The 112,906-nt window shown below is 59.0% G+C and carries 110 protein-coding genes and 1 tRNA gene (1 of these 111 cut by a window edge); 45 read left to right on the top strand and 66 right to left on the bottom strand.

Features of this window, described 5'->3' with window-relative positions; translation table 11 throughout:
- From E4Z66_RS17185 to E4Z66_RS17160, 6 genes are all read left to right on the top strand, one after another.
- On the top strand, positions 1-769 hold the 3' portion of the coding sequence (locus E4Z66_RS17185; protein ID WP_136464293.1) for a KpsF/GutQ family sugar-phosphate isomerase. It extends 182 nt beyond the left edge of the window; the window shows 769 of its 951 coding nt (coding positions 183-951); its start codon lies beyond the left edge, outside the window; the stop codon is at positions 767-769.
- Positions 770-775: 6 nt separating this feature from the next.
- A complete protein-coding gene (lptC, locus tag E4Z66_RS17180; RefSeq protein WP_136464292.1) occupies positions 776-1,378 on the top strand; it encodes an LPS export ABC transporter periplasmic protein LptC in 603 nt (200 codons plus the stop codon).
- Between the two features lie 29 nt (positions 1,379-1,407).
- Positions 1,408-1,890: a lipopolysaccharide transport periplasmic protein LptA gene (gene lptA / locus E4Z66_RS17175; RefSeq protein ID WP_246036075.1), complete on the top strand. Its 483-nt coding sequence runs from the start codon at positions 1,408-1,410 to the stop codon at positions 1,888-1,890.
- Between the two features lies 1 nt (position 1,891).
- Positions 1,892-2,650 (top strand): LPS export ABC transporter ATP-binding protein, encoded by a 759-nt coding sequence (gene lptB, locus E4Z66_RS17170; protein WP_136464464.1) that lies wholly within the window; start codon positions 1,892-1,894, stop codon positions 2,648-2,650.
- A gap of 200 nt (positions 2,651-2,850) precedes the next feature.
- The gene (gene hpf, locus E4Z66_RS17165; protein ID WP_136464291.1) at positions 2,851-3,414 is read left to right on the top strand and encodes a ribosome hibernation-promoting factor, HPF/YfiA family; all 564 of its coding nucleotides are present in this window, start codon (positions 2,851-2,853) and stop codon (positions 3,412-3,414) included.
- Between the two features lie 42 nt (positions 3,415-3,456).
- Entirely contained in the window at positions 3,457-3,921 is a 465-nt protein-coding gene (locus tag E4Z66_RS17160; RefSeq protein ID WP_136464290.1) for a PTS sugar transporter subunit IIA, read from the top strand.
- Here the strand turns inward: E4Z66_RS17160 and E4Z66_RS17155 are convergent.
- The 8 genes from E4Z66_RS17155 to cysQ all read right to left on the bottom strand — a co-directional run bounded on the left by E4Z66_RS17155 (position 3,918) and on the right by cysQ (position 13,007).
- Complete coding sequence (locus E4Z66_RS17155) at positions 3,918-5,339, bottom strand: nodulation protein NodH (RefSeq protein WP_136464289.1); 1,422 nt, start codon at positions 5,337-5,339, stop codon at positions 3,918-3,920. The two genes, E4Z66_RS17160 and E4Z66_RS17155, sit on opposite strands and share 4 nt — an antisense overlap.
- A gap of 6 nt (positions 5,340-5,345) precedes the next feature.
- Positions 5,346-7,049 (bottom strand): DUF5927 domain-containing protein, encoded by a 1,704-nt coding sequence (locus E4Z66_RS17150; RefSeq protein ID WP_136464288.1) that lies wholly within the window; start codon positions 7,047-7,049, stop codon positions 5,346-5,348.
- A complete protein-coding gene (locus tag E4Z66_RS17145) occupies positions 7,046-8,056 on the bottom strand; it encodes a glycosyltransferase family 2 protein (RefSeq protein WP_211097183.1) in 1,011 nt (336 codons plus the stop codon). The genes E4Z66_RS17150 and E4Z66_RS17145 overlap by 4 nt, the downstream gene beginning before the upstream one ends.
- Positions 8,057-8,236: 180 nt before the next feature.
- The gene (locus tag E4Z66_RS17140) at positions 8,237-9,154 is read right to left on the bottom strand and encodes a glycosyltransferase family 2 protein (protein ID WP_246036066.1); all 918 of its coding nucleotides are present in this window, start codon (positions 9,152-9,154) and stop codon (positions 8,237-8,239) included.
- A gap of 88 nt (positions 9,155-9,242) precedes the next feature.
- On the bottom strand, positions 9,243-10,229 hold the full coding sequence (gene galE, locus E4Z66_RS17135) for a UDP-glucose 4-epimerase GalE (protein WP_136464285.1): 987 nt from the start codon (positions 10,227-10,229) through the stop codon (positions 9,243-9,245).
- 24 nt (positions 10,230-10,253) lie between these two features.
- The gene (galU, locus tag E4Z66_RS17130) at positions 10,254-11,147 is read right to left on the bottom strand and encodes a UTP--glucose-1-phosphate uridylyltransferase GalU (RefSeq protein WP_136464284.1); all 894 of its coding nucleotides are present in this window, start codon (positions 11,145-11,147) and stop codon (positions 10,254-10,256) included.
- A gap of 295 nt (positions 11,148-11,442) precedes the next feature.
- A complete protein-coding gene (locus E4Z66_RS17125; protein WP_136464283.1) occupies positions 11,443-12,240 on the bottom strand; it encodes a 3-deoxy-manno-octulosonate cytidylyltransferase in 798 nt (265 codons plus the stop codon).
- Complete coding sequence (gene cysQ / locus E4Z66_RS17120) at positions 12,237-13,007, bottom strand: 3'(2'),5'-bisphosphate nucleotidase CysQ (protein WP_136464463.1); 771 nt, start codon at positions 13,005-13,007, stop codon at positions 12,237-12,239. Before cysQ ends, E4Z66_RS17125 begins: the two co-directional genes overlap by 4 nt.
- Before the next feature lie 140 nt (positions 13,008-13,147).
- Here cysQ and E4Z66_RS17115 point away from each other — a divergent pair, with 140 nt between their 5' ends.
- A complete protein-coding gene (locus tag E4Z66_RS17115) occupies positions 13,148-13,978 on the top strand; it encodes an ABC transporter permease (RefSeq protein ID WP_136464282.1) in 831 nt (276 codons plus the stop codon).
- A 67-nt stretch (positions 13,979-14,045) separates the two neighbouring features.
- Here the strand turns inward: E4Z66_RS17115 and E4Z66_RS17110 are convergent, their stop codons facing one another.
- A complete protein-coding gene (locus E4Z66_RS17110; protein ID WP_136464281.1) occupies positions 14,046-14,648 on the bottom strand; it encodes an alpha-ketoglutarate-dependent dioxygenase AlkB family protein in 603 nt (200 codons plus the stop codon).
- Positions 14,649-14,855: 207 nt separating this feature from the next.
- On the opposite strand from E4Z66_RS17110, the gene dnaK reads away from it, so the two are divergent.
- The 4 genes from dnaK to radC all read left to right on the top strand — a co-directional run bounded on the left by dnaK (position 14,856) and on the right by radC (position 19,371).
- The gene (gene dnaK, locus E4Z66_RS17105; protein ID WP_136464280.1) at positions 14,856-16,772 is read left to right on the top strand and encodes a molecular chaperone DnaK; all 1,917 of its coding nucleotides are present in this window, start codon (positions 14,856-14,858) and stop codon (positions 16,770-16,772) included.
- Positions 16,773-16,851: 79 nt separating this feature from the next.
- Complete coding sequence (dnaJ, locus tag E4Z66_RS17100; RefSeq protein WP_136464279.1) at positions 16,852-18,012, top strand: molecular chaperone DnaJ; 1,161 nt, start codon at positions 16,852-16,854, stop codon at positions 18,010-18,012.
- 4 nt (positions 18,013-18,016) lie between these two features.
- Entirely contained in the window at positions 18,017-18,574 is a 558-nt protein-coding gene (locus E4Z66_RS17095) for a GNAT family N-acetyltransferase (protein ID WP_136464278.1), read from the top strand.
- A gap of 35 nt (positions 18,575-18,609) precedes the next feature.
- Positions 18,610-19,371, top strand: coding sequence for a RadC family protein (gene radC, locus E4Z66_RS17090; protein WP_136464277.1), 762 nt, complete (start codon positions 18,610-18,612; stop codon positions 19,369-19,371).
- Between the two features lie 12 nt (positions 19,372-19,383).
- On the opposite strand, the gene E4Z66_RS17085 is transcribed toward radC, so the two are convergent.
- From E4Z66_RS17085 to secA, 3 genes are all read right to left on the bottom strand, one after another.
- Positions 19,384-20,943, bottom strand: coding sequence for a substrate-binding domain-containing protein (locus tag E4Z66_RS17085; protein WP_136464276.1), 1,560 nt, complete (start codon positions 20,941-20,943; stop codon positions 19,384-19,386).
- Positions 20,944-20,962: 19 nt separating this feature from the next.
- Positions 20,963-21,964 (bottom strand): hypothetical protein, encoded by a 1,002-nt coding sequence (locus E4Z66_RS17080; protein ID WP_136464275.1) that lies wholly within the window; start codon positions 21,962-21,964, stop codon positions 20,963-20,965.
- 129 nt (positions 21,965-22,093) lie between these two features.
- Positions 22,094-24,820, bottom strand: coding sequence for a preprotein translocase subunit SecA (secA, locus tag E4Z66_RS17075; protein WP_136464274.1), 2,727 nt, complete (start codon positions 24,818-24,820; stop codon positions 22,094-22,096).
- Between the two features lie 188 nt (positions 24,821-25,008).
- On the opposite strand from secA, the gene E4Z66_RS17070 reads away from it, so the two are divergent.
- From E4Z66_RS17070 to E4Z66_RS17060, 3 genes are read left to right on the top strand one after another with little or no spacing between them, the layout of a single operon-like run.
- The gene (locus E4Z66_RS17070; protein WP_136464273.1) at positions 25,009-25,869 is read left to right on the top strand and encodes a peptidylprolyl isomerase; all 861 of its coding nucleotides are present in this window, start codon (positions 25,009-25,011) and stop codon (positions 25,867-25,869) included.
- Positions 25,866-27,089 carry a bifunctional glutamate N-acetyltransferase/amino-acid acetyltransferase ArgJ gene (gene argJ / locus E4Z66_RS17065; protein ID WP_136464272.1) on the top strand — a complete coding sequence of 408 codons (1,224 nt, stop codon included), beginning with the start codon at positions 25,866-25,868 and terminating at the stop codon, positions 27,087-27,089. Before E4Z66_RS17070 ends, argJ begins: the two co-directional genes overlap by 4 nt.
- Positions 27,086-27,484: a (deoxy)nucleoside triphosphate pyrophosphohydrolase gene (locus tag E4Z66_RS17060; protein WP_136464271.1), complete on the top strand. Its 399-nt coding sequence runs from the start codon at positions 27,086-27,088 to the stop codon at positions 27,482-27,484. Before argJ ends, E4Z66_RS17060 begins: the two co-directional genes overlap by 4 nt.
- A 295-nt stretch (positions 27,485-27,779) precedes the next feature.
- Here E4Z66_RS17060 and infB read toward each other — a convergent pair whose 3' ends face one another.
- The 6 genes from infB to pip all read right to left on the bottom strand — a co-directional run bounded on the left by infB (position 27,780) and on the right by pip (position 35,112).
- Positions 27,780-30,269 carry a translation initiation factor IF-2 gene (infB, locus tag E4Z66_RS17055; protein WP_136464270.1) on the bottom strand — a complete coding sequence of 830 codons (2,490 nt, stop codon included), beginning with the start codon at positions 30,267-30,269 and terminating at the stop codon, positions 27,780-27,782.
- The gene (locus tag E4Z66_RS17050) at positions 30,266-30,901 is read right to left on the bottom strand and encodes an RNA-binding protein (RefSeq protein WP_136464269.1); all 636 of its coding nucleotides are present in this window, start codon (positions 30,899-30,901) and stop codon (positions 30,266-30,268) included. Before E4Z66_RS17050 ends, infB begins: the two co-directional genes overlap by 4 nt.
- 25 nt (positions 30,902-30,926) lie before the next feature.
- The gene (nusA, locus tag E4Z66_RS17045) at positions 30,927-32,549 is read right to left on the bottom strand and encodes a transcription termination factor NusA (protein WP_136464268.1); all 1,623 of its coding nucleotides are present in this window, start codon (positions 32,547-32,549) and stop codon (positions 30,927-30,929) included.
- The gene (gene rimP, locus E4Z66_RS17040) at positions 32,550-33,155 is read right to left on the bottom strand and encodes a ribosome maturation factor RimP (protein WP_136464267.1); all 606 of its coding nucleotides are present in this window, start codon (positions 33,153-33,155) and stop codon (positions 32,550-32,552) included.
- A 137-nt stretch (positions 33,156-33,292) separates the two neighbouring features.
- Positions 33,293-34,144 carry an ABC transporter substrate-binding protein gene (locus tag E4Z66_RS17035; RefSeq protein ID WP_136464266.1) on the bottom strand — a complete coding sequence of 284 codons (852 nt, stop codon included), beginning with the start codon at positions 34,142-34,144 and terminating at the stop codon, positions 33,293-33,295.
- Positions 34,141-35,112, bottom strand: coding sequence for a prolyl aminopeptidase (gene pip / locus E4Z66_RS17030; protein ID WP_136464265.1), 972 nt, complete (start codon positions 35,110-35,112; stop codon positions 34,141-34,143). The genes E4Z66_RS17035 and pip overlap by 4 nt, the downstream gene beginning before the upstream one ends.
- Before the next feature lie 48 nt (positions 35,113-35,160).
- On the opposite strand from pip, the gene ubiG reads away from it, so the two are divergent.
- On the top strand, positions 35,161-35,904 hold the full coding sequence (gene ubiG, locus E4Z66_RS17025; protein WP_136464264.1) for a bifunctional 2-polyprenyl-6-hydroxyphenol methylase/3-demethylubiquinol 3-O-methyltransferase UbiG: 744 nt from the start codon (positions 35,161-35,163) through the stop codon (positions 35,902-35,904).
- Here ubiG and E4Z66_RS17020 read toward each other — a convergent pair.
- The 5 genes from E4Z66_RS17020 to E4Z66_RS19970 are packed head-to-tail and all read right to left on the bottom strand — an operon-like array spanning position 35,901 to position 38,478.
- Positions 35,901-36,353 carry a MarR family winged helix-turn-helix transcriptional regulator gene (locus E4Z66_RS17020; protein WP_136464263.1) on the bottom strand — a complete coding sequence of 151 codons (453 nt, stop codon included), beginning with the start codon at positions 36,351-36,353 and terminating at the stop codon, positions 35,901-35,903. The two genes, ubiG and E4Z66_RS17020, sit on opposite strands and share 4 nt — an antisense overlap.
- The gene (locus E4Z66_RS17015) at positions 36,353-37,186 is read right to left on the bottom strand and encodes a carbon-nitrogen hydrolase family protein (RefSeq protein ID WP_136464262.1); all 834 of its coding nucleotides are present in this window, start codon (positions 37,184-37,186) and stop codon (positions 36,353-36,355) included. The genes E4Z66_RS17020 and E4Z66_RS17015 overlap by 1 nt, the downstream gene beginning before the upstream one ends.
- Positions 37,183-37,440 carry a glutaredoxin 3 gene (grxC, locus tag E4Z66_RS17010; protein WP_136464261.1) on the bottom strand — a complete coding sequence of 86 codons (258 nt, stop codon included), beginning with the start codon at positions 37,438-37,440 and terminating at the stop codon, positions 37,183-37,185. The genes E4Z66_RS17015 and grxC overlap by 4 nt, the downstream gene beginning before the upstream one ends.
- 30 nt (positions 37,441-37,470) lie before the next feature.
- The gene (locus tag E4Z66_RS17005) at positions 37,471-38,202 is read right to left on the bottom strand and encodes a double zinc ribbon domain-containing protein (RefSeq protein ID WP_281276236.1); all 732 of its coding nucleotides are present in this window, start codon (positions 38,200-38,202) and stop codon (positions 37,471-37,473) included.
- Positions 38,203-38,208: 6 nt separating this feature from the next.
- The gene (locus E4Z66_RS19970) at positions 38,209-38,478 is read right to left on the bottom strand and encodes a hypothetical protein (protein WP_342773466.1); all 270 of its coding nucleotides are present in this window, start codon (positions 38,476-38,478) and stop codon (positions 38,209-38,211) included.
- On the opposite strand from E4Z66_RS19970, the gene E4Z66_RS17000 reads away from it, so the two are divergent.
- Entirely contained in the window at positions 38,371-39,036 is a 666-nt protein-coding gene (locus tag E4Z66_RS17000) for a methyltransferase domain-containing protein (RefSeq protein ID WP_342773465.1), read from the top strand. The genes E4Z66_RS19970 and E4Z66_RS17000 overlap by 108 nt on opposite strands.
- A 54-nt stretch (positions 39,037-39,090) precedes the next feature.
- Positions 39,091-40,152 carry a ferrochelatase gene (hemH, locus tag E4Z66_RS16995; RefSeq protein WP_136464258.1) on the top strand — a complete coding sequence of 354 codons (1,062 nt, stop codon included), beginning with the start codon at positions 39,091-39,093 and terminating at the stop codon, positions 40,150-40,152.
- A gap of 101 nt (positions 40,153-40,253) precedes the next feature.
- Here hemH and E4Z66_RS16990 read toward each other — a convergent pair whose 3' ends face one another.
- Together E4Z66_RS16990 and E4Z66_RS16985 are read right to left on the bottom strand one after the other, a co-directional pair.
- The gene (locus tag E4Z66_RS16990; protein ID WP_136464257.1) at positions 40,254-40,433 is read right to left on the bottom strand and encodes a hypothetical protein; all 180 of its coding nucleotides are present in this window, start codon (positions 40,431-40,433) and stop codon (positions 40,254-40,256) included.
- A 133-nt stretch (positions 40,434-40,566) separates the two neighbouring features.
- Positions 40,567-41,175, bottom strand: coding sequence for a L,D-transpeptidase (locus E4Z66_RS16985; protein WP_136464256.1), 609 nt, complete (start codon positions 41,173-41,175; stop codon positions 40,567-40,569).
- Positions 41,176-41,349: 174 nt separating this feature from the next.
- On the opposite strand from E4Z66_RS16985, the gene dalA reads away from it, so the two are divergent.
- A complete protein-coding gene (gene dalA / locus E4Z66_RS16980) occupies positions 41,350-41,865 on the top strand; it encodes a divisome-associated lipoprotein DalA (RefSeq protein WP_136464255.1) in 516 nt (171 codons plus the stop codon).
- A 2-nt stretch (positions 41,866-41,867) separates the two neighbouring features.
- Here the strand turns inward: dalA and E4Z66_RS16975 are convergent, their stop codons facing one another.
- The 3 genes from E4Z66_RS16975 to E4Z66_RS16965 all read right to left on the bottom strand — a co-directional run bounded on the left by E4Z66_RS16975 (position 41,868) and on the right by E4Z66_RS16965 (position 44,292).
- Positions 41,868-42,374 (bottom strand): L,D-transpeptidase family protein, encoded by a 507-nt coding sequence (locus E4Z66_RS16975; RefSeq protein WP_136464254.1) that lies wholly within the window; start codon positions 42,372-42,374, stop codon positions 41,868-41,870.
- A gap of 97 nt (positions 42,375-42,471) precedes the next feature.
- Positions 42,472-43,248 (bottom strand): ion transporter, encoded by a 777-nt coding sequence (locus E4Z66_RS16970; RefSeq protein ID WP_136464253.1) that lies wholly within the window; start codon positions 43,246-43,248, stop codon positions 42,472-42,474.
- A 9-nt stretch (positions 43,249-43,257) separates the two neighbouring features.
- Positions 43,258-44,292 carry a class I SAM-dependent RNA methyltransferase gene (locus E4Z66_RS16965; protein ID WP_246036064.1) on the bottom strand — a complete coding sequence of 345 codons (1,035 nt, stop codon included), beginning with the start codon at positions 44,290-44,292 and terminating at the stop codon, positions 43,258-43,260.
- Here E4Z66_RS16965 and E4Z66_RS19895 point away from each other — a divergent pair.
- Entirely contained in the window at positions 44,284-44,532 is a 249-nt protein-coding gene (locus E4Z66_RS19895) for a hypothetical protein (RefSeq protein ID WP_246036063.1), read from the top strand. The genes E4Z66_RS16965 and E4Z66_RS19895 overlap by 9 nt on opposite strands.
- Here the strand turns inward: E4Z66_RS19895 and E4Z66_RS16960 are convergent.
- From E4Z66_RS16960 to hslO, 5 genes are all read right to left on the bottom strand, one after another.
- A complete protein-coding gene (locus E4Z66_RS16960) occupies positions 44,507-46,339 on the bottom strand; it encodes an ABC transporter ATP-binding protein (protein ID WP_136464462.1) in 1,833 nt (610 codons plus the stop codon). The genes E4Z66_RS19895 and E4Z66_RS16960 overlap by 26 nt on opposite strands.
- Positions 46,339-48,177, bottom strand: coding sequence for an ABC transporter ATP-binding protein (locus E4Z66_RS16955; RefSeq protein ID WP_136464251.1), 1,839 nt, complete (start codon positions 48,175-48,177; stop codon positions 46,339-46,341). The genes E4Z66_RS16960 and E4Z66_RS16955 overlap by 1 nt, the downstream gene beginning before the upstream one ends.
- 141 nt (positions 48,178-48,318) lie before the next feature.
- Entirely contained in the window at positions 48,319-49,467 is a 1,149-nt protein-coding gene (locus tag E4Z66_RS16950; protein ID WP_136464250.1) for a CCA tRNA nucleotidyltransferase, read from the bottom strand.
- Positions 49,467-50,066 (bottom strand): CoA pyrophosphatase, encoded by a 600-nt coding sequence (locus E4Z66_RS16945; protein WP_136464249.1) that lies wholly within the window; start codon positions 50,064-50,066, stop codon positions 49,467-49,469. The genes E4Z66_RS16950 and E4Z66_RS16945 overlap by 1 nt, the downstream gene beginning before the upstream one ends.
- On the bottom strand, positions 50,059-51,045 hold the full coding sequence (gene hslO, locus E4Z66_RS16940; RefSeq protein ID WP_136464248.1) for an Hsp33 family molecular chaperone HslO: 987 nt from the start codon (positions 51,043-51,045) through the stop codon (positions 50,059-50,061). Before hslO ends, E4Z66_RS16945 begins: the two co-directional genes overlap by 8 nt.
- 70 nt (positions 51,046-51,115) lie before the next feature.
- On the opposite strand from hslO, the gene E4Z66_RS16935 reads away from it, so the two are divergent.
- Positions 51,116-51,568 carry an NUDIX domain-containing protein gene (locus E4Z66_RS16935; protein WP_136464247.1) on the top strand — a complete coding sequence of 151 codons (453 nt, stop codon included), beginning with the start codon at positions 51,116-51,118 and terminating at the stop codon, positions 51,566-51,568.
- Here the strand turns inward: E4Z66_RS16935 and E4Z66_RS16930 are convergent.
- Positions 51,550-52,794, bottom strand: a complete 1,245-nt coding sequence (locus E4Z66_RS16930) for a PP2C family protein-serine/threonine phosphatase (protein ID WP_246036062.1) — start codon at positions 52,792-52,794, stop codon at positions 51,550-51,552. The two genes, E4Z66_RS16935 and E4Z66_RS16930, sit on opposite strands and share 19 nt — an antisense overlap.
- Positions 52,795-52,970: 176 nt before the next feature.
- Between E4Z66_RS16930 and E4Z66_RS16925 the strand changes: the two genes are divergently transcribed.
- Entirely contained in the window at positions 52,971-53,306 is a 336-nt protein-coding gene (locus E4Z66_RS16925; protein ID WP_342773461.1) for an Hpt domain-containing protein, read from the top strand.
- Here E4Z66_RS16925 and ilvA read toward each other — a convergent pair.
- Positions 53,303-54,556, bottom strand: coding sequence for a threonine ammonia-lyase IlvA (gene ilvA, locus E4Z66_RS16920; protein WP_425456154.1), 1,254 nt, complete (start codon positions 54,554-54,556; stop codon positions 53,303-53,305). The two genes, E4Z66_RS16925 and ilvA, sit on opposite strands and share 4 nt — an antisense overlap.
- A 97-nt stretch (positions 54,557-54,653) precedes the next feature.
- On the opposite strand from ilvA, the gene E4Z66_RS16915 reads away from it, so the two are divergent.
- Positions 54,654-55,871 (top strand): argininosuccinate synthase, encoded by a 1,218-nt coding sequence (locus E4Z66_RS16915; protein WP_136464244.1) that lies wholly within the window; start codon positions 54,654-54,656, stop codon positions 55,869-55,871.
- Here E4Z66_RS16915 and E4Z66_RS16910 read toward each other — a convergent pair.
- Positions 55,868-56,566, bottom strand: a complete 699-nt coding sequence (locus E4Z66_RS16910; RefSeq protein WP_246036061.1) for a sulfotransferase — start codon at positions 56,564-56,566, stop codon at positions 55,868-55,870. The two genes, E4Z66_RS16915 and E4Z66_RS16910, sit on opposite strands and share 4 nt — an antisense overlap.
- 94 nt (positions 56,567-56,660) lie before the next feature.
- Here E4Z66_RS16910 and msrA point away from each other — a divergent pair, with 94 nt between their 5' ends.
- The gene (gene msrA / locus E4Z66_RS16905) at positions 56,661-57,290 is read left to right on the top strand and encodes a peptide-methionine (S)-S-oxide reductase MsrA (RefSeq protein ID WP_246036060.1); all 630 of its coding nucleotides are present in this window, start codon (positions 56,661-56,663) and stop codon (positions 57,288-57,290) included.
- Here msrA and E4Z66_RS16900 read toward each other — a convergent pair.
- Positions 57,287-59,542, bottom strand: coding sequence for an NADP-dependent malic enzyme (locus tag E4Z66_RS16900; protein WP_136464241.1), 2,256 nt, complete (start codon positions 59,540-59,542; stop codon positions 57,287-57,289). The two genes, msrA and E4Z66_RS16900, sit on opposite strands and share 4 nt — an antisense overlap.
- A gap of 126 nt (positions 59,543-59,668) precedes the next feature.
- On the opposite strand from E4Z66_RS16900, the gene mutS reads away from it, so the two are divergent.
- Positions 59,669-62,311, top strand: a complete 2,643-nt coding sequence (gene mutS, locus E4Z66_RS16895) for a DNA mismatch repair protein MutS (RefSeq protein WP_136464240.1) — start codon at positions 59,669-59,671, stop codon at positions 62,309-62,311.
- On the opposite strand, the gene E4Z66_RS16890 is transcribed toward mutS, so the two are convergent.
- Together E4Z66_RS16890 and hrcA are read right to left on the bottom strand one after the other, a co-directional pair.
- Entirely contained in the window at positions 62,308-62,889 is a 582-nt protein-coding gene (locus tag E4Z66_RS16890; RefSeq protein WP_136464239.1) for a nucleotide exchange factor GrpE, read from the bottom strand. The genes mutS and E4Z66_RS16890 overlap by 4 nt on opposite strands.
- Positions 62,890-62,898: 9 nt before the next feature.
- A complete protein-coding gene (gene hrcA / locus E4Z66_RS16885; RefSeq protein WP_136464238.1) occupies positions 62,899-63,960 on the bottom strand; it encodes a heat-inducible transcriptional repressor HrcA in 1,062 nt (353 codons plus the stop codon).
- Positions 63,961-64,075: 115 nt separating this feature from the next.
- Here hrcA and rph point away from each other — a divergent pair, with 115 nt between their 5' ends.
- The 3 genes from rph to hemW are packed head-to-tail and all read left to right on the top strand — an operon-like array spanning position 64,076 to position 66,550.
- Entirely contained in the window at positions 64,076-64,789 is a 714-nt protein-coding gene (gene rph, locus E4Z66_RS16880; RefSeq protein ID WP_136464237.1) for a ribonuclease PH, read from the top strand.
- On the top strand, positions 64,786-65,397 hold the full coding sequence (gene rdgB, locus E4Z66_RS16875) for an RdgB/HAM1 family non-canonical purine NTP pyrophosphatase (RefSeq protein WP_136464236.1): 612 nt from the start codon (positions 64,786-64,788) through the stop codon (positions 65,395-65,397). The genes rph and rdgB overlap by 4 nt, the downstream gene beginning before the upstream one ends.
- Complete coding sequence (hemW, locus tag E4Z66_RS16870; RefSeq protein ID WP_136464235.1) at positions 65,390-66,550, top strand: radical SAM family heme chaperone HemW; 1,161 nt, start codon at positions 65,390-65,392, stop codon at positions 66,548-66,550. The genes rdgB and hemW overlap by 8 nt, the downstream gene beginning before the upstream one ends.
- Here the strand turns inward: hemW and E4Z66_RS16865 are convergent.
- The 6 genes from E4Z66_RS16865 to rho are packed head-to-tail and all read right to left on the bottom strand — an operon-like array spanning position 66,547 to position 73,319.
- A complete protein-coding gene (locus E4Z66_RS16865) occupies positions 66,547-67,446 on the bottom strand; it encodes a ParB/RepB/Spo0J family partition protein (RefSeq protein WP_136464234.1) in 900 nt (299 codons plus the stop codon). The genes hemW and E4Z66_RS16865 overlap by 4 nt on opposite strands.
- A gap of 7 nt (positions 67,447-67,453) precedes the next feature.
- Positions 67,454-68,248, bottom strand: a complete 795-nt coding sequence (locus tag E4Z66_RS16860) for a ParA family protein (RefSeq protein ID WP_136464233.1) — start codon at positions 68,246-68,248, stop codon at positions 67,454-67,456.
- Between the two features lies 1 nt (position 68,249).
- On the bottom strand, positions 68,250-68,867 hold the full coding sequence (gene rsmG, locus E4Z66_RS16855; protein WP_246036059.1) for a 16S rRNA (guanine(527)-N(7))-methyltransferase RsmG: 618 nt from the start codon (positions 68,865-68,867) through the stop codon (positions 68,250-68,252).
- A complete protein-coding gene (gene mnmG, locus E4Z66_RS16850; protein WP_211097182.1) occupies positions 68,860-70,728 on the bottom strand; it encodes a tRNA uridine-5-carboxymethylaminomethyl(34) synthesis enzyme MnmG in 1,869 nt (622 codons plus the stop codon). The genes rsmG and mnmG overlap by 8 nt, the downstream gene beginning before the upstream one ends.
- Before the next feature lie 2 nt (positions 70,729-70,730).
- Positions 70,731-72,020 (bottom strand): tRNA uridine-5-carboxymethylaminomethyl(34) synthesis GTPase MnmE, encoded by a 1,290-nt coding sequence (gene mnmE / locus E4Z66_RS16845; protein ID WP_136464231.1) that lies wholly within the window; start codon positions 72,018-72,020, stop codon positions 70,731-70,733.
- A 27-nt stretch (positions 72,021-72,047) separates the two neighbouring features.
- Positions 72,048-73,319, bottom strand: a complete 1,272-nt coding sequence (gene rho / locus E4Z66_RS16840) for a transcription termination factor Rho (RefSeq protein WP_136464230.1) — start codon at positions 73,317-73,319, stop codon at positions 72,048-72,050.
- Positions 73,320-73,830: 511 nt separating this feature from the next.
- On the opposite strand from rho, the gene E4Z66_RS16835 reads away from it, so the two are divergent.
- The 4 genes from E4Z66_RS16835 to dnaQ are packed head-to-tail and all read left to right on the top strand — an operon-like array spanning position 73,831 to position 76,518.
- Positions 73,831-74,418: a Maf family protein gene (locus E4Z66_RS16835; RefSeq protein WP_425456161.1), complete on the top strand. Its 588-nt coding sequence runs from the start codon at positions 73,831-73,833 to the stop codon at positions 74,416-74,418.
- Complete coding sequence (locus tag E4Z66_RS16830) at positions 74,419-75,249, top strand: shikimate dehydrogenase (RefSeq protein ID WP_136464229.1); 831 nt, start codon at positions 74,419-74,421, stop codon at positions 75,247-75,249. It abuts the gene before it with no gap.
- A complete protein-coding gene (coaE, locus tag E4Z66_RS16825; protein ID WP_136464228.1) occupies positions 75,246-75,839 on the top strand; it encodes a dephospho-CoA kinase in 594 nt (197 codons plus the stop codon). Before E4Z66_RS16830 ends, coaE begins: the two co-directional genes overlap by 4 nt.
- Positions 75,832-76,518 carry a DNA polymerase III subunit epsilon gene (dnaQ, locus tag E4Z66_RS16820; RefSeq protein ID WP_136464227.1) on the top strand — a complete coding sequence of 229 codons (687 nt, stop codon included), beginning with the start codon at positions 75,832-75,834 and terminating at the stop codon, positions 76,516-76,518. Before coaE ends, dnaQ begins: the two co-directional genes overlap by 8 nt.
- A gap of 3 nt (positions 76,519-76,521) precedes the next feature.
- Here dnaQ and secB read toward each other — a convergent pair whose 3' ends face one another.
- Together secB and E4Z66_RS16810 are read right to left on the bottom strand one after the other, a co-directional pair.
- The gene (secB, locus tag E4Z66_RS16815; RefSeq protein ID WP_136464226.1) at positions 76,522-77,007 is read right to left on the bottom strand and encodes a protein-export chaperone SecB; all 486 of its coding nucleotides are present in this window, start codon (positions 77,005-77,007) and stop codon (positions 76,522-76,524) included.
- A gap of 55 nt (positions 77,008-77,062) precedes the next feature.
- Positions 77,063-77,545 carry an FxsA family protein gene (locus E4Z66_RS16810; protein WP_136464225.1) on the bottom strand — a complete coding sequence of 161 codons (483 nt, stop codon included), beginning with the start codon at positions 77,543-77,545 and terminating at the stop codon, positions 77,063-77,065.
- Positions 77,546-77,650: 105 nt separating this feature from the next.
- Here E4Z66_RS16810 and E4Z66_RS16805 point away from each other — a divergent pair, with 105 nt between their 5' ends.
- From E4Z66_RS16805 to E4Z66_RS16795, 3 genes are read left to right on the top strand one after another with little or no spacing between them, the layout of a single operon-like run.
- Positions 77,651-78,313 (top strand): Tim44/TimA family putative adaptor protein, encoded by a 663-nt coding sequence (locus tag E4Z66_RS16805; protein WP_136464224.1) that lies wholly within the window; start codon positions 77,651-77,653, stop codon positions 78,311-78,313.
- A 53-nt stretch (positions 78,314-78,366) separates the two neighbouring features.
- Positions 78,367-79,344 (top strand): murein transglycosylase A, encoded by a 978-nt coding sequence (gene mltA / locus E4Z66_RS16800; protein WP_136464223.1) that lies wholly within the window; start codon positions 78,367-78,369, stop codon positions 79,342-79,344.
- Positions 79,341-79,922 carry a Smr/MutS family protein gene (locus tag E4Z66_RS16795; RefSeq protein ID WP_136464222.1) on the top strand — a complete coding sequence of 194 codons (582 nt, stop codon included), beginning with the start codon at positions 79,341-79,343 and terminating at the stop codon, positions 79,920-79,922. The genes mltA and E4Z66_RS16795 overlap by 4 nt, the downstream gene beginning before the upstream one ends.
- A 15-nt stretch (positions 79,923-79,937) precedes the next feature.
- On the opposite strand, the gene E4Z66_RS16790 is transcribed toward E4Z66_RS16795, so the two are convergent.
- From E4Z66_RS16790 to regB, 11 genes are all read right to left on the bottom strand, one after another.
- Positions 79,938-81,038, bottom strand: coding sequence for an alpha/beta hydrolase (locus tag E4Z66_RS16790; RefSeq protein WP_136464221.1), 1,101 nt, complete (start codon positions 81,036-81,038; stop codon positions 79,938-79,940).
- 58 nt (positions 81,039-81,096) lie between these two features.
- The gene (gene hslU / locus E4Z66_RS16785; RefSeq protein WP_136464220.1) at positions 81,097-82,404 is read right to left on the bottom strand and encodes an ATP-dependent protease ATPase subunit HslU; all 1,308 of its coding nucleotides are present in this window, start codon (positions 82,402-82,404) and stop codon (positions 81,097-81,099) included.
- Positions 82,401-82,958, bottom strand: coding sequence for an ATP-dependent protease subunit HslV (gene hslV / locus E4Z66_RS16780; RefSeq protein ID WP_136464219.1), 558 nt, complete (start codon positions 82,956-82,958; stop codon positions 82,401-82,403). Before hslV ends, hslU begins: the two co-directional genes overlap by 4 nt.
- A gap of 128 nt (positions 82,959-83,086) precedes the next feature.
- Positions 83,087-83,407, bottom strand: a complete 321-nt coding sequence (gene trxA / locus E4Z66_RS16775) for a thioredoxin (protein ID WP_136464218.1) — start codon at positions 83,405-83,407, stop codon at positions 83,087-83,089.
- A 63-nt stretch (positions 83,408-83,470) separates the two neighbouring features.
- Entirely contained in the window at positions 83,471-86,818 is a 3,348-nt protein-coding gene (addA, locus tag E4Z66_RS16770) for a double-strand break repair helicase AddA (protein WP_136464217.1), read from the bottom strand.
- Positions 86,815-89,736, bottom strand: a complete 2,922-nt coding sequence (addB, locus tag E4Z66_RS16765) for a double-strand break repair protein AddB (protein WP_136464216.1) — start codon at positions 89,734-89,736, stop codon at positions 86,815-86,817. Before addB ends, addA begins: the two co-directional genes overlap by 4 nt.
- The gene (locus E4Z66_RS16760; RefSeq protein WP_136464215.1) at positions 89,729-90,424 is read right to left on the bottom strand and encodes a nucleotidyltransferase family protein; all 696 of its coding nucleotides are present in this window, start codon (positions 90,422-90,424) and stop codon (positions 89,729-89,731) included. Before E4Z66_RS16760 ends, addB begins: the two co-directional genes overlap by 8 nt.
- Positions 90,421-91,419 (bottom strand): aminoglycoside phosphotransferase family protein, encoded by a 999-nt coding sequence (locus tag E4Z66_RS16755; protein WP_136464214.1) that lies wholly within the window; start codon positions 91,417-91,419, stop codon positions 90,421-90,423. The genes E4Z66_RS16760 and E4Z66_RS16755 overlap by 4 nt, the downstream gene beginning before the upstream one ends.
- Positions 91,412-91,888 (bottom strand): tRNA (adenosine(37)-N6)-threonylcarbamoyltransferase complex ATPase subunit type 1 TsaE, encoded by a 477-nt coding sequence (gene tsaE, locus E4Z66_RS16750; RefSeq protein ID WP_136464213.1) that lies wholly within the window; start codon positions 91,886-91,888, stop codon positions 91,412-91,414. Before tsaE ends, E4Z66_RS16755 begins: the two co-directional genes overlap by 8 nt.
- Before the next feature lie 30 nt (positions 91,889-91,918).
- Positions 91,919-93,361, bottom strand: a complete 1,443-nt coding sequence (locus E4Z66_RS16745) for a PAS-domain containing protein (RefSeq protein WP_211097181.1) — start codon at positions 93,359-93,361, stop codon at positions 91,919-91,921.
- 163 nt (positions 93,362-93,524) lie between these two features.
- Positions 93,525-94,910 (bottom strand): sensor histidine kinase RegB, encoded by a 1,386-nt coding sequence (regB, locus tag E4Z66_RS16740; RefSeq protein WP_136464211.1) that lies wholly within the window; start codon positions 94,908-94,910, stop codon positions 93,525-93,527.
- 85 nt (positions 94,911-94,995) lie between these two features.
- Between regB and E4Z66_RS16735 the strand changes: the two genes are divergently transcribed.
- Positions 94,996-95,604 (top strand): SCO family protein, encoded by a 609-nt coding sequence (locus E4Z66_RS16735; RefSeq protein WP_136464210.1) that lies wholly within the window; start codon positions 94,996-94,998, stop codon positions 95,602-95,604.
- 85 nt (positions 95,605-95,689) lie between these two features.
- Positions 95,690-96,244, top strand: coding sequence for an ActR/PrrA/RegA family redox response regulator transcription factor (locus tag E4Z66_RS16730; protein WP_136464458.1), 555 nt, complete (start codon positions 95,690-95,692; stop codon positions 96,242-96,244).
- A gap of 15 nt (positions 96,245-96,259) precedes the next feature.
- Here E4Z66_RS16730 and E4Z66_RS16725 read toward each other — a convergent pair whose 3' ends face one another.
- The 3 genes from E4Z66_RS16725 to E4Z66_RS16715 are packed head-to-tail and all read right to left on the bottom strand — an operon-like array spanning position 96,260 to position 98,131.
- Positions 96,260-96,751: a GNAT family N-acetyltransferase gene (locus tag E4Z66_RS16725; RefSeq protein ID WP_136464209.1), complete on the bottom strand. Its 492-nt coding sequence runs from the start codon at positions 96,749-96,751 to the stop codon at positions 96,260-96,262.
- Complete coding sequence (locus E4Z66_RS16720; RefSeq protein ID WP_136464208.1) at positions 96,748-97,341, bottom strand: HD domain-containing protein; 594 nt, start codon at positions 97,339-97,341, stop codon at positions 96,748-96,750. Before E4Z66_RS16720 ends, E4Z66_RS16725 begins: the two co-directional genes overlap by 4 nt.
- Before the next feature lie 46 nt (positions 97,342-97,387).
- The gene (locus E4Z66_RS16715; RefSeq protein ID WP_136464207.1) at positions 97,388-98,131 is read right to left on the bottom strand and encodes an FkbM family methyltransferase; all 744 of its coding nucleotides are present in this window, start codon (positions 98,129-98,131) and stop codon (positions 97,388-97,390) included.
- Between the two features lie 175 nt (positions 98,132-98,306).
- Here E4Z66_RS16715 and E4Z66_RS16710 point away from each other — a divergent pair, with 175 nt between their 5' ends.
- From E4Z66_RS16710 to E4Z66_RS16695, 4 genes are all read left to right on the top strand, one after another.
- The gene (locus E4Z66_RS16710; protein WP_211097180.1) at positions 98,307-98,606 is read left to right on the top strand and encodes an S-adenosyl-L-homocysteine hydrolase; all 300 of its coding nucleotides are present in this window, start codon (positions 98,307-98,309) and stop codon (positions 98,604-98,606) included.
- A 330-nt stretch (positions 98,607-98,936) separates the two neighbouring features.
- Complete coding sequence (gene ahcY / locus E4Z66_RS16705; RefSeq protein ID WP_136464206.1) at positions 98,937-100,325, top strand: adenosylhomocysteinase; 1,389 nt, start codon at positions 98,937-98,939, stop codon at positions 100,323-100,325.
- A 5-nt stretch (positions 100,326-100,330) separates the two neighbouring features.
- Positions 100,331-101,302: a ketopantoate reductase family protein gene (locus E4Z66_RS16700; RefSeq protein ID WP_136464205.1), complete on the top strand. Its 972-nt coding sequence runs from the start codon at positions 100,331-100,333 to the stop codon at positions 101,300-101,302.
- Positions 101,303-101,506: 204 nt separating this feature from the next.
- Positions 101,507-101,848, top strand: coding sequence for a DUF2853 family protein (locus E4Z66_RS16695; RefSeq protein ID WP_136464204.1), 342 nt, complete (start codon positions 101,507-101,509; stop codon positions 101,846-101,848).
- Between the two features lie 198 nt (positions 101,849-102,046).
- Here the strand turns inward: E4Z66_RS16695 and E4Z66_RS16690 are convergent, their stop codons facing one another.
- The 4 genes from E4Z66_RS16690 to tsaD are packed head-to-tail and all read right to left on the bottom strand — an operon-like array spanning position 102,047 to position 104,985.
- Positions 102,047-102,439 carry a DUF1761 domain-containing protein gene (locus E4Z66_RS16690; protein WP_136464203.1) on the bottom strand — a complete coding sequence of 131 codons (393 nt, stop codon included), beginning with the start codon at positions 102,437-102,439 and terminating at the stop codon, positions 102,047-102,049.
- Positions 102,440-102,494: 55 nt separating this feature from the next.
- Entirely contained in the window at positions 102,495-102,914 is a 420-nt protein-coding gene (locus E4Z66_RS16685; RefSeq protein WP_136464457.1) for an EVE domain-containing protein, read from the bottom strand.
- Between the two features lie 11 nt (positions 102,915-102,925).
- Entirely contained in the window at positions 102,926-103,888 is a 963-nt protein-coding gene (locus E4Z66_RS16680) for an NAD(P)H-dependent glycerol-3-phosphate dehydrogenase (RefSeq protein ID WP_136464202.1), read from the bottom strand.
- Positions 103,885-104,985 carry a tRNA (adenosine(37)-N6)-threonylcarbamoyltransferase complex transferase subunit TsaD gene (gene tsaD, locus E4Z66_RS16675; protein ID WP_136464201.1) on the bottom strand — a complete coding sequence of 367 codons (1,101 nt, stop codon included), beginning with the start codon at positions 104,983-104,985 and terminating at the stop codon, positions 103,885-103,887. The genes E4Z66_RS16680 and tsaD overlap by 4 nt, the downstream gene beginning before the upstream one ends.
- A 72-nt stretch (positions 104,986-105,057) precedes the next feature.
- On the opposite strand from tsaD, the gene E4Z66_RS16670 reads away from it, so the two are divergent.
- The 4 genes from E4Z66_RS16670 (at position 105,058) to E4Z66_RS16655 (ending at position 108,548) form a co-directional block, all read left to right on the top strand.
- Positions 105,058-105,780 carry a uroporphyrinogen-III synthase gene (locus E4Z66_RS16670; RefSeq protein WP_136464200.1) on the top strand — a complete coding sequence of 241 codons (723 nt, stop codon included), beginning with the start codon at positions 105,058-105,060 and terminating at the stop codon, positions 105,778-105,780.
- A 49-nt stretch (positions 105,781-105,829) separates the two neighbouring features.
- The gene (locus E4Z66_RS16665) at positions 105,830-106,915 is read left to right on the top strand and encodes a COG4223 family protein (protein WP_136464199.1); all 1,086 of its coding nucleotides are present in this window, start codon (positions 105,830-105,832) and stop codon (positions 106,913-106,915) included.
- A gap of 10 nt (positions 106,916-106,925) precedes the next feature.
- Positions 106,926-108,428, top strand: coding sequence for a heme biosynthesis protein HemY (locus E4Z66_RS16660; protein ID WP_136464198.1), 1,503 nt, complete (start codon positions 106,926-106,928; stop codon positions 108,426-108,428).
- A 44-nt stretch (positions 108,429-108,472) separates the two neighbouring features.
- Positions 108,473-108,548: transfer RNA gene (locus E4Z66_RS16655), tRNA-Thr, on the top strand.
- Positions 108,549-108,658: 110 nt separating this feature from the next.
- Here E4Z66_RS16655 and E4Z66_RS16650 read toward each other — a convergent pair.
- Entirely contained in the window at positions 108,659-109,663 is a 1,005-nt protein-coding gene (locus E4Z66_RS16650) for an NAD-dependent epimerase/dehydratase family protein (RefSeq protein WP_136464197.1), read from the bottom strand.
- A 688-nt stretch (positions 109,664-110,351) separates the two neighbouring features.
- Between E4Z66_RS16650 and E4Z66_RS16645 the strand changes: the two genes are divergently transcribed.
- Positions 110,352-112,906 (top strand): SdrD B-like domain-containing protein (locus E4Z66_RS16645; protein ID WP_211097179.1); only part of this gene is annotated, 2,555 nt, incomplete at its 3' end.

The following is a 112,906-nucleotide window of genomic DNA, read 5'->3' as shown; positions in this document are numbered from 1 at the left end:
GACACTTGCCTCCACCGGCACACCGGCGCATTTCGTTCACCCCGCCGAGGCCAGCCACGGGGATCTGGGCATGATGGCGCAAGGCGACGTGGCACTTGTCCTGTCCAACTCCGGTGAGACCCCGGAACTTGTGGATGTCATCGCCTATACCCGCCGCTTTGGCATTCCGCTTATCGGCGTGGCCTCGCGCCCCGGCAGCACATTGCTGCAGCAATCAGACGTGGCGCTGGTGCTGCCCCGCGCGGAAGAGGCATGTGGGACAGGCGTTGTGCCGACGTCATCCACCACCATGACCTTGGCGCTTGGCGACGCGCTGGCCATCGCCCTGATGGAACACCGCAAGTTCACGCCAGAGAATTTCCGGGAGTTCCACCCCGGCGGTAAGCTCGGCGCGCTTCTGAGCCGGGTGGGCGATTTGATGCATTCCGGCGCGGCCCTGCCCCTGGTGCAGGAAGACACGCCCATGTCCGATGCGCTGCTTGAGATCAGCCAAAAGGGCTTTGGCGTCGTGGGTGTCACGAACGCAGATGGCGTGCTGACCGGGATCGTGACCGATGGTGACTTGCGGCGGCACATGGATGGACTGCTCAGCAATGATGCCAAGGCGGTTATGACCCAATCGCCAACGACCATCGGGGCGGCCGCGCTCGCAGAAGAAGCGGTGAAAACCATGAACGCCCGCAAGATCACCTGTCTGTTCGTGACCGAGGATAAGCGCCCCATCGGCCTGATCCACATCCACGACTGCCTGCGGGCCGGGCTGGGATAACTGCGCGTGGCGGCAGATCGCTATACCCGTATGGTCACCTTCTTCAAGGTGGCGTTGCCGCTGATTGCGCTGGCGATCCTGTCGACCTTGTTTCTTCTATCGTCCCGCATCCGGCCCGGGGACAATATCCCCTTTGCAGAGACTGAAATCGATGAACGTATCCGCGGCCAACAAGTGACCGGCCCGTTCTTTTCCGGTGTCACTTCAAGGGGGGATCGGATCTCTTTCTCGGCGACCAATGTCGTCACTGGTGAAGACCGCTCGCAAGAGGCGCATGATCTGAACGCGCAGCTTGATTTTTCGACAGGCGGGTCCGTGACGCTGGAAGCCACACGCGGCAAGATCGAGCTTGGAAACGATATGGCAACCTTGCTGGGTGACATTCTGATCGACAGCACAACCGGATTTCGCATGGTGACCAACACGGTAATCACCAGTCTGACGGGCATCGACGTCACCGCCCCCGGCGAAGTTCGCGCAACCGGTCCGGCTGGCACCTTGACGGCGGGGCAGATGCGCATCACGTCTAACGAAACCAATGGCAACGTCGAAATACTGTTCAGCGGTGGCGTCATGCTGGTATACGAACCGGGAAAGCAGGAAAAATAGTGAAAACCGTCCACGTGCTACGTTCATTCATTATAGTCGCCGCACTGGCCCTGACTGGCCCCCTGACCGGGACCGCATCCGTCGCGCAGGGCACATCGGTCGCCTTTGGCACGCTACAGCAGGATCCCAATGCGCCGGTGGAACTCGCCGCCGACCAGCTTGCCGTCGATCAGGCCAGCGGCACAGCGGTGTTCACCGGGAATGTGCTGATCGGTCAGGGCGAAATGCGCCTGTCTGCCGCGCGCGTCAAAGTCATATACGCAGAGAATCAAAACGGGATCGAACGGCTTGAAGCGACTGGCGGCGTGACGTTGGTCAGCGGTCAGGATGCGGCAGAAGCCGCGCGGGCGGATTACAATATCGAGTCTGGCGTGATCGTGATGACGGGCGATGTTCTGCTGACTCAAGGCACTAATGCGCTGACCGCCGAACGCATGACCGTGAACCTCGAATCCGGCACCGCGCAGATGAGCGGCCGCGTGAAATCCATCTTGCAACCGGGCGGTGACTGATATGACGCGCCCGGAACTGTCCGTCACCGATGGCTCGCATGGGCTGAGGATCGACCACCTGCGCAAGTCCTACCGCAAGAAGGTCGTGATCCGGGACGTATCCATGGCCTTGAACCGTGGTGAGATCGTTGGCCTGCTGGGCCCCAACGGGTGCGGCAAGACCACGACGTTCTATTCCATCGCTGGCCTCGTAACCCCCGAAGGCGGTACCGTGACAGTTGACGGAACGGATGCAACGCTGCTGCCGATGTATCGCCGCGCGCAGCTTGGCATTGGCTATTTGCCGCAGGAAAACAGCATTTTCCGGGGTTTGAGCGTCGAAGACAACATCAGCGCCATTCTCGATATTGCTGAACAGGATCGTCACAAGCGCCGCGAACGGCTGGAAGAGCTGCTTAGCGAGTTTTCCATCGAACATCTGCGCCGCGCGCCGGCGCTGGCCCTGTCGGGCGGGGAACGTCGCCGCGTTGAAATCGCGCGCTGCCTTGCCGCCAATCCGAACTACCTTCTGCTGGACGAACCCTTCGCCGGGGTCGATCCGATTTCGGTCGGGGATATCCGGCATCTTGTGGTGGATTTGAAAAGCCGTGGCATCGGCGTTCTGATTACCGATCACAATGTGCGCGAAACTTTGGGCATCGTTGACCGGGCCTACATTCTGCATGACGGCAAGGTGTTGATGTCAGGCAGCCCCGATGACGTGATCGAGAATGAAAACGTCCGCCGTGTTTACCTCGGCGATAACTTCCGCATGATTTAGCATTTGACAGCGCACGTCATTTTGCGCCTCAATACGCTTATGGCGCCATCGCTGTACCTCGCAAGAAACCCGCAAATCTGTACCCTCTGGGCCGGATCATCCGCGTTTACGAGCCTGCGAAAGCCCATGCCTGTCCCCTCAATCACGACTAACCCCTGACCTTTGGTCGGGGCGTGTTTGTATCACGAAAAGGAGTCACCATGCGTTACCAAATCAGCGGAAAGCAGATCGATATCGGCGCAGCCCTGCAGAGCCACGTTCAGGATGAGCTGAATTCTGTAGTCCAGAAATACGCCGAACGTCCGACTGATGCGCATGTCGTTTTTTCCAAATCCGGTCACGAGTTTGTCTGCGAAGCGACAGTTCACCTGTCTACTGGCCTGACCGCACAGGCAAAAGCGCATGAGAATGAGATCTACGCCGCGTTCGACGCGTGCTCTGCCAAGATGGAAAAACAGCTGCGTCGCTACAAACGCCGGTTGAAAGACCACCACAAGGACCGTGCGGAGCCTGTTGAACTTTTTGGCGCCTCCTCCTATATCCTCGCGTCAGAATCGAATTCGGAAGCGGAAGAGCCAGAAAGCCTGCAACCGATCATCGTCGCCGAGATGGAGACTCCGATCCCATCGCTTTCGGTCGGTGAGGCAGTGATGCAGATGGAACTGGCGGGCGCACCTGTACTGGTGTTCCGGAATGAGGGTAAGAATGGGTTGAATGTCGTTTACCGTCGGGAAGACGGGAACATTGGCTGGATCGACCCATAATGTAACAGGCAACGCGCAATAGAGGCGCAGTCGGGAAGACAAATGGATTTTGCCAAATTGCTGAAGCCGGAAGCCGTTAAGGTTTCGGCTTCGGTTTCCAGTAAGAAAAGACTTTTTCAGGACATTGGGGACCTGGCGGGTCAGGCCTACGATCTGGACGCCAATGCAGTAACCGACGCTCTGCGCGCACGTGAAGCGCTTGGCCCGACTGGTGTTGGCCATGGTGTTGCGTTGCCCCACGCACGGTTGCACGGGCTCAGCGAAGTGCGCGGCGCGTTCATTTTGCTGGAAAAACCGATTGCCTTCGATGCCGTCGATCAAGAACCGGTAGACATCTCTTTCGCGCTGTTGGCACCGGAAGATGCCGGGGTCGAGCACCTGAAAGCCTTGGCCTTGGTATCACGCACCCTGCGCGAGCCGTCGATCTGCGCAAAACTCCGCGCCAACCACGATCCGGCCACGCTGTTCACGATCCTGAGCGAGGCGCACTCGGTCAAGGCCGCCTAGGCCCAGTTCTCAAAGCCGAACATCATGTAGTCGCGCTGATAGGCCGCCCGCGTCAGCGCTTCGATTTCGTCATCATAGATGTCGACAAGCGCGATCGGGGTCTGACTGCCCGCAGCGTCGAACGGCTTGGCCCCGGCGCCGACTCTGTCCGCCAAGGCGGGCAGGTCTGTCGGCAGGTCAGGCTCGCGAAAGATGAAATCCGGCAGCATGAACGCCCCGAAGCCTTGCACGACCTGCGACTGCGAACACCACGTCGCATCGACGCGGATTGCCGTTTGCCCGGTCAGATTGGCCTTGAGAAACCGCAAGAACCCCGCGAAAGCCGCGCGGTGGCGGATTTTGTCCCACGGCGCATCCTCGGATGGCGGCAAGTCCAGATCGTATTGATCCTCCAGCGACTTGCGGATTTGCGGATAGGCGTCCGGCCCCGTCGACAGGATTTTTTCGCAGAACACGTGATGCGCGCGCTCAAGCGGGTGTCGGATGACGGTAAAGCTGCGATGACCAGGATGCGTCCGCTTCCACTGACGCAGGTTCTTCTGGTTCATCCCCTTCAGCAGCGCATCAACGCCGCCCTCGCCCAGCGCGGCCAGCCACGCTTCGACCTCGGCGACCGGACCGCCTTTGATCGGCAAAAAGACCAGCGGCACGTCCACCGCAGCCATATAGGTCGGCACGGCTGCGCTGCGCCGTGGCTCAAAATTGGGCGTGCGGGTCAGGTTGAACCGATCCACCCCAGCCAAGGCCGCCTCCATCGCCGGGTAGTTCGCGACCTTTTCAGATAGCGGCGCGGGATTCTGCACTTTCAGCGTTTCATCCAGCGCCTCCAACCGGTCGGGCACCCCAAGAAAGGTCGCCAAACCGTTCATCACCGCTAGGTCCTGCAAATCCTCGTACGCGACATAGAACGCCGTTTGCCCACTGCGCTGGAGCGAACTGAGCAACTCGATCTGAAAGGCTTGCAAAGCCCCGATATGCGCCGCGAATTCTTCGGCATCGAACATCGCCTTGCCGGACTTACGCCGTTTCACATCCGTCAGTTTCCATTGGCCCGTTTGCTTCGCGATTTTCCAACTGACGTAACTTTCTGCCGGGTTCCGCGTCAGCACGATCTTTGCACAACGCGAATCGGCCAAAATCGGCTCTAACACGCGGGGATCGTGGTCATGGAAAAACCTGAAGCCCCCTAGACCATCCGTCTTGTCCCGTATCGCAGAGACAAGTTTGGCAGGGTCCGAATCCCGCTCCGCCTTGGTCACGCCAAGAATGTCATCCTGTTTAGGATAGCCGATGAAATGCGGATTGAACGCCTCCCCATGGCAGGTAACGCCCTGTAACGCGTTCAAATTGGTTTCCAGAAAGTTCGAGCCCGTCCGCATTTCCGCGAAGACCACGAAGTAATCGAAATTCCCGGTCATCTTGGCTTATCTCACAAGGTAAGGTTTGCGCTGATCGGCGTCGCCCGGCACCGATTGGCCGGAATCGATCCGAAAATCGCCCATCAGATAGGGGTGCATGCCTTGGTTCTTCAGATTTTGAAGGAACTGCCCAAAGCCGCGCAGATCGACCATGCGCGGCGCTTCGGCCAGTCGGCGGGGCATACCGGGATTGATCTCGTCCAGAATGCCTTGCAGCGGCTCCATCGGCGCTTCGATGAATTCGGCAAGGCTCCAGATGCGGATGCGCGCCTTGGACCAACGCGACCGCAGAACATCAAGCTGCTCGCTTTCGATCTGTTGCAGGCGCGCGACCTCCTTGCGAATGTCCTGAAAGTCCTGATTCGACCGGAAGAGCGGAATCGCCCATGCCCCGGTGATCACCGAAATCTGCGCGTTCGGGTCTTTGGACATGCGCCAGACAACATCCTGATTGCTGCGCGGACCATATTGAAAGCATTGCCGCTCGCCGCGTGTGTTCCAGATCAGGTTCGTGAGAAACGCAGCCGGATTGTAATCGCGCAGCGCCACGCCATCCGTCAGCGCACCATTGATCGAATCCTGCCCTTCGGCGAAATGCACCCCGTCCTGATCGAACAAATGCCCGTGCACACGCACGCCCGTTGACCGCGCCAACCAAGGTTCGAAATTCTCGAACAGTTCTGAAAAGCCCTGAAACACCGAATAAGGCGCGGCGGTAATCCCGTTCTCGTGATCCTCCACCGGGAAGCGGCTTTGCATATACAGACCCGCCCGGCCCCGCATCCGCCGCTCAACCGCCTTGGAGAATATCCTGTCGATCTTGCCCGGATTCGGTTCCGTGCGCTTAAGGCTCGCCGCGTCCGATGTCAGGAAGGTTTCATACAGGCGATGCGCATGGGGCCAGATCTTGCGGGCCACAAAGCAATCGGACCGCCGAAGCAGTTGCAGATGGTCATCATAGAAAATGTGCGGCTTGCCCTGAAAGTCGAACTTGGACAGCGTCAGGGACCGGCTTTCGATCTGGATCGCATATTGCCGCGCGAGGGTCTGGAAATAGCTTTCATCGGGAATCCAGACCTGACGGAAAAAGCGATCGATGACCGCGCGTTCCGGGTCTTGCAGGATCGCGGTCAGTGTCTGGCGTGTCAGGCACCACCATTGACTGCCCATATGCGGCACCAACCCCATCGGCATCTTGCGATGAAGGCGCAGAAGACGCTGCAGCTTTACGTATCTGTCGAAGAGGTAGCGATGCTTTTTCCACGCAAAGGGAAAGCGCAGCGTGAAACGCTCATATCCCAGACCATCAATGATCCATGGCACGTCTTCCGTCGTCGCACTTTCGATGAAGTCCGTTTGCGGCCGCGAATCCAGATAGGCGATCAATTCGCTGACCGGACGCAGCGGGAGGCACGACCCGGAAGCAAGATAGACATGACGCACATCCGGGTTGTCGCGCAATATCTGCTCTGACGCGGCTTGAGACGCGGCGACAATGCCCCATCCGCCCCATTCACACCGGAACCGCTTGGAAAAGCTGATCAGCGGTTCCTTGGCGAACGCATCCCGAAACCGCGCCACGGTTTTCTTCGGCACCTTGCGATCCACATGGATCACGACCGGACAACCGGCGGCGGCCCAATGCTTGGCCACCTGCTCTGCCCGGCCCAGCGCGGTATGGACAAGCATGACGATGCCCAGCGTGCTCATGCCCAGTTTCCTTTGGACATCAGGCCAAGAATCTCCAACTGGCGCCAGTTGATGTATTTCTCGGACCATTTGCACCAGAGGTTCGGGTCCTGCTGCATTTGCTCGGCATAGGCTTTGTATTCTATCGACCCGGCGTAGTGCTGGCCGCGCTTGAGTTCCTCGGCCGCCTTCGCCGTGAAGGTATCAAGGAACTTCGCGTGCAACAGAACCCCGCTCGCCATTTCGCCGCCGGTGCGGTCATAGACAAGGTTCAGCCCGCGCGGCAGCAGGTTATGCGTCGAAGAGACATAGACATATCTGCGGTCCCATTTCACCAGCGGAATCTTGTTCAGCGCGGGGGCCGCTTGTGGATTATCCGGGAAGAACACACGCGCACGGGGGCCACCCTGTATCCACAGATTGCCATAGGTCGGGTTCTGCGAAATCGTGTAATTGCCACTGTCAAACCAACAGGCAATTTCAATCGGATCCTGACCGGGCAGATAGGGCTGACTGTCAAACCGACCCTTGGGATACATATCCAGCAGCATCGCGCTGAATGAGCGGATCGACGATGCGTCCAGCCAGTCGGTCAGCCCGCGCAACGGGCGCGTATCGCAGAACGGATAGACAAAAAATTCATCCGGATCGACCACAAGGCACCAGTGTCCATGGGCATAGCGCATCTGAAGCGCGTTCAGCCAATCGACCCCGAAGCGCGACGCGCGATAACCGCCCTGCGTGGTCCAGACCGACACATCGGGCTGACTGGCAAGATATTCCCGCGACCCATCCGTGCTGTCATTGTCGACGATGATGAAGTGATCGATCCCCTGCTGCCGATAGTAACGCAGAAAATAGGGAAGCCGCACTTTCTCGTTGCGCAGGGTCGAAAAGAGCAACAGGTCGTCCGGCTTGATGCTTTCCGTGCGATTGGCGACGGAACGCAGCTCAAAGCTCTTGCGCATCGCCCGGATACGCAGACGCTTACGCTTTAGCCGCATACGATATGAGCTTAACAGGCCCATAAGACTCCCCGAAACATGTCACAGATTTCGGGGAATTCGTTATTTTTCACCTCGAAACACTCCAACACGCAAAAAATGTGCTTCAGTCCGTTCTACGGCCATAGTCTCTTCAAGTTAATATTGGCTTGTCACGAATTGGTGCAATAATTTGTTTGTTTTGGCGGTTTTGTTGCCAGAACGTTACCAATCGCCGCGCATCAGCAACCCAAGGTCGAGAAGTTGCTGCCAGCCAAGATAGCGCGTGGCACTTCCATCCCAGAGATCAGGACTGTCCGTCAAGCGATCATAGTAATCGGCATAGGCATCGGCGGTCTGAAAATGTTCGGCGCGGTGCTTTTCCTCCTGCGCCCGCCGCGCCGTGCCCGGCAGGAACTTGGTATGCAGCAACGCGCCGCTGACAGGGGTCGTCCAGGTCTGATTCAAAGCGGCGGGCAGGCCCGAGTGGGTCGCGTTGACGAATGCATATCCGCGCTTCCACTTCACCAAAGGTATCTTGTTGAGCGTTGGCGCGCGCTCTGGCCTGTCGGCAAAGAATTTGCGCGCACGGATACCACCCTGAAGCCAAAGCGCGTCAATCTTCGGCTGTCGTTGCACCCAGTAGCCATGCGCATCGAACCATTGCAGCACCTCCATCGGGTCTTGGCCCGGCAGGTAGGTCTGCGCATCGGGGGCCCCTTTGGGATACATGTCCAGCATCAGCGCGCCCATCATCCGATGCCCTCGCGCATCAAGCCATGGCGTCAGCTGGGACAAATCGCGCGCTTCCCAGTCGGGATAGATCAGCAGCTCGTCAATATCGGCAACAACCACCCAATGCCCGTGGGCATAGCGGGTCTTGAGCCAATTCATCCAATCGACCCCGAACCGTGCCGCCTTGTAGCTGGCTGCCGTGCGCCAGACCGTTACATCGGGCTGCCGGTGCAGCAATGCGGTGGACCCGTCGGTGCTGGCATTATCCACCATCAGGAAATGGCCGATGCCCAGACGCCTGTAATGATCGAGGAAAAAGGGAAGCCGATCTTCTTCGTTCCGCAAGACCGCCACGGCAAGGATCATTCCCGGACGCATGGCCGCGCGCTTGTCGGATGTCAGGGTCAAGGCATGGCGACTGCGGAACGCCCGCCACAGCAGTTTCTTCCGGATCAGGCGCCGGCGATATCGAAGGATTAGGCTTGCGGCGTGAGGATCACTCGCTGTCATACCCGCCGTTTTGGTGCCAACGCCACGCATCCGCAATCATATCTTTCATGGTGGAGCGTTTGGGTGCCCATCCAAGCTCTGTCTCGGCGCGGACGGATCCGGATACAAGGCGGGTCGCATCCCCGGCCCGGCGCGGCCCTTCATTGAAGGGAACGTCGCGATTGGTGACAACGCCCGATTGTTCAATCACCTCGCGCACAGAGAACCCATTCCCGGTGCCAAGATTGAACACCCGGTTGCCCTTGCCGTCCTGAAGCCACTTCAGACCCAGCACATGCGCATCCACAAGATCGCAGACATGTACATAGTCCCGGATGCAGGTGCCGTCGGGCGTATCGTAATCCGTCCCGTAGATCGTCAAGGCAGGTCGCTGTCCGTCGATCGCCTGAAGCATGAGCGGAATCAAATGCGTTTCGGGCTGGTGGAATTCACCAACCTCGCCCTCTGGATCTGCCCCGGCCACATTGAAGTAGCGGAAGATCACATGCTGCAATCCGTGAGAGATCGAGAAATGCGCCAGCATCTCTTCGATCGCGCGCTTGGACGCCCCATAGGCATTGATCGGATGCTGTTCGCACTCCTCGTCAAGCGTGACGCCATCTTGATCGCCATAGGTCGCGCAGGTGGAAGAGAACACGAAGTGATTGCAACCGGCGGCCGTGGCCGCTTCGATCAGCGTAAGGCTGCCTTGGACGTTGTTGCGCCAATACTTGCCCGGATCGGTCATCGACTCGCCAACCTGGCTAAGAGCCGCGAAATGCATCACCGCAACGGGCGCGTGTTTTTCGAACACCTCGTCCAGACGCGCGCGGTCCAGCAGGTTGCCTTCCTCGAACGGGCCGAATTTGACGGCATCCCGCCATCCGGTCTCAAGATTGTCGAAGGTGACAGGGGTAAAACCGGCCTGCCGCAACGCCTTACAGGCGTGCGAGCCGATATAGCCCGCACCCCCAGTTACCAAAACATTTGCCATGCTGCGCCTCGGTCGCTGGGCCGATTACTCGGCCGCCTGACCCATATTGACCACATCCTGAATGTAGCTCAGCAGGTCGTCGCGCAATTCGTCCCGCGCCAGACCGAAGGCAACGGTCGCTTGCAGGAAGCCGGACTTGGAACCACAGTCAAAACGCTGACCGCGGAAGCGATAGCCGTAGACGTCATTGCCCTGCTGGATTTCCGAAGCAATCGCGTCGGTCAGCTGGATTTCACCGCCAGCGCCCGCCTTCATCTTGTTCAGGTTGCTGAGAACGTTCGGCGACAGGATGTAACGCCCGATAACCGCAAGGTTGGACGGCGCCACCTTTGGGTCCGGCTTTTCGACCATGCCATTGACAGAGACCATGTGGCCCATGTCCTCTTTTACGTCGAGAACGCCATAGGACTTTATCTTGTCTTCCGGAACTTCCATCGCGGCGACCATGTTCCCGCCGGTTTCCTCGTAAGCTTCAACCATCTGCTGAAGGCAGGGCTTTTCAGAAGCGATCACGTCATCGGGCAGGATAACGGCAAAAGGTTCGTTTGCGATCAGACGACGAGCACACCAGACTGCGTGACCAAGGCCCAGCGCCTTATGCTGGCGGATATAGGCGATTGCACCGCTTTCCATGTTCGTGGATTTGAGTACATCCAGCAGATCGTCCTTGCCCTTCTTGCGAAGCTCTTGCTCCAGCGTCGGGGAGTGGTCGAAATAGTCCTCAAGCGCGCCCTTGCCGCGCGAGGTCACGAAGATGAATTCCTTGATCCCGGCAGCACGCGCTTCGTCAATCGCGTATTGGATCAGCGGGCGGTCCACCAGAGTCATGATTTCCTTCGGAACAGACTTCGTCGCCGGCAGGAATCTTGTCCCCATGCCCGCTACTGGAAAAATCGCCTTAGTTACTTTCTTCCGCATGACTGCCCCTTTAGCTAAGCCCACTGAAATTGCCTGGATCGCGACTTCACCTTAGATCACCCGCATGTATCGGACACCAGCTATCAACAGATAGAGTAAAAATTTGGGCGGTTTCGTGAACAATTTTGGTGACATGAGTGTATTCTTGCCTATCTCGCACGAAACTTACAACCACAAGTAAACATTCACGGTGATCCGCCGTCTTCCTGCCTGTATCCTACGCGCAGGAAATCAAGAAATGCGTGTGAAGGTAAGGTGACAAAACCACCGCTTTTCACCGTTGCATTCGAAGGACTTAGTCCACACCCATCTGAGCCATCATGCGTTCGATCCGCGGCTTGTCTTCCGGGTTGTTCAGTTCCCAGAATTTGCGACCGCGCGCTTCGACCTCGACACACAAAACCTTGTGGCCGTTTTCCATGAAACGCAGTTGCTCCAACCCCTCAAGCTCTTCAAGCGGGCCGGTGGGCCAGTCCGAATAGGCGGCAAGCGGCTCCGGCCGGTACGCATAGACGCCAACATGGTGGAACACCGGTGTCGCCTCGTCAGCGCCATAATCGCGCGAGGTATAAGGAATGACTTCCTTCGAGAAATACATGGCATGCAGCGACGAATCGAAAACGGCAGTGGTGCCACCGACCCGGCCCGCGCGTCTGTCTTCCAGCAACCCATTCAACGCCGCACCATCGCAGCGCAGGACCGGGGTGGCGACATGGGCGTCCGGCGCGGCGCGCAGCCCCTCGACCAGGGCCTCGACGAACCACGCGGGCGTCAGCGGCGCATCGCCCTGAAGATTGACCACGATATCATAGCCGGGCAGCGCCTGTGCGACTTCGGCACACCGCTCTGTCCCGTTCTTGCACGCGGCAGAGGTCATTACGACCTCCGCCCCGAACCCTTGTGCCGCGTCCTGAATACGCGCATCGTCCGTGGCAACGACAACGCGGTCGACACCCTGAACCGACATCGCAGCACGCCAGCTTCGTTCGATCAGCGTCCGGGACTCCCCCGATGCACCTGTGAGCGGCACAAGGGGCTTGCCCGGATACCGGCTGGACGCATAACGCGCCGGGATCGCGATCAGGACACTCATGCCGGTTTAAGATCGACGCCGGGGGCAGTGGCGATAAAGAACGGATTGGCGAAATCCTCCTTGCCGTAGCGCAGTGGTTCATGGTTGTCGAAGCGCAGCACCTTGCCACCAGCGCCGGCCAAGACCGCATGACCGGCAGCGGTGTCCCACTCCATCGTGCGGCCAAGGCGCGGGTAGATATCCGCTTCGCCCGTCGCGACAAGGCAGAACTTCAGCGACGATCCCGCGCTCTTCATGTCCTTGACCTTATACTTGTTGATGTAGTCATCCGTCGCCTGATCGCGGTGCGACTTGCTGGCAACGACATATAGCGCGTCGTTGTCGCTATCGGCCACGGACAAGGTGCTGTAGGCACCCATCGCGTCGCGGTTGAACGGAGCTTCTTCCTCGATCGTGCTACCATCGGCGAGCGTCAGGAACATGCGGGATTTGGCAGGCGCATACACGACACCGCGCGTGGGAACGCCATTTTCCACCAAAGCGATATTCACCGTGAAATCGCCGCGCTTGTGAATGAATTCCTTGGTGCCATCCAGAGGATCGACAATCAGAAACGTGTCGCCGGACAAGGAATGGCTGTCTGCCTGCTCTTCCGTGACCAACATCACATCGGGAAACGCCGCGCGCAAACCATCAGAGATAATCTTGTCCGCCGCCTTGTCCGCCGCAGTGACCGGACTGCTGTCGTCCTTGGTTTCTACGCCAAGATCGTCCTGCTGGTAAAACTTCATAATCTCGTCGCCAGCTTCAAGTGCCAGTCGGCGCATGACTTCCGTCAGTGTTCCAAAGTTCAAGGTTACAGACCCGTTGTTGATTGCTTTATCTCATGTGCTTATGGTGCCGAACTAACGGAACAGCAAGATTTCCATGCCAAAACCGGGCGTGAAGGCAAAAGGCAGTACGGCCCATGGTTCAGTTTCAACCTGCGCGCAAACCGCAGACGTCAATCGGCATTGCGCTGAATATTGCCGAACTGATCTATCATTCGATCGTGCGCAGCGTGCGCAAAAGCCACAACAACGCGTTCATGGCGCTGGCGCTGAACATGCTGCAAGTCGTGATCTTCGTGCTCGCCTTCTATGTGATGTTCATGGTGCTGGGGCTGCGCGGGGCGGCGATCCGGGGTGATTTCCTGATCTACATCATGTCTGGCATCTTCCTTTACATGACCCATACCAAAACGCTTGGCGCGGTCGTGGGCGCGGATGGCCCGGCAAGCCCGATGATGCAGCATGCGCCCATGAATACGGTGATTTCCATCGCGTCGGCGGCGCTGGGCGCGCTGTATATCCAGATACTGTCGCTGTTCATGATCCTCTTCGTCTACCACGTGGCGTTCACCCCGTTTGAAGTGGACGATGCTGCCTCTGCCTTCGGAATGCTGCTTCTGGCGTGGTTCACCGGCGCGGCGCTCGGCCTTGTTTTGCTGGCGCTCAAGCCGTGGGCCCCGACCTTCGTGCAGATTTTCACGACGATCTATCAACGCGCCAACATGATCGCGTCCGGCAAGATGTTCGTCGCCAACACCCTGCCCAGTTTCATGCTGGCCATGTTCGACTGGAACCCGCTGTTCCACTTGATCGACCAATCGCGCGGCTATGTCTTCATCAACTACAACCCACGCTATAGCAGCTGGGAATATGCCGCTTGGATCGGGATTGTTCTGGTGATGATCGGCCTGATGGGCGAATTTTATACCCGCCGAAACGCCTCGCTGTCGTGGAACGCGAAGCGTTGATCCCATCCGCGCCGATATCCCTGTAAAAAGCGTGCGGCGCAGCCGCTCCTTTTGGTGACAGCCAGTGTCAGGTTACGACCCGCAGGGTCAGGTTCAACCGTCCGCCATTGTCCAACAAGTTCGACGATCCATACCGGATCGCATCCACCCCATGATAGGTAAGCCGCGCCGCGCCGCCCATCACCACGACATCCCCGCTTTCAAGCCACACCGATTCCGTCGATCCGCCCCGTTCCGTGTTGCCAATGCGGAACCGTGCGGAATCCCCCAATGACACCGACACGACCGGCCAATCGAAATCCGCCTCATCCCGGTCCTGGTGCAAGCCCATGCGGGCGGTTTCGCCATAGAAATTCACCAGGCAGCATTCCGGCAGCTTCTCTTCACCCACCAGATCGCGCCAGATCGACAAAACCTCTTCGGGGATGTTCGGCCAGGGCGCGCCATTCGGATGCGTCGGCGTGTACCGATAGCCCGACCTATCGGCATACCAGCCATAGTCGCCGGCAGAGGTCATCCGCACGCTCATCGGTTTGCCATAGGGCGTTTGCGGCGAAAACAGCGGCGCTGCGCGGACAATCTCGCGCACAGCTTCCACCAACCGCTCCTGCCGGTCGCGACCAAGATAGTCTTTGTGGATCGCGAACCCGCGCAGCATCAGCACCGTCATTTGCTTAAAACTGCCTCCATCTGGCTGTGTGGACTCGAAAAATAGCCCATCGCGCCCCTCACTGACAGTTGCAGCGTGCTTGGGCTGTCCCTATATACCCTCCGAACCGCGGATCACTACCGGGTCCGCTACAAACCATCGGGGCAACGGTGCCATAATGGGCCCGCGCCTCGTGACATCGCCTTGATTAACAAAGGGATCAAACAAATGGCAAAAGTCATCGGCATTGACCTCGGCACGACCAACAGCTGTGTGGCCATCATGGATGGTTCGCAACCGCGCGTGATCGAGAATTCCGAAGGGGCGCGTACCACCCCGTCTATCGTGGCCTTCACCGACGATGAGCGTCTGGTGGGTCAACCGGCCAAACGTCAGGCCGTTACCAACCCCGACAACACCATCTTCGGCGTCAAACGCCTGATCGGCCGCCGGAACGACGACTCGCATCTGGCGAAAGACAAGAAGAACCTGCCGTTCAACGTTATCGACGGCGGCAATGGGGATGCGTGGGTTGAAGCACGCGGCGAAAAGTACAGCCCGTCTCAGATTTCCGCCTTCATCCTCGGGAAAATGAAGGAAACCGCCGAGAGCTATCTTGGCGAAGAGGTGACGCAAGCCGTCATCACCGTTCCCGCCTATTTCAACGACGCCCAGCGTCAGGCCACCAAAGATGCCGGCAAGATCGCCGGTCTTGAGGTGCTGCGGATCATCAACGAACCGACAGCGGCTGCGCTGGCCTATGGTCTGGACAAATCCGAAAGCCACACCATCGCGGTCTATGACCTTGGTGGCGGTACATTCGACGTGACCATCCTTGAGATCGACGATGGCCTGTTTGAAGTGAAATCCACCAACGGGGACACGTTCCTGGGTGGTGAAGACTTTGACATGCGGATCGTCAACTACCTCGCGGATGAGTTCAAGAAAGAGCATTCCGTCGATCTGACTCAAGACAAGATGGCGCTGCAACGTCTGAAAGAGGCGGCAGAGAAGGCTAAGATCGAACTGTCCAGCTCCTCCCAGACCGAGATCAACCAACCGTTTATCTCGATGGGGTCCAACGGCCAGCCGCTGCACATGGTCATGAAGCTGACCCGCGCCAAGCTGGAAAGCCTTGTGGGCGACCTGATCAAGGCCTCGCTGAAGCCTTGTGCCGCCGCGCTGAAAGACGCTGGTATCTCCGCGTCGGAAGTCGACGAAGTGGTTCTGGTGGGCGGTATGACCCGTATGCCCAAAGTCGTCGAAGAAGTGACGAAGTTCTTCGGCAAGGAGCCGCATAAAGGTGTGAACCCGGACGAAGTGGTTGCCATGGGCGCCGCAATTCAGGCCGGTGTTCTGCAAGGCGACGTGAAAGACGTTGTCCTGCTGGATGTCACGCCGCTGTCGCTGGGTATCGAAACGCTGGGCGGTGTCTTCACCCGCCTGATCGACCGCAACACCACGATCCCGACCAAGAAGAGCCAGATCTTCTCCACCGCCGAAGACAACCAGAACGCTGTGACGATCCGGGTGTTCCAGGGCGAACGCGAGATGGCGACCGACAACAAGATGCTGGGGGCCTTCAACCTGGAGGACATCCCGCCAGCACCGCGCGGTATGCCGCAGATCGAAGTGACATTCGACATCGACGCGAACGGTATCGTGTCGGTCAGCGCCAAGGATAAGGGCACCGGCAAAGAGCAGGTGATCACCATCCAGGCTTCTGGTGGTCTGAGCGACGACGACATCGAAAAGATGGTCAAGGACGCCGAGGAAAACGCCGAAGCGGACAAGGAACGCCGCGAAGGTGTCGAGGCGCGCAACCAAGCGGAAAGCCTCATCCACTCGACAGAGAAATCTATCGAGGAGCATGGCGACAAGGTCGATCCGAGCACCATCGAAGTGATCGAACTGGCCGTGGCCGCGCTGAAGGACGATCTGGAAAAAGACGATACACCCGCCGAGAAAATCAAGGCAGGCATCCAGAACGTGACCGAAGCCGCCATGAAGCTGGGCGAAGCGATCTACAAGTCGCAGCAGGACGAAGGCGGGGCAGAGGATGAACCCTCCGCGGCTGACTCCGGTCCGGCTGACGATGACATCGTGGATGCCGAGTTCGAGGATCTGGACGACGACAAGCGCTGAGTGCCAGCGCATCGGAACCAATCATTTGGGGCCGGTCGAAAGGCCGGCCCCGTGACGTTCCGGGAAAGGGAAACAACCCATGTCCAAGCGTGATTACTACGACGTTCTCGGGGTGTCCAAAGGCGCCGGCGCGGACGAAATCAAGAAGGCCTATCGCAAGAAAGCCAAAGAGCTTCATCCGGACCGCAATGCGGATAATCCGGACGCCGAAGCGCAGTTCAAAGAAGCGAACGAAGCCTACGACATCCTCAAGGATGCCGAGAAAAAGGCGGCATATGATCGCTTTGGCCATGCCGCGTTCGAAGGCGGGACGGGGGCCAGCGCCGGTGCGCGTGGCGGCAACCCGTTCGGGCAAGGCGACTTCCAGTCGGCTTTCTCTGACGTGTTCGACGATTTGTTCGGCGACTTCATGGGCGGCGGCGGTCGCGGCGGCGGCGGTGGGCGGCAACGTGCATCGCGCGGCTCTGACCTGCGCTACAACCTGCGGATCGAATTGGAAGACGCCTATAAGGGCATGTCCAAGACAATCCAGGTTCCTGCCTCGGTCGCCTGCGACAGCTGTTCCGGCACGGGCGCAGAGGGCGGCGCAGAGCCGACCACCTGCCCGACCTGTTCAGGTATGGGGAAGGTGCGCGCGCAGCAAGGCTTCTTCACGGTCGAACGGACCTGCCCGACATGTTCCGGCTTGGGCCAGACCATCAAGAACCCGTGCAAGACCTGCGGCGGTCAGGGCCGTGTCGAGAAAGAGCGTTCGCTCTCTGTCAACATCCCGCCCGGCGTCGAAACCGGGACGCGGATTCGTCTGGCAGGCGAAGGCGAAGCCGGGATGCGGGGCGGACCTGCGGGCGATCTCTATATCTTCATCGAGGTGGCTCAGCACGAACTGTTCGAACGCGACGGGACCAATCTGTACTGCCGTGTTCCCGTGTCGATGAGCACCGCGGCGCTTGGCGGTTCCATCGAGGTTCCGACAATCGACGGTGGCCGAGGGCGCGTTCAGATTCCGGCGGGCAGCCAATCGGGTCGTCAGATGCGTCTGCGCGGCAAAGGTATGCCTGCGCTGCGCGGCGGCGGCCACGGTGACATGTTCATCGAACTGGCCGTTGAAACGCCGGTCAATCTCACGGCAAAGCAAAAGGAGCTTCTCAAGGAGTTCGCGGCGCTGAGCGAAGAGAACAACCCGGAAAGCTCCAGTTTCTTTTCTTCGGTGAAGAGTTTCTGGGACTCGATGAAGGGCTGATACAATGACAGCGCCACCCGCGACCGCGCCACTTCGGCTAGGGACGCGGGTGGCGCTGCGACGTTTGGCACCGTCCGATCTTGAGCCATTTCAAGCCTATCGCAACGATCCGCAGATCGGTCAGTTTCAGGACTGGGCGCTGATGGGCCGGGACGAAGCACTTGGCTTTCTGTCCCGAATGTCCCGATTAGAGCCTGTATTGCGCCCCGGCCAGTGGGGCCAGATCGCGATTGCCGATGCCGGATCAAACGACTTACTGGGCGATATGGGGCTGTTCTTGTCCCAAGACGGATCAGAGGCGGAGGTCGGGATTACCCTGGCCGCCCCCCACCACGGCAAGGGCCTCGCATCAGAGGCGATGCAACTTGCCATGACATTCGTCTTTGATACGGCCCCTGTTCGACGGATCATCTGCGGCGCGGATGACCGCAACCTCGCATCGCTACGCCTGATCAAGCGGCTTGGCTTCAACTGGACCCATACAGAGACGATGGAGGACGGTGCGCGCGACGAAATCTTCGCCATGACGCGGCAGGAATTCGACAGCTCGCGGACTTCTTAACGTGATCGTAACCACGTTTACGCGATGCTCTGCGCATGGCGTACCAACTTGATCTCTTTCAGCAATCCAACAAGCCCGCCGGGTTTGACGAGTCGGCGCCCGGCCCACTGCCGACCGGACGGATTCCGTCTTATATCCGCGATCACCGCAAGCGGCTGAGATCGCGGTTCATGCAGGGCGGCGCGGCGGCGATGCCGGATTATGAGTTGCTTGAACTGGTACTGTTCCGCGCCATTCCGCGACAGGATGTGAAACCGCTGGCCCGGGCGCTGCTGGATCAATTCGGGGATTTCAACCGGGTCATCACAGCGCCGACACAACGGCTGCTGGACGTCAAAGGCGTCGGCGAAGCTGTTATCATCGAATTGAAGATCGTCGAGGCTGCCGCGCAACGTCTGGCCCGCGCTAAGGTCATCAACAAACCCGCGATTTCAAGCTGGGATGCCCTTCTCGATTACTGCCACACGACCATGGCGCACCGAGATACGGAACAGTTCCGTGTGCTGTTCCTTGACCGCAAGAACATCCTGATTGCGGATGAAGAACAGGCCAAGGGCACCGTCGATCATGTGCCCGTTTACCCCAGAGAGGTCGCGAAACGCGCGTTGGAGCTGAACGCCTCTGCACTTATCCTCGTGCATAACCATCCCAGCGGCGATCCCACGCCCAGCCAATCCGACATGGATATGACCAATCAGATCGACATGGCTTGCAGTACGCTGGGGATCACGCTGCACGATCATCTGATCATCGGTAAATCGCGCGAGGTCAGTTTTCGCGCCGAAGGTATGCTGTAGGCGGGTACGCCGCTATTGCACCCAAACCTCGACCCGCCGGTTGGTCTGGCGGCCCCATGTGCTGTCGTCACACGCCATGGGCAGCGCCTCACCAAATGCATCCAGATCGATCGAGATACGGCGAAGATCGGCGGCTTCGGCGGTGCGGGTGACCGCCATCTGAACCGTTTCCGCCCGGCGCATGGCGATCTTGCGGTTGGCTTCCGCGTTCCCCTCCCCGTCCGAGAATCCGACGAAAATCAGCCGCCTTCCATCGTATTGGCCTTGCTGAATTGCGCGGGCAAGCTGCGCCACGTTGGACCGCGACTGCGCGTCCAGCCGGACAGAGCCGGTCTCAAAACGGAAGCTGGTGGTCAATCGCCGCATGTGCCGCAATGTTCCCACCATGCGCTGCAATTCGGTCAGGGATACCTCCGGCCCGGCCAGCGTGATCGCATTGACGAGGCGATCCCCCTGCACGGACCAATTCAATTCTTCGGGCGTCTGATCCACGAAACCCGCCCGGCGGATAACCAATTGCGCGGCAGGCGCGCGCAGATAGGTCAGGAAATCCCGCCCAATGGCTGGCAAGCGACGGGCAGGCAGGTAGAGAAAGATCGGCGACGTCAGCGGGTAGTCTTCGGTCTTGATGTGGCGGCGCGTGGCCGTCAGGGCAAAGCCACAGGCCCCCGCAAGCCGAAGCGCCTGCGCAGGGCCGGTGTTTGCGAAACTCGTAATACCAAGCGCATCAGGCTCTACCGCGACAAGGTTGGCAACATCGCGCGCCGACTCATGCCAAAGGGCCGTGTCGGCGACCTCCAGCCCGACGGGTCCAAGGATACGGTCCTGGGCTGCCTGCGCCAGACCGCCATCGGCCTGCGGCAAATGCAGGGAAATCGGCGCGTCCGGGCCGCCAAGCTCGGACCAGTTCATAATCCGCCCAGCCAGAACAAAGGCCAAATCCTGCGGACTGATCTGGCGGACAGGATTGACCGGCGACACCACCGGAACCAAGGCATCCAGCGCAAGGACGCGGCTTCTGTTTGGTTGGCTCAGATCGCCCATCCCTGCCGCTTGGGCAAGGTCGCGTTCGTTTTGCCGGACCTCCCGCAGCGACAGGACCACATCCGCATCCCCCGCCAGAAGATTGGCAAAGCTTTCATCGGCGGTGCTGGCGGCATAGTCGAAAACGGCAACGGGTTTGTTGGTGTCACGATCAACCACGGTGATCTGAAATCCGGCATCCTCGTGCCGGGCTTTACGGGTATCAAATCCCGACTGACGCGCGAAGGCCTGGACCAGCGCGGGCATCATCACCTCGCCGATGGTCGTCGCGCCGGAGATCCGTATCCGGGCGACGAAGTTTTCGGGATCAGGACAGCCCAGACCGGCACAGGCAACACCGGCGGCGTCCACCGACACCTCGCCATGTTCCGTTTCGACGCGGTAGAACTCTCCGTCGAAACCAAGCAATTGGCCCGCGATCCGCACGCCACCGCTTGAGGATGTCAGCGTGACATCTTGCGCGACCGTTTGGACCGTAGCTGAAAAGAGAAAAAGTGCGGCGAAAATCGCCGCACGCAACGTCCACATGGTGTTCCCGCACTCCCGGTTAGCGTGCGGCGATTTTCAGGTCTTCGAAGAGATTGTTCAACATCAGATAGTCGCCTTCCGCGTCGCATCCCGGCACATTCAGCGAAATACTGCGGTTCGACACATGGCCATCGGCTTTCAGCTCAAGGCTTTGCGCCTGAACCTGCCGACCGCAATTGGCTTCGGTGATCCGCGCCTCGACGCTCAGGTCAATTTGCCCGTTCCGCGCGGACAGGGCGGCGGGATAGCTGTAAACCTCGGCGATATGCGCATCCTCAAGGTCACGTGCGCCCAGCACGGTGAGGTATCCCCCCTTGCCCGCCTTGAAATCCTCCGGCGAGGATCCGGAACCGCGCCACACATGACCTTCTGCACCGTATTCGGCACCAAACTCACGGGCGTGCAGTTCAAAACCGTCCCCGGCCGAATATTGCAGAACGACGCGGCGGACATCCTCCATGTCCGGCACCGTCACGAGGGTCGTCAGATCCTCGCCATCGGCCAGTTCGATGTTGAAATTCGCGGTTGAGGACAGGGCCGGGACGAGAACTTCGAGTTTTCCGTTTTCATCCACGCTTTGTGTGAAGATCAGCGCATCATGGTGAATGGTGGCACGCGCATTGGGTGCGCAGCGCGCCATGATGGTAAGCTTGACGAATGCGCCCGGCTCTGGCGAAGCCACGACAACCGATCCGCAACCCGATTCCGCGATAGGCACCTGGTCCAAACGCTGGCGCGGTGCGTCCAGCAGGCCAGCATGACGTTCGACAAGCGGTTGCGCCTGTTCGGCGGTGGGAACGACCATGGCAGGAACCGAGAACGCCGAGGTGAAGGTGATGTTCTGCACTTGGACAGCCTCACCAAGTTCGACCTCTTCGTGTTGATCAGCACCCGCATCAATTTGTTCGGCAGGGCGCGAGTCATCCTCGCTCTCCGATCCGTAGCGATGCTTGGAGATCTCAGAGCTTTGCATCACGAACCCGATGCCCAGGGCACAGGCAAGCGTGCCCACTGCTGTCATTACTTCCTTCACCCGTGACATCCCAACATTCCCGAACTCACCTTAATGTCCAAGTAATGTTTGGCACCGAAAGCGGGCCGCACTATGACCACCGTCGGGAGTCATTGCGGCACAATCATGGCGAGAGAATTAGTTCAGCTTGCCGTGGCAGTGCTTGTATTTCTTGCCAGATCCGCAGGGGCAAAGGTCATTTCGGCCCGGTTTGCCCCATGTCGATGGGTCGTTGGGATCAATGTCAGAAGGCGTTTGGTCCGCTGCCGGTGCTTCGGCTGCGCCAAGTTCCTGCGCGGATTCATCTGCCGCGGCGCGGGCGGCGGCTTGCATCGCCTGCTGCTGTGCCGCCATCTGCGCGACCATCTGCTGACGTTCTTCGTCTGTCAGTGGACGAATCAATGACAGCTTCTGCGTAACCTCGGCGCGCAGGCCATCCAGCATCGCCTCGAACAGTTGGAAGGCCTCGTTCTTGTATTCGTTCAGCGGATCGCGTTGCGCATAGCCGCGGAAACCAACGACCGACCGCAGATGCTCCAGCGTCACAAGGTGATCGCGCCATTTGGCGTCGATGGCCTGCAACAACAACTGCTTTTCGACCATCCGCATGTTTTCTTCGCCGAAGGCTTCCTTCTTTTCGGCCAGAAGCTTGTCAGAGGCCGCAATCAGACGTTCGCGCACGTCTTCGTCATCGACGCCGTCCTCCTCGCACCAGTCGATCACCGGCACGTCCAGACCAAGCTGTTCAATACAGGCGGCATACAGCCCTTCGGTGTTCCACTGATCGGCATAGGTGCCTTCGGGCAGGTACTGGTCCAGCAGATCGTCCACGACCTCGTCCCGCATATCGACGGTGATTTCGTGCAGATCCTCGGCTTCCATGATCTCGCGGCGCTGACCAAAGATGACCTTCCGCTGATCGTTCATCACATCGTCGAACTTGAGCAGCTGCTTACGAATGTCAAAGTTGCGGCCTTCGACCTTCGCCTGCGCCCGTTCAAGCGACTTGTTCACCCACGGGTGTTCGATCGCCTCGCCATCCTTCAAGCCCAGCGTCTTCAGAACGCGGTCCAGCCTGTCGGATCCGAAAATGCGCATCAGGTCGTCTTCGAGGCTGAGGAAAAAGGCAGACCGGCCCGGATCGCCCTGGCGGCCGGAACGGCCACGAAGCTGGTTGTCGATCCGGCGGGATTCATGGCGTTCCGATGCCAGAACGAACAAACCGCCAGCCTCCAGAACCTTCTTCTTCTCATCCTCATGTTCCGCTTCGATCCGGCTGCGAACATCATCGGGATCAAGATTGGGGTCTTCGGTGATCGCTTCGAGCACCTTCAACTCGACATTGCCGCCAAGCTGAATGTCGGTGCCGCGCCCGGCCATGTTGGTCGCGATGGTCACAGCGCCGAAACGCCCTGCCTCGGACACAATCTGCGCCTCTCGCTCGTGCTCACGCGCGTTCAGGACGTTATGCTTGATGCCGATCTCGGTCAGCATCCGGCTGAACATTTCGGACTTTTCGATCGACGTGGTGCCGACCAGAACGGGCTGGCCGCGCTCATGCGCCTGGCGGATCTCTTCGATCATCGCCGCGTATTTTTCCTGTGCGGTACGGAAGACCTTGTCGTCATCATCCTGCCGCGCAACGCCCCGGTTGGTCGGCACTTCAACCACACCCAGACCATAGATCTGCATGAACTCTTCGGCTTCGGTCGCCGCCGTACCGGTCATACCGGCCAGCTTGTCATACAGACGGAAGTAGTTCTGGAACGTCACAGAGGCGAGCGTGGTGTTCTCGGGCTGAATTTTCAGCCCCTCTTTCGCCTCGATCGCCTGATGCAGACCATCGGATAGGCGACGGCCCTGCATCATACGCCCGGTGAATTCGTCGATCAGGACGACTTCGCCATTGGCGACGACATATTCCTTGTCCTTCTGGAACAGCGTATGCGCGCGCAGCCCGTTATTCAGGTGGTGCACAACCGTGGTGCTTTCAGGGTCATAAAGGGACTGGCCCTCTTCCAGAAAACCCTTGCGCTGCAAAAGTGCCTCGATGAACTCGTTGCCCTCATCCGTGAACGTCACGGACCGGGTCTTTTCGTCGATGGTGTAATGCTCCGGGTTCAGCTCCGGGATCACTTCATCAATGCTTTGGTACATTTCCGAACGGTCCTGCGCCGGGCCGGAAATGATCAGCGGCGTCCGCGCCTCGTCGATCAGGATAGAGTCCACCTCATCCACGATCGCGAAGTTGTGGTGTTTCTGGAAAATCTGGTCCAGCTCGGACTTCATGTTGTCGCGCAGATAATCGAAGCCAAGCTCGTTATTGGTCGCATAGGTGATGTCGCAGGCATAGGCGGCGCGTTTGTTGTCCTCGCCCATACCGCCCCAGGCGACGCCGGTCGTCAGGCCAAGCGCACCAAATACCTTGCCCATCCATTCTGAATCCCGCTTGGCGAGGTATTCGTTCACCGTGACGATATGCACGCCCTTGCCGGTCAGCGCATTCAGATAGGCGGGGAAGGTCGCAACCAGCGTCTTGCCCTCACCTGTTTTCATCTCGGCAATGTTGCCCTGGTGCAGGAAGATGCCGCCCATAAGCTGCACATCGAAGGCGCGCAGACCCAAGGCACGCCGCGCCGCTTCACGGCAATTGGCGAAGGCTTCGGGCAGCAGGGAGTCGAGGCTTTCGCCATCCAGCGCGCGTTTGCGGAACTCTTCCGTCTTTTCGATCAAACCCGCGTCCGAGAGCTTTTCATACTCCGGCTCCAGCGCGTTGATCTGTTCCACAAGCGGACGGGCGGCCTTGATCTTCCGGTCGTTTGGCGTGCCAAAAACCTTCTTGGCGAGTGTTCCGAGACCCAGCATCTATTCTCCAACCGCTTGTTTGCCTTCAGGCGTCAATCACAGGCGCGTCAGACTTGCTTGCTCGCGTTGCGCAGACCCCATAGATAATGGGTCAAACGCGGCTCGCCATGCGCCATAGGGCGATGTAAGGGTCTGCCTATACAGTGTCAACGCCGCCAACGCTTGCGGCCCGATCCAAGGACTTTCCGATGCATGATCGCCTGAAGAAACCTCTCGCCGCCGCATTGCTGGCCGTTATGGCGCTTGTTCCCGCCGCCCATGCCGAGGATCAGCCCGATCTGGGGCAGGTCGTCGCCACCGTGAACGGCACGGATATCACGCTGGGCCATATCGCTGTCGCGAAGTCCACCTTGCCCGATCAGTACCGCAATCTTCCCGCCGAAGTGCTGTTTCCCGGTATTCTGGACCAGCTGATCCAGCAAACCACGCTGATGCAAAGCATGAATGGCGAACGGCCCGCACGTGTTCAGCTTGCGCTGGATAACGAGATGCGCTCGCTCATGGCGGGCGAGGCTGTCGAAAACGTTATGGCCAACGCGGTTACGCCCGATCTGTTGGAAGAGGCCTATGAAGAGGTCTATGGCGGCGACGAAGAGACCAAGGAATACAACGCGGCGCATATCCTTGTGGAAACGCAGGAAGAAGCGCAGGCGATCAAGGCTGAACTGGATGACGGTGCGGATTTCGCAGTTCTGGCGAAGGAAAAATCCACTGGCCCGTCCGGCCCACGCGGCGGCGATCTGGGCTGGTTTGGCAAGGGCATGATGGTGCCTGCCTTTGAACTGGCCGTGCTGGAGATGGAAGAAGGCGCGGTGTCAGAGCCGGTCGAAACCCGCTTTGGCTGGCATGTCATCCTGCTGAAAGAGATCCGCACAAAGGCCGCGCCTGTGATGGAAGAAGTCCGTGAGGAGTTGGAGCAGAAGATCCGCACTGACGCCGTCACGGCCCATATCGAACAGCTTGTGACCGACGCGGACATTGACCGGACCGTGGGCGACGAAATCGACCCCACCGTTCTTGATCAAATCGACCTGACGAAAACCGAATGAGCAAGTATCCTCGCTCCCCGCTCGCGCCAGATGAATTCCCGGCCCTTCCGGTCATCGCTGGCGCGGAGTTCGCGACGATCGCCGCAGGCGTGCGCTATGCCGGGCGGACGGATGTCATGCTGGCGCGGCTTGCGCCGGGGACCAGCGTTGCGGGCGTCTTTACAACGTCAAAGACACGTTCCGCGGCGGTTCTGGATTGCCAGGACAAGATCGGTGGCGACGCCGATAGCGGGGCGGCGATCCTTGTGAATTCCGGTAATTCCAATGCGTTCACCGGACGCGCCGGATTTGAAAGTGTGTCGCGCCTGACTGCCAGCGTGGCCGAGGTTCTGGGCCTGCCGCAAACGCGCGTGTTCACCTCCTCTACCGGTGTGATCGGTGAGCCGCTGCCCGATGATCGGATCAGTGCGAAACTTTCCGACCTTGCAGGCACGCTGTCCGAAGGCGGTTTGGAGGACGCGGCCAAGGCCATCATGACGACCGACACCTTCGCCAAAGGCGCCACGCGCGAGGTCGATCTGCCGGGCGGGAAGGTCCGCATTGCAGGCATCGCCAAAGGTTCGGGCATGATCGCGCCCGATATGGCGACGATGCTGGTCTATATCTTCACCGATGCGCGCTATGATCAGGCTGCGTTGCAGCGCCTTGTATCGACCATCAATGCGCGGACGTTCAACTGCATCACGGTGGATAGCGATACCTCCACCTCGGACACGCTTCTGCTGGCGGCGACCGGTGCCTCCGGTGTCGATGCCACGGGGGCAGAGGCATTTGACGCCGCGCTGAATGATCTGATGCTGGATCTTGCCCATCAGGTCGTGCGCGATGGTGAGGGGGCAACGAAGTTCGTTGAAATCCGCGTCGAAGGCGCGGCAAGCGATGCCGATGCCCGGACACACGCCATGTCTATCGCCAACTCGCCGCTTATCAAGACCGCGCTGGCCGGCGAAGACCCCAACTGGGGCCGTGTCGTGATGGCGGTTGGCAAATCCGGCGCCGCTGCGGACCGGGACAAGCTGTCGATCCGCTTTGGCGGTGTGCTGGTTGCGGAAAATGGTTGGGTCGCGCCCAGTTACCGGGAAGAGGACGGGGCGGCCTATATGAAAAACTCCGATCTGGTAATCGGTGTGGATATCGGGCTGGGCAGCGGCTCCGCGACGGTTTGGACCTGCGACCTGACGCACGGGTATATTTCCATCAACGCGGATTACCGGTCGTGAAAACGGTTCTGGTATCCGCCGTTGCGCTGATAGACGTGGATGGCCGTGTGCTATTGGCGCAGCGACCCGAAGGGAAATCCATGGCAGGGCTATGGGAATTTCCCGGCGGCAAGGTCGAACCGGGCGAAACCCCAGAGGCTGCTCTGATCCGCGAGTTGCACGAGGAACTGGGCATCGACACATGGCAAAGCTGTCTCGCGCCGCTGACCTTTGCCAGCCATACCTATGACGATTTCCACCTGCTTATGCCCCTGTTTGCCTGCCGCAAATGGGATGGCACGCCCGCCCCGCGTGAAGGTCAAACGCTGGCTTGGGTGCGTGGAAATGCCTTGCGGGATTATCCAATGCCGCCCGCCGATATTCCGCTAATTCCGTTACTGCGGGATTGGTTGTGAAGTAATTGTGAAACAGCACTTGGCAAATGTCAGCGGTGTGTTAACTTTCAGTGAAGCACTTTGCTTTACAATTCAGCGCGTCTTTTCATGGGAGGGAAACAGGCATGCTGCGAACAATCACGCTCGGAAGTTGTATTTCAGTACAGGGTATTCTTGAAAATACCCTGCCCGATGGTCGGATCATCGTCCGCGTCGGATCGGCGCTTTTCTGCGGACAACCTGTCACAAAAGCTGCCGCGTAAAAAAAGGGAGTGGTGAAAACCACTCCCTTCTTCTTTTCCAGATCGTCTGAAAATCACTCCAGCGTGCGGGTAATTTCCTCGCGCTCGAAGATTTCGATAATGTCCGCCGGGCGGATATCGTCGTAATTCTCGAACGCCATACCGCATTCCTGGCCCGAAATGACTTCCGCCACCTCGTCCTTGAACCGTTTGAGCGTTTTCAGCGTGCCTTCGTGGATCACCACGTTGTCGCGCAGAAGACGCACACCGGCGGAACGGCGGGCCACACCTTCGGTGACCAGACAGCCTGCAACCTTGCCGACGCCGGACACTTTGAAGACTTCCTTGATTTCGGCATAGCCGATGAAGTTTTCGCGGATTTCCGCACCCAGCAGGCCGGAGGCCGCAGCTTTCACATCGTCAACCAGGTCGTAGATCACCGAATAGTACCGGATCTCGACGCCCTTCTGGTTCGCGGAATTCCGCGCTGGCGCGTTGGCACGGACGTTGAAGCCCATGATCGGCGCGCCCGATGCTTCGGCAAGGCCGACATCCGTTTCGGTGATCGCGCCCACACCGGAGTGCAGAACACGCACGCGAACTTCGTCGTTGCCGATTTTCTCCATCGCCTGAACGATGGCTTCGGCAGACCCTTGCACGTCGGCTTTGACCAGAATGGGCAATTCCGCCACGTTCTCGTCCGCTTTGGCCTTCGCCAGAAGCTGATCCAGAGTTGTCGCCGCACCGGCAGCCGCACGTTTGTCCTTGGCCGCTTTCTCACGGTATTCCGCGATCTCGCGCGCTTGCGCCTCGGTTTCGACCACGTTCAGAACGTCACCGGCTTCGGGCGTGCCGTTCAGGCCGAGAACCTCGACCGGAACCGACGGACCGGCCTCTGCAACACGCTTGCCTTGGTCGTTTTCCATGGCGCGAACTTTACCCCACTGCTCGCCCACGACGAAGATATCGCCCTGACGAAGAGTGCCGTTCTGCACCAGAACCGTCGCAACGGGACCACGGCCCACATCCAGTTTGGCTTCGATCACCGCGCCTTGCGCCGCGCGTTCCGGGTTGGCTTTCAGTTCCAGAATCTCCGCCTGAAGCGAAATCGCTTCGAGCAGTTCTTCCAGACCCGTGCCATTGATCGCAGAGACTTCGACATCCTGCACATCGCCGGACATTTTCTCGACGATGACTTCGTGCTGAAGCAGATCGGTCCGCACTTTGTCCGGGTTGGCCGCCGGGCGGTCGATCTTGTTGATCGCAACGATCATCGGCACATTCGCCGCCTTCGCGTGGGCAATCGCCTCAACCGTCTGCGGCATCACGGCGTCATCCGCCGCAACAACCAGCACGACGATATCCGTCACCTGCGCACCGCGCGACCGCATGGAGGTAAACGCAGCGTGGCCCGGCGTATCGAGGAAGGTCAGCTTCTTGCCATCCTGTTCCACCTGATAAGCACCGATGTGCTGCGTGATCCCGCCAGCTTCGCCCGCGACAACTTTCGCATTCCGGATCGCATCCAGAAGCGAGGTTTTGCCGTGGTCAACGTGACCCATGATAGTGATGACCGGCGGGCGCGGCTTGAGGTCTTCGTCGGCGTCCTGCACCGAGTCGATGACATCTTCCACATCCGCGTCGGAAACGCGCGTTACTTCGTGGCCGAACTCTTCGATGATCAGTTCCGCGGTATCCGCATCGATCGTCTGGTTCTGCGTGGCCATGATGCCGTTCTGCATCAGCGCCTTCACGACGTCCGCAACACGTTCGGACATCCGGTTGGCAAGCTCGCTCACGACAATCGCTTCGGGAAGCTGCACGTTGCGGACAACCTTTTCCCGCTCTTGCGCACCGCCCATAGCTTTCTGCCGCGCACGCTCTTGCTTGCGCTTCATCGACGCCATGGACCGCTGGCGACCACCTTCGGCCCCCGCAAGCGCCTGGTTCAGCGTCAGCTTGCCGGAACGACGGCCGGAATCGTCACCACGACCGCGCGACGGGCGCGATTGGTCGTCCCGCTCACGCTCTTTGCGCGACGGGGTGGCTGCCGGTTTCGGGGACGCCGCACGCGATGCAGGCTCAGCCGCCCGCGCCGCTTTTTGGGATTCCGCTTCGGCGGCACGCTGCTTGGCGGCCTCGGCCTCCTGCTTGGCGCGCGCCTCTTCTTCTTCCTTGGCTTTCAGAGCTTCGATCCGCTCACGCTCTTCGCGTTCCTTGGCTTCCTGCTCCGCCCGGCGGCGTTCGCGTTCTTCCTGGCGAGCTTTCTCTTCAGCTTCCCGCTTGGCCTGTTCATCGGCCTCGCGTGCTTTTGCAGCCTGAAGTGCTTTCAGCCGGCGTTCCATTTCCGCATCGGAAATGCCAGCAGGGCGCTTCGACGGATCACCGACGCCAGCGCCGGAGCCAGTTCCCTTGCTGGGACCGGGCTTGGGAACCACAACGCGCTTGCGCTTGGTTTCCACCACAACGCTTTTCGTCCGACCATGGCTGAAGCTTTGCTTCACATTGCCGGAGCGCGCGCCACTGCGCAGTCCCAAAGTTTTTTTGCCGTCACTATCGCTCATAGAGCCTCTTTTCCTTCCCGATGAGGCGTATCCTCATCCTTGCCAAGGCGCATACCTTTCAGCCGATGGGCTTCCTCTACAACACGTTGTGTGAGTCCACCAGTGCCGAGCGCGCCATGTATCACAGTTTGGCGTCCAAATGCCAAACCCAACTCATCTGCGGTAAGCCAACCGATATACACGCCGCGATGTGGTGTGCTTAGTTTCGACTTCCCGCGTCCCGATCCATCACTCGCTTGGATCAGAACCCTGGCCTCTTCTCGGTCAAGCCAGGTTTTGACCTTTTCGTACCCTGCAATCGCCCCGCCGGCCTTACGCGCCAGCGAAATCAGGTGCACCACACGTTGCACCAACTGTCGCTCTACTTCGTCCACCAAACCGTCCGGCACCGTCACCTGCGCCTTGGCGCCCCGCGCAAAGACCTTGCGGGCAACCGCCGTGTTCAGCGCATCCCGTGTCGCGGAGACATAAATGCCGCGACCCGGCAATTTACCGGCAATGTCCGGCACGATGGTGTTGTCCGGCCCGACGACAAAACGGATCAACTCCGATGTCGGCCGCACCTCACCCGTGGCAAGACACTTGCGTTCTGGACCGTTTTCCCGGTCCTTGGGTTGACCACCTCGTCCCATCTCGGCGCCCCGCGGGAGGCCTGAATCAGGCCTCCGCCTCCTCGCTGGCGGCTTCTTCGTCGCCAAGCTCTTCGGCATCGGGTTCGAGATCCGCCGGATCGACCCAACCCAGAAGGACGCGTGCAGTCATAATCATATCCTGCGCTTCCTGCAAAGACAGATCGAAAGGTTCAAGCACACCGTCATCCTTGACGCGTTCGCCGTCGACGGTCGTCCAGCCACCGGCCAGTTCCCAATCCGCGCAGGTCGCGAAGTCTTCCAGCGTCTTCACACCATCCTTGGCCAACGCTTCTACCATTTGGGGGCTGAGGCCGTCGAATTCAATCAGGCTGTCTTCCGCGCCCAGCGCACGTGCGCTTTCAAGAGCCTTGGCAGCTTGCGCTTCAAGGTAGTCACGCGCGCGCATTTGCAGTTCGGTCGCGGTGCTTTCATCCACTCCGTCGATCACCAGAAGCTCGGACACTTCCACATAGGCGACCTCTTCAAGATTGGTGAAGCCTTCGGACACCAGAAGCTGCGCGAAGAACTCATCCAGATCCAGCGTATCCATGAACAGCTTGGTTCGCTGTTCAAACTCTGCCTGACGACGCGCGGATTCTTCTTCCTCGGTCATGATGTCGATGTCGAGATTGGTCAGCTGCGATGCAAGACGCACGTTCTGACCACGACGACCGATGGCAAGCGACAGCTGCTCTTCCGGTACGACGACCTCGATCTTGCCCGCCTCTTCGTCCAGAACCACCTTGGACACTTCCGCAGGTTGCAGCGCGTTCACAAGGAAGGTCGGCTGATCTTCGTTCCACGGAATGATGTCGATCTTTTCGCCCTGAAGCTCGTTCACGACGGCCTGAACACGGCTGCCGCGCATACCGACACAGGCCCCGACCGGATCGATCGAGTTGTCATAGGAAATGACGGCGATCTTCGCGCGCGATCCGGGATCGCGGGCAACCGCTTTGATTTCGATGATGCCGTCGTAGATTTCCGGCACTTCCATCTTGAACAATTCCGCCATGAATTCCGGGGCTGTCCGCGACAGGAAGATCTGCGGGCCACGCTGTTCACGGCGCACATCCTTGATGTAGCAGCGGATACGGTCGCCATTGCGATAGCTTTCGCGGCCAATCTTTTCGTTCCGGCGCAGCACGCCTTCGCCCGGGTTCAGGTCAACGATGACGTTGCCGTATTCCTCGCGTTTGACCAGCACGTTGATGATGGTGCCGACCTTGTCTTTGTATTCTTCGAACTGCTTGTCACGCTCTGCTTCGCGGACTTTTTGCAGAATGACCTGCTTGGCCGACTGCGCTGCAATCCGGCCCATCTCCACCGGCGGGACTTCCTCGACAAAGGTGTCACCGACCTTGGGGTCGCTCATGTATTGCTTGGCCTGCTCGACGGTAAACTCGGCCTGGTAGTTCTCAAGCTCTTCATCTTCGACCACCGTGCGCACGCGGGTGAAGGTCGCGCGGCCTGTCTTGCGGTCGATATCGACACGAATATCCATCTCGGCGCCATAGCGGCTCTTTGCGGCACGCGCGAGGCTCTCTTCCATCGCTTCGATGACGAGCGACGGGTCGATCATCTTCTCGCGGGCAACGGCCTCTGCGGTTTGCAGCAGTTCCAGCTGGTTTGCGGATGTAATGGACATCTACTTCTCCTCTTCAGGCGCGTCGTCCTGCGTGTCACCCTGTTCGGGCGTGTCCTCGTCAATGACGTCGAAAGCGTCTTCGTTCAGTATTCCAGCAGCCTTGCGCTGCTTCAGCATCAGCTTGATCAACTCGTCCGTCAGAACGAGCTTTGCATCACTGAGCCAGTCGAACTTCAGGCCAATCGTGCCCTCGTTCACGTTAATCAGCACCTCGTCCCCTTCGACCCCGGCCAGCACACCCTTGAAGCGGCGGCGTCCGTCGATCAGTTCCGCGGTTTCGAGCTTGGCATCGTAGCCTTCAAAAGCCTCAAAATCCTTGAGCCGGGTCAGCGGCCGGTCGATCCCCGGGCTGGAAACTTCCAGCGTATACGTATCCAGGATCGGGTCTTCGACATCCAGCGTGGCACTGATCATCGTCGAAATCTCGGCGCAGTCATCGACTTCGATACCGCCATCGGGCTTGTCGGCCATGACTTGCAAGGTCGTGGTGTTTCCGCTCATCAGCCGAACGCGGACAAGCTCGAATCCCATATCCTCGATCACCGGGGTGATGATCTCGGCGAGACGTCGGTCAATGGCTGCTTTTGCGATCAGGTCGTTGGACATTTCATTCAAGCACAAAAAAACGGGCGCGCGGCCCGTCACACGTTTCCGGTGGGCATCAGGTTTGGACCCTCACGCGCCGCTGTTAAGGGGCATATACGCTTGATACCCCGGTCGCGCAAGCCCCAATCAGGCCACGCCTAGGCGCGCGCCCACCACCGTTCCGCGAATCGCATGTCATCCAAGGGATGCTCGCCAGTCCGCATCGCGTGCCGGACCTCGTCCCGCAGGGCTGCGCCGACCGCATTTCCGTCATGGATGAGACGAATCCCGGGCATTCCATCCAAGTCATGCGCAGCGCCCAGATCAGCCACATCGACAAAGCCATCGCGGATCGCTTCTGCGCGGACATGCTCGTCTGAAATGGCCACCAGTTCGAGCGTATCGAACCACCCGGCTTTTCCATCCTTGCGATGCTGCGCAACCCGTTCGCCAAGGAAACCGCGCCCGGCATCGAAACGCTTGATCCGGTAAAGCCCCGTTCCGTTGACCAACCGCCCCGCGGCGATTTCATCCGCTTTGAATACCGCAAGCCCTTGTTGCGCCGCGCGGAATGGGAATGCCGGATCGGGCGCCGCCAAGGTCACACGCACGGCACCGTCCGCAAGGCTGGCCTCAAGCCCCGCCGCGCGGAGCGAGGCAAGAACATCCTCGGCCCGCAAGGCCGATCCGTCATGGAACAGAACACCCTGTGCAAGGTGGAAATCCCAAATCCGGCCAGCATCCTGCATCTGCCACGCGTCGGCGAGGCCGGGCTGCAAGGTGCCATCGGCGGCAATCTCTGTCAGGGTTTCAAAGACGGCATTCCGTGCAGCCTGCAAAAACCGCCCACCCGGAACGGTCAGCCAGTTTTCGGCACGATCCCCGCCAGACAGCGCGGCCCGCAAATGCCCGCCGCGCGCAGGCGCAGCTTCCGCAGACACGCCAACCGCCGCCAGCAAAGCGGCGGCAGAACCTGTTTTGAACAGGGCGCGTCTGTCAATTCGGGTCATAGCTGGGCCAGCCTGTCCATTTCACGCACCAATTCGGCGCTGATTCCCGGTTCCGACAAAGCATGCCCTGCCTTGTTGATCATTTTCAACTCTGCAACCGGCCAGCGTGCCGTGAGTTGCCACGCCGCATCCGGTGGGCAGATCATGTCATAGCGGCCCTGCACAATCGTGCCGGGAATGTGCGCGATCCGATCCATGTTCTTCAGAATTTGCCCGTCCGTGTCGAGGAAGGCGCGGTTGACGAAATAGTGGTTCTCCAACCGGGCAAAGGCGCGCGCGTATTCACCGGGGCTTTCGCCGGTCATCCCGCCCGAATCCATCGACGCCAGCGCGTTCTCCCACGCGGCCCATGCCCGGGCGCAGCGGGTCTCCACCATGAGGTCGCCGGAAAACAGCCGCTTATGGTAGGCCGCGATCAGGTCGCCATGTTCCTCTTCCGGGATCTGGGCCGTGAACTTCTGCCAAATGTCAGGCCAGAACCGCCCGGCCCCGCCACCATAGAACCAGTCCAACTCCGACTGAGTCGCAAGGAACACGCCGCGCAGCACAAGATGCAGCACCCGGTCCGGATGGCTTTGTGCATAGATCAGCGACAAGGTCGCGCCCCAACTGCCGCCAAAGACGATCCAATCGTCGATCTCCAGCGTGGCGCGGATTTGTTCGATGTCCCGCACCAGCGCCCAAGTGTCGTTATTCGCGACAGAGGCATTCGGACGCGACCGCCCGCAGCCACGCTGATCGAACAGAATGACGCGGTATACTTCGGGATCGAAATACCGCCGCATCGCAGGGCTGCATCCGCCGCCGGGTCCACCGTGCAGCACGACAACCGGAAGCCCGTTCGGATTTCCGCATTGCTCCATATAGACGCTATGTCCGTCACCCACATCCAACATACGCTGATCGAACGGGTCGATCGGCGGATATAGATACTGAACTGCGCGCTTTTGATCCGGGTATTTATCCATTACCGGCCTATATAAGGTCTAGTCTCAGAAGATCACATGGGAAACGGAATGCAAGCGCAACAAAGCACAGTGGATGCCGGAGAAGTCGCAAAATTTGAGGCGATGGCGGCCGAATGGTGGGATCCCAATGGCAAGTTCAAGCCATTGCACATGCTGAACCCGTGCCGACTTGATTACATCACCACGCAAATCGCGGCGGAGTTTGATCGCGATCTTGGCGCGGCGGCCCCGTTCGATGGCCTGCGAATCCTTGATATCGGGTGCGGTGGCGGTCTGCTGTGTGAACCGATGGCGCGACTTGGCGCAACGGTGGTCGGGGCCGATGCTGCCGAACGCAACATCCCGGTTGCACAGGTTCATGCTGAGCAATCCGGGCTCAATATCGACTATCGTCACACCACCGCCGAAGATCTGGCCGCCGCTGGCGAGCAATTCGATATCGTGCTGAACATGGAAGTGGTCGAGCATGTCGCCGATCCGTTGACCTATCTGACGGCCTGCCAGCAATTGCTGCGCCCTGGCGGGCTGCACATCTGTTCGACGATCAACCGGAATCCGAAAAGCTTCGTGGTCGCCATTATCGGCGCAGAGCACGTGATGCGCTGGCTTCCCAAAGGCACCCATGAATGGAACAAGTTCATCACCCCCGATGAACTCTTCGATCTGTTGGGAAAGGCCGGGCTGACCCCGGTGGATCGCAAAGGCTTCGTGTTCAATCCGGTGCGCTGGGATTGGAGCTTGTCTGACCGCGATTTGAGCGTGAATTACGTTACCGCCGCACTGAAACCCTAAGCGGGATCGGTGACAGAGGATTTGATCCGCAGCGCGCGCATGACGGAAATCGCGCGCCGGACCTCCTCTTCCCCAAGATCAGACAGCGCCGTGTCGATCAGCGGGGCGATCGAGCTCATCGCTTGATCCAGCGCGGCGCGGCCTGCCGGACTGATCGCAACCATCTTGCGACGCGCATCATCCCAATCGGGTCGGATATGCACGTATCCAGCCCATTCCAACTTGGCGAGCGTGTTGGTCATTGCCCCGCGCGTCACACCAAAGGTCTGCGCCAGCTGCGCAGGGGACCGTTCTGCCGCGTTACGGGCCAAGTGGTTCAGAACCGAGAAATGGGAAAGCTCCATCCCCTTGGGCAACACGCGGCTGAGCCGTTGACGGATCATGTGATCCGCTGCCAGCACTTCACCGAAAAGCGCAATTGCCAAGGAATTGGTCGGTGCTTTCCCCATTACGGTCCTTCGAAGCTACGGGCGTTCTGCAAGGACGGCACCCTGCGCCGCGCATCGTCGACGCGGTCAAGGTCCAGATCAAACATGTATACACCGGTTTCTGTACCCGCATCGAGCAGCACCTCGCCCCATGGCGAAATAACAAGCGAATGCCCGTATGTTGATCGCTCTTTGCCGGTGGTGGATCTGTGCGTTCCCGTCTGTGCCGGTGCAATGACGAAGCACCCGGTTTCGATGGCGCGCGCACGCAGCAGGCTGTGCCAATGGGCCGCGCCCGTCACAGGCGAAAACGCCGCAGGGGCCGTCAGAACACGGGCCCCGGCGCGGGCCAAGGCCTGATAAAGCTGCGGGAACCGCATGTCGTAGCACACCGATAGCCCAACCGGCCCGAACGGGGCATCCGCAACCACGGCCCGCGCGCCTGGACGATAGCCACTGCTTTCGCGGTGGGATTCGTGTTCGTCGATATCCACGTCGAACATATGGATCTTGTCATACTGCGCGACGATTTCGCCCGTCGGGTTCACCAGAATGCTACGGTTCGCGAACCGCCCGTCCACATCCCCGGTCTTGAGGGCGAGCGACCCGATCAAAACCCAGATGCCATGCTCTGCCGCCGCCGCTTTCAGGGCGGCCAGCGTGGCATCGTCATCGGGCAGCGACAGAACGCTTTGCTGGTGCGTCCGGCTTGTCGATACGCAGTTGGTCACCTCTGGGGTCAGCACGAATTCGGCGCCCTGGGCGACCGCATCCGCCATCATCGCCAGAACGGTGGCAAGGTTTTCCTCCGGCAGATCAGAGGAACTTAACTGAAGGATCGCGGCGCGGGTCACGCGGCCAGCAGAGCGTCGAGCTTTCCGGCGCGCTCCAATGCGTAAAGATCATCGCATCCGCCGACATGGACATCGCCAATAAAGATCTGCGGAACGGTTCGGCCGCCATTGGCACGCTTCACCATTTCAGGCTTGCGGTCGGGATCGGCCAGCACGTCGACTTCCGAAAACGCCACGCCCTTCTGGTTCAACAGACGCTTGGCCGCATGGCAAAAGCCGCACAGCGGAGAGGTGTAAATTTCGACCGGTTTCATATTTTCCTCTAAAGCAGGTTCAGAGGCTATTTAGTCGTCTTTTGCCACTCTTGCCAGTGTCAGCACGTCTACCCGCCTTGCGCCTGCTGCAAGGCAGCCTTCCGTCGCGGCGGCCAAAGTCGCGCCGGATGTCATCACGTCATCGACCAAAAGTACCGGCTTTCCGGTCAGGTATTTCGTCCTTTGGCTGTTCGGGATGATGACCCCGCTCAGCCGTTCGAACCGTTCGGTCACATTGGCACCGTCCAGCGGTTTGGTGCGCCGCATACGCACCAATCCATCCAGAACCGCACGCCGCGACACCCGTAAAGCCAGATGCTGCGCCAACAGGGCGGACTGGTTATACCGCCGTTGAACCAGTCGCTGCCAGTGCAGCGGAACCGGCACGATGACAGTATCTTCTTGAAGCAGAGGGCGCGCGGCCTGCGCCAGCCACGTCGCCGCCGTCACCGCGACGTCATGCCGATCCGCATGTTTCAACCGCAGCACAAGCGTTCGGCCCATATCCCGGTACAGCATCGCGGATCTGCCCTGGGACCAGGGACGCGCCAGTTTCTGACAATCGTCGCATTTGGTGTCATCCTCCGGGTCGCGCGACAGCACTGGAACACCGCAGCTTTGGCAGACCGGTCCTGAAATCAGCGGCAACTTGGCCCAGCACGCCCCGCAAAGCGCGAATTCGCTTTCCACCATGCCGCCGCACCCTGCGCAGCTTGGCGGAAAGAGGACTCGCAATGCCGTTTGAACCTGCGCTTTCAGCACTCTACATCACCTTGCATGAACGATTCTCCAAATCTGTGCGACCGCCGCGCGTTGTTGCGCCACAGAAAACGCACCCGGCGGGACGCGCTGTTCCTTCACGAAGTCGCGGCTGACGAGGTGCAGGATCGTTTGTCCATGGTTAAGAGGGAGTTTAAATCTCGGGCGATCGTGACCGGTCACCCTGATTTTTGGTCCGAACTGTTCAATGACGCCAACATCGTTGCAGATGACGACATCCTGCAGCTTGAAGAAGGCGCCCATGATCTTGTCGTTCATGCGATGGCGCTGCATTGGGCCAACGATCCGGTTGGCCAACTGATCCAATGCCGCCGCGCATTGAAGCCGGACGGGCTGTTTCTGGCCGTCTTGCCCAGCGGTCAAACCCTGAACGAATTGCGCAGCGTCCTCACCGAAGCAGAGGTGTCCATTCGTGGCGGTCTGTCGCCCCGCGTAATGCCCATGGCCGACATCCGCGATCTGGGTGGCCTGCTACAGCGCGCCGGATTCGCCCTGCCGGTCGCGGATTTGACCCCGCTCGCGGTCGAATATGATGATCTGCTCGCCCTGGGCCGCGATCTGCGCGCGATGGGAGAAGGCAATGCCCTCGGCGGACGCCAGCGGAGCCTGACCCGTCGCGACCTGTTCGCCCTCGCGCATCAGATTTATGCCCAGCGCTTTCCCGGTGACCAAAAGGCGCTACGTGCGACCTTTGAACTTGTGACCCTGACAGGCTGGGCCCCGGCATCGTCACAGCCGCAACCGCTCCGGCCCGGCTCTGCCCAGGCGCGGCTTGCCGACGCGCTGAAAACCGATGAAACGCGGCTGCCCGATTGACCTTTGTCGGAATGCCGTTATCTCCCGACAGAACTCCACAATTTGGAATGTGAGATGCAGCACCAGCCTAACTCTGCCAAGTGCCCAGCGCATGCCCCGTCCGATCACCCCGCCTTGCCGCCTGCACGGATCGGTATCCTGCTCGCAAATCTGGGCACGCCGGATCATTACGATTACTGGTCGATGCGCCGCTACCTGGGCGAATTTCTGTCCGATCGGCGGGTCATCGATTATTCGCCGTGGCTTTGGCAACCCTTGCTGCAACTCGTCATCCTGACGAAACGCCCCTTCACCAGCGGCGCGGCCTACAAGTCGATCTGGAATCACGACAAGGGCGAAAGCCCCTTGATGACGATCACGAAGGACCAGACTGCCAAAATCACCGAGACACTGAAGGCGCGCTATGGCGACGATGTGATGGTTGATTTCTGCATGCGCTATGGCAATCCGTCGACCAAATCGAAGGTCCGGGCTATGGTCGAGGCGGGCTGCGACAAGATCCTGTTTTTCCCGCTTTATCCGCAATATGCCGGTGCCACATCCGCAACCGCGAATGACGCCTTCTTCGCCGCCTTGATGGAAGAAAAATGGCAGCCTACGTCGCGTACTGTTCCGCCCTATTTCGATCACCCGCTTTATATCGAGGCGCTCGCCCAGTCGATTGAACGGGCCTATGCGGATATCGCGGATCGCCCGGACATTCTGGTGTGCTCCTATCACGGCGTTCCAAAGCGCTACCTGATGGAAGGCGACCCCTACCATTGCCAATGCCAGAAAACGACGCGCTTGCTGAAAGAACGGCTGGGCTGGGACGACACGCAGATCACGACCACGTTCCAATCGCGCTTTGGCCCCGAGGAATGGCTGCAGCCCTACACGGTTGAAGAGGTCGCGCGGCTGGCGGAAGCGGGCAAGAAGAAGATTGCCGTCTGCGCGCCTGCGTTTTCAGCCGATTGCATCGAGACGCTGGAAGAGATCAACGAAGAGATTCGTGAAAGCTTCGAAGAGGCGGGCGGCGAGCAATTCACCTATATTCCCTGCCTGAACGACGAAGACGCTCATATCACCGCATTGTCGGCCGTGATCGAAGAGAACCTGAAGGGCTGGATCGACTAAAGGTCCGCCCTGCCAAACCGGAGCCCCAGACTCCGGCCCCCAAAACGCGAAAAAGGCGGTGCCGAAACACCGCCTTTTTACATTTTACGTAGCTTCGAGCCTTAGTCGGCCAGAGCTGCCGCCAGAACAGCAATCAGGATCAGCGGCACAACGATGCCAGCGGACGAGCTGTTTGCTTCTTCTACGATGACGGGAGCTTCGATAACCGGATCGGCGGGCGCGCCGGCGAATGCGGTCGAAGCAGCAGCAGTCAGAGCAGCGGCGAGAACGAGTTTTTTCATGTCAACCTCCAGTAAACACACAAGACAAAACGCTTATGTGCGCTAAACTTACCTCGTAGCCCCGACTAAACAGAAATTTTTGGCGATTGCAAACCTGATTGACTACGCATCACCAGAAGTCGGGGCAAAATCGTCAAATTAGCAACACTTGTGTGCCGACCTGCGCCATCTCGTAAAGCTCTTCGATGTGCTGGTTATACAGACCGATGCAGCCGTTCGACGAACGACGCCCGATTTTCCGCGTGTCATGGGTGCCGTGGATTCGGTAATACGTCCAGCTCAGGTGCAGGGCGCGGGTGCCAAGCGGATTGTCCGGGCCGGGGCCGATATAGTCGGGCCATTCCGGATTGCGTTGTTTCATCGACGGTGTCGGACGCCAATCGGGCTCCGGGTCTTTGAATGTCACCTGCGTCCGGCCACGGCGCGTCAGTTCTTCGGTCAGCGGCACCGAAGACGGGTAGAGCTTGTAGATCGAGCGATCTTCGCTCCAGTAATGCACAACGCGGCTGTCGATATCGACCAGTACAGCGCCATTGCGCGTGTTGTCGAAATAAGGTTCCCAGCTGAGCGAGCGGAAGCTGGCGATATTCCGCCGCACGCTTTGTGTCACGTCACGCTCGACCTCTGTGGTGTTGGCGCTGTTGACGTTGGATGATTGAGCGATCGCAGGGGCCGCCAGTGTTGCCGCCGCGCCCGCAAGGAATCCGCGGCGGGATGCGTTCTTGAACGGAGATTGTGTCACCGATCGTCTCCAAATACTGCAAGTTTAACGATTACCCAACAAATATGGCGCGAAAGCCGCAGTTGCAAATCAAACCGCCGTTAACACCATCGCTCACAAGTATGTGCGTTTGTAATGCAACGCGGCGATGTGTATTCGACTCACCGTAGTCATCGAATGGAGCGATCGCGGAACATGGTGCGTCTGATTTCCTTGTTGAGCATGGTAATGATCCTGCTGGCCGCTTGTGCGCCGGTGCCGTCGGAACAGAAAGTCGGTTCGGATGGTCTGCCACTGCCGAAACTTTATCGCATCCGCGCGGGCGATGCCCCAAAGATCCAGTTCCGCATGCTTGATTCGATCAATGCCCTGCGCTCCGCGTCCGGGGCGACCCCGTTGACGATGGATGCCAAGCTGAACGCCGCTGCGGCGACTCATGCGCGCGATATGTCGGTGCAAAACCGCCCGTGGCTGTTTGGCTCTGACGGGTCGTCGCCGCTGGATCGACTGGCCCGCGTGGGCTTTGACGGCCAGCATATCGGCGACGCGATCTCGGAAACCTACGAGACAGAGCTTGAAACCCTCGCCGCTTGGATGGACCAGCCCGACACGCGCCGCATCCTGCTGGATCGTAACGCGCGTCGCATGGGGTTCGCCTGGCATCAGGAAAGCAACGGCAAAATCTGGTGGAGCCTCGTTCTGGGCACCTGATCTTACGGGTTTATCACAATCGGCGTGCCGTTCTTCACCATCGCGTAGATCTGCTCCATCGCGCGGTTCGGCACGGCAATACAGCCTTCTGTCCAATCCGCGTCATCCATCTGGCCCCGCCGCCGCAAGCGGTTTGGCTGGCCATGGATGAAGATGTCGCCGCCCGGACGTTTTCCCATGCTCGCCGCATGGGCCCGGTCCGTTGCATTGGGATAGGAAATGCCCAGCGACAAATGGAATGAACTGTTCGGGTTGCGTCGGTCGATCAGATAGACGCCTTCCGGGGTCTTGCCATCGCCTTCGAACTCTTTCGGTCCGGCCGGCGCGCGCCCCAGATCAATCTCATACTGTTCGAGTACCTTGCCCTCGTGCAGCAGGAACATCTCCCGCGCGCCCTTGTTGATGACGATCCCGGTCACTTCGGGGCCGCTATAGCGGCGGAATTTACTGGCACAGCCGGACAGGACGGTCATCGCCGCCGCACCCAGAATGAAAATACGTCTTTGCATGGAGCTTGCTCGATCCCCTTGTCGTTATCGGGGCTTTACCATCTTCGAGCGTCGTTAACCTAGTCCTAATCGCGTGCGACACCTCACGGATTCGCGATTATTCGCGGTCCTTGCGAAGCTGCGCCTCAATCGCCTCAAGCCGGGTCAAAACCTGATCGCGGTAACTGTCGGTCTGTTCGCGATCCTCTTCCAGATGCGCGTCCTGCATGGAGTTCACGACAAGACCGACCAGCAGGTTCACCACAACGAAGGTGGTCACAAGGATGAACGGCACGAAGAACATCCATGCTTGCGGGTAGACGTCCATCACCGGGCGCACGATCCCCATCGACCAGCTTTCTAGGGTCATGATCTGGAACAGCGAATAGGCCGACAGCCCAAGTGTCCCGAACCAATCCGGAAAGGCATCACCGAACAGCTTCGTCGCCATGACGGAGCCAATGTAGAAAATGATCGCCATCAGCAGAAAGACCGACCCCATGCCGGGCAGCGCGGTAACGAAGCCTTCGACCACCCGGCGCAATCGCGGCGCCACCGAAATGACGCGCAGCACCCGCAGGATGCGCAGCGCCCGGAGGACCGAAAACCCCTGCGTGGACGGCACCAGCGAAATGGCAACGATGGTGAAGTCGAACAGATTCCAGCCGTTCTGGAAAAACCGCAGGCGATAGGCAAAGAGCTTCAGCGCCAGTTCGACCACGAAAACCGCCAGACACAGCGCGTCAAGCAGTTCGATCAGCCACCCTGCCCGCGCCATCGCGGCGTCCCATGTCTCCAGCCCCAACAGGATCGCGTTGAACAGAATGACGACGAAGATCCCATTGGTAACGGCAGGCTTTTCCAGCCAGTTGGCAAGCGCGGTGGGGGATGTCATTGGAGCCTCTTAGTCACGTCCGGGCTGCATATGGGATTTCGTCAGGCGCGCCGCAACCTCGGTATGGGGCGACCAGCGAAACTGATCGACCACATGCACCCATTCCACTTGGTATCCACCGTCGACCAAGATGCGCACATCACGCGCGAAACTTGCCGGATCGCAAGAGATATAGGCAATCACCGGCACGTCGCTTTTGGCAAGGCGTTGCGCTTGGGCTTGCGCACCCGCACGCGGTGGGTCCAGCACAACGGCGTCGAATTTCGCAAGCTCCGGTTCGGTCAGCGGATCGTCGAACAGATCGCGTGTCAGCGACCGAACGGGATAGGCCAGCCCGGCGTGATTGGCCGCCTCTTGCAGCGCGCGGGTCATTGGCTTGTCGCCCTCCACCGCCGTAACCGGACCGCGTTCGGCCAGACGCAGGCTGAAGGTTCCGCACCCGGCGAACAAATCCGCCACCGCGTGCGCGCCTTCCGTTGCCTCTAGGACAAAGGCCTGAAGCGCTTTCTCGCCATGCTCCGTCGCCTGAAGAAACGCGCCGGGCGGCAGCGGAACATCTGCCTTGCCAATCTTGTGCTGCGGCGGCGCAAGCTGCGCGGCCAGTTCACCGTTCCAGGTCAGGCGTAGCACGCCATGCTCTGCCGCGATTTGAGGCAGCTTGATCCGCAGCTCTTGATCCAGCGGCTTGCCGTCTTCGACGGACACGTCCAACCCGCCTTGAACCGCGTTGCACTGCACCAAGATTTCGCCTTTGCGGCTGGCGCCGACCACAGCAAGCGCGCGGGTCAGGTCAAGCCCCTTTGCAAGGTCGTCCGAGATAAGCGGGCAGTCCACGACATCGACCAGCACATCCGATTTGCGCCCATGAAACCCGGCCAAAGCGCCCGATTTCGTCCGCCGTGCCGCGAACCGTGCGCGGCGTCGGCTACGGGTTGGGGAGGTTTCGATCCCGCGGATCGGCGCATCAAGGCTTTGTGCCGCCAATGCGGTGCGCACGATCCCGACCTTCCAATCCGCGACCAGCGCGTCAGAGGCATGTTGCATCTGGCAACCGCCACAGGACTTGAAATGACGGCATGGCGGCGCGACGCGATCCGCCGAGGGCGTTACGATCCGAACGTCCGTGACCCGGTCCCCGTCGCGCTGGCCGGAAACGATCTCACCGGGCAGCGTTCTTGGGATGAACACTGGTCCCTCGGCAATGCCATCGCCCTGCCGGCCCAGCGCTTTGATTTCGTAATTCTGCATCGTCGTCCGATCATTCTGCCGCTTCGGCCCGAATAAACCCACCGGACTGCCGTTGCCAATACTGCGCATACAGCCCGCCCGATGCGAGCAGATCGTCATGGGTGCCACTTTCGACGATTTTGCCCCCATCCATCACGATCAATCGGTCCATTTCGGACAAGGTGGACAGACGGTGCGCAATCGCAAGAACCGTCTTACCTTCCATTACACGCTCCAACGCGGATTGGATCGCGGCTTCGACCTCGCTATCCAGAGCGCTGGTCGCCTCATCCAACACAAGGATCGGCGCGTCCTTCAAAATGGCGCGGGCCAGAGCGATCCGTTGCCGCTGCCCACCGGACAGCTTCACCCCGCGCTCGCCCAGATAGGCGTCATAGCCCTCGCGCCCTTTATGATCCTTCAGCCCAAGTATGAACTCATGCGCTTCTGCCGCTTTTGCCGCCGCGATCATGTCTTCTTCCGACGCATCGGGCCGACCATACATGATGTTGTCGCGGGCCGAACGGTTGAACATCGCCGTATCCTGCGTGACCATGCTGATCTGCTTGCGCAAGCTGTCCTGCGTGACCAGCGTTGTGTCCTGACCATCAATGCGGATCGTACCGGATTCGGGTCTAAACAGGCCAAGCAGCAGCGAAACCAAGGTCGTCTTACCCACGCCAGAGGCCCCGACCACGCCGATCTTCTCCCCCGCCCCTATGGTCAGATTGATATCGCTGATCCCGCCCGCCTCACGGTCATAGGCGAATTCGACACCTTCGAAAGAAATCTCGCCGTCGGTCACGACAAGCTCAGTCGCGCCAGGGGCATCTTCAAGACGCTCGCGCGGGGTCAGCGTGCGCATACCGTCCTCGATCTCGCCGATATTGGAATAGACCTGCATCAGCGTGAACGACACCCAGCCGGTCATCTGCGCAATGCGCACGGACACCGTCCCTGCCGCCACGATATCGCCGGTGCTTGCCATGCCGCGTTGCCACAGAAGCAGGCTCGCACCGATCAAAAGCACTGGCAGCAGTCCTGCCAGCGTCATCAGGCAAATCCGGAAAAGGGCGGACAAGCGCCCAAAGGCGATCGATCTTTCGCGGAACGTCTCAAGCGCGCCCAGCGCGGCGACATCTTCGAAATCCGAATGGGCAAACAGCTTGACCGTCTTGATGTTGGTGATGGTATCGACGATCTGACCGGAAACCATGGTCCGCGATCCGGCCCGCGCCGCCGACCGCTTGCGAACACGCGGGAGGAACCAGCGGATCAACGCGAAATATCCAATCAGCCAAACGCAAAAAATCGCCACGACGCGCCAGTCAATCGTTCCAAGCAACAAAAGCGCCCCACCAAGCGACGCAAGCGCGAATGCGATCACGTTGATTGCCTCGGTCACGACATCGGTCACAGCCCGCGCCGCCTGCATCTGCTTTTGCGCAAGACGCCCAGCGAAATCATTGTCAAAGAACGTCACCGATTGGCCCAGCGTCCAGCGGTTCAATCGTTGCAACACAAGCGGGTTGACGTTGGGCTGCACGATGATCGCGTTCGATGCGTTCGACAGGCCAAAGAACACAGGCCGCGCCAGCAGGAAGAACGCGACCGCGCCGATGATCATCGCGGTGTTTTCAGGCGCGAAGAACCCGTCCGGCCCATCGCTGACGGCCGTATCGATGACCAGCCCCAGGATATAGGCTGTGCCAGCTTCCATCGCGCCCGCAAGGCCAGAGAAGATCGCAGCAAGCCACAGCGCGGGCCAACTGCCGGACAGGCACCACGACATGAACGGCCAAAGGCGCTGCGGTGGCGGGCCATCCGCCGGGCGAAAAGCGTCAATCCAGCTGGAAATGTGCATCATTGCGCGGCCTCGACATCAAGAAACCCGCCGGACTGATGCGCCCAGAACCCTGCATAGAGACCGTTTTTCGCCAACAACCCTTCATGCGTGCCCTCTTCGACGACCCGCCCCTGATCAAGCACCAAAATCCTGTCCATCTGCGCGATGGTAGACAAGCGATGCGCGATGGCGATGACTGTTTTGCCTTCCATCATGCCGTATAAAGTATCCTGAATGACTGCTTCCACTTCGGAATCTAGGGCGCTGGTCGCTTCGTCCAACAGCAGGATTGGCGCGTCTTTCAGAACGACCCGCGCCAATGTGATCCGTTGGCGCTGCCCGCCCGACAGTTTCACCCCACGTTCCCCGACTTGCGCATCGTAACCGGAGCGCCCCTGCTGATCCGCGAGATCGAGGATGAAATCATGTGCTTGCGCCTTCAGCGCCGCCTTTATCATATCCTCGTCGCGCGCGTCAGGCTTGCCATATAGGATATTGTCGCGGACCGACCGGTGCAGCAGCGAACTGTCCTGCTGAACCATCCCGATATTCTGCCGCAAACTCTCTTGCGTGACACCGGTGATATCTTGGCCATCGATCAGAATCCGGCCCCGCTCAGCGTCGTAGAACCGCAACAGCAGCTTCACCAGCGTGGATTTCCCCGCCCCGGAGCGCCCAATCAGACCGACCTTTTCGCCCGGTTTGATGTGGATAGAGACGTTATCCAGCCCGCCCGCGCCGCGCCCATAGTGATGTGACACACCGTCTATGACGATCTCGCCCTTTGTCAGCGATAGCTGCTTGGCACCGGCGGTATCGACCAGATCGATGGGCTGGGCAATCGTCTCCATCCCCTCGGCGACGACACCCAACTGCCGGAAAAACGTCGTCAACGCCCACATGATCCAACCCGTCATCGCATTCAGCCGCAGCGTCAGGGCCGTCGCCGCAGCCACTGCGCCAACGCTTGCGCTGCCCTGTGACCAAAGCAGAATGGCCCACCCGACCACGCCGACAATCAAAAGGCCGTTGAGCACGACCAGCATCACATCCATCAACGTGTAGAGCCGCATTTCCACTTGAAAGGTCTTGCGCGTATTCTCAATCGCTTCGCGCGCATAGGACAGTTCACGGTCGTGATGCGCGAACATCTTGACCGAATGAATGTTGGAATAGCTGTCAACCACCCGCCCCGTCACCGTCGACCGGGCATCGGATGCCGCTTGCGAGGCAGGACCGACGCGTTTTACCGTCCAGCGGATCAGCAGCATGTAAAGCCCGAACCAGATCACCAGCGGCAGCATCAATCGCGGATCAGAGGTCGAAAGCAGGAACGCCGCGCCGATCAGATACGCCAGCGAAAAGGCTATCGCGTCGAAGACCTGAAAGATCACCTCACCCGCGGCTGGCGGCGTTTGCATGATCCGGTTGGCAATACGCCCGGCAAAGTCGTTCTCGAACCAGCCGACCGATTGGCGCAGCACATGCTTATGGGACCGCCACCGGATCAACGTTCCGAAATTGGGCAACACAGCGTTGTTCAAAAGCAGCACATCAAATGCCTGTAGCGCCGGGCGGATCAGCAGGATGAACACGGCGACGAGGATAACCTCCGTGCCGTGATCCGCCCAGAATTGCGCGGGATCGCCCCCCAGCAAATCGACCACGCGGCCCATATACCCTATAAGCCAGATTTCCACCGCAGCGACGACCACAGACATGAACGCCGTCAGCGCAAAGACCTTTTTGAACGGCTGGCAATAGTCCCACAGGAACGGCCAAAGCGCCTGCGGGGGCGTATCCGTTTCCTTGTACGGCGTGTACGGATCGACGAGGTTCTCGAAAAAGCGAAACATGGCATTCTACCTGCGTTGAATGAGTTTCACGGCGAGCGAAGCGTCATGCGCCGCCGATCAGGTCGAAGCGCATCGCATGGGTGGGAATGGAAGCCGATATGAAATCTCTTACCTGCCAAATATCCGACCCACGGTCAGGTGTCACTGCAAAAGCTCTTCCCGGGTCAGTTTGAACTCTGATTCGATCCAACGCTGTTCAAGGGATTTGAGCTGATCGCCCAGTTCTTGACCAGAATAGCTGTCAATCAAGTCACTGGCCGAAATGGGAAATTTCGCGCGTGCGCCTTTGTCGATCGCCACCGTCGCGTTTCCGGCGGGCACGAGTTCAAGGAATGCACAGCGCAGCGCAAAGGCGACGCGCCCATCCTCCGCACCAAGGCGATACCCAAGCTCCCCGATGGAACATGTCCCAGTGGCCAGACGTCGAAGCCCCGCCAGTTCACGCATCTGCGCCCGGCTCAATCGCAAGGTTTCGGCCACGTCCTCGGAGATCAGCGCCGCCAACCGATGAACCGGGTGCGGGGCAATGCCCAAGCGGTCCTCGAAATGCAGGTAGGGACCAAACGGGGTCGGATCGCAGCCGGGCAAAATCTGCGCCGTGACCCCGATCCGGGTCATGGTCATCACAGCACGCAGCGGATCGCGGGCCTTCAGCAACTTGAGCAACTCGGTCGTGACACGCTCGCGGCTCAGGGAATTCAGGCCAGAGATATTCTCTGCAATTGCTGCCAATGCCTCTGCGTCGAAGCCGTTTTCAGAATTCGCGTAACGCGCCGAAAACCGGAAGAACCGAAGCGTGCGCAAATAGTCTTCGCGAATCCGATCTACCGCGTTGCCGATGAACCGGACGCGGCGGGCCTGTAGATCGGGCAAACCGCCGACCGGGTCCGTGATGGTGCCGTCCGCCGCAGCGTACAGCGCGTTCATCGTGAAGTCGCGGCGCTGGGCGTCATCCTCAAGCCGGTCCGAAAACGCAACAACCGCGCGGCGCCCATCGGTTTCAACGTCGCGCCGATAGGTCGTGATTTCGAACGGGGTATTGGCGACAACAGCGGTTATCGTCCCATGGTCAATCCCCGTGGGAATAACCTTCAGTCCAGCGGCCCGCAGGAACGCCATCGCCGTTTCGGGCGGTGCGTTGCTGGCCATATCGATGTCGGACACGGGTTCCCCCATCAACTCGGCACGCACGCAACCACCAACGGCAAAAAGTTCATACCGGGCGGCGGCATAAAGATCGAAAAGCTGACGGGTTTCGCGCCGTGTCAGCCAGTCACCCGTCAGTTTCATCACAAATCCACCGCATCTGCCCATCCCCGAAGGATACGCGCGGTCGCGCCCCAGATGTAATAGGGGCCGAATGGAATGGCGTAATACGCCCGCATCTGTCCCCGCCAGCGCCGCGACTGGATCTGGAAGTTCTCTGGCTTCAGCAGGTGGGCCAGCGGGACAGAGAACACCTCCGCCACTTCGCCCGCCTCGGGGATCACCTCGAAATCAGTGTCTAACCGGGCAATAACCGGAGTAACCGTGAATCCTGTGACGGTCTCATGCGCCGGAAGCTGGCCGATCACTGTCGCCGCCCCATCCGGCAGGCCGATTTCCTCACGTGCCTCGCGCAAGGCGGCGGCGACAATGTCGGTATCCTCTGGATCCTGCTTCCCACCGGGAAAGGCGACCTGGCCGGGATGGTGCTTCAACGCGGAAGATCGCTTCGTCAGATAGACGGTCGGGCCGCTTTCATCCGGACGAATGATAATCAGCACACCTGCGGGACGCAGTGTCCGATCAGCTGGCAATTTGATGTTCTTGTTCAGATCATAGTCAGAAGAGGGGCGATGCGCGCCATTTCCAAGCGCGGCGAACGCCCTCTCCATCACGTCAGACATCCGGGTTGCCGTCATTGTCAAAGCCCAAGGTCGTGGGGTCCAGCACATAATGCGCACCGCAGAACTGGCAATCCGCCGTCACGCGGCCATCGTCCGTGGTCATCTTCTCAATATCGCGCATCGAGTAGATCGACAGGCTCTGACGCACGCGCTCTTCCGAACAGGTACAGCCGAAGCGCACCATTTGGGTGTCATACACGCGCGGCTGTTCCTCGTGGAAAAGCCGGACAAGCAGATCACTCGGCGCCACCGAGGGGCCGACCAGTTCAAGCTCGCCAACAGTGTCGAGCAGCATATTCACGCGCGACCAATTCTCTGCCTCGTCGCCCTGAACGATATCCGACGGCTGAAGCACTTCGCCCGACCCTTCGCCCTGCGACACGAACGGAGACGCCTTGGGCAGATGCTGCAACATGATGCCGCCAGCGCGCCACCGCGTCCCCTCACCCGGCTCTGTTGATTGGCCGAAGCTCAGCTCGAACCGGGTGGGCAATTGTTCGGATTGCGCAAAATACGCCTCGGCGCAGGCGGAAATCGAGTCGCCAGCCAAGGGGGTAATGCCCTGATACGGGGCCATGCCCTTACCCTGGTCGATCATGACTGCGAAATACCCTTCGCCCAATTGCTCGAACGGGGGCGCATCTGTCACGCGGTCCGGATCGTAACTGGCATAGGCGCGAATCCGGGCAGGATCGCCCTCTTTCTCCGGGCCATAATAATCCGTCGCGATCATGCGGACCGCGCCCTTTGTCTGCACCTGCAAAGACAGCTTCCACCGCAACTTGATCGTCTGACCGATCAGCGCCGTCAGCAGAGCCATTTCCGCTACGAGGGCTTCGACCACCGGCGGATAGTCGTGCTGCTTGAGAATACCGCCAAGAACTCCGTCAAGGCGGGCGACACGGCCGCGAATGTCGGCTGCATCAAGTTGGAATGGCAGGACCGTGTCGTCCCACGCGATTTTGTGACCGATATTCATGGGGTTTCCTTGTTTGCCTGAGATTGGCATATCGGCGCTATATAGTCAGCCCTTCCAAAAGGAAAACCCCATGATCCCCCGCGTCGGTGAAACCATGGACATCTCGGAACGCTATCGGCTGCGTCCCGGCGCCTACGCGATCCTGCCGTATCGTGGCAGGCTGCTGCTTACCGCGCAATGGGGCGACGCGGTGGATATCCAATTGCCCGGGGGTGGAATTGAACCTGGTGAGGCGGTGCGACCGGCTTTGTTTCGCGAGGTGATGGAGGAAACCGGCTGGACCATCTCGGCCCCGCGCCGGTTGGGGGCGTTTCGCCGCTTTGTCTATATGCCGGAATACGATCTGATGGCGGAAAAGCTGTGCCACATCTATGTCGCGCGGCCCGGTCGCCGGCTTTCGGACCCATCGGAACCCGACCATGATCCGCTATGGCTGACACCGGAGGATGCCCTGGACGCGCTGGGCAATGATGGCGACCGGCTGTTTCTGCACAAGGCGATCCGTCACGGCTTTGTCGCGTAATCAAGCAGGACCATCGAAACGTCGTCAGGCAGTGCCGCGCCATCGGCGAATTCGTTCAATTTCCACATAAATGTTTCAAAGAACGCGGCCCCATCCAGATCATCAAGGTCGCGCACAAAGGCTTCCAGCCCCTCTTCGCCCAGCATTTCCCCATCGGGCCGCGGGCATTCCGTGATCCCGTCAGAGTGCAGCAGGAACCGATCGCCCGGGGCAAGTTGAACCTCGAACTCAGAGAATTCCACATCCTCGATCAAGCCGACCGGAAAGCCGCCCGGCGATTGTTGGATGATATCCCCGTTCGCGCGGCGCAACAGCGGATGCGGGTGGCCCGCCTGACCAAGACGCAGCAAACCGGTTTCCAGTTCCAGATGCCCAAGCAGTATGGTGAAGTAATGCTCTGTCGACATTTCTTCGAGAACCATCCGGTTCAGCGTTTTGATCGCCTGCGCTGGCGGAATCGGCGCGAAAACATCGCCCGAAACCCGGCGCAGCGCGACGTTCTGATCCGGGGCCACGGGTGAAAGGAATCCAGCCAAACGCGCGGTCATCAACGCCGAACTGATCCCATGCCCAGACACGTCGATCGCATAAATCCCAAGATGATCCGGGCCCGCCGGAAAGAAGCCCACAAGGTCGCCGCCGACATAGCCGCTGGATTGCAGCAACAGCGAAACATTGAAGTTGCCAAAGGTTTTGTGCCGCTCAGGCAACAGCGATTGTTGCAAATCCCGGGCACCGCGCAAATCACTGTCGAGCGCGTCATTCAAACGCTCCACCTCGCGCAGCGCATCCTCAAGCGCGCGGTTTTGTTCCCGCAGCCGAAACTGCATATCAAGAATCCGCTCACCCGCGCTGATCCTTGCCCGCAGCTCGCTGGAATTTATCGGCTTCGTCAGGAAGTCATCCGCACCCGCATCCAGACCTTGCGCGATTTCTGACTTATCGCTCTTCGCGGTTTGCAGGATGAAGTAGGTATAGCTGGAGGATTTGAGCGCCCTCAGATCCCGGCAGAAATCGACACCGCTTTTCCCCGGCATCATCCAGTCGCTCAAAATGATATCGGGCATGGATTGGGCACACAGATCCAACGCGGCCTCGGCGCAATCCGCCTGCTGCACGTCATAGCCCCACTTCGTCAGCAGGGAGGACAGGATTTTCCGTTCCAGACGACTGTCGTCAACGACCAGCACCCGGCGAACGATCCCCGTGCTTACCGCAGCTTTCACGTCGGATTGGAGTGAGGAAATTTGCATACGTATCCGGCCCAGTTTCTTCCGTTTTGACCGCAGTGTGTGAAGAATCCATCAATAATAAAACTTTAGCGAAGAGGCGGTCGCGAGTTCACCTTCCGGCAAGGCATCCATGGGACAAGATTGGCGTTGCTTGGAAGAAGGTGATGCGCATGTCAGCTCTGATCGACTGGAACAAAGTACACGAGTTGCGCGAAGATATCGGGCGCGAGGATTTCAGCGAAGTTGTCGATCTGTTTCTTGAAGAGGTGGAATTGACGATTGCCGCGCTGGGCAATGCTGACCGATCCATGGAACACGATCTGCACTTCCTGAAAGGCTCCGCCAGCAATCTGGGCTTCGTCGCTTTTGCGGACCTGTGCCGTCAGGGCGAAACCGCCGCCTCGCAAGGCAACGCGGGTAAGGTCAATGTGCCGGAAATCGTCGGAATCTATCGCGACTCCAAGGATGCGTTTCTCACAGATTTCGACCTGAAACTTGCAGGTTAGAGAACGAATTGAGCGACGGTGTCGTCGTTTGTAATATCGGTATAGGTGAACCCGGCATCGTCCAGCCGCGCGAACAATGCGTTGAAGTTTTCGGGGGCCGATGTCTCGATCCCGATCAGCACGGACCCGAAATTTCGGGCAGATTTCTTCAGGTATTCAAACCGTGCGATATCGTCATTCGGGCCAAGGATGGCCAAGAAATCTTTCAACGCACCGGGGCGCTGCGGCAGCCGCAGAATGAAGTATTTCTTCACGCCGGAATAGCGCTGCGCCCGTTCCTTCACCTCCGGCAAGCGCTCAAAGTCGAAATTGCCGCCAGACACAACGCATACGACGCACTTCCCGCGAATATCTTCTGCCACGTCTGCCAAGGCTTCGATCGCCAACGCGCCAGCCGGTTCCAGCACGATGCCTTCGACGTTCAGCATCTCGATCAGCGTGGTGCAGATGCGATCCTCGGAGATCGATACCACATCTGACGGGGCGACCCCTTTGAGCCTTTCAAAATTCCGTGCGCCGATCTGCGCCACGGCGGCGCCATCGACAAAACTGTTCACGGGGGACACATCGACGGGCCGCCCCGCTTCAAGCGCGGCATGCAAGGACGGCGCACCCATGGGTTCGACAAAAGTGTACTGCATCTCCGGCCCGAAATAGGAATAGATGCCCGACGCCAATCCTCCGCCCCCAACAGGCAAAACGATGCGATCTGGCAGGCTCTCCATCTGGTCTTCGATCTCCACCGCGACAGAGGCCTGACCTTCGATCACGTCGTCATCGTCGAAGGGCGACAAGAAATGCCCTTTTTCCCTGGCGCAATATTCCTGAGCGCTGGCCAGCGTGTCGTCGAAATAATCGCCCGTCAGCCGGACTTCGACAAAATCGCCACCGAACATCGTGGTTTTCAGGATTTTCTGCTGCGGCGTCGTCACCGGCATGAAGATGACACCCGTCACCCCGAAATGCCGGCACATATAGGCGACGCCCTGCGCATGGTTTCCCGCACTGGCGCAAACGAACAAAGTCTGGTTCGGACTATGATCCAGCACTTTGCGCATCGCATTGAAGGCACCACGAAGCTTGTAAGATCGGACCGGGCTCAAATCCTCTCGCTTCAGGAAAATATCGGCGTCAAAGCGTTGGGACAGGTGGTCATTCCGCAAAAGCGGCGTCTTCGGAAAAACGCTTCGCATGGCCTGTTCCGCTTTACGCGCCGCTTGCCTGAAAGTCATGATCGTCCCTTTCTTCATCCCTTTTCGCCCTAAGCCGTTCGATACAGGTGGTCAATCTTGCGGGTTCTCGCCAAAACAGCTATCGCGCAACCGGACATGTGAAGGAATTCTGACTATGAGCGCGCCCAAGAAAGTTGTTCTCGCCTATTCTGGCGGTCTCGACACTTCGATCATCCTCAAATGGCTACAGACGGAATACGGTTGCGAGGTCGTGACCTTCACCGCCGATCTGGGCCAGGGCGAAGAGCTGGAACCCGCCCGCAAAAAGGCGGAGATGATGGGCGCCAGCGCGATCTACATCGAAGACCTGCGCGAAGAATTCGTCCGCGATTTCGTATTCCCGATGTTCCGCGCGAACGCGCTGTATGAAGGGCTGTACCTGCTGGGCACTTCCATCGCACGGCCGCTGATCTCGAAGCGTTTGGTGGAAATCGCCGAAGCCGAGAACGCAGATGCCGTGTCGCATGGCGCCACAGGCAAGGGCAACGATCAGGTTCGGTTCGAACTTTCCGCCTATGCGCTGAACCCGGATATCAAGGTGATCGCGCCCTGGCGTGAGTGGGATTTGTCGTCGCGGACCAAGCTGATCGACTTTGCCGAAAAGCACCAGATTCCGATCGCCAAAGACAAACGCGGCGAAGCGCCGTTTTCTGTCGATGCCAACCTGCTGCACACATCCTCCGAAGGCAAAGTGCTGGAAGATCCGGCAGTAGAAGCCCCCGACTACGTGTACCAGCGCACCACGCATCCAGAGAACGCGCCCGACAAGCCGGAATATGTCGAGATCGGTTTTGAGAAAGGCGATGCAGTCTCTATCAACGGGCATGAGCTGTCCCCGGCGGAAATCCTGACCAAGCTGAACGAATTGGGCGGGAAGCACGGCTGCGGACGTCTTGATCTGGTCGAAGGTCGCTTCGTGGGTATGAAGTCGCGCGGCATCTACGAAACACCGGGCGGGACGCTGCTGCTTGAAGCGCATCGCGGCATCGAATCGATCACGCTCGACCGCGGGGCGGCACACCTCAAGGATGAGATCATGCCGCGCTATGCCGAACTGATTTACAACGGTTTCTGGTTCTCGCCAGAGCGTGAAATGCTGCAAGCCCTGATCGACAAGAGCCAAGAGCATGTCACCGGCACCGTGCGACTGAAACTGTACAAAGGTTCGGCGCGCTGTGTGGGCCGCTGGTCCGATTACAGCCTATATTCCGAAGCGCATGTAACCTTCGAAGACGACGCGGGCGCATATGATCAGGCCGACGCAAAGGGCTTCATCCAGTTGAACGCGCTGCGCCTGAAGCTGCTGGCCGCGCGCAACAAACGCTCCGGCTAAATCTTGAACGCCGCCAGTCGATCATAACTCGGCATGGCGGCGTCCACCAACGGCTTCAAATCGTCCGCAATCTCGGGCAAGGGCCCTTCTGGGTCCGCAAAACCGGTGGATTTGTGGACAGCGCCGTACCAATGGGCCGCCCAGACGCCGTCACTTTGGTGACCACCCGCCGGCCAGTGCAGCATGGCCGGATCCCAATCAAGGCCCAGCGCGGTGCACAGTTTGCGTAATGTCGCTTCCGGGTCTTGGCGAATGTCGAAACTGTCCACGACGACCGGGTCCGTTCCCATTGCCCGCACCTCCTCGAAAATCTCGCATTGCTGCACGAACCCGATGTCATCCAGCGTCGGCGCTTCGCGCTTGACCGCATAGCTTGCAACCACACGCGCCGGATGGCGTATCAGAAACGCATGCCGGGCATTCGCAAACCAGTCGCGCGGAAAACCATCCAGTATGTGGTGGGTCATTTGCTTCGTGTAGAGACTATGTTTCGTCTGAAATTGCTGCGCGACAACTGCCGGGTCCGTTTCCATGGTATCAAGGATTTCGGCGCGCATCGGATGATCCAGACCTGTCGCATCCAGATAGGCTGCATAGAACGGCTCATCCAGAACCGAGAACTCTGCGCGCGCGCCAAAGCTATACATCATCGCCGTCGACAAGTTACGCGGCCCTGACCACATTGCGATATGCATGGGCTTTCTCCTCTTCACCTCGCTGTGAGCTAACCGTTCCGTGAATTGCGCCGCAAGCCGCTTTGCTTCAGTTTCAAGAAAAATGAGGTGTCTTATGCGCTTGTCCCACGTTCTGGTCCTGATCGCGTCGCTAGGTTTTCCCCATCTGGCCAGCGCCGATAAGCTCGTCGTCGCAGGCGGCTGTTTCTGGTGCGTAGAGGCTGATTTCGAGAAGGTCGCCGGGGTCAGTGGCGTCGTATCAGGCTTTACCGGCGGGACGGTGGAAAACCCGTCTTACAAGCAAGTGGTGCGGGGCGGCACCGGCCATTACGAGGCGGTCGAAATTACATTCGATCCTGCCAAAGTGTCCCGCGCGACATTGCTGGACCTATTCCTGCGCTCCGTCGATCCGACAGATGCGGGCGGGCAATTCTGTGATCGCGGTCAAAGCTATGCCACGGCCATCTTTACAGCTTCACCGCAGGAATCCGCGCTGGCACAAGCGGCGATCAAGAAGGCAGAACAGGACTTGGGCGCAAAGATCGTGACCCCTGTTTTGCCAGCTGGCCCCTTCTACAAGGCCGAAGCCGATCACCAAGACTATTACAAAAGCTCAGACCGCGTCCTGACCCGGTTTGGGGTCAAGACGAAGGCCGAAGCATATAAGCGCTATCGCAAGGCTTGCGGGCGCGACGCACGCGTGAAGCAACTTTGGGGTGCGTCAGCGCCATTCGTGGGCAATTAACCGACCCGGCATGCCGCCAGAATTGCCATGTTCAGAATGTCGTTCGCCGTATGTGTCGTCGAACAAATCTGGATGGAGTGATCCACGCCACTCAAGATAGGGCCAATGACGGTTGCCCCGGCCATTTCCTGCATCAGCTTGACGGAAATGCTTGCTGAATGCCGGGCCGGAACGACAAGAATGTTGGCCGGACCGGTAAGCCGCTGGAACGGGTAATTGGCCTGCGCCGATTCATTCAAAGCAACATCGACGGTCATTTCGCCTTCATATTCGAAGTCAACGCCCCGCGAATCCAGAACCCGTGGCGCCTGGTGCATCTTTTCGGCACGCTCTGACACCGGATACCCAAAGGTAGAGAAGCTGACGAAAGCGACCCGCGGTTCAAGGCCAAGGTTCCGCGCAACAGTCGCCGCGCGTTCTGCAATGTTGGCAAGATCTTCTTGGTCGGGCCATTCATGCACCAACGTATCCGCTATCAGAACGATCCGTCCTTTATACAGCAGCGCGGTAATCCCGGCCGCCCCATGGGACGCATCCGCGTCGAAGACGTGATTGATCCGCTCAAGCACATGCGCGGATTTTCGCGTCGCGCCGGTGACAAGACCATCGCCATGTCCATGGGCAAGCATCAGCGACGAGAATACGTGACGATCACGCGCCGCAAGACGATGGATGTCCTTCATATCGTGTCCACGACGTTGCAGCCGCTGATACAGAAACTCCTTATAGGTATCGAGATGCGGCGTGTTGGCCGCGTTCACGACTTCCAACTCGCGGACCGCATCGCCAAGACCACTGTCTTCCAGCTTGCGTTTCACGTCGTCATGCCGCCCGACAACCAGGGCTTTGCCAAGGCCGGACCGCTGATACAGAACCGCTGCGCGCAAAATCCGGGGGTCGTCGCCTTCTGCAAAGATCATGCGCGCTTGGTTCGCACGTGCCCGCGCGTTGATGCCGCGCAGAATGTTGGCGGTGGGGTCCATCCGCGACTTCAGCCCGATCTCATAGGCGTCCATATCCACGATCGGACGACGCGCTGCGCCGGTATCCATCCCAGCTTTCGCCACGGCCGGCGGGATCGTGTAGATCAAGCGCGGATCGAAGGGCGTCGGGATGATATAGTCTCTACCAAAGGTAAGTTTGCGCCCATAGGCCAGGGCGACCTCGTCAGGCACATCTTCGCGCGCAAGCCGCGCCAAAGCATGAGCGCAGGCGATTTTCATCTCGTCATTGATGGCGCGCGCATGAATATCCAACGCGCCCCGGAACAGATACGGGAAACCAAGCACGTTGTTCACTTGGTTCGGGTAATCGCTGCGCCCCGTGGCAACAATTGCATCGACCCGGACTTCATGCGCTTCTTCGGGGGTGATTTCGGGATCGGGGTTGGCCATCGCAAAGATGACCGGGTTATCGGCCATGCTTGCAACCATATCAGGCGTTACGGCCCCTTTGACGGAAACGCCAAGGAACACGTCGGCACCATTCATCGCTTCTTCCAGCGTGCGCAGCTCGGTAGAGATCGCATGCGCGGACTTCCACTGGTTCATGCCCTCGGTCCGACCTTGATAGATCACGCCCTTGGTATCGCAGACGATGCAGTTTTCATGCCGCGCGCCCATGGATTTCAGCAATTCAATACATGCGATCCCGGCGGCCCCCGCCCCGTTCAGCACGATTTTCACATCTTCGATCTTCTTGCCCGACAGATGCAGCGCATTCAGCAAGCCCGCCGCGCAGATCACCGCCGTTCCGTGCTGGTCATCGTGGAAGACCGGGATATCCATCTCTTCCTTGAGGCGCTGTTCGATGATGAAACATTCCGGCGCCTTGATGTCCTCAAGGTTGATGCCGCCAAATGTCGGCCCCATCAGTTTGACCGCTTTGCAGAATTCGTCCGGATCTTCTGTGTCCAGCTCGATATCGACTGAGTTCACATCAGCGAACCGCTTGAACAGAACCGCCTTGCCCTCCATCACCGGTTTGGAGCCAAGCGCGCCCAGATTTCCAAGGCCCAAAACAGCCGTCCCGTTCGAGATCACCGCAACCAGGTTGCCCTTGTTCGTATAATCATAGGCCGTTTCCGGCGCCTCTGCGATGGCAACGCAGGGAACCGCCACGCCGGGCGAATACGCAAGGCTCAAATCCCGCTGTGTGGTCATTGGAACCGTCGCTTGGACGGCCCACTTCCCGGGTGTCGGTTCGAGATGGAAAGCGAGCGCTTCCTCTTCAGTAATCCGGTTATTCTTCATCGTGGGCCCCTCCGATAGCTGAAGCGTCTTAACAAGGCCTGCGCTGCGCCTCAACAGACCTATTTACCGACTTTCGCCCGTGCCGCCGCGTTTGTATTGTCGCCCGACAAAACTTGGGGGTTTGGCATGTCCGTCACGCCAATGATGGCACAATATCTGGAGATCAAAGACGCGCATAAAGATGCGTTGCTGTTCTATCGGATGGGCGATTTTTACGAGATGTTCTTCGATGACGCGGTTGCGGCGGCCGAAGCGCTGGATATTGCCCTGACCAAACGCGGCAAGCATGACGGTGCCGATATTCCCATGTGCGGCGTGCCGGTTCATGCGGCCGAAGGGTATCTTTTGACGCTGATCCGCAAGGGCTTCCGCGTCGGCGTGTGTGAACAGTTGGAAAGCCCGGCAGAAGCAAAGAAGCGCGGGTCAAAATCCGTGGTGAAGCGGGACGTGGTGCGGATCGTCACCCCCGGCACGCTGACCGAAGAAACCCTGCTTGAAGCGCGCAAGCACAACTTTCTGGCCGCATTTTCCGTTGTTAGAGACGAATCCGCGCTTGCATGGGCTGATATGTCGACAGGGTCCGTCCAAGTGATGAGCCTGCCCCAAACTCGATTGGGCGCTGAACTTGCGCGACTGTCCCCGGCCGAATTGATTGTGTCGGAAGCCAATGCGCAAGACCTTCGGTATCTTGAAGAGGATTTCGGAATCGCGCTGACCGACCTGCCCCGGTCCGCCTTTGACAGCACGGCTGCCGAAACGCGGTTGAAAGACGTATATTCCGTGCAATCGCTGGACGCGTTCGGCCAGTTTTCCCGCGCGGAAGTCGCCGCACTTGGGGCCGTGGTGTCGTATATCGATCTCACGCAGAAGGGGAATCTGCCGCTTTTGCTGCCCCCCAAGCAGGAGGCGCAAAATCGCACCGTTCAGATCGACGCGGCGACGCGCCGTAATCTGGAACTGACGCAAAGCATGTCGGGCGGTCGCGCGGGATCGCTGCTAAGCGTCATCGACATGACGGCAACCGCGCCGGGTGCGCGGCTTCTGGAACAGCGGCTTTCCAGCCCGTCGCGGGACCATGACCTGATTGCGGACCGACTGGATGGGGTTAGCTATTTCGTAAATCACACGGCACTTGCCGAGGATTTGCGATCCGCGCTCAGGGCCGTGCCAGACCTGGAGCGGGCGATTTCTCGGCTATCGCTGGATCGCGGTGGCCCTCGGGATCTGGGTGCCGTGCGCAAGGCGCTTGAACAGGCTGGTGCGTTGTCCCAACTGCTGGCCGCCCAAGACGATCTGCCGAAAAGCGTGTCTGATCCCCTGACCGATCTGCAAGGACGTGAACATATCCTCGACCAGTTGGACGAAATGCTGGTGGCAGAGCTTCCCCTCCATGTCCGGGACGGTGGGTTCATCGCCCCCGGCGCGCATGAGGAACTGGACGAGGCGCGAACCCTGCGCGACGAAGGACGCTCTGTCATTGCGTCAATGCAGCAGAAATATCAGTCTCTAACAGACGTGTCTTCGCTGAAGATCAAGCATAACAACGTGCTTGGCTATTTCGTGGAAACCACGGCCACCCACGCGGAACGTATGATGTCCGCGCCGCTGTCGGACACGTTCATTCATCGGCAAACCACGGCAAATCAGGTCCGGTTCACGACGGTCGAACTCAGCGATTTGGAGGCGCGGATTCAATCTGCCGGCGATCAGGCGCAGGGGATTGAGAAGGCTCTGTTTGAGGAATTGCGCCACCTTGTCGTCAGCATGGCCGCCGAACTTCACCAGACCAGTCGCGCACTGGCCGCCCTGGACGTTCTGGTCGCTTTGGCAAATCTGGCAACGCGCGAAAACTGGACTCGTCCCATCGTGGATGACAGCCGAAGCTTTGATATCGTGGCCGGTCGGCATCCTGTGGTCGAAGCGTCGCTGAAACGTCAATCCGGTGACGAGTTCATCGCCAATTCCTGCGATCTGGGCGGTGACGGCGATGCGGCATCCATCTGGCTTTTGACCGGTCCGAACATGTCGGGTAAATCGACATTCCTCCGGCAAAACGCCCTGATTGCCATCCTTGCGCAGATCGGCAGCTATGTTCCGGCGGAGCGCGCGCATATCGGCAGTGTCAGTCAGATTTTCAGCCGCGTTGGCGCGTCCGACGATCTGGCACGTGGGCGGTCGACCTTCATGGTCGAGATGGTGGAAACCGCCGCAATTCTGAACCAATCGGATGACCGGGCGCTGGTGATTTTGGATGAGATCGGGCGAGGAACATCCACTTATGACGGGTTGTCCATCGCTTGGGCGACGCTGGAACATCTGCATGACGTGAACCGATGCCGCGCGCTTTTTGCGACGCATTACCATGAATTGACGGTCTTGGCTGGCAAGCTTGATGGCGTGAAGAACGCCACGGTGGCTGTGAAGGAATGGGAAGGCGACGTTATTTTCCTGCACGAAGTCCGCGAAGGGTCCGCAGACCGATCCTACGGCGTGCAGGTCGCGAAACTGGCCGGGCTACCGAAATCGGTCATTGCCCGTGCGCGCACTGTTCTGGATGCTTTGGAGAAAGGAAGCCGGGAAGGCAAAGCCAATCCCAGTACAATCATCGACGATCTTCCGCTGTTTTCAGTGGCGCCAAGCGCCGCCCCGACCGATGCGTCCGAAACGTCACCGGTCGTGGAATTGTTGGAGGAGATTCAGCCTGACGATCTGTCGCCGCGCGATGCGCTCGATCTGATCTACAAGCTGAAAGCCGCGTCCAAGGCTTAGGCTGCCGGGGTCGAAGACACGCCAACCTGGGCCGGACGCAGCAGGCGGTCATGCAACATGAACCCTTCCGCCGCGACATCAATGATATCGCCCGCCTTGGTGCCGGGCACCGGCGCTTCGAACATGGCCTGATGCAGTTGCGGATCGAAAGCATCGCCAGCTTTCGGCGAAATCGGCGTGATGCCGTGCTTGCTGAAGACGTGCAGCAATTCGCGCATCGTCAGCTCAACACCTTCGACCAACGCGGCCTGGTCATCATTCGCGGTATTGGCCGCTGCTTCCAAGGCACGCTTCATGTTGTCGTAGATCGGCAGCATGTCCCGGGCCAGCTTGGACCCGCCGTAATTTTCCGCCTCACGCCGGTCTTTTTCCGACCGTTTGCGCGCATTCTCGGCATCCGCCAGCGCGCGCATGAATTTGTCCCGAAGGTCGTCACGTTCCGCCCGAAGCTCTTCAAGCTCTACACTCGGATCGTCCGCGTCACCCTCTGCAAGTTCATCTAGGCTTTGCAGATCATCACTGTCAGGAGTGCCGGACATCAGCTCATCTAGGATTTGGTCTTTCTTAGGCTCAGCCATCGTGTCTCTCTAGGTTCGGTCGGACAGAAGTTTTCCGACCAATTGCGCAGTGTAATCAACGATCGGCACGATCCGACCGTAGTTCAAACGTGTCGGTCCAATCACTCCGATCGCACCGACAACTTTACGATCAGCGTTCATATATGGAGAAACCACCAAAGAGGAACCCGAAAGTGAGAAAAGTTTGTTCTCCGAGCCGATAAAAATACGCACGCCGTCCCCTTCTTCGGTCAGTTCGAGGAAATCAGCGATGTCGCGCTTTCGCTCAAGGTCATCGAACAGGACGCGGACGCGCTCCAACTCTTCGCCCTGCTCATCGGTCAGCAGATTCGACCGCCCCCGCACGATGAGTCGTTCCGTGTGGGTGTCGTCTTCCATCCAAAGCGCGAGCCCACTATCGACCAGATCCCGCGCCACAGAGTCGAGCTCCTGACGTTTCTTTTCGATCTCGGACTGAATGACGCGCCGCGTATCGCTGAGCGTCCGCCCACCGACAAGCGCGTTCAGGAAATTCGCCGCCTCGCGCATCGAACTGGGTGTCTGGCCCGGCGGTGGCGTGAACAAACGGTTTTCGACATGCCCATCTGCAAAGACCAGAACCACAAGCGCCCGGTCTGAGGCGAGTGGCACAAATTCGATATGCTTGATCGCAGCCTCATGCTTGGGGGCAAGAACCAGCGATGCGCCCTGTGTCACACCCGACAAGGCGGAACCGACGCGATCCAGCATGGCGCTGACATCGCCGCTGTTCTGGCCAAGCGTGGCATCGATCTTTTCCCTGTCCTTCTCGTCGGGGATGCCAATCTCCAGAATGCCATCGACGAACATGCGCAATCCCATCTGCGTCGGAATGCGCCCGGCGCTGATATGGGGGCTGTCCAACAGACCAAGATACTCAAGATCCTGCATCACATTCCGGATCGTCGCGGCAGATACTTTTTCGCTGAAATCACGGGTCAAGGACCGCGAACCGACCGGATCACCTGTGTCGAGATACGTCTCGACAATCCGGCGGAACACCTCGCGGGACCGGTCATTCAGTTCGTTTAGTATGTTGGATGCATCAGACATGTCAGACACCTTGGACGAACAGCACTAAAAATCGACCGCCTCGAAAGGTCAATCGGGGTTGCGCCCACATTCGGCATGACGCTATCCCCCAACGAACCACAGCAGCGAGGCTATCATGCGACCTTCCGGAAGAAACGTAAGCGAAATGCGGCCAGTTTCAATCGAAACAGGCTTTACGAAACATGCAGAAGGCTCCTGCTTGATCAAGATCGGCGACACCCACGTGCTGTGTACCGCGACGATTGAAGATCGCGTGCCGCCCTTCATCAAAGGCACCGGCCTTGGTTGGGTGACGGCTGAATACGGCATGTTGCCTCGTGCCACGAATACAAGGATGCGCCGTGAAGCGGCTTCTGGCAAGCAAGGCGGCCGGACGGTCGAAATCCAACGGCTGATTGGACGATCCTTGCGCGCAGGTGTCGATCGCGTCGCCTTGGGCGAACGTCAGATCACCGTCGATTGCGACGTGCTGCAAGCAGATGGCGGAACGCGCTGCGCATCGATCACCGGCGGTTGGGTCGCACTGCGCCTCGCCACGAACAAACTGCTGTCCGCAAAAGTCATCACATCTGACCCGCTGATCGACCATGTCGCCGCGGTAAGCTGTGGCATCTACGCGGGCCAACCGGTGCTTGATCTGGATTATCCCGAAGACAGCGAAGCCGGCGTGGACGGCAACTTCGTGATGACCGGCGGCGGTAAGATGATCGAAACGCAAATGTCTGCCGAAGGTGCGACCTATAGCCGGGATCAGATGAACGAATTGATCGACCTGGCAGAAGCCGGTGTTGCCGAATTAGTCGCGAAACAGGCGGAAGCGGTGTCGTGACCCGGCGCTTTTCGGAAAAATCCCTGCTGATCGCGACTCATAACGCGGGCAAGCTGAAGGAGATGAAAGAGATTTTCGGGAACCTGGGGATCTCTGTCACCGGTGCGGCGGACCACGATTTGCCCGAACCCGAGGAAACCGAAGACACGTTCATCGGCAACGCGCGGATCAAGGCCCATGCGGCAAGTCAGGCAACCGGGCTGCCCGCCCTCGCCGATGACAGCGGCATTGAGGTGGACGCGCTGGATGGCGCGCCCGGTGTCTATACCGCTGACTGGGCCGAAACCGGAAACGGACGTGATTTCATGATGGCGATGGAGAAAACCCATCGACTGCTTGAGGAAAAGAACGCTCCATATCCGCGCACCGCTCGTTTCTGTGCGACGCTGGTTCTGGCTTGGCCCGATGGGCACGAAGAAGTGTTTGTTGGTCACGCACCGGGTCATCTTGTCTGGCCACCGCGCGGACGCGAAGGGCACGGATACGACCCGATCTTTATCCCAGACGGGCATGACGTGACTTTTGCAGAGATGACTTGGGAAGAGAAAAACGCGATTAGCCACAGAGCCTTGGCGATCAAAGACATGGTGTCAAAGATCCTTGCTTGAAAACTGGCAAAACGGCGGGTTCAGCATTTACCTGCACTGGCCGTTTTGCGAGGCGAAATGCCCCTATTGCGACTTCAATAGCTACGTTTCCGCATCCATAGACCAGGACGCCTGGAAATCCGCCTATCTGCGCGAGATCGACCGATATGCCGACGAGCTTCCCGGCCGCGTCGTTCAATCCATATTCTTTGGCGGTGGGACACCTAGCCTGATGGAACCGTCGACGGTGCAAGCTGTCATCGACCGGGTTGCAACACGGTTTTCCGTCGCCAATGACATTGAGATCACGCTGGAAGCCAATCCAAGCTCTGTCGAGGCTTCGCGCTTTTCCGACTATCGCACCGCCGGAGTGAACCGCGTCTCTTTGGGCGTGCAGGCGTTGAACGATCCGGATCTTAAACGCCTGGGTCGCCTACATTCCGCGGCAGAGGCTGTGCGCGCGATGGAAATTGCGCAGAATGCCTTTGATCGCGCCAGTTTCGATTTGATTTACGCCCGGCAGAACCAATCGGTATCGGACTGGACAGCGGAGTTGAAACAGGCCCTAACAATGGGTTTTTCACATTTGTCGCTGTACCAATTGACGATCGAAAGCGGCACGGCGTTCGGTGATCGGTACAAACGCGGCAAACTGGGCGGTCTGCCATCAGAAGACGACTCAGCGGACATGTACGACGTGACTGTAGAGATGTGCAAAGCCGCCGGGATTCCTATGTACGAGGTGTCGAATTTCGCCGCGCCGGGGGAACAGTCGAACCATAACCTGATCTACTGGCGCTACGGCGACTATGTTGGGATCGGCCCCGGAGCGCACGGGCGGTTTTCACATCCCGAACGCACACGCACAGCGACCGAAACGCCGCTGTCCCCCGCAAAGTGGCTGCAAGCCGCGCTGGCTGGACGTGATCAGGAAACTCGGCAGCTTTTGTCCGCAGAGGAGCAAGGCGTCGAATTTCTGTTGATGGGCCTGCGTCTGCGGGAAGGTGTGAGCCTCGACCGGTTCACAGAGTTAGCCGGGCAAGATTTATCCCCCAATATCCTTGCGGAACTGGAAAGCGAGGGCGTGATAATTCGGCGCGATGACCAAATAATCGTTTCAGATCAGTATGTTAAACTTCTCAATGCCGTATTGGAGCGGCTTATTGAAGATTAACCACCGCTAAGAACCCTGCACAGCTCATCCAGATCATCCAGAGTTTTATACTGGATGGTCATGGACCCACCGTCATTTCCGGGATTGTGGTTGATCGATACGCGCATACGGATGGCAGCGGAAAGATCACCTTCCAGCGCAACTGTATCTGCGTCCTTGCTGGACGCGCCCTTCTTGCTGGTGGATCGCTTTTCTGGCGCGCCATCGCCTGCGGCTTGCTTTTTTACCAGCGCCTCTACTTCTCGCACTGACAACCCTTCGGCCACGATTTTCTGCGCCAACTCTTCTGCATTTGGGGCTGTGATCAGCGCACGCGCGTGGCCGGATGTAAGCTTTCCATCCTCCAGCAAAGCCTGAACGCTGGCAGGCAATTGCAGGAGGCGCAACAGGTTAGCAATGTAACTCCGGCTTTTGCCCAAGGCTTCCGCCAGCTTTTCCTGCGTATGGCCGAAACCGTCCATCAAGTGCCGGTAACCAGCCGCTTCTTCAATTGGGTTCAGATCCGCCCGCTGGACGTTCTCGATGATCGCGATTTCGATCACTTCAACATCTGTGAAATCACGAACAACAACTGGGACTTCGTGCAAATTGGCTTGCTGCGCCGCCCGCCACCGACGTTCGCCCGCGACCAACTGGTAGTTCGTGTCACTCATTTGCCGGACGATCAGCGGCTGGATGATACCCTTTTCGCGGATGGAGGAAACGAGATCAGACATCTCCCCGTCAGTGAACCGTTTCCGCGGCTGATCGGGGTTCGGTTCAATAAATTCGATCGGAAGGTATTGCGGACCACCAGGTTGGTTAACAGTTTCGGAAGACGCGGCTTCAACCGTTACATCAGACATAAGAGCGGACAGGCCCCGGCCGAGCCCTCTTTTCTTTTCGTTCTTGCTCATTTCGCCCTCACTGCTTCTCATGTCTTTGTAGAATTTCGGTCGCCAAGTCGCGATACGCGATCGCACCTTTGGAATTCGGGTCGTAGTCGAGAACCGATTGCGAATATGATGGCGCTTCACTTACACGTACATTTCGCGGCACAATCGTTTTGAAAACCACCTCGCCCAACGTATTCCGGGCGTCCTGTTCGACCTGCTGCGCGAGATTATTCCGCGAATCGAACATCGTCAGCAGAACTCCTTCGATGCGCAGATCAGGATTCCCGGCCTGACGCACCTCCCGAACCGTCATCATAAGCTGGGACAAACCCTCCAACGCGAAGAATTCGCTTTGAAGCGGCACCAAAACCGAATGCGCGGCGATCATCGCGTTAACCGTCAACAAGTTGAGCGACGGCGGGCAATCGATCAAGATATAGTCGAATCCCAACTCAGCCATGGCTGGCTGGCGTAGCGCGTCCCGCAGCAAATAACTGCGCTTTTCGTTTGAAACGAGCTCAATATCCGCGGAACTAAGATCAACAGTCGCGGGAATGATCCAAAGGTTTGGTGTTTCGGTCTTCTGCACGACCTCGCGCGGTGGAATTCCCTCTTCCAGCAACAATTCGTAGGTCGTCAGCTCCCGCTGTTCCGGAGCAATCCCCAGACCCGTCGACGCATTTCCTTGTGGATCAAGATCGACGACCAGCGTCCGTTTTCCTTGCGATGACAGAGCAGCCGCCAGATTTATGGCCGTCGTCGTTTTTCCGACACCACCCTTCTGGTTCGCAACCGCCACGATTCTGGTGCTATTCCCTGCCATATCACTGTTTTCTCTTGAGATTTGTTATCTTGAGAACCGCTGCATCAGGGTTCGTATTACTTTGTACCACCTCAAGGTCAAAAGACCATTCCTCTTGTGCCACATAGACCTCGGATTTCCAGTTTTCGCCTTTCATGAACAAGGCTTCGCCGCCTTTCGCCAAATTTCCATCAGCAAAAGCCAAAAGCGTCGAAAGAGGAGCAAGCGCGCGGGCACTCAGAACTGTTGCGTCAAGCGCTTTTTGGCGCTCAACACGGTCATTGAGCACGGTAGCCTTCACTTCCAGTTCACGCAGCGCGGATTTCAGGAACACGCACTTGCGCTTATCGCTTTCAATCATCGTAACTTGGGCATCCGGGCTTTTCTCCGCCAGGATGACGGCAACGACAATTCCGGGAAATCCGCCCCCTGACCCGATATCCACCCAATGCGTCGGAACGCTCGCCAATTCGCAAAGTTGCGCGCTGTCCACGATGTGGCGCGTCCAGATCTCAGGCACCGTTTTTGGCGCCACAAGATTGATCCGTGGCGTCCACCGCTCCACCAGATTTTGAAATCGGGCTAGCTTATCGAGTGTTTCACGTGAAACATCGAAGCCCACAGAACTCAGATCAGGCACTTTTCGCCCCGGATTGCTTCAATTTAGCGAGGATGAGCCCCAACGCGGCCGGCGTGGCCCCGTCGATCCGCGCCGCTTGAGCAATATTCTGGGGCCGCGAGGTGGAGAATTTCAGCTTCAACTCATTCGACAGGCCGGGCAGATCAGAATAGTCGAAATCCGCTGGGATGACCTTGCTTTCATCCCGTTTCAACATCTCGATGTCGCGTTCTTGACGCTTGATATAGTTTGCATACTGGGCTTCACGGGAAAGCTGTGCACGCGTTTCCTCATCAATCGTGCCGACCGAGGGCTGAATTTTCTCGATATGTTCGAAGGTGACGTCTGGGAACGCCAAAAACTGCTCCAAGCTACGTTTCTGTCCGTCTTCCTTCACGGTCACGCCGCTTTGGCTGAGTTGCTTCGATGTATACTCGCCAGACTGGATGACATTTCGGCCAGTGTTCAAACGCTCCATTTTATCCAGAAACAGGTCACGCCGCTCGGACGATACGCACCCCAGTTCCATGGCCTTTGGCGTTAGACGCTGGTCCGCATTGTCAGCCCGCAGGAACAACCGGAACTCCGCACGCGACGTAAACATACGGTATGGCTCTGTCACACCACGGGTTGTCAGATCATCAACCATCACGCCGATGTAGCTATCGGACCGCGAGAAGACCATTACATCTTGTTCCATCACTGCTGCTGCCGCATTCAAACCAGCAACTAATCCTTGGGCCGCCGCCTCTTCATACCCTGTTGTCCCGTTGATCTGTCCCGCAAGATACAATCCGGGCAATTCAGACAATTGCAAAGTGTTGTCCAGCGATCTTGGATCGACGTAATCATATTCAATCGCATAGCCCGGCTGAAGGATCTTCGCAGCTTCCAGCCCAACGATGGACCGGACGTATTCCTCCTGCGCGTCTTCAGGGAGCGAGGTGGAGATACCATTTGGATAGACCGTGCTGGTATCCAGGCCCTCCGGTTCCAAAAAGACTTGGTGAGAGGTCTTATCCGCAAACCGCACCACTTTATCCTCGATCGACGGGCAGTATCTTGGGCCAACGCCCTCAATATGACCGCCATACATCGCAGAATTTTCCAGATTTTTAACGATGATCTCATGCGTGCGTTCGTTGGTATGCGTGATACCGCAGGAAATCTGCCGCGCTTGTGTACCCTTGGAGAGAAAAGAGAAAAGCGTGGGATCATCATCGCCGGGCTGCATGTCCAGACCTGACCAGTCGATTGTATTTCCATCCAGCCGTGGGGGTGTGCCCGTTTTCAACCGCCCCAGCTGAAGCGTCAAATCCCGCAAGCGATCCGCAAGGCGAACAGAAGCGTTATCGCCCATCCGGCCACCCGGCCGCGACACATTGCCGATATGAATTGTTCCGCCCAGAAATGTCCCGGTGGTCAGAACAACGGATTTCGCATCGATCGTGGTACCATCGGCCAGCTCCACACCAGACACGTGTCCTGCCTTCATCTTGAGATCGACAACCTCGCCGACCACAATATGCAGGTTTCCCTGCCGCTCTGTCAGGTGCTGGATCGCCTTCCGATACAATTTGCGGTCTGCCTGCGCGCGCGGCCCCTGAACCGCAGGCCCCTTTCGCCGATTGAGCAAACGGAATTGAATTCCGGCCGCATCCGCCGCACGCGACATGACACCATCCATTGCATCAATCTCGCGCACCAGATGGCCTTTGCCCAACCCCCCGATCGCGGGATTACAGGACATCACCCCAAGATCGCCGGCATTCATGGTAATCAGAACAGTTGCGCACCCCATCCGCGCGGCTGCATGCGCGGCCTCGCAACCCGCATGCCCACCGCCGATGACAATAACGTCGCATTGTTTCACGTGAAACACTCCTATTTCCCGAGGCAAAAGCTCGCGAAAATCACATCTAGTACGTTTTCGACGTCCACGCGACCCACGACTTCGTCCAACAGACGCAAAGCAGACCGGATTTCTTCTGCGCTGATATCATAGTGGTCTTGCCCAAGTCCTGCCAAACGAATTGCTTCTTCAACATTGACCGAGGCAGAATTCAGCGCAGCGGTATGACGATCACGCGATGCCAGTCCGGATTTCGCGACGCGTTCCCCCAGAATCGCACCAATCCGATCCAAAAGTTCCGTGACCCCCGCCCCGGTAACGGACGATACGCCGCCCGCTTCATCGGGTCGCAAATCGCTCTTTGACCGTATTACAATGTCTTCATCGCGCTTCTCAATCGGCAAAGATTCATCAGCTTCCAACAAAAACAGTCGCAGATCGGCGTCTTCAGCCCGGGTTTTCCCCCGCAAAACCCCGATCTGTTCAACTGGGTCACTCGCATCGCGAAGACCCGCCGTATCCAGAAAAGTAACCGGGATACCATCGACGTCCATCTGAACCTCAATAATGTCGCGTGTCGTGCCGGCGAAGTTTGACGTGATCGCCGCCTCCCTACCCGCAAAAGCATTCAGCAGCGAGGATTTCCCAACATTCGGCAGACCGACAATCGCGACTTCAAATCCTTCGCGGACGCGCTCTGCATACTTCTGACCGGAAACCAGTTTCTCCATCCGCTCTAACGAAGCCGACAGCAAGCGCGACACTTCCGGGGTCACATCTTCTGGCACGTCTTCATCCGCGAAATCAATGGAGGCTTCCAACAATGCCGCTGCATGGATCAGATCCGTCCGCAGCCCATCGATCACAGTCGATAAACCACCAGAAGCAATTTGCTGTGCCAGCTTTCTCTGTGCTTCCGTCTGCGCTTCGATCAAGTCCGACAGACCCTCGACCTGGGTCAGGTCCATCTTGCCATTCACCAAAGCTCGTCGCGTGAATTCCCCTGGTTCTGCAAGCCGGCAGTTTGGCACCTCGCCAAGACGCCTCAAAACCGCATTCACAATCGCAACACTACCATGCACGTGCAGTTCAAGAACATGCTCGCCCGTGAAACTATGTGGCGCTTCAAAACGCAGGACCAAGGCTTCGTCGAGTATGCCGCCATCCGTATCAAGCACCTGACGCACCGACGCTAAGCGCGGTTCGGGGCGAGAGCCGCGCAGCACAAGGCCACAAACCTCGCCCACATCTGGACCGGAAACGCGGATAACAGACACGCCGGAACGTCCCACCGCCGAGGCAAGCGCGAATATCGTGTCCATAGCTAAGCCTTTGTTTTAAAACAAAACTCAGGTGTTCATCGAGTCGAAGAACTCTGCGTTGGTCTTGGTCTGCTTCAACTTCGAAACGAGGAATTCGATCGCATCTGTCGTCCCCATCGGGTTGAGAATCCGGCGCAGAACGAATGTCTTTGCAAGATCCGTCTTGTCGACAAGCAGTTCTTCTTTCCGCGTCCCGGACTTGAGGATGTCGATCGCAGGGAACACGCGCTTGTCCGCGATTTTTCGGTCCAGAACAATCTCGGAGTTACCAGTCCCTTTGAACTCTTCGAAGATGACCTCGTCCATCCGGCTGCCTGTATCGATAAGCGCCGTCGCGATGATGGTCAGCGACCCGCCCTCTTCGATATTCCGCGCCGCACCGAAGAAGCGTTTCGGGCGTTGCAACGCGTTGGCATCCACACCACCGGTCAGAACTTTACCAGAGGACGGAACGACTGTGTTGAACGCCCGGCCCAGACGCGTGATCGAATCCAGCAGGATCACGACGTCGCGCTTATGTTCGACCAAGCGTTTCGCCTTCTCGATCACCATCTCAGAGACAGCAACGTGACGGGTCGCGGGTTCGTCGAAGGTGGACGAGATCACCTCACCTTTGACGGAGCGCTGCATATCCGTCACCTCTTCCGGACGTTCGTCGATCAGAAGCACGATCAGGTAGCATTCCGGGTGGTTCTTTTCGATCGACGAGGCAATGTTCTGCAGCAAAACGGTTTTACCGGTCCGCGGCGGCGCCACGATCAGCGACCGCTGGCCTTTCCCGATCGGCGCAACCAGATCGATAATACGGGCAGAGCGATCCTTGGTTGTCGGATCGTCCGTTTCCATGTTCAGACGCTCATCGGGATAGAGCGGCGTAAGGTTATCGAAAGCGATCTTGTGACGCGCTTTTTCCGGGTCTTCGAAGTTGATCTTGCTGACATTCATCAGCGCAAAGTAACGCTCGTTCTCGTCAGGGGCGCGGATCACACCGTCAATCGTGTCCCCTGTCCGCAGGGAAAACTTCCGGATCATGTCGGGCGACACATAGATATCATCCGGACCCGGCAGATAGTTCGCTTCCGGCGACCGCAGGAACCCGAAACCGTCCTGAAGCACCTCCAGAACCCCATCGCCCGAAACTTCCCAACCTTCATCCGCGCGCTCACGCAGAATCTGGAACATCATCTCGCCCTTCCGCATGGTGGAGGCGTTCTCGATCTCCAGATCCTCAGCCATCGCAAGCAGATCTTTGGGGCTCTTCGCCTTGAGGTCAGAGAGAGTTAGTTTTTCCGTGCTCATCAGAATTCCTCATAGATGCGGGGCATCCATGTCCGTGAAAGGGGTAAGGAGAGTGCATCTTCGGACGAAGTGCCTGTCTGTCCTAGGCTGCTCGTCTTCTCGAGTCAACGCTTCAGGGTTTTCCCTCTTAAAAGAAGAAAAGAAGAAAGATTGTAGTTGTTCTTAGTGTGACAGATTTATGTGGATTGTGCAGTTATCCACGGAATTATGCGCAGGGTGAGGAACCTTGGCCTGATCCGTCAACATCTGTGGGTAAGCAAGATTCGTTACGAAAATCCAACGCCTTATCGGTCTATTGACTTTGAACAAGTTCAGGACAGTCTGGGACCAATCCGCCAGTTGTCCGCCTGTTCACAGCCACAACTTATCCTTTTCCACGGTGGGATGAATCCCGTAAAGAGATGGGAACTTGTTCGATGGCGGGATGAAACGTGTTTTGCCAGCATGCGCGACATCAAACCGTCACATGTTCTACTGCGTTATCCACAGGGATTTACCGAAGGCTTTCCCCATGATTCTTGCATCAGCTTCGCAAATCCGCTCCGATTTGCTTCACCGCGCGCGGATTGAACACGAGATCAGGGTCGCCCGGATAGATGAAGATTCGGTGAAAAAATCGCTTCTGGCAGAAGAAATCTCGCCGCGGGATATCGCTGATGCCTTGGCGGAAGCAAAAGCGCGCAAGGTGAGTGAGGCCGCCCCGGACCAGCTTGTGCTTGGGTGTGATCAGGTACTGGACCTGTCCGGCAAGCTGCTGTCCAAGCCCACGGACCCAGACGACTGCATCGCGCAACTCAAACTTCTTCGAAAACAGCGGCACAAACTGCATTCCGCTGCGGTGATCTGCGAGGCGGGTCGACCCATCTGGCGGCATATCGGGACCGCGACCCTGCAAATGCGCGATCTGTCGGACGCGTATATAGAAGACTATGTCGCCAGAAATTGGGACAGCATCCAGCACAGTGTGGGGGGCTACAAACTCGAAGAAGAAGGCGTGCGCCTGTTTTTTTCGGTGCATGGCGACTTTTTTCACGTTCTGGGTTTGCCGCTGCTTGAGCTGATCAGTTATCTGGTAGCCAGAAATGATGTGGGGGTCTGAATGTCTGGCAAGATACCTTTGGCTGGCGTGATCGGTTCTCCGATCGCACATTCCAAGTCGCCGCAGATTCATGGGTATTGGTTAAAAACGCTCGGACTGCGGGGCCACTACATCCCGATGGATGTCGCGCCCGCCGATCTGGAGCAAGCCCTGCGGACCCTGCCGAAAATGGGCTTTGTCGGGGTGAACATCACGATCCCGCATAAAGAGGCCGTTTTGGAAATCGCGGATCTGGTAACAGATCGTGCGACGATGATCGGCGCGGCAAACACCATCATCTTCCGCAAAGACGGCAAAATTCATGCTGACAATACGGATGGGTACGGCTTCTTCGAAAACCTCCGGCATAATGCACCAGACTGGCAGCCGAATTCCGGCCCCGCTGCGGTACTTGGCGCCGGTGGGGCCTGCCGTGCCGTGATCGCGTCGCTTCTTGATGCGGGCGTGCCCGAGATTTTGTTGGCCAATCGCACCCGTATCCGCGCCGAAAAACTGGCCAGCGATTTTGGCAAGCGCGTGACCGTTTTCGACTGGGTCAAAGCGGGCAACATGATCGACGAGTCGAAATTGGTGGTCAATACGACCAGTCTTGGCATGGTTGACCACCCAGAGCTTCGCGTGCCGCTGGATGGATTGCGATCCGACATGGTTGTGACCGATCTGGTCTATAACCCATTGAAAACGCACCTCTTGGCAGAGGCAGAGCAGGCCGGCGCAACCACCGTCGATGGGTTGGGCATGTTGCTGTATCAGGCCGTTCCCGGATTTGAACGCTGGTTCGGTATCCGCCCGGAAGTTGATGACGCGACCCGCGCGGCGGCCTTGCGCTGATGTTTCTTCTTGGTTTGACCGGCTCCATCGGGATGGGAAAATCCACGACGGCCGAGATGTTCGCACAGATGGGCTGCGCGGTTTGGGACGCGGATGCGGCAGTACATCGGTTATATCGACAGGGCGGCGCGGCGGTGGCCCCCATGGCCAAGGCTTTTCCAGACGCGATCGTGGATGGTGCGGTCTCTCGCGCGGCGCTGAAGACCATCATCGGGCAAGATCCCAGTGCCCTCAAAGTGATCGAAGGCATCGTGCACCCGCTTGTTCTGCAAGATCGCAAATCCTTTATGGAAAGCGCTAACGCAGATATCGCGGTCTTTGACATTCCGCTGCTGTTCGAGACCGGGGCGGAGCGTGAGTTCGACGCGGTCGCATGCGTTTTCGTGGCGGAAGAGATCCAACGGCAGCGCGTTCTGGATCGCGGCACCATGACCGCCGAACAGTTGGACATGATCATCGCAAAACAACTGCCCGCGCGTGAAAAGGCGGATCGCGCAGATTTTGTCATCGTGACAGATACGCTTGAACACGCCCGCGCGCAGGTCGAAGACGTGGTGAAACAGATCAGGAAGGACATGGACGATGCGTGAAATCGTGCTCGACACCGAAACGACCGGTTTTGATCCTGAATCCGGGGATCGTATTGTCGAGATCGGCGCGGTCGAACTGATGGGTCACATGCCCACAGGCCGGACCTATCACCAATACATCAATCCTGAACGCAGCATGCCGCAGGAGGCCTTCGAAGTGCACGGGCTGGGTGATGAGTTCCTAGCCGACAAACCCAAATTCGCCGAGATCGGCCAAGCCTTTCTGGATTTCGTCGGCGATGCCAAACTGGTCATCCACAATGCCAGCTTCGATATGAAGTTCCTGAACGCGGAATTGTCATGGATGGGACTGCGGACCCTGCCCATGGATCAGGCGCTCGACACATTGTTGATCGCGCGCAAACGATTTCCGGGGTCGCCCGCATCTCTCGACGCGCTGTGTCGCCGGTTTGGCATCGACAACAGTTCGCGGACGCTTCACGGCGCTTTGCTCGATAGTGAAATTCTTGCGGAAGTGTATCTTGAGCTTATCGGCGGGCGGCAACCGGATTTCGCGCTGTCTTCCGTCACGGTGGAAAAGCATTCCGGCACGACGGCCGTTTGGGCGCCCAAGCCGCGCCCTGCCCCACTGCCATCCCGGTTGACCGAAGAAGAACGCGCCGCCCATGCCGCTTTTGTTGAAAAGCTTGGGGACGACGCGCTTTGGAGCAAATCCTGACGATCAGGACGGCTTCTGGTTCGCTTGCTCTGCCTGACGGCGTGCCAGTTCACTGCGGTACATGTTCAGGAAATCGATGTTTTCGAGGTTCAGCGGCGGGAAGCCACCGTCGCGCGTCACATCGCTGACCACACGGCGCAGGAACGGGAAGATCATGCGCGGGCATTCGATCAGCAGGAACGGATGCATTTGGTCGTCCGGCACGTTTTCGATGTGGAAAACACCAACGTAATCGATCTCCAGCACGAACAGCACATCGTCGCTGTCTTTCGCCTTTGAGGTCACGTTCAGCTTGATCGCGGTTTCGTACTGGTTCTCGACGCTGCGTTTCTTCGCGTCGAGGTTCACCTGAACCTGAACGTCAGGCTGCGCATCGGTGCCAATACCTTTTTGCGCCATGATGTTTTCAAACGACATGTCACGCACGAACTGTCCCAGAACACGCATCTGGACTTGCGGGGCTTGTGCGTTGGCGGATTCGTCAGCCATGGATAACTCCGGAGTTTAAATTTCCGGCCCCAACTAGCAGGACGAAGGTAAACTCTCAATGACTTCCGTCGTCTTTTGTCCATCCAGACGGGCCTTGGTGACGCCGCGGTTCCGGGTCAACCTCTTCGAACTGGCCTTCGATGATGGTCTCATCCCGGCGCATGGATTGGCCGTGCGGACCAAAGCTTTGGACCTTCACACGGGATCGCACGGATTTGAAAACATATTCCCGCACCGCTGGGACCAGCAGCGCAAACCCCATCGCGTCCGTGAAAAAGCCCGGCGTCAGCAACAGTGCCCCGGAAAACAGGATCATCGCCCCATGCGCCAAAGGTTCCGTCGGATCGCTTAACTGCCCCAGCCGCGATTGCAGTTGGCCCAACGCCATAAGGCCCTGCTGGCGCACAAGATAGGTGCCCAGAATGGCCGTGATCACGACAATCAGCAGCGTTGGCCACAGCCCGATCGCACCGCCAACCTGAATAAACAGGGCGATTTCGATCAGCGGAACTGCGAGGAATGCGATCAATAACCACATATGAGGGTCTCCTTACTTCGGCCAGCCAGTGGACTCGGACCTTTCCTGCACCTACATAAGAACCCAAGAACAGCCTTACCATGTCTGTCCGAGAATGAGGTCGCAATGAATTCCCCAATCCTCCAGCTGCTTGTATTGGCTGGAATCGCAGTTTTCCTGATCCTTCGCCTGCGCAATGTGCTGGGTACGCGTGACGGTTTTGAACCCAGTGAACGCGGTGCCCAACCTGTCGAAAGATCGGTACGGCGCCCCGAATTTGAAGTTATCGAAGGCGGGCCCGACCGCGATATCCTAGATCATGTGCAAGAAGGCAATTCTGCTGCGGATGCTTTGCGCCGGATGAAGGAAGTGGAACCTAGTTTCTCTGTGGGTGAGTTCATCGGCGGTGCGCGGGGCGCATACGAGATGATCGTGATGGGGTTCGAAAACAGCGAACTGTCCGAAATCAAACCCTTCCTCGCGCCTGAAATCTACGAGGCCTTTGCCGCTGTGGTGGAAGATCGCCAAGCCAAGGGTCTGAAGATCGAAGCGGAATTCATCGGTGTGCGTGAAGTACGTCTTCTGGATGCCAGCTTTGACGACAGCACGAACGAGGCAGAGATTTCGATCCGCTTCGTGGCCGAGATGACATCGGCCGTTCGGGACAGCGCGGGCGACATCATCGAAGGGTCGACGACCGAGGTGAAACGCCAGAAAGATAGCTGGGCCTTCGCACGTAAAATGGGCAGTGACGATCCAAATTGGCTGCTTGTTTCCACAGATGCGTAAAGTCCGTCGCCCGTTTGGCGCTGGTATGGCTGGGGCTTTGTGTTTCCCCGGCCATGGCGACTGATCTTACAGTCAGGGTTCTTGATTTCGCGGAACTGGATGGCTGGTCGGATGACGACCACGCCGCAGCCTTTTCCGTTTTCCTTGAAACCTGCGGCGACATGAAAGACCCCGATTGGCGCGCCATCTGCGCCAATGCAAAGGGGCAAACCGATGCCCGCGCCTTCTTTGAACTTATGTTCCGTCCGGTCCTTATTCAGGATGGTGCGCCGGGCCTGTTCACCGGGTATTTCGAACCGGAACTGGCCGGATCGCGTTATCGTTCGGCGCGCTTTGCCTATCCGGTTTACGGAATGCCGGAAGAAGCCGCGCAGCGACCATGGCTGACCCGGCGCGAAATTCTGGAAGACAATGTCCTCGACGGGCGCGGCCTTGAAATTGCTTATGTCGAAGACCCGGTGGAGCTTTTCTTTCTGCAAATCCAGGGCTCAGGCCGGATCAAGCTGGATGAAGGCGGTGTGCTTCGCGTGGGATATGCCGGGGCGAATGGTCATACATACAGGTCCATCGGCAAGGAACTGGTCCGTCGCGGGGTATATGCGGCCCATCAGGTCAGCGCCGAAGTCATCAAGAATTGGGTCCGTCGCAATCCAATTCCGGGCAAAGAGCTTTTGTACCACAACCCGTCTTACGTGTTTTTCCGCGAAGTGACCCGTGTCCCACCCGAAAAAGGCCCGCTGGGCGCGATGAACCGGTCCGTCACCGCTATGCGGACAATCGCCGTCGATCCTGCTTTCACACCAATGGGCGCGCCGGTTTGGATCGAAAAGCAGGGGGAAACACCGCTGCGGCGATTGATGGTCGCGCAGGACACCGGCTCTGCCATCAAGGGGGCGCAGCGCGCGGATATTTTCTTTGGCACCGGCGATGAAGCGGGTCGTCAGGCCGGCCGCTTGAAAGACCCTGGGCGGATGATCGTTCTTATGCCGATCCAGCGCGCCTATGCGATGCTGCCCGAGGGGGCGCAATGAAGGGGCGCAAACCACGGCAGGACGAACTGGAGCTTTGGCGCACGGTTGCCAAAAGCGTGCAGCCAAGGGCGCGTCAAATGCCTGACCCTGCCGCCCATCCGACGCCGAAACCGCAAGAGCCGCGTAAGCCGGTGTCGCATCTCACACGGTTGCCGGAAATCTCGGGCGGGCGGGCGCCGCTGAAAGACGATCTTGCCCCGTCAGTGAGCCACGGTTTGCGATCGCAACCGGTCAAGATGGATCGCAAAACCTATCTGCGGATGCAGCGCGGCAAGCTGAAACCCGATGCGCGGATTGATTTGCACGGCATGACATTGGATCGCGCCCATTCCGCCCTGACCCGGTTCGTTCTTTCGTCACACAGCTCTGGCAGACGGCTTCTGCTGGTGATTACCGGCAAGGGAAAGCATCGCGACGAAGGCGGCCCGATCCCTGTCCGCCTGGGAGTGCTACGTCATCAGGTGCCCGAATGGTTGCGGATGCCGCCGCTGTCCTCAGCCGTGCTGCAAATCACCGAAGCGCATCTGAGCCATGGCGGCGGTGGTGCCTATTACGTCTATCTGCGCAAACCGCGATAACGGCCTGCATCAAGTTCACTTACCGACGAAACGCATCGCGCCTTGGACGGGGTTGAAATCCACGCGCCTGGCAGAGCCGATCACACGGCTTGACCCGAATAGCGGGATCGATGCGTCATCCGTGCCGGACAAGAAGTCGATGCCAGCGTCACGCGCCCCGCCGATCAGGCTGATAAAGCTGGCCGATGACCCGGCGACGAAGTGATCCGTCCCATCCACGAAATCGGACACGTCGATGAAGGTCACGGGCAGATCCTCCACTTCGGACAAGTCCGTCAATTTGCCAAGCTGCCGATTATCGCCGCGAATTCTCCCGGACAAAAGCAATGCCTTGTCCCGCTGAGAGGAGAACACGACGAAGGGCTGAGGCCATTCCTTGAACTGCCGCGTCTGTTCGCGGAACAAGTCCACGTTCACATCCGGCGAAATCAGGATCACACCCGCCAGATTGCGCGCCGCCCATCCGGGTTCCGAAATTTCGATCGTGCGCAGCGTTTCCATCGTAAGGGCGCTTCCCATCGAGTGGGCGATCAAGGTGATCCGCTTTGACCCGGCTGCTTTGACGGTTTTCAGAAGCCGCGCCAGCGCATCGCGCGAATAGAACGCACTGTCGATATCGTATTGATACCCAAACGGATTTCCCCTGCTTGGCCATGAAAACGTGACCAGGGCGCTGGGGATTTCCAGATCGTAGGAAAGCTGGGCAAGCCGGAAGGCAGGGTCCGCAAAGCTGTTGTTGAACCCGTGGACATAGACGGTGGCTTCCTGATCAGGCGCTTTGGCGATGTCCGCACGCAAGGCCTCGCGGAAGCTGACTTCGCTATCGAAACGGGCCTGCCGTGCGAGAGTGAAATCCTTGACGGGGTCCGGCTTCTTTTGCCCGTCCGAAATCGTACCGATTTTGCGTTCCGGCGGGATCGACACAAGCAGTCGCAGCAGTTTCAGTTCGTTGGAACGCCCGATGCCATAGAAACCTTCCGGCGTTTGTTCGCGGTTGGTCGCCACATAGATGCGCCGGTTGGAACCAATGTCAGCCGCTTCGGGGACAATAGGCGATTCGATCCTGTCCGCGCAGGCGCTCAGCAACAAGACGAAAACAAGCAAGAAACGGAGCATCGGGGGAAATCCAGTACGGGTAACTTTCCGGCACCGTACTTGCAAACCGCCCCCGCTACTAGAGAACGTATCGACTAAGATCGCTCGATTTTGTCAGTTCGCCCAGATGCTCTTCAACAAAGGCGGCGTTGACTTCGATCACCTCACCGCCGCGATCCGGCGCGCCGAAGGACAAGTCCTCGAACACACGTTCCATCACGGTGTAAAGCCGCCTTGCGCCGATATTCTCAATCGACTGGTTCACATCCGCTGCAATCCGCGCCAAGGCCGCGATCCCGTCGTCCGAGAAGGAAACGGTGACCTGCTCAGTCCCCATCAGGGCGGTGTATTGCTTGGTCAGCGAGTTATCGGTTTCAGTGAGGATGCGCACGAAATCTTCTTCGGTCAAAGCACGCAGCTCGACGCGGATTGGCAAGCGGCCTTGCAGTTCCGGCAGAAGGTCAGATGGCTTGGCGATATGGAATGCACCGGACGCGATGAACAGGATATGGTCGGTTTTTACCGGCCCATGCTTTGTCGAAACCGTGGTGCCTTCGATCAGGGGCAGCAGATCGCGCTGCACCCCTTCGCGGCTGACCTCGCCGCCGCGCGCATCCTGACGTGTCGCGACCTTGTCGATCTCGTCCAGAAAGACGATCCCGTTCTGCTCAACCGCTTCCAGGGCGCTACGGGTCACTTGCTCATCATCCAGCAGCTTGTCGGCTTCTTCGCTGATCAGGATTTCGTAGCTGTCCGCGACGGTTATCCGGCGTTTCACGGTGCGACCTTGAAAGGCCTTCCCGAACAAGTCGCCGATGTTCATCATTCCCATGTTAGATCCGGGTTGACCCGGAATTTCCATCATCGGGAAGGGGCTGGCGGTCTCGGCGATTTCAAGGTCGATCATCGTGTCATCAAGCTCGCCGGATTTCAGCTTCTTGCGGAACATCTCGCGCGTCCCCTCGCGCGCATCGGACCCAGCAATCGCATCGATCACACGCTCTTCCGCAGCGCTATAGGCCTTTGCCTTCACGTCTTCGCGCATGTGGTCACGGGTCATGGAAATGGACGCATCCACCAGGTCGCGGATGATCTGTTCGACATCCCGCCCGACATAGCCGACTTCCGTGAATTTAGTGGCTTCGACCTTGATGAAAGGCGCGCGCGCAAGCTTGGCCAGCCGGCGGCTGATCTCTGTCTTGCCAACACCGGTGGGCCCGATCATCAGGATGTTCTTCGGGTACACTTCATCGCGCAAATCATCGCTTAGCTGTTTACGCCGCCAGCGATTGCGAAGCGCCACCGCGACAGCGCGCTTGGCGTCTTTCTGGCCAATGATGAACCGGTCGAGTTCAGAAACGATTTCGCGCGGGGTCAGATCGGTCATGCGGAAATCTCCTCAACCGTCAGGTTTCCATTCGTGTAGACACAGATATCAGCCGCAATCGCCATGGCGGCGCGGGCGATCTGTTCTGCGTCCTTGTCGCTATCCATCATGCCGCGCGCAGCGGCGAGCGCATAGTTCCCGCCCGATCCAATCGCAGTCACATCATGTTCAGGTTCCAGAACGTCACCGGCGCCGGTGATCACCAGCAATTCGTTGCCATCCGTCACGATCAGCATCGCTTCGAGTTTTTGCAGATACTTGTCGGTGCGCCAGTCTTTGGCGAGCTCGACACAGGCACGGGTCAGCTGCGCAGGCGTCGCTTCGAGTTTCGCCTCAAGCCGTTCCAGCAGAGTGAACGCATCCGCTGTCGAACCGGCAAAACCGCAGACGACCTCATGCCCGCCGGGCGAAAGGCGGCGCACTTTGCGGGCCGTTCCCTTGATGACCGTTTGTCCCAGTGAGACTTGTCCGTCCCCGGCGATGACCACCTTGCCGCCCTTTTTGACGCCGATGATGGTGGTTCCGTGCCAGCCGGGAAATTCCTCCTGAGCCATACCTGTCTCCATTCGTTTCCTGTCGCCGCTATATGGACGTGGGATCGGTCAGGTACAAGGTCAGGCCAATTGAGGAAGCAGAAGCGCTGGGCGGGGAAGCCCCCGCCCGACGTGATCGTTGCGCTGGATCAGATCGACTCTTCGATCCAGCTTTGCAAAGCCGCTTTCGGCTTCGCGCCGGCCATGTTGGCAACAACCTGACCGTCTTTGAAGATGAACAGCGCCGGAATACCGCGCACGCCCATTTGCGCTGGCGAATTCGGATTGTCATCCACATTCACCTTGGCAATCTTCACTTTGCCTTCCATCTCGGCGGAGAGTTCTTCAAGTGCCGGGCCGATCTGCTTGCAGGGGCCGCACCACTCCGCCCAGAAATCCACCACCACGGGGATGTCGGAATTGCGAACTTCGGTTTCGAACGTGTCGTCTGTGACGGGAACCGTGGCCATGTGTATCTCCTGATGATCTGGCTTTGGGATGCGAACCTAGGAACGCGCTGCATCATCGTCAAGCTAAGCTGCGCGCGCCAGAGCCTCCCTCACAAGCTTTTGTGACAAAGGCGTATATGTTGCTGTTGCTGTCCACAAAATCCCGCAAGCAATCGTGCGACCGGGATAGATTTGCGAAATCGCACTCTCATAAGCACCCATTTGCCGCAAGATGCCCTCTGGGCAGTCCTCTTCGCCCTTTGGGACGCGCATATTGCTTTTGAAATCGACGATGGTGATCACGTCGTCGGTAATGACTAGGCGGTCGATGATCCCGATCAGGTCTTGCTCCCCGACCTGCGCGTGGATCGGGATTTCGGCAAGCGCCGCCGGTGCGAATATCCATGACAAATCGGGTGCCTCCAGGACGCGGCGCGCTTCGGCCTGTGCGTCTGGAAGCAGTTCCCGCGGCAGTTCCGACGGAGCGGGAATTGCCGTAATGCATTCGGACCATGTGTCTGGCGAAGTCGCGGCCAAAAGCTCCAGTATCGCGTGGATGTAAACACCCCGCGCCTTGGCGGTGTCCTCGTCCAAGGCGTCCGGCGACGGCAGGGCCTTGGCGCCACCCAGATCGGAGGGGGTCAAGGGATCTTTCCGCTTTGGCGTGCTGGTGATCTTCTCGGAATATACAGGCTCTAAATTGGCCAATTCGGGCTGTACCCGCGCCTCTTGCTGCGCTTCTGCGGCCGTCCAATCCCCCGTTTCATAGCGGCGGATTACGCCCAGCGCGCTTGGAACATCGATTGTCCCAGCCTTGTCCAGCCCGTTGGAAACCGTTGTGTACCAGTCAGAGCCATCGGAATTCAGGTCACCGGCGGCGGCCACGATCAGCCAGGTTTCCGCACGGGTCATCGCGACATAAAGCAAGCGCTTTCGCTCCCGCTCCTCGGCGTCTTTGCGTTGCGCCAAGGCGTCCTCGATCGCTTCGGGCTTGACGTCGCCGGGCTCTTTCCAGACGGGTGTTTCGCCGATCTCCAAAACCTCGTCGCGAATGGTGATCTTGCGTTGACCGCAATCCGGCAGGATCACGATGGGCGCTTCCAGCCCTTTCGCGCCATGGACGGTCATCACACGGATCTGGTCGCTTCCGCTGTCGATCTGACGTTTAATCTCCAGATCATCCGCCTGCGCCCAGGCAAGGAAACCGGTCATGCTGGGGATTTCGGACCGTTCATAGGCAAGAGCCTGGGACAAAAGCGCGTCGATGCCATCCTCTGCTTCTTGTCCAAGACGAGACAGCAATCGCGCGCGCCCTTGGTGTCGGGTCAAAATCCGTTCGAGAAGTTCATAGGGCCGCATGAAATCGATCTGGTTGCGCAGATCCGTCAGCATGGCGAGGGTTTCGGGAACGTGGTCAGCTTTTTCCCGCAGGGCCTCCCACAGGTATTTCCGATCCCTGTCATGCGCCAATCGGAACAAATCCCTTTCGGACCAACCGCAAAGCGGCGACCGCAAGACCGTGGCAAGCGATAGATCATCCTCCGGCGTTGCGAGGAACGATAGCAAAGCAAGCAAGTCGCGCACCGCTAGTTCCGCCCCAACACGCAAACGATCCGCCCCGGCGATATCGAGCGACCGCTGTTTGCAAGCGCGGATGATTTCGTGGAACAGCTCGCTCCGCCGCTGGACGAGGATCATGATGTCGCCCGGTGTGATCCGCCGCATGAAGAACGGCCCGCCCCTTTGCTTCTGGAAAGGTATCCGGGCGGTACTGTTTTGATCCAGCATGGCCGCGATCTGATCGGCGATGGTCTGGGCGAGGACGACACTGTGATGTGTGTCCGACACACGGTCGACGGGATCGGTCCAATCGCCGTCCGTCTCCTTGGTTGCCGCTGGGATCACAGGCCAAAGATCGACGCGGCCGGGCATATCCTGATGGAATGCGCGGTGCATCTGATCCGGCACGAATCCCGCGGCGGCGCTGCCCTCAAATGTCAGATCGACGCTCCGCAAAATGGCGCTGGAAGACCGGAAGGAATATTCAAGCGTCGCATCGCTGAATGGCGCACCGACCGTCGTCAGCTTTTCCTTGAATTCGGCATTCATCCTGTCGAACTCATTCGGGTCGGCCCCCTGGAACGAGTAAATCGACTGCTTCTTGTCGCCGACGACGAAGATCGTGCGCAGCGTGTCCGACCGCGCGCCCTCGCCGCTGGTGAATTCCTGCGCCAAAAGCCGGATCACATCCCATTGCGCCGGGCTGGTGTCCTGCGCCTCGTCCACAAGGATGTGACTGATCCCGCCATCCAGACGATACAGTACCCACGCCGCAACCTTTTCATCCCGCAGCAGCGCGCGGGTCCGCAAGATCAAGTCGTCAAAGTCCAGCCAGCCGCGCACCTGCTTCGCCTGAGCATATCGGGCCAGAAACTCATGCGCGAAATCATGCAGAACCTTGCTGCGACGCACGGCGTTCAGCGTTTTCTGCGCCATGACGGCCTCTTCCACGCGCAGCATGAAATCGTTTAGCGCCTCGGATTCTGCGGGATGTGCCGTGGCCACGGCCTTGGCTGGCCTTTTCTTGAGTGCGGTTCCGGCTTGGGTCAACAACGCGGCGCCGAGTTTTGGCAGTGCAGCCATCGTCAATTCACCGACCTCAGCCAAGGCTTTTGCCATTTTCTGGTCGTTTACACCGGATGCCATCAGAAGCGGAATCATCGCATCCAGAAGGTCTTGCTCCTCCCCGGTGAATAGCGCGCGTTCGATATCGGCATCACCAAAACCAGCGGGCAGGCCATACAGCTGAAGCAGGTCATCTGCGCTGGGTTTGTGTTCAAAGGCCGTTTGATGGCGGATCACTTCCTTGGTGAAGGTGTTGAGGCTTTCGCCGGTGAATACCACGGTTAGAGCCTGTGTCGCGCCGCCTTGGTCCTGCGTTGCCATGTCCTCGACGATCTCTTCGCGCAGCAATTCGGCAGCACGGTCTTCGATTTCTTGAAACTGCGGATTGACCTTGGCCTCCATCGGGAAGCGGCGCAGCAGCCCTGCGCAAAAAGAGTGAATCGTCTGGATTTTGAGCCCGCCGGGAGTCTCGATCGCGCGCGCGAACAAGGTCCGCGCCATCGCAAGCCCGTCATCATCCAAGGCCCCGTCATGTCCAAGCTCTGCAAGGGCTTCGCGCAACGGTTCATCCGCACACATCGCCCAATCGCCAAGCCGCTGGAACAGACGGTTCTGCATCTCGGATGCGGCGGCCTTGGTATAGGTCAGGCACAGGATTTGCTGCGGATCCGTTCCTGCCAAAAGCAACCGCGCCACGCGGTCGGTCAGAACCCGTGTTTTGCCGGACCCGGCATTGGCCGAAAGCCAAGTTGATGTGCCGGGATCGGCGGCGCGCACCTGCGCCTGCGTTGCGTCATCGCGTATCATGTCAGGTCTTCCCGCGAAGGATCATCGACGTCATCCCATTCGCCGTGCCGGGCCAGTTGGTCGTAATACCCGATATCGTTCTTCTGCCGGACCGCGCGCCGCGACAGGTAATGCTGGTCAGGGTCCAAATAGGCCGACAGCAAGTCCACCAATCCGGCAAGAGTTTTGCTTGGGGGTTCTTCGTCCAGTGGCGCGGGCACGCGTTCGGGTTTGCTGCCCAAACCAATATACGCGGCATCCGCCACCGTTCTGGGGCCGAGTGCTTCGAAACCGCCGTTTTCGATCATCGCAGCTTCGATCAGCAGCTGTCTGTCGAAATAAAGCTGCTCATTCTTCGACGGGGGCTTGCCGCTTTTATAATCATACAGAACCGCCTCGCCGGTTTCGGTCAGGTCGATCCTGTCAGCGCGGGCCTGAATGCTGGACCCGATGGAGGGCAGAGTGATGCGCCCTTGTGCCGAATGTTCCATCGCGGCGGGCTGTGCGATACTAAGACGCTCCCGCTCCCCTTCGACGATCCATTCGGCCACGCGGGCCATGCGCGCCCGCCACAAGAGCCGGGTGGTGGACCACGGAACGTCCTTTTCCAGCACGCTGTCGACGATCTCCATCAGATGCGCTTGCGTCAGAAGCGCGGAATCCCGCATCACATCTTTGATGAACCGCTCCATGATATCGTGAATCAGAATGCCGCGAAGCGGGGCATCAGGCTCCTGCACCAAAGGGTCGAGAGGTTTCAGCCGCAGAATTTTCTTCGCGTAGATCGCGTAAGGATCGCGGATCAGCGTTTTGATTTCCGTTACCGAGAAATCACGCGGCCGGGCAGCAACAGGCGGAACGGGCGCTGCGCGTCCGGCCGGTCTGGTCCTTTGCACGGTCTCCATCACGGTTACGCGGTTCAGCCATTCCTGCCCGCGCGCACGCATTTGGCGCAGCGCCTCCGGCCCGTTCGGCCCATCAAGCCCGCTGATCATGTTTGTCAGGCGGTTCACCCATCGGGAAGGCACGGTTTCCGCATCGTCAGAGCGGATGGCCCGTGTGATCCAGACCTCGGGCGCGGCCACGGCTTGCTGAAAATCATGTGCGGACAGGCCGATGCGCCGATCCGGCAGCAAAAGCCCGGCAGCTTGACGCATCTGGCGATTCAACCATGGATCGGCGCTGGGCGGCTCCGGCCAGACGCCTTCGTTCAGCCCGCCCAGGATGACCAGATCGGCCCCCTGCACCCGTGCTTCCAACGTCCCCCAGATCATGACGCCGGGATGGGGTTCATCCCGGTCACGCGCCTCTGCCTGTGACAGAACGGACGCGAAAAGCTGCGCGTAGCCCTGCGCGCTGAACGCGCCGCCATGTTCGGCGTTTTCTTCCAGCGCCGCGAAAACCTTGGCGGCCTCCTGCCCGGCGGCTTTCTTCCAAAGTTCCCCCGCGTCTGGTCCGGCGATGGCCTCCGCCAAGGCGCGGTGCCGTGCCAGCCAGTCGGTCAGCGGCAGTTCACCAGCCACTGCCTGACCGCAGAAACAGCTACAAAGCCACGCTGTCCAAGTGTCGTCCTCACCCTTGGATGAGAGCCTAACAAGGTCATCCTCGCCGGGAAATGGAACGCGATCACGCCGCAGCTTGGCTTCCAGTTGCTGGGTGCGCAGGCCGTGCTCGGGAAACGCGTCGCCCGTCTGGGTCAGCGGATGTTTGAGGAGCGTCAGCAAAATTTGCGCATCAAGCGGATGGCGGAAAAGTTCGGCCACGTGGCGCAAGAAGCGTCCCGGTGCGGACAGGTGAAGCGGCGCACCGCCACTATCATCCGGCACGATGTTCCAGCGATCCAATGCGGTTGACACTTGCCGCCCCAACATCCGGTCCGGCGTGATCAAGGCCACCGTCTGCCCGTCTTCCGCCGCCTTCCGCATCCGCATGGCGATGGAAAGTGCTTCGATGCGCTGGCTTGATGCCTCGACAATCGTGATGCCGCCAAGCGCCTCTGGTAAATTCGAAAGGCTTGGCCCCTCCCGCAACCACGCATCCGTCACCGGCGCCGGGCGCAGGGCAAGCGACACGACCCGGCTGCGATCCTGGGCGCAGGGCTGCGTATCGGACCACTGCCGAATGTGGCCGGGCCCAACACCAAGGTCATGCATCAAACGCGCGAAACGGAACTGGGGGTGGTCTTCGAAGGACAGCGCGTCGGTCATCCGGTGCCAGACGTCGTCCGGTATATCCGCGTCAAAGCCCGGCAATACGACAGCGCCGTTCGGCAGACCCGCAATCGCTTTCATCAGCAGCGCGGTGGTGCCGCGCGACCCGGTGGAGCCGGCCAGAATGATGGGATCCGTGGGCGGGGTTTCCGCCCATTGTTCGATGAGAGCCTGCACAACGCCCCTTTGCCGCGCCTCGTTATCCTGTCCGTCATCGATCGCGCTGACGTAGTTATGGGCGATGCCGAATAGGGTCTGCGCGTTCTTCCAATGTCCCGATTGATCCGACACATCCAGCGCAGCAATTGTCGCAGCATCGACGCCCTCGCCCTGCATTTCATCCATCAGGCTGGCCAGACTATCGGCCAGCGCGAACACCGACGCCTGCGCGCCAAGTTCCGGATGGGCCTCAAGCACCGGCGCAATGAGCTGCGCAAGCTGAAGCCGTCGCCGCAGGGGATCGCGCGCAGGCGGTGGCGGCGGCGAGGTCAGCAGTTTGTCGAGGTCGGACAGCAGCAGGATTTTGGGCAAAAAGCCCGCCGGTCCTTCGATGAACAGCGATTGCAGCCGACGCCGCATCCGGGAGGTGTTCACGATCACGGTGATCTTTGCCAACGCCTCCGGTGGTTGATCACGGACCCGGTCCAACAGACCGTCCCGCAGCGCTTTGAGGAAATCAGCGCCCAGCGGTTCCATGAACAGGTGCGGACCGGTCCCGGCATCATGCATTTTGCGAGCCCTCAATAAGTGCCTCGGCCAGTGCGATACCTTCTGGCCTGCCAACATCGCACCATTGACCGGGATAGACACAGCCAAAGACGCGACCCTTCTCGATCAATAAATCCCAGAGCCTATTCAGGGAAAATACATCATCTTCGATCTCTCCCAAGCGGTCGGTGCGAATGATCTGGAACCCGCCATAGATCACCTCTGACCCACGAGAGAGCATGCCGCCCCCGGACAAATCGAAATCACCACCACCGACGCGGCCAATCGCCCGTGTCGGATCAACGCAAAGCAGCAGCGCGTCCATGTCATCGCCGCGCCAGTTTTCGCGCAGCACGTTGACCGGGTTGGGACCGTTCCAGATTACATCCGAGTTGACGGTAAACACCGGGCTACCACCAAGATGCTGCATCGCGTTCCGCAACCCACCTCCGGTGTCGAGGATTTCGGGCGTTTCGATAACCGTCTGAACACCGCTGCCAGACAGATGCGACTCCAGCATGTCAGCCATATAATGCAGGTTGGCGACCAGCTTCGTGACCTTCGCTTCTTGCAGCAACGCGATTGTTCGGTCGATCAGGGGTGTTCCACCGACTTCGATCAGTGGCTTCGGGCGATCTTTCGTCAGCGGCATCATCCGTGTGCCGAACCCGGCGGCAAAGATCATGGCGGCGTTCGGTGTCTGCGTCATGCGCGTTTCAACCTTTTCAGCCCGTCCGTCGTCGGCTCTGGTAAGATCGACAGCACGCAATCTGATAGCTCCGCGTCTTCCAGAGATTGCAGATTATGCAGCACGTGCCCCCAGACACGCGGGATCAGATCAACGTAGGACGGTTTGCCGTCGCGCAAGCTAAGACGTGCAAAAACACCGACGATCCGCAAATTCCGTTGTAGGCCGGACAGATAGTAGGCCTTGGAGAATTCCTGCGTGTCCATCTGGGATCGTTGGATGTAGTGCTGATAGGCGCTGGCCTGAACATCGGGACTGACATCGCGGCGGGCATCTTGAAGGATCGATACCAGATCATAGGCGGGGTGACCCAGCATCGCGTCCTGAAAATCCAGAAGACCTACCCGAGCGGGCCCGTCGCGATCCGGCAACCAGATCAGGTTCTCCGCATGGTAATCGCGTTGAATGAGGACACGCGGCGCGTGATCCAAAACGGTTAGCCGCGCCCGCATCATATCCGCCAATGTCGCCGACAGATCCGGCGTTTCGCTGCCTGTTACACCGCTGCGATACCAGTCGACGGACAAGGCCGAAAGCGGGGCCATGGTTTGCGCGTCATATCGGGCGAGGTTCGGGGCATCGCCTTGTGCAATCGCAAGCAGAACGTCACAGGCTGTCTCGTAAAGTTCGGTTTCGTCCGCCCGCCCGGCTTCCAGAAGTCGTGCAAAAAGGTTTGGCCCAAGGTCTTCCAGCAGCAGGAATCCGTTTTCGTCATCCGCAGCATAAATCTCTGGCGCACTCAGGCCTTGTGACCGCAACCAATCGGTAATGCGGATGAAGGGACGCACGTCCTCGCCCTTTTCAGGGGGGGCATCCATCAGGATCACCGTCGTCTGTTCGCGGTGCAGTCGGAAATACTTCCGGTTGGAGGCATCGCCCGCGACCATGGTTTTCGTCGCCGCATCGCACCCGGCGTCGATGATGAACGCATGCATAAGATCGTCGCGCTCAGTCATGTGTGATGCCTTCCAATTTGTCGGCCCATTTATCCCTCGCCCCCGAGGCCTTGATACGGCGTGTATCCGGCACGTCCATTTGCGTGAAGTTCAGATGTAACGCGCTGGGCGGCGCATCATCTCCAAGCCGGTCGGGCCATTCCACAAGACAAATTGCCGTGTCAAAAGCGTCCAATAGACCAAGTTCGATAATCTCGTCCGGTCCGCTTAACCGGTACAGATCGGCATGCCACACCTCACCCTTCCGAGTGTCATAGGTTTGCACCAATGTGAATGTGGGGGATGGGACATCTTCCGGGTGATCTTGCAGCGATTGGATCAGAGCGCGGGCGAAATGGGTTTTCCCGGCACCAATATCGCCCGTCAAAAGCAGCGTGTCGCCAACGTGGAGCCTTGAGCCGATTTGCTGTGCCAGATTTGCCGTCGCATCAGGCGTGGAAAGAACGATGTCGAACAGGTCAGAGCACATGGACGCACAGTACCGCGCGCCACGCTGGCTTCAAGTATCCCGGTGCAAATCCTGACCTGAATTTTCCGGCTCGGACAAGGTCGCCGTGTCCTCGATATCAAAGCGCACCAATGTCGCCCCGGTTGCAAGCGGGGTGACGGCCAAATCGATCACCGTGCCATCGGTCTTTTCGACTTCGGCAGTCCAGGACGACTTTTCCGTGTATTCCAGAACGAAATCGCGCAGCTCGCCCCAAACCGGGCTGGCCTTGCTGTGATCTTGCCAGTTCCTCATGCAGTCGATGACTGTCACCTCGGCGAAACTGTTATCGGGGTCCATGTTCCACAGGTCGCGGAACGCCTCGTTCGAAACGGTCAGAACCCCGTTGGAGGAGAAAACGGCAACGGCACTTCCAAGATGTTCAAGGACCGATTGACTCAATTCCAATTCGGCACGGAATTTGCGGGTTAGCGAGACCTCGGCACTGATATCCTCAATCAAAAACGCGATTGCGCCTTCTGGGTGCGGGCGACCCGTGACCCGGTAGGTGCGCCCGGAATCCAGCGTCCATGTTTCCGAATACCTGCCATCCGCCGCCGCTGCGACGAGGTCCGCAATTTGCTGCCGCCACGAATTGTAATTTTTCGGCTCAGGCATCAGGCGGCGGATGCGAAGCTCATCGAAGAAGGACAGCAGGTTTGGCCGCGAACTCAGGAAATCGGCGCCAAGCCCTGTCAGGTCGATCACGGCCGGATTGAACAGGACCAACTGTCGGTTATCATCGAAAATCGCCAGCCCGATGGTGAGGTGCGCGAAGGTCTTGGCAAGGGTTTGGACGAAATTGCGCTGGGCGGCTTCGGCCCGCACGATCGCATTGGCATCCACGGCTGAATAGAAATCACCGACGCGGGTTTCAGCACGCTGCACATCGAACCACACAGAACTGCGCGCATTGGGTGGGTTGATCGGAACGCGGCGGGTCCGGCCCGGTTCCAGCTTTGGTTCAGGCAGACGAAACAGCGGTAAACCGGGCTGCGGATCCTGATCGAATACGGTGCGATACAGCTTTTCATAGGCTGGGTTGAACCAACTCACAGTGCCGTTTTCAGCCACCTGCCAAACCGGGATCGGGGTCACATCGCTGGCATGACTCAGTGTCTCCAGCTTTTCCTTCATGATGTAGAGTTTTTGTCCGCTCGCGCCCGGGGACTGGTCCTTGTCGAACAGATCAATACGGATGCGATTGCCGGATTTGCGAACTTCCAGAACGCCATTATCCGCCGCATCCCGCGCAGAGAAATATTCAACGCCGTCGCGGTTGGGCGGCATCAACTCACCTTCGGGCAGGTTGAAGCGGTTCTTGAACAGACGTGTGACACCATCCCAATCGGATTTTTCCCCGGATGTGGCCAGCATCGCTTCGGCCTCGTCCGAGGCGTCGACAAGCCCGCCATCAACGAACAGGAACGAAAACCCACCGTCTTCGAGTTTCATCGATTTATGAGACTTCACAGGGCTTCGGACAGTCCACCACAGGGCGAGGATCGCCGTCGCGATACCTGCAAGAAGCGCGATAGTGGTGTCTAGGAAAGGCATTCGGCCGATACTCCGATCATCAATTAAAGGTACTCATCTTTCGTTAACGAACACTTAAGGTTCACACCGCGATCCTTTTGTTTTGCTCATATTCCGGCCCGGAATACGGCGTGCGGGCGTCGATAACATCACGGGGCCAGCTCACTTTCACGACCGCGCCCTGCCCTCCCGCATTGGGCGACGGGTCAAAGTTTTCGCGCCCATTGGCAAACACGATGGTCGCGCCACTGCGTTCCAACAGCGTTTTGGCAATGAACAATCCCAGGCCCATGCCCTCGTAATCATCCCTTTGCTGCCCTGCCGGTTCGTTAGACCTGCGCCCACGACGCACGAAGGGGTCGCCGATCCGCCCGATGATCGCTGGCGGGTAGCCGGGCCCATCGTCCGAGACCCGGATCGCGATCACATCTTCGGACCACTCCACATCAATCCACACCCGGCGCGACGCAAAATCAACGGCATTTTGTATAAGATTGCGCAGACCATGGATAACCTCCGGTTTACGCAGCACCGACGGCTGGATGTCCTCGACGTCGCCAATCGGTGCAAAATGATAGGACAGCTCGATCCCCCGCCCCTCATGCGGTTCGGCGGCCTCTTCCACCAAGGCACTAATCGGCGCGCGCCGCAGATGGACGTCGTCTTTGCCCGCGCGGCCCATGTTGCGCATGATGTCCCGGCAGCGATCCGCCTGGTCCCGGATCAGTTCCACATCCTCGCGCAGTTCTGGCTGATCCTCCAACTCTTCGATCAGTTCGGAACTGGTCAGCTTGATCGTGGCCAGCGGCGTGCCAAGCTCGTGCGCGGCCGCAGCGACGACGCCGCCAAGGTCGGTCAGCTTCTGTTCCCGAGCGAGAGCCATCTGCGTGGCGGAAAGCGCGTCGGACATGGAGTGCATTTCGGTCGTGACCCGCCGCGAATAGGCACCGAAAAAGATCACCGCGATGACCAATGCAATCCATGTCCCGAACAGGAAAATATCCGGCATCGACATCTCTGCCCCGGACGAGGTGCGCAGCGGCAGATAGGCGGTAGACAACACCGACACGATCAAGACCGCCGTGGCCCCGATGATCAGATAATATCGCACGGTCAGGATCGATGCGCTGATCATCACTGGCCCCATCAGCATCACTGCAAACGGGTTGTGCAATCCGCCCGTCAGGAACAGCAGGCAGCCAAGCTGAAGCACATCGAACAGCACCATGAAGAAGTTCTGCCGCTCGCTCAGCCGGGCGTTTTCCGGAAAGACGAAGATGGCGATCAGGTTGCCCATGACCGATATGCCCACCATCAGATAGCAAAGACCCATTTGAAGGATCAGCCCGTAATACCGTTCCGCGACGGTCAAAGCGATGATCTGGCCAAGGATCGCGACCCAACGCAAAAGGATCAAAGTGCGCAATCTGACCCAACTGCTTCGGTTCTGACCGGCCAAGAAGTCCATGTGGCTAAGCGTCCTGTTGTAATTCACTCTTTGATTGATAGGTCTGCACCTGACATAGCGCAATCTGGCAGGATGGGAGAACGCAATGGGAAGAACTCTGGCAATAGCCGCCGTGGCCGCCGTGATCGCGGGTTTGGGCGCCGCATGGTACGCAGGACGTCCCGGCGCAGAGAGTCAGTTCGCGCAATGCTCCCAATCGGCCAGCGGCAGCGACATTGGCGGGCCGTTCGAACTGGTCGACACGTCTGGCGAGACAGTGACCGACACGGACGTCTTCACCGAACCGTCGATCGTCTATTTCGGCTATACGTTCTGTCCCGATGTGTGCCCTTTCGATGTGTCGCGCAACGCCGAAGCGGTTGATATTCTTGCCGAACGCGGGATCAGTAGCACCCCGGTCTTCATCACCATCGATCCGGAACGTGACACGCCAGAGGCGCTCGCCGACTACGAGGCGAACATGCATGACAAGATGATCGCGCTGACCGGAACGCCCGAACAGGTCGCCGCGGCCAGCCGCGCCTACAAGACCTATTACAGTGCCAACAAGGACGGGACGGATGAGTACCTCGTCGATCATTCGACATTCACCTACCTCGTGCTGCCCGAATACGGTTTTGTCGAGTTCTTCCGCCGCGACGTCACGGCGGAGCAGATGGCCGACCGCGTTGCGTGCTTTGTGCAGAACAGTTGATCGCGACCGCGTGAAGTCAGTTTGACCTTTCACCCTCGCAGCTACATAGTCTCCGGCACGCAACATGAACGTGGTGGAGGACGCGATGGCCGACAGCGCCGTGACCCAGATCGGTGAGGATAGAAGCCTGCTGCTGGTCGATGACGACGAGCCGTTTCTGCGTCGCCTTGCCAAAGCGATGGAAAAACGCGGCTTCGATATCGAAACTGCGGGGAGCGTTTCGGAAGGCAAGGCCATTGCGCAAGCCCGCCCGCCCGCTTTCGCCGTTGTCGATCTGCGCCTTGAGGATGGAAACGGGCTCGACATTGTGGAAAGCCTGCGCTCCATCCGTCCCGACAGCCGGATCGTGGTTCTGACGGGTTACGGTGCGATTGCCACTGCCGTTGCCGCGGTCAAGATCGGCGCGACGGATTACCTGTCCAAGCCAGCGGATGCGACAGACATTACCAATGCGCTGCTTGCCACCGGGGACGATATGCCGCCGCCGCCCGAAAACCCGATGAGTGCCGATCGTGTGCGATGGGAGCATATCCAGCGCGTCTATGAACTGTGCGATCGCAATGTAAGCGAGACCGCGCGGCGCCTGTCGATGCACCGCCGGACCTTGCAGCGCATCCTTGCGAAACGCTCGCCGCGCTAGTCCGCCCTGGCGCGGTCAGTCCAGATCGTAGCGTTTGAGAACCTTGTCCACGACTTCGCCGTTCTCCAGCTTGTAGCCTTCCCAGCGGTCGTAATCGCGGAACCCCCGGCTTTGGTAGTAAACGAGCCCGCCATCATTATCGGCGCGAATATTGGCGTTGATCCATGCATATCCGATATGGCGCGCGGCCTTCTTCGTTGCTTCGAACAGGGCAGAGCCAATGCCAAGCCCAGTTCGGCCGATCTGTACGAAAGTCGCGATCTCTGCCGCGTCTTCGGGCAGGTATTGCGCCGGTTCGATCCATTGAAATCCGACGATCTCGCCATCCTCGGCCACCGCCACGTGCCAGGCGGAGCGACCGGGCGTTTCTTCCTCCATCCAGTCGTGCAGATCCTCTGCGGTGACCGGACGGACCAGCGCCGTGGTGCCCCCTTTTTCGATGATTGCGTTCAGCAAAGCTGCCATCGGGCGCGCATCCAAAGGTGTGGCGGGCCGTGTGTCGATCATTTCAACTCCTCCAGCAGCAGCGCGACGCGATCCGTATACGCTTGGCGTACTTCTTTCGGCGGGCGCAGCGTGATGGCAAGGCCACCCATCAATTCCGGTTTCGGTTTGCCGAAGAATTTGTCGGCCTCGCTGGTGGAGAATCCGGCGATTTCCACCGCCTCCATCCAAGCGCTGACCTTGTCGGCGGCCTTGATCTGACGCTTGATCTCTTTGGGGATCTGCGCGGGAAGGCCGAACCGCAAATGAATGGCAGCAGTCAGCCGATCATCCAACGCGCCATACCCGGGACCGACAGCCGCCTTCACCGGGGAAATCATATCGCCAATCACATATTCGGGCGCATCATGCAGCAACGCGGCCAGCAGCCATTTGGGGTCGCGCTTGGCGCTGATCCGTTCAAAAAGCTGTTCAACCAGCAGCGAATGTTCTGCGACGGAATAGGCGTAGTCGCCTTGAGTCTGCCCGTTCCAGCGCGCGACAAATGCCAGCCCGTGTGCGATATCTTCGATTTCGATATCCACGGGGGTTGGGTCCAGCAGGTCCAGCCTGCGTCCCGAAAGCATTCTTTGCCAAGCGCGCGTCTGTTTCATACGCACCGGATACGCCGGACCGCGCGCTTGGTAAACCGGGTTTCCCTCAACCCCTGTTCGCTGCGGCGATCTGTTCAATCCGCTTTGGCGTGGCATAAACGAAATTGCCGTGAACCTTTCCCGCTGGCTTGTACCCAAAGCGCCCGAAATGGCGCCGCAGCCAGCGGAAATCATCCATGTATTCGAGGATCAGAATCGGCGCGCAACGTCCAATTGTGTGAATCGCCCCCAGCAGCGCCTCTTTCTCGTGCCCTTCCACATCAAGTTGCAGGATCGAAACGTCGCGATCTTGCGGCACGGTATAGTCCAGCATCAGCGCGTTCACTTTCTGCACGCCGGGTCCATCCTGCGGTACGATCCGTGACACGCCGCCGATCGGATTTCCGGTCGCGTCATGGGTTTTGAAGAACAACCGCCCTGCCCGGTCGGACAGCGCGGCATTGGTCAAAGTGACGTTCCGCAGCGCATTTATTGCGACTGTCTGCTCCGCCGCTTTGTGGTTCTCAGGGCCGGGTTCAAAGGCCCAAATTTTGGCATTTCGGGCCATGGTGCCTGACAAGGCGGGCAGGAAATCGCCAAAGAACGTACCCGCATGAACGATGTCGCCTGTTCCGGCATGGGTGCGCATGAAGTCCAACGTATCGGGTTCGTGGACGTTCCCGCGCAAAACGGCCCAGGCAGCAGGACGTTTGATCAGATCAGAGGGAACGCAGTACCGACCATAGCAATTGGTCGCGATGCGATACCTGGCATCATCGGAGATCGGCAGGTTCTGGGGAATGTCATGCATTATCTGCCGCCTCGGTGCGCTGAGTTGCCCATTATTGGTAATCGCCGTGAATCTCTGGGGCGATTATGTGGGGCTTTGGGTTACCAAGAGGAAAACCAGAGCCACAATTCGGCAAATTAATGCGTTTCTGGAACGATTTATGTGCAACGGCGTTGTCACCTCAAAGGAGGCCGACATGAAAACCGTTCTTGCTGCAATTGCTCTGATGACTACCGCTGCCACCGCCAGCGCGGATATCGCGTGCCAGCCTGCAACCGACATGGAAGCCGCCCTGAAGGATTGGTATGGCGAACGACCCGTCGATGTGCGTGTCGGAAATACGCAGCTTTGGGCCTCTGACCGGCATGAGACATGGACACTGGTCCGCTATCTTCCCGATGGCGTTGCCTGCACCGTTGCCAGCGGAACGGGCGATCCGTCCGAGCGACCCGGCCCGGATCGCGTGGCCGAGCTGGCCGCACCGGATGCCGAATAGGCCATATTAGGCACTGTATAGTCAGACAAGCGCCGGTCGCTAGCCCTTGCGCTGCTGCCCGCATCTTAGGTCACTGAATGGTGCATCCGGCGCTCTTCCCTGCCGGGTGCGAAGTGCGCGTCAAAGAATGTTGCGTGAGACCTTTCAGGCTAACATAACCGCAGTTTGGGCCGGTCGGGACCGAAGCGTCTGCCGCGATAAACCACTGGGCATTTTACGTTTGTGCCGAAATCCGCCGACAGTTGCGGGCGGAACAGGCTGTCTGCTGCATTGTCAGGGGGCCTGTGCAGTGGTATCTGCGCCGCAACCTTTCAACACAGGATACAAACGATGGCCAACGACTACATCGTCAAGGACATTGCGCTGGCTAGCTTCGGCCGCAAGGAACTTGATATTGCAGAGACCGAAATGCCGGGCCTGATGGCGCTGCGCGAAGAATACGGCGAAAGCAAACCGCTGTCCGGCGCACGCATTGTCGGATCGCTGCACATGACGATCCAAACTGCTGTTCTGATCGAAACTCTGGTGGCGCTTGGCGCCGATGTGCGCTGGGCATCCTGCAACATCTTCTCCACCCAAGATCACGCTGCCGCCGCGATTGCGGAAGCGGGCGTGCCTGTCTTCGCGATCAAGGGGCAATCGCTGGAAGAGCATTGGGATTATCTCGATAAGTCCTTCATGTTCGAAGACGGCCCGAACATGATCCTCGACGATGGTGGTGACGCCACGCTTTACGTGCTGCTTGGCGCGCGTGCCGAAGCGGGCGAAGACATCATCCCAGTCCCGACTTCCGAGGAAGAAGAAGTCATCAAGGCGCAGATCAAGAAGCGGATGGAAGCCTCCCCCGGGTGGTTCACCAAAGTCCGTGATCAGATCAAAGGCGTGTCCGAAGAAACGACGACCGGCGTGAACCGTCTGTATCAACTGGTGCGCGACGGCCAACTGCCCTTCCCCGCGATCAACGTGAACGACTCCGTCACCAAGTCGAAATTCGACAACAAATACGGCTGTAAGGAATCGCTCGTCGACGGTATCCGCCGCGCGACCGATACGATGATGGCCGGTAAGGTCGCTGTGGTCATGGGCTATGGCGATGTGGGCAAAGGGTCTGCCGCGTCGCTGGCCGGTGCTGGCGCACGTGTCATCGTGACAGAGGTCGATCCGATCTGCGCGCTGCAAGCCGCCATGGACGGGTTCCAGGTCACTACGCTGGAAGAGGTCGTCGCAACCGCGGATATCTTCGTGACCACGACCGGCAACAAGGACGTGATCCGCATCGAGCATATGCGCGAGATGAAGGACATGGCGATCGTCGGCAATATCGGCCACTTCGATAACGAAATTCAGGTCGCCGCGCTGAAGAACCACAAATGGACCAACATCAAGGAACAGGTGGATATGATCGAGATGCCGAACGGCAATCGCCTGATCCTGCTGTCCGAAGGCCGTCTGCTGAACCTTGGTAACGCAACCGGTCACCCGTCTTTCGTGATGTCCGCATCCTTCACCAACCAAGTGCTGGCGCAGATCGAACTCTTCACCAAGGGTGACGAGTACAAGAACGACGTCTACATCCTGCCCAAGCATCTCGATGAGAAGGTCGCACGCTTGCACCTTGATCGGATCGGCGTGAAGCTGACGCAGATGAACCCGGAGCAAGCGGCCTATATCGGTGTGAAGCCGGAAGGCCCCTACAAGCCAGAACATTATCGGTACTGATCCCGATGCGGATCATTATCCACGGTGTTGGCGCGGTTGGCGGGGTTCTCGCCGCCGCGCTTTCGCGTTCTGGGCAGCAGGTTGTCGGCATTGCACGCGGCGCCCAGCTTGAGGCGATCCGGGCAGACGGCCTGACCGTCCGCACCCCGCAAGAGACGTTCTCAGCGCGCTTCGACTGTGTCGCGCACCCGTCTGAAATCACTTTTGAGGCGGACGACCTGATCCTTCTGACGATGAAGTCTCAGGACACGGTCGCTGCCTTGGAAGACTTGCGCGCAGCCGGCGTGCGCGATCAGCATATCTTTTGTTTTCAGAACGGCGTCGCGAATGAGCCGACGGCGTTGCGCCGGTTCCCGAATGTGCACGGCGTTACAGTGATGATGCCTTGTAGCTATCTGAAACCGGGGCAGGTTTCGGTCCGGGCGCAGCCCCGGTTTGGGCTGTTCGATATCGGACGCTACCCGCATGGCGCGGACGATGCCGACCGCAGTTTGGCAGCGGCATTGGATGCAGCCGGATTTGCGGGCTTTCCGATGGAGGACGTCATGCAGAGCAAATACGGCAAGCTGTTGATGAACCTTGGAAATATCATCGAGGCCAGCGTCGGACCGGGCGTCGATACCGCGCCGCTTCGACAGCGTGTCCGGAGCGAGGCGGAAACCGTCCTGCAAGCAGCCGGTATCAGTTGGGTCGATGTAGGGGCTGCCGATCCGCGACGTGACGCAATTCTGAAAGTCGCCGAAGTTCCAGGTGAGGCACGGCCGGGCGGATCGACAGTGCAAAGCCTGCGGCGTGGCACCGGGCATGTCGAAACCGATTACCTGAACGGGGAGATCGCATATCTGGGACGGCGTCATGACGTGGAGGCACCTCTCAACGCGCGATTGACGCAGCTTGGCGCCGATCTGGTCCGGCAAGGACATAGCCCTGGGGATCTGTCGGTTGAGGATCTGACAGCCCTTCTGGATGGTACGTGATACGCCCTAAAACCACCTTTGGTCCGGCAAATCGAAACCACTGGGATACGTATTGAAGTGCAGCAGGCCCGTCGCATCCCGGCGGGCCTTCGCTTTGCGGGGAAGCGCCGTGTAATTTTCCCTTTGTCTCCGGCGGATTGGACGGTAACCTTCGCAACAAGGCCAAACGCGGCCAAGTCCAATAAAACGGTGGGAGACTTCGATATGGGCAAACGTGACGAGCTTATCGCAAAATACGCAGACGACCTGATCAGCAAATGCGGCATCCAGCCGGATATGGACCTGCTGACAAAAGTGACGATTGGCTGCGGCCCGTCCATCTATAACGCCGACGCGTCCACGGTCGCGGGCTCCCAGCCGGATGAGCTTGAAACAGTGAAGAACAGCTTCCTGATGAAAAAGCTGGGTCTGGCAGATGGCCCAGAGCTGATGGCGGCGATCAACTCCGTGATCGAAACCTATGGCAAGTCCGAGCGCAACAAATACCGCGCCGTGATTTACTACATGCTGACAAAGCATTTCGGCAAAGAGTCGGTTTACAGCTAAACCTCTCAATCGAATAGAATTTTAGAGGCTCTTTGTTTGCACGCGGAGCCTCTTTCTTCTAAGGTCAGGTTATTCGGCCAGGAGGCTGGAGCCTACAAAATCTTCCGAAGCGTGTGGTGGTGTAATAACGCGCTGGGGTGAGTAAAGGGTTCCGGTCGTCCCGCCGGGACCCTTTTTCCTTTTCAGACCTGTTCCCGTTCAGAACAATGCCAAGACTGCGCCGATCACTGCGCATCCGAATGTCGCATAACCACCATCGATCAGTGTGAGTTTGAACGGACGCCCGGCGTAGGCGTTGTTGATCATGATCCAAGGCGCGATGAAGAACAGCCCGATCCCAAGCCCTGCGACCAGTCCCATACCAAACCCGTCGATCTCGGACAGCGCGAAGATATGGCGCATCATCCCGGCAACAAGCACCATCGCAATGGCCGAAAGGATATAGGGCAGGGCGCTTTCCCCTTTGGGCTTGCCGTTCTCGTCCCGCTCAATGCCAGCGGCGTTCATCCATGGTTCTGCCAGCGTCATGTACCAGATCGCGCCGAAACCCCATCCCGCCGCCGCGGCGATGATCACGCTTAGAAACCCCATATTCCGCTCTCCCATGCTTTGTTTCAGCAAGGTTAGGGGCGATTATCCGCTCTGACTAGAGTGTGGTGCCGCCAAGTTCCAAGACGATCTTCCATTCCTCTTCGGTCACGGGCTGAACCGAAAGACGCGAGTTTTTGACCAGCACCATCTCTGCAAGACGTGGGTCTTGTTTGATCTGATCCAGACTGACCGGAGTGGCCAGGTCCTTCACCGCTTTGATGTCGACACATTCCCAGCGGTCGTCATCGGTCGTGCTGTCTGGATGCGCCTCGGCGCAGATTTCAACGATACCGACGATCTCCCGATCCTTCTGCGAGTGATAAAAGAAGCCAAGATCGCCCAGCTTCATCTCGCGCATGAAATTGCGGGCCTGGTAGTTGCGCACGCCGTCCCATTCTTCGCCCGCGTCACCCTTGGCCTTTTGCTGGTCCCAGCTCCAGGTGGACGTTTCGGATTTGAACAGCCAATACGCCATCGTCTTCTCCTTCATTCTTCTTTCAGTGGGCGTGACAGCAGACTTTGCAAGACGGCGCCGATCTCTGTCTGTCCGGTTACCAAGGCGTTCACCGCGTCCAATACCGGCAGGTCCAGCCCGCGCTGCACCGCGATCTTGCGCAACGCCTGCGCAGTGGCCGCGCCTTCCACCGTGATGGAGGCATCGAACGGATCGCGCTTGCCGATGGACAGGCCAAACCGGAAATTGCGGGACTGCGGCGACCCGCATGTGAGGATCAGATCGCCAAGCCCGCTAAGACCCATCAAGGTTTCCGTCTCTGCGCCCAGCGCAGTGGCAAGGCGCTGCATTTCTGCGAACCCTCTGGTCACCAGCGCAGCGCGGGCGCTTTCGCCAAGTTCCGCGCCAATGCAGGCGCCCGCCGCAATGGCGATCACGTTCTTCACCGCGCCGCCAAGCTGCGCACCCGTGGTGTCCGCGCTGCGATAAAGCCGCAGTTTCGGACGGTTCAGCGCCTCTTGCAGGTGTTTGGCCGCGTCCGTGTCGGCGCAGGCTAGTGTCAACGCCGTTGGCAGCCCCACCGCGATATCGGCGGCAAAGCTTGGGCCGGTCAGAATAGCAGGGGTGGCACCCGGCAGGCGCTGGGCGATCATATCCACCGGGCCGGACAAGGTTTGAAGATCGACGCCTTTGCAACAAGCGACGCAGGGTTTGTTTGCCAAACTCGCCGCATTGCGATCAAGAAATGCGCCAAGCTGTTGCATCGGAACTGCCAGCAGCACGATATCGGCATCGGCAAGACAGTCTGCATTTGCGGTGGCCATGATCCCGTCCGGCAGGGTCGCGCCGGGCAAGCGTGCCTCGTGGCGGCGTGTTTGTTCGACCTTGGTCATTTGCCCTGCATCGCGGCCAAGCAGGATGACGGGTTGCGGTCCGGCGAGTGCGATGGCCAGTGCTGTGCCAAAGGCGCCAGAGCCCGCGATCACGATGCTCATGCCTTTGCCCCTTTTCGGCCGCTTCCCAACATGGCGGGCGCGGTATCATCCAAGGGCCAGCGCGGCCGGGCCGCCAGTGTCAGCCCGTCGGCAGGGCGCATCGACATCTGTTCCAGCGCGGCACCGCCGATCATCGCTGCATTATCGGTGCACAGGGCGAGGGGCGGCGCGACAAAGGCAATCCCAAGCGACGCGGATTGGTCCTCAAGCCGGGCGCGGATCGATTGATTGGCGGCAACGCCGCCCGCCACACACAAGACCGGAGTATCCGGCGCAAGGGACAGGTATTCTTCGCAAGCGCGCGCGGATTTCTTGGCTAGCACATCCGCCACCGCGTCCTGAAACCCCGCGCTCAGATCGGCGATATCCTGTCGGTAAAGTCCGCCCTGATCGGCAATAAGCGTGTCGCGCGCGCGCAGCACGGCGGTTTTCAATCCGGAAAAGGACATGTTGCAGTCCGGCCGGTCGAGCAAAGGCCGGGGCAGGGCGAACCGTCGCGGATCGCCGGAAGCCGCCGCGTTCTCCACGCTTGGACCACCCGGCTGAGGCAGGCCAAGAAGGCGCGCGACCTTGTCAAAAGCCTCGCCCGGGGCGTCGTCGATCGTCCCGCCAAGCCGGCGAAAGCGGGTCGGCCCTTCGACCAGCAGAAATTGGCAATGCCCGCCGGACACCAGCAGCATCAGATAGGGATAGGCGACCCCGTCGGTCAGCCGAGGGGTCAGGGCGTGGCCGGCAAGGTGGTTCACGCCAAAGATCGGCTTGCCCGTCGCTGCGGCCAGTCCCTTGGCGCACATCACGCCCGAAATCACGCCGCCGATCAAACCGGGGCCCGACGTCACGGCAATCGCATCAATCCCGTCCAAATCGGTCTGCGCCGCGTCCAGTGCCTGAGCAACGGCCAGGTCCACCTTTTCCGCATGGGCACGGGCCGCGATTTCAGGCACGACACCGCCGAATGCCGCATGCAGTTCCGTTTGGCCGAACACGATGGATGACGACACCTGTGCCTTGGGCGCGCCGGGCACGCCGCGCACCACGGCCGCCGCGGTATCGTCGCAACTGCTTTCAATGGCGAGAATGGTCTGGGGCAGCGTCATGTGCCGTCCTGGTTGATTGGAGTGCATTGCGCAGGTAACACCGGGCAGCGCTTCAAACAATCCCGGTAGGCCATGTCCGATCCCTATGCGACCGTGCTGCTGACACGTCCTGCTGATGCCTCGAACCAGGTCGCGGATCAATTGCGGACGACTTTTGGCCGCCGATTGCAAATTATCGTCTCGCCACTTCTCCAGATCGCGGCGACCGGGCAAGTTCCCGATCAGTCGGGCAGTGCCGGAGTGATCTTTACCTCTGCGAATGGGGTCAGTTTCGGCGGGAAACCCGGCGCGATCCCGGCCTATTGCGTTGGCAAGGCCACAACCGACGCAGCGTCACAGGCGGGCTGGCAGGCCGAATATGTTGGCGATACCGCCGACGCCTTGGTCGCCACGCTTGAAAAACGGCAGGTCAGCGGGCCGCTTGTACATATCGGCGGCGTGCATCGGCGCGGCCATGTTGCAAAGCGTCTGACCGCATCCGGGCTGCCCACAACCGAGGTCGATGTCTACGATCAAGCCCCGCTTGAGCTGTCGCAAGCCGCAAAAACAGCGCTTTGTGACCGGCTTCCGGTGATTGTACCGCTGTATTCCCCCCGGACTGCCCGAATTTTCGCCAATGACTTTCCGCCCACCGCGCGGCCGCATTTGGTGGCGATAAGCAAGGCAGTCATGGCCGAACTGGCCCATCTGCCTGCGACGACGCGTCAAATCGCTTTGTCTCCGGATGCCTGTTCAATGCTGGAAAGGCTTGAAACGACGCTGCGCCGGGTTGAGGCAGGGGATAACCCGGTCTAGTCTCTGTCAGGGCTCCACCAAGCTGTAAAGATTCGATAGGGGGTTAGCATTGGTTGAAGAAAACACCGTCGTAGACGGAGATGTCGTCAACTCACCCTCGGACACAGCCGCAAACCGACAAGACAAGGGTGTCTTCGTACCCCTGATTTTTGGCGGCGCGGTTGCGACGGCGCTGGGATTTTTCGGGGGTCAGTTGGACTCCGTCGAAGAAGCCTTGGGTTGGGCCGAGGATGATGCACAATTTGAACAGGTCATCGCGCAGCAGCGGGATGCACTGGCTGCGCAGGATGAAAAGATCAACGCGCTGGCCGAACAGATCGCGCAACTGACCGCGAAGATCGAGGCGCTGCCAGATACCCCCGCGCAGGTGGACTTGTCCGGTATCGAAGGCGCAGTATCGTCCACGCGGACAGAGCTTGAGACCCTGACGCAGCGTTTGACCGATCTGGAAAAGCGCCCGATGACAGAAGGCCTGTCGCAAGATGCCATCGCCGCCTACGAGGCAGAGCTTGATCGCCTGAAATCGACGGTCCAGCAGGAATTGCAGTCCTTCGAGGAAACCGCCGCAAGCCAGCGGAGCGAAATCGAAGCGCTTTTGAACACCGCCAAGGACACAGAGGCAGAGGCCGCCCGCAAAGAGGCTTTGGCCCGTGCCCGCGCCGCGCTGGCCAGTGTCATGGTCGCGCTCGACAATGGCGCGCCCTATGCCGACCTTTTGTCAGAGCTGGATGCAGCCAGCGACGCGGAAATTCCCGCAGCATTGAGCGGCCCCGCCGAAACCGGGGTTGCGACGCTTGTGGCACTGCAAGCCGATTTCCCGCTCGCCGCCCGCAGCGCATTGTCAGCGGCCCGCAGTGAACAATCGGAAAGCGAAGGGGGCGGTTTCGGTTCCTTCCTGCAACGCCAGCTTGGCGCCCGGTCGGTGACACCCCGCGAAGGCTCCGATCCCAACGCCGTTCTAAGCCGGGCAGAGGCCGCCGTGCGCGCCGGTCAACTGGGTACGGCACTTTCAGAAATAGATACACTTCCCGAAACAGCTAAATCGGCAATGGCGGACTGGATTTCCGCCGCCGATACACGCGCTGCTGCCATGTCCGCCGCTCAGGACGTTTCCGCAGCCCTCGGTTCCAATTGAGGATGGTTCAATGCTTTGGTCGCTAATTAAAATCATTCTCTTCATGGTGGCTGTCGCCGCGCTGGCGCTTGGTGCAGGCTACCTTCTTGAAAGCTCGGGCGGTGTGCAGATCACCGTTATGGGCACCGAATATACCTTTGGTCCGTTGCAATCGGTCATCGCGTTGATCGTTTTGGTCTTTGCCCTTTGGGTGGTCCTGAAACTGGTTTCGCTTCTGTTTGCCACTTGGAAATTCCTGAATGGCGATGAAACGGCGCTGTCGCGGTATTTCGACCGCAGCCGTGAACGTCGCGGATATGACGCGCTGGCCGAGGGCATGATGGCGCTCGCCTCTGGCGAGGGTCGTGTCGCGATGGCGAAGGCAGAGAAGGCCCAGCGCTATCTGGAAAAGCCGGAATTGACGAACCTGCTGACCGCACAGGCGGCAGAGCTTGCCGGTGACAAACGCAAGGCCGAAGAAACCTATCGCAAGCTGGTTCAGAACGACGCGACTCGCTTTGTCGGGGTGCGTGGTATCATGAAACAGAAGCTGGCGGATGGGGATACCGATACCGCGATGCAATTGGCGCAGCGGGCCTTCGCCCTTAAGCCGCGCCATGGCGAAACGCAGGATATCCTGTTGAAGCTGCAAGCCAATGCAGCCGATTGGACCGGGGCGCGCGAGACGCTGAATGCCAAGCTGAAATCCGGGGCGCTGCCGCGTGACGTCTATCGTCGCCGGGACGCAGTTCTGGCGCTGGGCAAGGCGCGTGACATCGTCGCCGATGGCGCAACGGTCGAGGCGCAGGAAGCTGCGATCGAAGCGAACAAGCTGTCGCCCGATCTGATTCCCGCCGCCGTCATGGCCGCGCGCAGCTATATCGCGCAGGGCAAAAAGCGCCCGGCCGCGCGTCTGTTGACCAAGGCATGGGCCACGCAGCCCCATCCCGAACTCGCTGCCGCATTCGCTGAGATTGAACCCGAAGAAACGCCGCAAGCGCGCCTGAAACGGTTCAAGCCGCTGGTACGCGCGCTGCCCGATCACCCGGAATCCCGGATGCTGATGGCAGAACTGTGCATCGCGGCCGAAGACTTCCCGCAAGCGCGGCGTGCGCTGGGCGATCTGGTCGAAACCGATCCGACAGCCCGTTCGGTCACCATCATGGCGGCCATCGAACGCGGTGAAGGCGCGTCCGACACGGTCGTGAAAGGCTGGCTTGCCAAGGCGCTGACGGTGCCGCGTGGCCCGCAATGGGTCTGCGAGAACTGCCATCACATCCACACAGAATGGACGCCGACCTGCGAAAACTGCGGAAGCTTCGATACGCTGGAATGGAAATCCCCGCCGCAATCCGAGGTAGCGACTCCGACCGGGGTGCAAATGCTGCCACTTATCGTTGGTGCGCTGGAAGATCACAGCGCCGAAGAGGATGCGGAGGAACCGATGGCTCAGGACGCGACAAGCGACGTGACAGAGGTCGAGGACGCGGAAATCGTAGACACCGAAGTGGCACCAGAAGAGCCCAAAAAATAGCTCTTTGCAGTCGGCAACCGTGGTGCTAATAGGCGCGCCACGGTGCCGCTGTAGCTCAGCTGGTAGAGCACGTCATTCGTAATGATGGGGTCGGGGGTTCGAGTCCCTTCAGCGGCACCAGATAGCACTTCAGAACCATACGGGCCGCTGGGGCTTTTGTCGGGCGGCGCACCAACGCATGATCTGAAGAAGCGCAGACGTTTCGGCACCTTGCAGAACATCGATGCCCGTCAGACTTGGTAATAATCGCGATACCAGTCGACGAAGTGCTTCAAGCCGACTTCCACGGGTGTCTGCGGGCGCGCACCGGTGAGGGCGGTCAAAAGCTGCGTATCCGCCCATGTTGCAGGGACATCGCCGGGCTGCATGGGCAGGAAGTTCTTCTGCGCCGGAGTTCCGCAGGCCCGTTCAATCGCTGCGATGTAATCCATCAGCTTTACCGGGGCGCCATTGCCGATATTCACAACCCGGAACGGCGCCACCGGAGACAGGCTGTCGCCTTCGACTGGTGCACCGGCCTCGGGGATGGCCTTCGCCAGTGCCAGGATGCTGGCGACCAGGTCGTCGATATAGGTGAAGTCCCGCATCATTTCGCCGTTGTTATAGACGTCAATCGGGTCACCATTCAGGATCGCGCGGGTGAACTTGAAATGCGCCATATCGGGGCGACCCCATGGCCCATAGACCGTGAAGAACCGGAACATCGTCGTCGGCAGATCGTAGAGATGAGCATATGAATGCGCCAAGGCCTCTGTCGCCTTTTTCGTGGCGGCATAGAAGCTCATCTGCGTATCGACCTTATCCGTCTCGCGGTAAGGCATCTCGGTGTTTGCGCCATAGACCGACGACGTGGAGGCCAGCAGCATATGCGCCGGAGGATGGGCGCGCGCAGCCTCCAACAGATTCGCCGTGCCGACGATATTCGCCTGAACGTAAGACGACGGGTTGTCGATGGAATAGCGCACACCTGCCTGCGCGGCGAGGTGAATCACCAAGTCCGGCTTGGCCTGTGCAAAAAGATCTGCCAGCAGATCCGGGGTTTCAAGCAGCCCCACGACAGGCGTGAACCCTTCCGACTGGGCCAGCATCGCGTGGCGCCGTTCCTTCAGGGCGACATCATAATAGTCGGTCAGCCCATCCAACCCGACGACGCGCCATCCTGCATCCAGAAGCGCGCGGCAGGTGAAGTATCCGATGAAGCCGGCCGAACCGGTAACGAGTGCAGTGCCTGTCATATGCTCGTGATGGTCGAAAAACGGAGTTATTTAAAGTGGTATTCCACAAAAATCTGACGCGATAAGATTTATTTTCCCCAAAGATTTCGGGCTGAATTGCGCATTCACGGGGGATATTCCCGCGCAGAATTCCGTAGGGGAAACTCGCCACAAAGCTGACACAAGTTCTAAGGCGGTTCAGCGATTCGACTGCCCGAAAAAGTCACCGAAAAGCATTGATTTGCAGGGCTTCTTTCAAGTTTTCACATTTTCAGAATGTGGCGCATTCTTGCAGCAGGTTGCCGTGCTTTGGAAACAAAGCCGCTCAACCAATCCGATTGTAAACCGAGATCGACACCCTCCAGTTGAACTTTAAGGTTGGATGATCAAGGGAATTTACTAAAATTTTGTTATCGTTTAATGAGACTGTGATGTGTCCAGGCTAGTGTTGCCGGGCGCTGGGTTTGAGTGGTTGGAAGAGTGGGAGCGTTGGGTTAAGCGGAGTGACGGCATTTTTTTGCCGTGGGGGTCAAATTTATTTCTGAACTTTGATTGTTGCTGGCATGAGGGTGCCTGCAAATCTCCGAGGAAACCTAATCTAGCGTGAACGCGACTCTGGCTTTGCTGGAACCTTTCAACCTGTCCGGTCGAAAGGCTGGATTATTTTAATTGGTGTGGCCCGTTGGCCTTAAAACTGGGGGATATGGAAATGACCTACCACTACAGCTCTTACACCACGTATGAATTCACGGCGTTCGCAGAGGCTGACTTGCTCAGCGCGGGCGACAACAACCTTGGCTGCGGTGACACGTTCACCATGCCGGCGTCCGCGTCGACCTGCTTTTCGGTTTCGGACAACGACCGTTACCTGTCGGGCGACAAGTGCTACAACGAGAACTCTGACGATACATCCGGTCAGAAGGCATCGATCGAAGGCGCAAACGGCACCGAACTGGGCAATGGCGGCCAGATCTATGCTGAAAGCTATTTCTGGGTCCAGGACTCGGCTGGCAACTGGTACATGCTGATCGAGATCGAGCAAGAAGGCTCGGGCGACGATTACTTCACATTCCACAGCGGCTACGGCATCCCGCCGGAAGGCACAGAGCTGACGGTCGTGAGCCAGTGCAACGTCACAAGCGACTGGATCGATTTCAAATGCCTCGACGCAGGTGAAAAGACGCCGGTCAACACTGCGCCGACATTCGACAATATCCCCACGGACGGCGAAATCTGCATCGACGAGAACACAACCGACGTGTTCAACATCGACTCCAGCGACGCAGACGGCGATGCGCGCAGCTATGACATCATCGGCGGTGCCGACGGTGCGCTGTTCACAATCGATGCACATACCGGTCAGCTGAGCTTCGTCGAAGCACCTGACTACGAAAACCCTGCCGACCATGGCGGCGACAATGTGTACGAAGTCAAAGTGCGCGTGTCCGACGGCAATGGCGGCGAAGCGACTCAGCTTCTGAAAGTTTGCGTCGAAGACGTGACCGAAACCACGCCGGGCGGCACCTGCATCGTGATCGAAGCAGAGGACATGTCCGAAACCGGTTACCACACGGTGTCCGGCTCCCAGGCGTCCGGTGGCGAACTGGTCAAGCTGAACTGCGCAGGTGGTACAGGCAAACTTTGGACCACCTTCAACGGTGAATCCGGCACATATGACCTGACGATCTCAGCTCAGGACGAGAACGACGGTAACTCCAAAATCAAGGTCTTCGTGAACGGCAACTATGTCGACACGATCTACCTGAACACCAACACCGATGGCGGTGGCTCCAACAATGGCGGCTTCTCCGACTTCACCATCGACGATCTGCAGCTGAACACCGGCGACGTTGTGAAGCTGGTTGCTGTTGGCAACGCAGGCGAATTCGTTCGCATCGACAAGATCGAGCTGTGCTCCGAAGGTGGCCAGCCGTGCCCCGAAGGCTTCACCAAGGAAGACTTCCAGGCGCTGAGCGAAGGCACCATCGTTTCCGACCAGATCGAAGGCGTGACCATCTCTGCACAACGTGCAGGCGACGGCGCATCCTCGCCGAACGACGCGATGATCTTCGACAGCTCCAACCCGACCGGCGGTGACCACGATCTTGGTTTTGCCGATCTGGGCAACATCATCATCATCTCCGAAGATGGCGACAGCTCCGACCCGGACGACAACGCAGGCGGCGGTGTGATCACCTTCGACTTCGACAACCCGTCCGATCTGTCCGACATCAAGCTGCTCGACATCGAAGAAGCAGGCGGCACGATCGACCTGTACGCGGCCGATGGTTCGCTGATCAAATCCGTCGCAATTCCGGCAGCTGGCAACAACTCGATCCAAACGATCGATCTGTCCGCCGAGGGCGTGTCCCAGATGCAAATCAACCTCGTCGGTTCCGGCGCTGTTGACGATCTGTGCTGGAAGCCGGGCGAAGCGCCTGCGCTGGGCGCTCTGGAAGGCCGCTACTTCTGCGACGAAAACGGCAACAACATCGACGATGGCGAAGTTGGTATCGAAGGCGCAACCGTTTGGCTGCTCGACGACACCGGCGCAATCGTAGGTTCCACCACGACCGACGCCAACGGCGAATACGCGTTCACCGATCTGGAAGCCGGCAACTACTCTGTCCGCTTCGAAGACCCGAACGACATCGGTCAGGACGGCAAAGTGTTCGTTGAAGCCGATCAAGGCGGTGACGACACGGTCGACAGCGACGTCGTAAACGTGGGTAGCGCAGGCAACGGCAACACCGGCACGGTGACTGTTGTGGCTGGCGAAACGACCTCCAATGTCGATGCAGGTATCAAAGATCCCGGCACGGCTTCGCTGGCGGGCCGCGTGTTCTGCGACGAGAACGACAACAGCCTTGATGACGGTGAGCCCGGCATCGCGGGTGTGACTGTTCAGCTTCTGGACGCATCCGGCGCAGTGGTTGCGACCACTGAAACCGGCGCAGACGGCTCTTACGAGTTCGTCGGTCTGGACGCAGGCACCTATTCCGTCGACTTCGACGAGAATGACGCCGATCTGGACGGCAAGGTTCTGGTCACACAGGACGTTGACGGCAACGCATCCGACGATGTGGACAGCGACGCGTCCGAAGCGGACGGCACAACCGGTCAGGTCACACTGGGCATTGGCGAGCGGGTCGAGAACATCGACGCGGGCGTTGAAGATCCGGGCACGGCCTCCATCGGTGACACCGTATGGCTGGACGAGAACGGCAACGGCACGCTGGACGGCGGCGAAGCCGGTGTCGACGG

The organism is Aliishimia ponticola (genome assembly GCF_004803475.1).
Classification (GTDB): Bacteria; Pseudomonadota; Alphaproteobacteria; order Rhodobacterales; family Rhodobacteraceae; genus Aliishimia; species Aliishimia ponticola.
The sequence above is the reverse complement of the archived record's forward strand: the minus strand, read 5'-3'. Positions and strand labels throughout refer to the sequence as shown.

What these genes read in the sequence shown, in the direction of transcription:
- lptB (WP_136464464.1), top strand. Translation starts at nt 1,892, where the DNA reads ATGACGCGCCCGGAACTGTCCGTCACCGATGGCTCGCATGGGCTGAGG.
- hpf (WP_136464291.1), top strand. Translation starts at nt 2,851, where the DNA reads ATGCGTTACCAAATCAGCGGAAAGCAGATCGATATCGGCGCAGCCCTG.
- E4Z66_RS17160 (WP_136464290.1), top strand. Translation starts at nt 3,457, where the DNA reads ATGGATTTTGCCAAATTGCTGAAGCCGGAAGCCGTTAAGGTTTCGGCT.
- E4Z66_RS17155 (WP_136464289.1), bottom strand. Translation starts at nt 5,339, where the DNA reads ATGACCGGGAATTTCGATTACTTCGTGGTCTTCGCGGAAATGCGGACG.
- E4Z66_RS17150 (WP_136464288.1), bottom strand. Translation starts at nt 7,049, where the DNA reads ATGAGCACGCTGGGCATCGTCATGCTTGTCCATACCGCGCTGGGCCGG.
- E4Z66_RS17145 (WP_211097183.1), bottom strand. Translation starts at nt 8,056, where the DNA reads ATGGGCCTGTTAAGCTCATATCGTATGCGGCTAAAGCGTAAGCGTCTG.
- galE (WP_136464285.1), bottom strand. Translation starts at nt 10,229, where the DNA reads ATGGCAAATGTTTTGGTAACTGGGGGTGCGGGCTATATCGGCTCGCAC.
- galU (WP_136464284.1), bottom strand. Translation starts at nt 11,147, where the DNA reads ATGCGGAAGAAAGTAACTAAGGCGATTTTTCCAGTAGCGGGCATGGGG.
- E4Z66_RS17125 (WP_136464283.1), bottom strand. Translation starts at nt 12,240, where the DNA reads ATGAGTGTCCTGATCGCGATCCCGGCGCGTTATGCGTCCAGCCGGTAT.
- cysQ (WP_136464463.1), bottom strand. Translation starts at nt 13,007, where the DNA reads ATGCGCCGACTGGCACTTGAAGCTGGCGACGAGATTATGAAGTTTTAC.
- E4Z66_RS17115 (WP_136464282.1), top strand. Translation starts at nt 13,148, where the DNA reads ATGGTTCAGTTTCAACCTGCGCGCAAACCGCAGACGTCAATCGGCATT.
- E4Z66_RS17110 (WP_136464281.1), bottom strand. Translation starts at nt 14,648, where the DNA reads ATGACGGTGCTGATGCTGCGCGGGTTCGCGATCCACAAAGACTATCTT.
- dnaK (WP_136464280.1), top strand. Translation starts at nt 14,856, where the DNA reads ATGGCAAAAGTCATCGGCATTGACCTCGGCACGACCAACAGCTGTGTG.
- dnaJ (WP_136464279.1), top strand. Translation starts at nt 16,852, where the DNA reads ATGTCCAAGCGTGATTACTACGACGTTCTCGGGGTGTCCAAAGGCGCC.
- E4Z66_RS17095 (WP_136464278.1), top strand. Translation starts at nt 18,017, where the DNA reads ATGACAGCGCCACCCGCGACCGCGCCACTTCGGCTAGGGACGCGGGTG.
- radC (WP_136464277.1), top strand. Translation starts at nt 18,610, where the DNA reads ATGGCGTACCAACTTGATCTCTTTCAGCAATCCAACAAGCCCGCCGGG.
- E4Z66_RS17085 (WP_136464276.1), bottom strand. Translation starts at nt 20,943, where the DNA reads ATGTGGACGTTGCGTGCGGCGATTTTCGCCGCACTTTTTCTCTTTTCA.
- E4Z66_RS17080 (WP_136464275.1), bottom strand. Translation starts at nt 21,964, where the DNA reads ATGACAGCAGTGGGCACGCTTGCCTGTGCCCTGGGCATCGGGTTCGTG.
- secA (WP_136464274.1), bottom strand. Translation starts at nt 24,820, where the DNA reads ATGCTGGGTCTCGGAACACTCGCCAAGAAGGTTTTTGGCACGCCAAAC.
- E4Z66_RS17070 (WP_136464273.1), top strand. Translation starts at nt 25,009, where the DNA reads ATGCATGATCGCCTGAAGAAACCTCTCGCCGCCGCATTGCTGGCCGTT.
- argJ (WP_136464272.1), top strand. Translation starts at nt 25,866, where the DNA reads ATGAGCAAGTATCCTCGCTCCCCGCTCGCGCCAGATGAATTCCCGGCC.
- infB (WP_136464270.1), bottom strand. Translation starts at nt 30,269, where the DNA reads ATGAGCGATAGTGACGGCAAAAAAACTTTGGGACTGCGCAGTGGCGCG.
- E4Z66_RS17050 (WP_136464269.1), bottom strand. Translation starts at nt 30,901, where the DNA reads ATGGGACGAGGTGGTCAACCCAAGGACCGGGAAAACGGTCCAGAACGC.
- nusA (WP_136464268.1), bottom strand. Translation starts at nt 32,549, where the DNA reads ATGTCCATTACATCCGCAAACCAGCTGGAACTGCTGCAAACCGCAGAG.
- rimP (WP_136464267.1), bottom strand. Translation starts at nt 33,155, where the DNA reads ATGTCCAACGACCTGATCGCAAAAGCAGCCATTGACCGACGTCTCGCC.
- E4Z66_RS17035 (WP_136464266.1), bottom strand. Translation starts at nt 34,144, where the DNA reads ATGACCCGAATTGACAGACGCGCCCTGTTCAAAACAGGTTCTGCCGCC.
- pip (WP_136464265.1), bottom strand. Translation starts at nt 35,112, where the DNA reads ATGGATAAATACCCGGATCAAAAGCGCGCAGTTCAGTATCTATATCCG.
- ubiG (WP_136464264.1), top strand. Translation starts at nt 35,161, where the DNA reads ATGCAAGCGCAACAAAGCACAGTGGATGCCGGAGAAGTCGCAAAATTT.
- E4Z66_RS17020 (WP_136464263.1), bottom strand. Translation starts at nt 36,353, where the DNA reads ATGGGGAAAGCACCGACCAATTCCTTGGCAATTGCGCTTTTCGGTGAA.
- grxC (WP_136464261.1), bottom strand. Translation starts at nt 37,440, where the DNA reads ATGAAACCGGTCGAAATTTACACCTCTCCGCTGTGCGGCTTTTGCCAT.
- E4Z66_RS19970 (WP_342773466.1), bottom strand. Translation starts at nt 38,478, where the DNA reads ATGAACGACAAGATCATGGGCGCCTTCTTCAAGCTGCAGGATGTCGTC.
- hemH (WP_136464258.1), top strand. Translation starts at nt 39,091, where the DNA reads ATGCAGCACCAGCCTAACTCTGCCAAGTGCCCAGCGCATGCCCCGTCC.
- E4Z66_RS16990 (WP_136464257.1), bottom strand. Translation starts at nt 40,433, where the DNA reads ATGAAAAAACTCGTTCTCGCCGCTGCTCTGACTGCTGCTGCTTCGACC.
- dalA (WP_136464255.1), top strand. Translation starts at nt 41,350, where the DNA reads ATGGTGCGTCTGATTTCCTTGTTGAGCATGGTAATGATCCTGCTGGCC.
- E4Z66_RS16975 (WP_136464254.1), bottom strand. Translation starts at nt 42,374, where the DNA reads ATGCAAAGACGTATTTTCATTCTGGGTGCGGCGGCGATGACCGTCCTG.
- E4Z66_RS16970 (WP_136464253.1), bottom strand. Translation starts at nt 43,248, where the DNA reads ATGACATCCCCCACCGCGCTTGCCAACTGGCTGGAAAAGCCTGCCGTT.
- E4Z66_RS19895 (WP_246036063.1), top strand. Translation starts at nt 44,284, where the DNA reads ATGTTGCATCTGGCAACCGCCACAGGACTTGAAATGACGGCATGGCGG.
- E4Z66_RS16965 (WP_246036064.1), bottom strand. Translation starts at nt 44,292, where the DNA reads ATGCAACATGCCTCTGACGCGCTGGTCGCGGATTGGAAGGTCGGGATC.
- E4Z66_RS16960 (WP_136464462.1), bottom strand. Translation starts at nt 46,339, where the DNA reads ATGCACATTTCCAGCTGGATTGACGCTTTTCGCCCGGCGGATGGCCCG.
- E4Z66_RS16955 (WP_136464251.1), bottom strand. Translation starts at nt 48,177, where the DNA reads ATGTTTCGCTTTTTCGAGAACCTCGTCGATCCGTACACGCCGTACAAG.
- E4Z66_RS16950 (WP_136464250.1), bottom strand. Translation starts at nt 49,467, where the DNA reads ATGAAACTGACGGGTGACTGGCTGACACGGCGCGAAACCCGTCAGCTT.
- E4Z66_RS16945 (WP_136464249.1), bottom strand. Translation starts at nt 50,066, where the DNA reads ATGTCTGACGTGATGGAGAGGGCGTTCGCCGCGCTTGGAAATGGCGCG.
- hslO (WP_136464248.1), bottom strand. Translation starts at nt 51,045, where the DNA reads ATGAATATCGGTCACAAAATCGCGTGGGACGACACGGTCCTGCCATTC.
- E4Z66_RS16935 (WP_136464247.1), top strand. Translation starts at nt 51,116, where the DNA reads ATGATCCCCCGCGTCGGTGAAACCATGGACATCTCGGAACGCTATCGG.
- E4Z66_RS16925 (WP_342773461.1), top strand. Translation starts at nt 52,971, where the DNA reads ATGTCAGCTCTGATCGACTGGAACAAAGTACACGAGTTGCGCGAAGAT.
- ilvA (WP_425456154.1), bottom strand. Translation starts at nt 54,556, where the DNA reads ATGAAGAAAGGGACGATCATGACTTTCAGGCAAGCGGCGCGTAAAGCG.
- E4Z66_RS16915 (WP_136464244.1), top strand. Translation starts at nt 54,654, where the DNA reads ATGAGCGCGCCCAAGAAAGTTGTTCTCGCCTATTCTGGCGGTCTCGAC.
- E4Z66_RS16910 (WP_246036061.1), bottom strand. Translation starts at nt 56,566, where the DNA reads ATGCATATCGCAATGTGGTCAGGGCCGCGTAACTTGTCGACGGCGATG.
- msrA (WP_246036060.1), top strand. Translation starts at nt 56,661, where the DNA reads ATGCGCTTGTCCCACGTTCTGGTCCTGATCGCGTCGCTAGGTTTTCCC.
- E4Z66_RS16900 (WP_136464241.1), bottom strand. Translation starts at nt 59,542, where the DNA reads ATGAAGAATAACCGGATTACTGAAGAGGAAGCGCTCGCTTTCCATCTC.
- mutS (WP_136464240.1), top strand. Translation starts at nt 59,669, where the DNA reads ATGTCCGTCACGCCAATGATGGCACAATATCTGGAGATCAAAGACGCG.
- E4Z66_RS16890 (WP_136464239.1), bottom strand. Translation starts at nt 62,889, where the DNA reads ATGGCTGAGCCTAAGAAAGACCAAATCCTAGATGAGCTGATGTCCGGC.
- hrcA (WP_136464238.1), bottom strand. Translation starts at nt 63,960, where the DNA reads ATGTCTGATGCATCCAACATACTAAACGAACTGAATGACCGGTCCCGC.
- rph (WP_136464237.1), top strand. Translation starts at nt 64,076, where the DNA reads ATGCGACCTTCCGGAAGAAACGTAAGCGAAATGCGGCCAGTTTCAATC.
- E4Z66_RS16865 (WP_136464234.1), bottom strand. Translation starts at nt 67,446, where the DNA reads ATGAGCAAGAACGAAAAGAAAAGAGGGCTCGGCCGGGGCCTGTCCGCT.
- E4Z66_RS16860 (WP_136464233.1), bottom strand. Translation starts at nt 68,248, where the DNA reads ATGGCAGGGAATAGCACCAGAATCGTGGCGGTTGCGAACCAGAAGGGT.
- mnmE (WP_136464231.1), bottom strand. Translation starts at nt 72,020, where the DNA reads ATGGACACGATATTCGCGCTTGCCTCGGCGGTGGGACGTTCCGGCGTG.
- rho (WP_136464230.1), bottom strand. Translation starts at nt 73,319, where the DNA reads ATGAGCACGGAAAAACTAACTCTCTCTGACCTCAAGGCGAAGAGCCCC.
- E4Z66_RS16835 (WP_425456161.1), top strand. Translation starts at nt 73,831, where the DNA reads ATGATTCTTGCATCAGCTTCGCAAATCCGCTCCGATTTGCTTCACCGC.
- E4Z66_RS16830 (WP_136464229.1), top strand. Translation starts at nt 74,419, where the DNA reads ATGTCTGGCAAGATACCTTTGGCTGGCGTGATCGGTTCTCCGATCGCA.
- dnaQ (WP_136464227.1), top strand. Translation starts at nt 75,832, where the DNA reads ATGCGTGAAATCGTGCTCGACACCGAAACGACCGGTTTTGATCCTGAA.
- secB (WP_136464226.1), bottom strand. Translation starts at nt 77,007, where the DNA reads ATGGCTGACGAATCCGCCAACGCACAAGCCCCGCAAGTCCAGATGCGT.
- E4Z66_RS16810 (WP_136464225.1), bottom strand. Translation starts at nt 77,545, where the DNA reads ATGTGGTTATTGATCGCATTCCTCGCAGTTCCGCTGATCGAAATCGCC.
- E4Z66_RS16805 (WP_136464224.1), top strand. Translation starts at nt 77,651, where the DNA reads ATGAATTCCCCAATCCTCCAGCTGCTTGTATTGGCTGGAATCGCAGTT.
- mltA (WP_136464223.1), top strand. Translation starts at nt 78,367, where the DNA reads ATGGCGACTGATCTTACAGTCAGGGTTCTTGATTTCGCGGAACTGGAT.
- E4Z66_RS16795 (WP_136464222.1), top strand. Translation starts at nt 79,341, where the DNA reads ATGAAGGGGCGCAAACCACGGCAGGACGAACTGGAGCTTTGGCGCACG.
- E4Z66_RS16790 (WP_136464221.1), bottom strand. Translation starts at nt 81,038, where the DNA reads ATGCTCCGTTTCTTGCTTGTTTTCGTCTTGTTGCTGAGCGCCTGCGCG.
- hslU (WP_136464220.1), bottom strand. Translation starts at nt 82,404, where the DNA reads ATGACCGATCTGACCCCGCGCGAAATCGTTTCTGAACTCGACCGGTTC.
- hslV (WP_136464219.1), bottom strand. Translation starts at nt 82,958, where the DNA reads ATGGCTCAGGAGGAATTTCCCGGCTGGCACGGAACCACCATCATCGGC.
- trxA (WP_136464218.1), bottom strand. Translation starts at nt 83,407, where the DNA reads ATGGCCACGGTTCCCGTCACAGACGACACGTTCGAAACCGAAGTTCGC.
- addA (WP_136464217.1), bottom strand. Translation starts at nt 86,818, where the DNA reads ATGATACGCGATGACGCAACGCAGGCGCAGGTGCGCGCCGCCGATCCC.
- addB (WP_136464216.1), bottom strand. Translation starts at nt 89,736, where the DNA reads ATGCATGATGCCGGGACCGGTCCGCACCTGTTCATGGAACCGCTGGGC.
- E4Z66_RS16760 (WP_136464215.1), bottom strand. Translation starts at nt 90,424, where the DNA reads ATGACGCAGACACCGAACGCCGCCATGATCTTTGCCGCCGGGTTCGGC.
- E4Z66_RS16755 (WP_136464214.1), bottom strand. Translation starts at nt 91,419, where the DNA reads ATGACTGAGCGCGACGATCTTATGCATGCGTTCATCATCGACGCCGGG.
- tsaE (WP_136464213.1), bottom strand. Translation starts at nt 91,888, where the DNA reads ATGTGCTCTGACCTGTTCGACATCGTTCTTTCCACGCCTGATGCGACG.
- E4Z66_RS16745 (WP_211097181.1), bottom strand. Translation starts at nt 93,361, where the DNA reads ATGAAACTCGAAGACGGTGGGTTTTCGTTCCTGTTCGTTGATGGCGGG.
- regB (WP_136464211.1), bottom strand. Translation starts at nt 94,910, where the DNA reads ATGGACTTCTTGGCCGGTCAGAACCGAAGCAGTTGGGTCAGATTGCGC.
- E4Z66_RS16735 (WP_136464210.1), top strand. Translation starts at nt 94,996, where the DNA reads ATGGGAAGAACTCTGGCAATAGCCGCCGTGGCCGCCGTGATCGCGGGT.
- E4Z66_RS16730 (WP_136464458.1), top strand. Translation starts at nt 95,690, where the DNA reads ATGGCCGACAGCGCCGTGACCCAGATCGGTGAGGATAGAAGCCTGCTG.
- E4Z66_RS16725 (WP_136464209.1), bottom strand. Translation starts at nt 96,751, where the DNA reads ATGATCGACACACGGCCCGCCACACCTTTGGATGCGCGCCCGATGGCA.
- E4Z66_RS16720 (WP_136464208.1), bottom strand. Translation starts at nt 97,341, where the DNA reads ATGAAACAGACGCGCGCTTGGCAAAGAATGCTTTCGGGACGCAGGCTG.
- E4Z66_RS16715 (WP_136464207.1), bottom strand. Translation starts at nt 98,131, where the DNA reads ATGCATGACATTCCCCAGAACCTGCCGATCTCCGATGATGCCAGGTAT.
- E4Z66_RS16710 (WP_211097180.1), top strand. Translation starts at nt 98,307, where the DNA reads ATGAAAACCGTTCTTGCTGCAATTGCTCTGATGACTACCGCTGCCACC.
- ahcY (WP_136464206.1), top strand. Translation starts at nt 98,937, where the DNA reads ATGGCCAACGACTACATCGTCAAGGACATTGCGCTGGCTAGCTTCGGC.
- E4Z66_RS16700 (WP_136464205.1), top strand. Translation starts at nt 100,331, where the DNA reads ATGCGGATCATTATCCACGGTGTTGGCGCGGTTGGCGGGGTTCTCGCC.
- E4Z66_RS16695 (WP_136464204.1), top strand. Translation starts at nt 101,507, where the DNA reads ATGGGCAAACGTGACGAGCTTATCGCAAAATACGCAGACGACCTGATC.
- E4Z66_RS16690 (WP_136464203.1), bottom strand. Translation starts at nt 102,439, where the DNA reads ATGGGGTTTCTAAGCGTGATCATCGCCGCGGCGGCGGGATGGGGTTTC.
- E4Z66_RS16685 (WP_136464457.1), bottom strand. Translation starts at nt 102,914, where the DNA reads ATGGCGTATTGGCTGTTCAAATCCGAAACGTCCACCTGGAGCTGGGAC.
- E4Z66_RS16680 (WP_136464202.1), bottom strand. Translation starts at nt 103,888, where the DNA reads ATGAGCATCGTGATCGCGGGCTCTGGCGCCTTTGGCACAGCACTGGCC.
- tsaD (WP_136464201.1), bottom strand. Translation starts at nt 104,985, where the DNA reads ATGACGCTGCCCCAGACCATTCTCGCCATTGAAAGCAGTTGCGACGAT.
- E4Z66_RS16670 (WP_136464200.1), top strand. Translation starts at nt 105,058, where the DNA reads ATGTCCGATCCCTATGCGACCGTGCTGCTGACACGTCCTGCTGATGCC.
- E4Z66_RS16660 (WP_136464198.1), top strand. Translation starts at nt 106,926, where the DNA reads ATGCTTTGGTCGCTAATTAAAATCATTCTCTTCATGGTGGCTGTCGCC.
- E4Z66_RS16650 (WP_136464197.1), bottom strand. Translation starts at nt 109,663, where the DNA reads ATGACAGGCACTGCACTCGTTACCGGTTCGGCCGGCTTCATCGGATAC.